Genomic DNA, 106,571 nt, shown 5'->3' on the forward strand with positions numbered 1-106,571 from the left:
TTTTTTCCCTTTCTCTTTTTCTCCCCCCCCCCCCCCCCCCCGTCCCTCCCCCCCCCCCCCCCCCCCCCCCCCCCCCCCCCCCCGGGGCCGTGGTGCCGCGGATCAGTCCTCGTCGGAGGCGCTGGGCAGCTTGGTCTGGATCAGGGCCATCACCGAGGAGTCGGCGAGCGTGGTGACGTCACCGACCTCGCGGTTCTCCGCCACGTCGCGCAGCAGACGGCGCATGATCTTGCCGGAACGGGTCTTCGGGAGTTCCTGCACCGGCAGGATCCGCTTCGGCTTGGCGATCGGTCCGAGCGTGGCGCCCACGTGGTTGCGGAGCTCCGCGACCAGGCCGTCCGTCTCGGAGGCGCTGCCGCGCAGGATGACGAAGGCCACGATCGCCTGGCCGGTGGTCTCGTCGGCCGCGCCGACCACGGCGGCCTCGGCGACCGCGGGGTGGGAGACGAGCGCCGACTCCACCTCGGTGGTGGAGATGTTGTGGCCGGACACCAGCATCACGTCGTCGACGCGGCCCAGCAGCCAGATGTCGCCGTCGTCGTCCTTCTTGGCGCCGTCGCCCGCGAAGTAGCGGCCCTCGAAGCGGGACCAGTAGGTGTCGATGAACCGCTGGTCGTCGCCCCAGATGGTGCGCAGCATGGACGGCCACGGCTCGGTGAGGACCAGGTAGCCGCCTCCGCCGTTCGGGACCTCGTGGCCCTCGTCGTCGACGACGGTGGCGCCGATGCCGGGCAGGGCGCGCTGGGCGGAGCCCGGCTTGGTCGCGGTGACGCCCGGGAGCGGGGAGATCATCATCGCGCCGGTCTCGGTCTGCCACCAGGTGTCCACGATCGGGCAGCGGTCGCCGCCGATGTGCTTGCGGTACCAGATCCAGGCCTCGGGGTTGATCGGCTCGCCGACCGAGCCGAGCACGCGCAGGCTCGACAGGTCGAACTTCGCGGGGATGTCGTCGCCCCACTTCATGAACGTGCGGATCGCGGTGGGCGCGGTGTAGAGGATGGTGACGCCGTACTTCTGCACGACCTCCCAGAACCGGCCCTGGTGCGGGGTGTCCGGCGTGCCCTCGTACATCACCTGCGTGGCGCCGTTGGCCAGCGGGCCGTAGACGATGTAGGAGTGCCCGGTGACCCAGCCGATGTCGGCGGTGCACCAGTAGACGTCGCTCTCCGGCTTCAGGTCGAAGACGGCGTGGTGGGTGTACGAGGCCTGCGTGAGGTAGCCGCCCGAGGTGTGCAGGATGCCCTTGGGCTTACCCGTGGTCCCCGAGGTGTAGAGGATGAAGAGCGGGTGCTCGGCGTCGAAGGCCTGCGGGGTGTGCTCGGTGGACTGGCGGCCGACCAGGTCGTGCCACCACAGGTCGCGGCCCTCGGTGAAGGCGGTGTCCTGGCCGGTGCGCCGGACGACGAGGACGTGCTCGACCTGCGGGCACTTGGCGACGGCCTCGTCGATGGCGGGCTTGAGCGCGCTGGGCTTGCCGCGGCGGTAGCCGCCGTCGGCGGTGATGACCAGCTTGGCGTCGGCGTCCTGGATGCGGGAGGCGACGGCGTCGGCGGAGAAGCCGCCGAAGACCACCGAGTGCGCGGCGCCGACACGGGCGCACGCGAGCATCGCGACGACCGCCTCGGGGATCATCGGCAGGTAGACGGCGACCCGGTCGCCCGCCTGGACGCCCAGTTCGGTGAGGGCGTTCGCGGCCTGCGAGACCTCGTCCTTGAGCTGGGCGTAGGTGATCGAGCGGCTGTCGCCCGGCTCGCCCTCGAAGTGGATGGCGACGCGCTCGCCGTTGCCGGCCGCCACGTGCCGGTCCACGCAGTTGTATGCGACGTTCAGCTTGCCGTCGGCGAACCACTTCGCGAAGGGCGGGTTGCTCCAGTCGAGCGTCTCGGTGGGCTCGGTGTCCCAGGCCAGCCGTCGGGCCTGCTCGGCCCAGAAGCCCAGCCGGTCCGCGTCGGCCTGCCCGTAGGCGGCCTCCTTCACGTTCGCGGCGGCGGCCAGATCGGCGGGCGGTGCGAACCGCCGCTCCTCTTTCAGCAGGTTGGCCAGGCTCTCGTTGCTCACGACATCTCCCTTTCCCAGGGTGTCCGTTGTCCCCCGGGCATAGCTGAGTCCCCGGGGACAGCTCATCAGTCAGACGCCCAGGTGACAAGGGGTTGCCGAAAATTGGTTTAGACCTATACCACGACTGGGCCCGCGTCCGCCCTTCGCGAGCCCGGCGTGCCGGGTTGCGCGCGGCGGCGTGCCGACGGCCCCCACCCGCGCCAGGGTGCGGGAGGGGGCCGACAGCTTGCACGGATACGGGAGGGTATCGGTTCGGGAGGGCCTCTGGTCAGGCGTTCTGGCCGACGCTGTCGAAAACGCGACAGTCGAAGAAGTCCTCCCCGGGGGACAGGAGATAGGCCTGGGCCTCGCCCACGTGGAAGTACATCCCGTGCAGTTCCAGCGTCCCCTCGGCGAGCCGCCGGGCCACCGATTCGTGCGCCCGCAGGTGCTCCAGCTGCTGCACCACGTTGGTCAGGCAGAGCTGCTCCACGGCGTCGGCCGGGAGCCGCCCCGAGATCCGGGCCCAGGCGTGGTGCCGGCTGCCCATCCGCTCCAGGCTGGGCAGGCCGTGCCGCAGCCAGCGGGTCAGCGGGGTCATCGGGGCGCCGGGCCGGGAGCTCAGCAGGGCCTGCATGGCCCCGCACCCCGAGTGCCCGCACACCGTGATGCTGGCGACCTCGAGCACGTCCACGGCGTACTCGATGGCCGCCGCGACGGAGTCGTCCCCGGACTCGGCGCCGGGCAGCGGGACGAGATTGCCCACGTTGCGCACGGTGAACAGGTCGCCCGGACCGCTGGCGGTGATCATGCTGGTCACCAGGCGGGAGTCCGCGCAGGTGAGGAAGAGCTGCGAGGGCCGCTGCCCCTCGCGCGCCAGCCGGGCGAGCTCCTCGCGCACGTGCGGTGCGGTGTCCCGCTGGAAGGCGCTGATCCCACTGGCCAGTTGGCCCGCCCCGGGCCGTCGCGTGGGGACGGCCGCCGGGGCGCCGGGAACCCCGGCCGCGCCGGGAATCGTACGCGGAGCCGCGCCGCCGGGGTGGGGCCCGTCGCCCCGCCCCGCCCGGGCGGTCTGCGCGGGCTGGCCGGCCGGGTCGGTCCGGTCGGTCGGGTCGGTCTGCGCGGCGCGGTGGTCGCAGTGGTTCTGCCAGGGCGTCCAGGGGCGGCAGCACTGGTGCGCCTCCCGGCCGCCCGCCTCGGCCCGGTGGCCGGCGGTCGCCGTGCCCGCGTACCGGCCGGTGAGTTCGAGCGAGCCTCCGTGCGCCAGGTGTGACTCCTGCCAGTCGTGGAGCGTCTCGTAGGCGGCGTGGTCCATGAACGAGCCGTCCAGTTCGACCACCGCGTGCCCGCCGTGCGGGACCTGGTTCAGCACCCGGCTCAGCCGGGGGACCGCGAGGAAGGTCAACTGCCCGCGCGCGATGACTCGGTGGCCCCCTTCCTCCTCGGTCACCGTGATCCGGGTCCGGGCCAGTCGGCGCAGGGCCAGGGCCACGGCCACCGCGATCCCGACGGCCACACCCTCCAGCACCCCGCCCAGCACCACGGCCGCGATCGTCGTCGCGTAGACCACGACCTCGCGGTGCCGGGAGATGGTCCGCAGGTGCGTGATGCTGACCATCTGGACCCCGACGGCCATCACGAGCGCGGCCAGCGCCGCCAGCGGGATCAGATCCAGGACCGGGACGAACAGACCGGCCGCGAGCACCACCCACAGCCCGTGGAACATGGCCGATTTCCGGCTGACGGCACCCGACTTGACGTTCGCCACGCTGCGCACGGCCACACCGGTGATGGGCAGCCCGCCCAGCAGGCCGGAGACGATGTTCGCGGCGCCCTGGCCGCGCAGTTCGCGGTCGAGGTCGGCGCGGGGCGGGCGGTCGTCCGTACCGCGCTCGGCGGCGATCAGCTTATCGGTGGCGACCGAGGACAGCAGGGACTCCACGCTGCCGACCAGGGTGATGGTCAGCACGGCGGCGATCAGCCCGAGCACCGGCCCCCGGGGCACCTCGGGCAGGGCGTGGCTGCTCCAGGACGGCAGGTCGACCCGGGGCAGGGCCAGCCCGGCCAGGGCCGCGAACGCCGTGGCCGAGGCGACGGCGGCCAGCGCGGCCGGCACCTTGCGCAGGGCGCGGCCCATCCGCCCGGGCAGCCGGTTCCAGCCGAGCAGGACGCACAGCGTCAGCGCGCTCACCGCCAGCGCGGCCGGATGCGGATCGGCCAACTGGGCGGGCAGCCCCAGCACGTTGGCGACGGCCGAGCTCTGCGGGGTGCCGCCGAGCACGATGTGCAGCTGGGCCAGTGCGATGGTCACACCGATGCCCGCGAGCATCCCGTGCACGATGGCCGGGCTCACCATGAGCGCCGACCGGGCGGTGCGCAGGAAGGCGAGTCCGAGCTGGCAGCAGCCCGCGAGGACGGTGATGGCACAGGTGGTGCGCCAGCCGTAGCGCTGGATCAACTCGGCGGTCACGACCGTGAGTCCGGCGGCGGGACCGCTCACCTGGAGGGGTGCGCCGCCGAGCCGTCCGGCCACGATCCCGCCCGCCGCCGCGGCCACCAGGCCGGCTTGCAGCGGGGCGCCGGTGGCCAGCGCGATGCCGAGGGAGAGGGGCAGGGCGATCAGGAAGACGGCTGCGGACGCCGACAGGTCGGCCGGGAGGTCCTTGCGGAAGCTCCTGGCGCCCGATGGCCGCCGGGTGGGGGAGGGGGCTGGTGCGGTGGCTGTCATGGGTTCCCGTCTCCTCTGGGGAGGGATGAAGCGGCGGGAGTCTCAACACTCGGTAAATGGATGGTAATGGAGAGTAAAGAAGGGTGGGGGGCAATGCGGGCAAGTAGCCTAGAAGCCCACCCATAGGGGTGATTAAGCATTTTGTCGGGCTTGTCATACCTTCCTAAAACCGCACCGCATGGGACGTTGCGTCGCGAACGTCCTGCATCGGTACTGCGAGGGAGAGGTGTGCGGATGATGGCCGCCACGAAGAAGATCGCCGGCGGGCTGGCCGCCACGGCACTGGTCCTGTGCGCCGCCGGGTGCAGCGGCTCGGGGTCCGCGGTGCGCGGGGCCCCGGGCGGGCCGAACGGGAGGAAGGGCGCCGCCGCCCCGGAGGCGCCCGGCAGCGTCAACCGGCCGATCGGCGACGGCTCGACGGCCTACACGGGCCCGCAGCCGAACGTGCAGAAGCCGCAGAAGCTCAAGCCCGGCGAGAAGCCGCCGCAGTTCGTGGTGTTCTCGTGGGACGGGGCCGGCGAGGACAGTCAGAAGCTCTTCTCGCACTTCCGCGAGGTCGGCAAGGAGCACAACGCCCGGATGACCTACTTCCTCAGCGGCGTGTACATGCTGCCGGAGGAGAAGCGTTCCCTCTACACCGCGCCGCAGCATTCGCCGGGCCGCTCCGACATCGGCTTCGGCGACCTCCAGGGCATCAAGGACACCGCCGCCCAGGTCCGCGCGGCCTGGCTGGAGGGCAACGAGATCGGCACCCACTTCAACGGTCACTTCTGCGGCCCCGACGGCGGCGTCGGCACCTGGTCCGTCGAGGAGTGGAAGAGCGAGATCAACCAGGCCAAGTCCTTCGTCAAGAACTGGAAGACGAACGCCGGGCTGAAGGACATGGAGCCGCTCCCGTTCGACTACGACAAGGAGCTCATCGGCGCCCGCACTCCCTGCCTCGAAGGCCAGAAGAACTTCATGCTGGCGGCCAAGGACATGGGCTTCCGCTACGACTCCAGCGGGATCGGCAAGCAGGTCTGGCCGAAGAAGACGGACGGGCTCTGGGACCTCCCGCTCCAGCTGGTGCCGATGCCCGGACGGGCCTTCGACACGCTGAGCATGGACTACAACTACATGGTCAACCAGTCGGGCACGACCACGCAGGGCGACCCCTCGCAGCACCAGTACTGGGGCGACCAGATGCGCGACGGCCTGAAGCAGGCCTTCGACCGGGCCTACCAGGGCAACCGCGCGCCCCTGATCATCGGCAACCACTTCGAGTCCTGGAACGGCGGCACCTACATGCGCGCCGTCGAGGAGTCCATCAAGAGCATGTGCGGCGAGCCCGAGGTGCGCTGCGTGCCCTTCCGCGAGCTGGCCGACTGGCTGGACGCGCAGGACCCCAAGACGCTGGACTGGCTGCGCGGCCTGGAGGTCGGCCAGGCGCCGAAGGAGGGCTGGACGAAGTTCCTCACCGCGGGGCCGCCGGCGGCTCCGGTCGCTCCGGCGGCCCCGGCGGGCAAGGTCAAGCCGGCTGAGGGGCCGGCCGGGGCACCGGACGAGGGCTGACCAGTCCCTCGTGGAGGACGAAGCCGGGGTCGACCTGCTCCGCCAGGTCGACCCCGGTCCTGGCGTTGCCCCAGCTCTCCGCGTTGCGCAGGTGGAAGTGGACCATCTGCTCGGTGTACTTGTCCCAGTCGCGCCCCGCGTAGGAGTCCTCCGCCGCGTCCCGGAGGGCCCGCAGGGCGAGCCGGTTGGCCGCCTCCAGCAGCTCGAAGGGGGCCGGGCGGCCCCGCTCCATCGCCCGCACCCAGTCGGAGTGGCCGAAGGTGACCAGCAGGTCCTCGCCCACTTCGTCCTGGAGGAACTCGATGTCCTCCGGCCCCTGCACCTTGTTGCCCACGACCCGCAGCCGGACCCCGAAGTCCCGGGCGTACTCCTTGTACTGGCGGTAGACCGAGACCCCCTTGCGGGTCGGCTCGGCCACCAGGAAGGTCATGTCGAAACGGGTGAACATGCCCGAGGCGAAGGAGTCCGAGCCGGCCGTCATGTCGACGACGACGTACTCGTCCGGGCCGTCGACCAGGTGGTTGAGGCAGAGCTCGACCGCCCCGACCTTCGAGTGGTAGCAGGCCACCCCCAGGTCCGACTCGGTGAAGGGGCCCGTCGCCATCAGCCGGACGGGCTGCCCGTCGAGCGGCACCGTGCGCGCGCACGCCTCGTAGACCGGATTGTCCTCGTCCACCCGCAGCAGCCGCGAACCCGCCCCGGGCGGCGTCGTCTTGATCATGCTGTCGGCCGAGGCGATGCGCGGGTTCGAGCCGCGCAGGTACTCCTTGATGAGGGGCAGGTGCGCGCCCAGCGCGGGCAGCGCGGCGGCCTCCTCCTCGGTCAGCCCGAGGGCGGCTCCGAGGTGCTGGTTGATGTCGGCGTCCACCGCGACGACGGGGGCTCCACTGGCTGCGAGGTGGCGGATGAAGAGGGAGGACAGCGTCGTCTTCCCACTGCCTCCCTTTCCCACGAAAGCGATCTTCATGTTCACCAAGCGTAGTGGCATGACAGCGGGGTGTGGTCGAGGTGAGTGAAGAAGACCACTCCAAGGAGGGGTCGGTGCTATGGGGCCGCAGTGCGTAGGCTCCCTACTTATGAGTAGCGCTTCTGACCCGCTGGCGGCCCTGGGTGCCCTCCCGGGCGTCGCAGAGTCCGTGGAATCCGTACGCAAGGCCGTGGACCGGGTCTACGGGCACCGGGTCATGCGCCGGCGCGGCGGGGAGATCACCTCGGAGGCCGCACTGCGCGGCGCCCGGGCGAGCGCGGCGCTGTCGGGGGCCGACTGGGCGCTGGAGGAGGTGCGCCGCCGGACCGACTTCGGCGCGGACCCCGAGGCGCTGACGGTGGGTGCCGCCCTGCGGCTGACGGCGGAGGCCGGTCAGCTGCTGAGCATCTGGCGCCAGTCGCCGATGCGGGTACTCGCCCGGCTGCACCTGGTCGCGTCCGGTTCGGCCGCGGCCGGTGACGTGGTGGGCCGTCCGCGGCTGGCCGGCGAGCCGGTGGACGAGCCCCTGGTGGACCTGCCGCTGCCGGACGCCGACGAGGTCGCGGGCCGGCTGGACGGGCTGTCCGGGGTGGTCATCGCGGGCGGGTCGGCCCCGGCGCTGGTGACGGCCGCGGTGGTGCACGGCGAACTGCTGGCCCTGCGGCCCTTCGCCTCGTACAACGGGGTCGTCGCGCGTGCGGCGGAGCGGATCGTGCTGATCAACAGCGGTCTGGACCCGAAGGCGATCTGCCCGGCGGAGGTCGGTCACGCGGAACAGGGTACGGAGGCCTATCTGGAGGCCTTCAAGGGCTACGTCTCCGGCACCGCGGAGGGGATGGCGGCCTGGATCGCCCACTGCGGCCGCGCGGTCGAGCTCGGCGCGCGCGAGTCTACGGCGGTCTGCGAGGCGCTCCAGCGCGGCGCGGCGTAGGGCGGGCCGGGCTGACGGGCCCGGACAAAGGGTTGCGGCGACACCGTACTGCTCTGGTGTCGCCGCTGGCATTCACGCCCAGTTACCAAGCGTCCTCGATGGTGCCCATCAGGCCGGGTACTTTGCCCTTGGCCTGGTGCGGCTGGCCCGTAATCGACGGGTCGACGTCGCGTGGGTGCTCGGCGTTCCTGCTTCGGTCCGTGGGCCTTACTGCGTTTTAAAGATGATCCTCTCGGATGTTCTTTGGTCTCGCGGGCCGTGAATCCTTTGTACCTCGCTTCGGGGCGGAGTGAAACCCCTGGCCGAGGTTCTTTACTTTTCGGGGCGATTCAGGTCTCTTCGGACACCCCGTATCGCCCCGGACGGGGACGGTCCTCCGGCTGTGCTCAGGCCGACGCGAGGGCCGCCGCGGCCGCCCGCCGGCGGCTCGCGTACCAGACCAGTCCTGCGGTGGCCGCGGCCGCGCCGACCGCCGCAGCGGCGACGAGCGCGGGCCGTGCGGGCACCGACAGGCCGGGCAGCCGCTGCTTGAGCCGTACCGGCTTGCTGAACACCAGCACCGGCCACTCCCGGGCGACCGCCTCGCGCCGCAGGGCCCGGTCGGGGTTGACCGCGTGCGGGTGCCCGACGGCCTCCAGCATCGGCACGTCGGTGATGGAGTCGCTGTACGCGTAGCACCGCGCGAGGTCGTAGCCCTCGGACTCGGCGAGCTCGCGCACGGCATCGGCCTTCGTGGGCCCGTAGGCGTAGTACTCGATCTCCCCGGTGAAGCAGCCGTCCTCGCCGACCACCATGCGGGTGGCGACGACCCGGTCCGCGCCGAGCATCTCCCCGATGGGCTCGACGACTTCGGCGCCGGAGCTCGACACGATCACCACGTCGCGCCCCGCGGTGTGGTGGGCCTCGATGAGGGACGCGGCCTCGTCGTAGATGATCGGGTCGATGAGGTCGTGCAGCGCCTCGGCGACGATCTCCCGCACCTGGCGGACGTTCCACCCCTTGCAGAGCGCGGACAGGTACTCGCGCATCCGTTCCATCTGGTCGTGGTCGGCGCCGCCGGCCAGGAAGATGAACTGGGTGTACGCGGTCCGCAGCACGGCCCGCCGGTTGATCAGGCCGCCCTGGTAGAAGGACTTGCTGAACGTCAGGGCGCTGGACTTCGCAATGACCGTCTTGTCCAGGTCGAAGAAGGCGGCGGTCCGGGGCGAGGAGTGCGGCAAGGGCTGATTTTCCACGCACCGAGCATATGCGCCCACCATTCGGCGTAAGGTGTGGCGCGTGGGTTTGCCTGAGAAGGCTCTCGGGTACACCATGGAAGTCACGGATCGTTCGCGACCGTGCTAACCCGGTCTGGCTCCTCCCCCCCCGAGTCGGACCGTGGGGACGACCCCCGCTCTCCCCCCCGGCGGGGGTCGTCGCATGTCCGGACGCGGTTCGCGCCCCTCTTTCCGGGGTCGTGACGGACATCCTCCCGGCCCTTCCTCTTCGGCGGGCCCGCACGGCACGGGCCGTCACCCCCTCCAACGCGTAACGCTGTGTAGTCGTTCCGGCGCGCTGCGGAACTCACCCGCAGGGGTGGGGAAGATATTCACAAGTGCCTTCTCGTCCACAGTTTTCGACCAAGATCCACTTCTTTTTCCGGATCCCTGCACGGTGATTCCGGCCGCGAAGTCCGCGGCGTCTGGATTTGCAGTGAGAAGGGGGCGGAGATCGTGGCTGGATCGAAGTCGTGTGAAGCGTCGGCGCCCGTCGTGGCCGCGGGGGGCGGGCTGCCCGCCCGCGCCGTGGGGGCCGGACCCGGCGGCGGGCGGCCGCTGATCGTCACCGAGGACCCGCTGCTGCTCGACGACCTGCTCAGGCTGTGCGCCGCGGCGGGTGCCGAACCGCATGTGCACCACGCGGTGCCGGAGCGCAGCGGAGCGGCAGCCGAGCCCGGTGGCGTCGGTGACGCGGCCGCCGCCGGCCCGCCGGGCGGCGTCGGCTGGGACACCGCCCCGCTGGTCCTCGTCGGCGACGACGCCGCCCGCCGGGTGCGCGGGGCGCCGCGCCGGGACGGCGTGTTCCTCGTCGGCCGGGACCTCGACGACCCCTTCGTGTGGCAGCGGGCGGTGCAGATCGGCGCCGAGGAGGTGCTCCGGCTGCCCGACGCCGAGAACCGGCTCGTCGACCGCCTCGCCGACGTCGTCGAAGGGGCCGGGCGGCCCGCCCTGACCGTCGGGGTCATCGGCGGCAGCGGCGGGGCCGGGGCGTCCACCCTCGCCTGCGCCCTCGCGCTCCGGGCCGCCCGGGCCGGGCAGCGCACCATCCTCGTCGACGGCGACCCCCTCGGCGGCGGCATGGACGTCCTGCTCGGCGGCGAGGCGGCCGAGGGGCTGCGCTGGCCCGACTTCGCCGCCTCGCGCGGCCGGGTCGGGGCGGGCGCGCTGGAGGAGTCCCTGCCCGAGCTGCACGCGCTGCGGGTGCTGAGCTGGGACCGCGGGGAGCGGGTGGTGGTGCCGCCCGCCGCGATGCGCTCGGTCGTGGCCGCCGCCCGCCGGCGGGGCGGGGTGGTCGTGGTCGACCTGCCCCGGCGGGTGGACGAGTCCGTGGCGGAGGTGCTGGCCCAGCTGGACCTCGTGCTGCTCGTGGTCCCCGGCGAACTGCGGTCGGTGGCCGCGGCGGGGCGGGTGGCCGCGGGCGTGCGGATGGTCGCCCGGGACGTCCGCGTCGTCGTACGGGGCCGTTGCCGTCAGGGGCTCGACGCCGAAGCGGTCGCCGGGCTGCTGGGAGCACCGCTGGCCGGGGAGGTGCCGGTGGAGGTGGGGCTTCCGGGGCGGGTGGCCGAAGGGGAACCGCCGGGCGCGCGGGGCGCGTTGGCCCGGTTCTGTGACGGCTTCTGGCAGCGGGCGCTCGGCCCGGCGCAGGGGGTGCCGGCATGAGCGCGGTCCTGCTGGACGCCGTGCGCCGGCGGCTGGCCGAGAGCGGTGCGGAGCCCACGCCGGCCCGGGTGGCGGCGGCCCTGCGGGCGCAGGGCCGGCTGCTCGGGGACGCGGAAGTGCTGGGAGCGGCCGCCGAGTTGCGCTCCGAGCTGGTCGGCGCGGGGCCGCTGGAGCGGCTGCTCGCCGACCCCGGGGTCACCGATGTGCTGGTGGCCGCCCCGGACCGGGTGTGGGTGGACCGGGGCGGCGGGCTGGAGCTGACGGCGGTGACCTTCCCCGACGCCGAGGCCGTGCGCAGGCTGGCCCAGCGCCTGGCCGCCGTCGCGGGGCGGCGGCTGGACGACGCCCGGCCCTGGGTGGACGCCCGGATGCCGGACGGCACCCGGCTGCACGCCGTGCTCCCGCCGGTGGCCGTCGGGTCGGCGTGCCTGTCGCTTCGGGTCGTGCGGCCCAGGGCGTTCACGCTCGACGAGCTGGTCGCGGCCGGGACCCTGCCGCCGGGCGGGCAGCGGCTTCTGCGGGCGATGGTCGAGGCCCGGCTGTCCTTCCTCGTCTCGGGCGGCACGGGTACGGGCAAGACCACCCTCCTCAGTGCCCTGCTCGGCCTGGTCGGCCCCGCCGAACGGATCGTGCTGGCCGAGGACTCCGCCGAGCTGCGGCCGGACCACCCCCATGTGGTGCGGCTGGAGACCCGGCCCGCGAACCAGGAGGGCGCCGGGCTGGTCACCCTGGCAGATCTGGTCCGCCAGGCCCTGCGGATGCGCCCCGACCGGCTGGTGGTCGGCGAGGTCCGCGGTGCCGAGGTGGCCGATCTGCTGGCCGCCCTGAACACCGGGCACGAAGGGGGCTGCGGCACGGTCCACGCCAACGCCGCCGAGCACGTGCCGGCCCGGCTGGAGGCGCTCGGCAGCGCCGCCGGGCTCGACCGGGCCGCCCTGCACAGCCAGTTGGCGGCCGCCCTCACCCTCGTGGTCCACCTCACCCGGGACCGGTCGGGGCGCCGGCGGGTGGCGGAGGTCCATGTGCTGGAGCGGGATCCGGGCGGGCTGGTGGTGACCGTGCCCGCGCTGCGCTGGGGTGCGCGGGGCTTCGTACGCGAGCGGGGCTGGGAGCGGCTCGGGCCGCTGCTGCGGGGTGCCCGGTGAACGCCGGGGCGCTCGGGTCGGTGCCGGTGTTCGCCGGCGTGCTGTGCGCCGGGGCCGCCGCCTGGGGGCTGGCGGGGGGCGACGGGACGGCCCGGCGGGTCCGGCTGGTGCTGGCGGGCGGAGTTCAGGCCCTGCCGAGGGTCCCCCCGCCCGGGTGGCGGCTGGCGGCCGCGGCGCGGGTGCGGGCGGCGCGGTGGCGGGAGTGGGCGGGGCTCGCCGCCGGTGCGCTGGTGGGCGTACTGGGCGGGTCGGTGATCCCGCTGGTGCTGGGGGCGGCGTCGGTGCCGCTGCTGCGCCGGTGGCTGCGGGTCCGGGAGCGGGAGCGGGTGCGGGCGGCCCGGGCGGCCGGGGTGCTGGCGTTGTGCGGGGCCGTGGTGGGCGAGCTGCGGGCCGGGGCCCAGCCCGGGCAGGCGCTGACGTCGGCGATACGGCGTACGGCGGCCGGCCCCGGGGGGCCGGGCCCGGCGGAGGCGGCCGTGCTGGCGGCCGCGGCGTTCGGCGGGGACGTGGCCCGCGCCCTGCACGAGGCGGCGCGGGAGCCGGGAGCGGAGGGGCTGGCCGGGATGGCGGCCTGCTGGCGGGTCTCGGTGGACGGCGGCGCGGGACTGGCGGCCGGACTGGACCGGCTGGAGGGCGCGCTGCGGGCCGAGCGGGACCGGAAGGAGTCCCTGCGGGCCCAGTTGGCGGGGGCCAGGTCGACGACGGTGGTGCTCGCGCTGCTGCCGCTGGTGGGACTGCTGATGGGGACCGGGCTCGGGGCGGACCCGCTGAAGGTGCTGCTGCACTCCCCGGTGGGCTGGGGCTGCCTGGCGGCCGGTGCGGTGCTGGAGGCGCTGGGGCTGCTGTGGTGCCGGCGGATCGTGCGGACGGGGGAACGGTGATGGACGGGCCGGCGGTCCGCGGACTGGCGACGGTCCTGTGTCTGGCGGTGGCGGTGTGGTGCCTGGGCTCGGCGGTGTCGGCGCGGGTGGGGCGGCGGGCGGCGCGGCGCAGGCTCGCGGCGGTCTTCGGGGCGGCGGAGCCGGTGCGGCGCGGGCCGCCGTGGGGCCGGCGGGCGCGGGCGGCGGTGGTGGCCTGGGCCGGGCCGGCGGGGGCGCTGCTGGCTGGCTGGGTGCTGATCGGCGGGGCGCCGGGGCTGCTCACCGGGTGCGGTGCGGCGGCCGGGGTGCGCTGGTGGACGGCCCGGCCCCGGGCGGCGCCCGGGGTCCATCAGCGGGAGGCCGAGCGGCAGTTGCCCCTGGCGGCGGATCTGCTGGCCGCCTGTCTGGCGGCGGGCGCGGGCCCGGTCGAGGCGGCCGAGGTGGTGGGGGAGTCGCTGGGCGGGCCGGTGGGCGAGCGCCTGGCGCTTGCGGGGGCGGAGCTGCGGCTCGGCGGTGAACCGGGCGCGGCGTGGGGGAGCCTGGCGGGCATACCCGGGGCGCGGGGGCTGGCCGAGTGCCTGGAGCGCGCGGCCCGGACGGGGGCGCCGGCGGCGGAGCCGGTGTCCCGGCTGGCGGCGGCCCTGAGGGCGGACCGCTCCCGGCGGGCGGGCGCCCGGGCGCAGCGGGCCGCGGTGCTCGTGACCGCGCCGGTGGGGCTGTGCTTCCTCCCCGCCTTCCTCGCGGTCGGGGTCGCGCCGGTGGTGATCGGAATGGCCTCCGGTCTGCTGTCGGCCGGCTGAAAGCCCGAAGTCCTCCGCGAGCGGTGATCCACTGCGGAGTTTCGGAATCAAACCTGAAATCACATCAAGAACGTAATCCCACAGGAGGGTGTCATGAGGATCATCTGGTTTCGTCTGCGGGCGGCTGCGAGCGGTCGTGGGCGCGACGCGGGAATGTCGACCTCGGAATACGCCATGGGCACGATCGCGGCCTGTGCGTTCGCGGCGGTTCTGTACAAGGTGGTGACGAGTGACGTGGTTTCGGCGGCACTCCAGTCGACCATCGGGAAGGCGCTCGATGCGCCCTTCTGAGCGAAAGCCGCCGGCCGCCCCGGACCGGGGTTATGTGACGGCGGAGGCGGCGCTCGTCATTCCGGCCCTGGTGCTGTTCGCGGCGCTGCTGGTGTGGGCGCTGATGGCGGCTGCCGCGCAGATCCGGTGCGTGGACGCCGCCCGGGCCGGTGCCCGGGCGGCGGCCCGGTCGGAGCCCGCCGGGGCGGTGCTGGCGGCGGCCCGCCAGGCCGCCCCGCCGGGGGCGGAGGTGGAGCTGGAGCGGTCCGGTGACCTGTGGCGGGTGCGGGTGGCCGCGCCCGCCCCGGGGCCGGCCGGGCTGCCGGTCCGGCTCGGGGCGCGGGCGGCGGCCCTGGCCGAGGACGCCGTGGGGCCGCCGCCGTGAGCCGGGACCGGGGCTCCGCGACGGTGTGGGCCACCGTGGTGGCCACGGTGCTGGTGGCGGTGTTCGGGGGCGTGCTGCTGCTGGGGCAGGCGCTGGTGGCCCGGCACCGGGCGGGGGCCGCGGCCGATCTGGCGGCCCTCGCGGCGGCGGCCACCTGGGCGCACGGCCCGCAGGCCGCCTGTGCGGCGGCCGGGCGGGTGGCGGGCGCCCAGGGGGCGGTGGTGGCCGGATGCCGGGTCGGGGGCGAGGTGGCCGAGGTCACCGCGGTCGTCCGGGCCGGCCCCTTCGCCCCGAGGGTCGCGGCCCGGGCGGGCCCGCCCCTGGCACCCGGGCCGGGGGCCGGGCGGTCAGGGGGCGGGGGCCAGGAGACGGGTGAGGAGGCGGATCGCGCCGCGCTTGTGGAGGGGGTCGTTGCCGTTGCCGCACTTGGGGGACTGGATGCAGGAGGGGCAGCCGGCCTCGCACTCGCAGGCGGCGATGGCGTCCCGGGTGGCCGTCAGCCACTCCCGGGCCGTGTGGAAGGCCCGCTCCGCGAAGCCGGCGCCGCCCGGGTGGCCGTCGTAGACGAACACGGTGGGCAGCAGGGTGTCCGGGTGCAGCGGGACGGAGACCCCGCCGATGTCCCAGCGGTCGCAGGTGGCGAACAGCGGGAGCAGGCCGATGGAGGCGTGCTCGGCGGCGTGCAGGGCGCCGCCGAGGATCTCCGGGCCGATCCGGGCCTCGTCGAGCTGGTCCTCGGTGACCGTCCACCACACGGCCCTGGTGCGCAGGGTGCGCGGCGGCAGGTCCAGCTTGGCCTCGCCGAGCACCTCGCCGGTGATCAGCTTGCGGCGCAGGTAGGACACCACCTGGTTGGTGACCTCGACGGAGCCGAAGCAGAGCCGGGCCTCGCCCCAGGGGATCTCGGTCTCGGTCTCCAGGACGGAGATCGAGGTGGTGTCGCGGGCGGTGGTCGAGAAGGGCGGGTCCGCCGCCTCGACCAGGGCCACCGAGTCCTCCAGGTCCAGCCGGCGCACCAGGTAGGTGCGGCCCTGGTGCAGGTGGACGGCGCCGTCGTGGACGGCGGTGTGGGAGGCGGACTCGTCGACGGTGCCCAGCAGCCGGCCGGTCTCCGCCTCGACGATCTGCACCGGGCGGCCCCCGCCGCCGCGGATGTCGGCCAGGTCCGAGGCCCGCTCCCGGCGGGTCCAGTGCCAGGCCGCGGTCCGCCGCCGCAGCAGCTTCGCCGCCTCCAGCTGGGGCAGCAGGCCGGCCGCGGCCGGGCCGAAGAGGTCCAGGTCCGCTTCGGTCAGGGGCAGCTCGGCGGCGGCCGCGCACAGGTGCGGGGCCAGCACGTAGGGGTTGTCGGGATCCAGCACGGTGGCCTCCACCGGCTGCCGGAAGAGGGCCTCGGGGTGGTGCACCAGGTAGGTGTCCAGCGGGTCGTCGCGGGCGATCAGCACCGCCAGCGCGCCCTGTCCCGACCGGCCCGCGCGTCCGGCCTGCTGCCACAGGGAGGCGCGGGTGCCCGGATAGCCGGTGATCAGCACGGCGTCGAGGCCCGAGACGTCCACGCCGAGCTCCAGGGCGGTGGTGGCGGCCAGCCCCAGCAGCTGCCCGGAGTGCAGGGCCCGCTCCAGGGCGCGGCGCTCCTCGGGCAGGTAGCCGCCCCGGTAGGCCGCGACCCGCCGGGGCAGGGACCGGTCCACCTGGGCCAGCCGCTCCTGGGCGATCACGGAGATCAGCTCGGCCCCGCGCCGGGAGCGTACGAAGGCCACCGTGCGGATCCCCTGGACCACCAGGTCGGTCAGCAGGTCGGCGGTCTCCGCCGTCGCGGTGCGGCGCACCGGGGCGCCCTTCTCGCCCTTGAGCTCGGTCAGCGGCGGCTCCCACAGGGCGAAGACCACCTCGCCGCGCGGCGAGGCGTCGTCGGTGACCCCGGTGACCGGCACGCCGGTCAGCCGGGAGGCGGCGGCCGCCGGGTCGCTCGCCGTGGCGGAGGCCAGCAGGAACACCGGCTCGGAGCCGTAGCGGGCGCACAGCCGGCGCAGCCGCCGCAGCACCTGGGCGACGTGGGAGCCGAACACCCCGCGGTAGGTGTGGCACTCGTCGATCACCACGTAGCGCAGGGCCTTGAGGAAGGAGGACCAGCGCGGATGGGAGGGCAGCATCCCCCGATGGAGCATGTCGGGGTTGGTCAGCACGTAGTTCGCGTACTGGCGCACCCACTCGCGTTCCTCGACGGGTGTGTCCCCGTCGTACACGGCCGGTCGCACGGCGTTCCCGAGGGGTGCGGCCAGTTCGCGGACGGCGCGCCGCTGGTCGGCGGCCAGAGCCTTGGTCGGAGCCAGGTAGAGGGCGGTCGCACCGCGGCCGTTCGGGGCCTCGGCGCCGTCGGCGAGGGCGGACAGCACGGGGGCCAGGTAGGCCAGGGACTTGCCCGAGGCGGTTCCGGTGGCGATGACCACCGACTCGCCGTCCAGGGCGAGCTCGGCGGCCGTGGCCTGATGTTCCCACGGATGGTCGATGCCCGCCGTTCGGATCGCGGCTACTACATCGGTTCGGACCCGGTGCGGCCAGACCGCATGACGACCCGCCCGAGGGGGCAAGTGCTCCGTATGAGTGATGCGCGCAGCTCGGGAAGGCCCCCGTGACAGGCGGTCCAGAACGGTGCCGGGGGTGGGTCGTGGGTCCGCCGGTGCCGTGGCCGGACCGGGGTGCTGAGTGTTGGCCATTGGAACCGAGTGTGTCACCGCAGTGCGGGACAATGGCCCCAAGGCGTCGTGCGCGCCTGCCGGTAAGTGATTGAATGCCATCGCGGCAGCCGATCCCTCCCCTACCTTCGGGTGGGAGGCCCCTGGGGGGCGCCGCTCGATAGCAAGGTGCTGGAGGATCCGTGGACCTGTCCCTGTCGACTCGCACTGTCGGCGACCGCACGGTCGTAGAGGTCGGTGGCGAGATTGATGTGTATACCGCGCCCAAGCTGCGCGAGCAGTTGGTGGAGTTGGTGAACGACGGCAGCTACCACCTGGTCGTCGACATGGAGCGAGTGGACTTCCTCGACTCCACCGGCCTCGGTGTGCTCGTGGGAGGCCTCAAGCGCGTCCGCGCGCACGAGGGCTCGCTGCGTCTGGTCTGCAACCAGGAGCGCATCCTGAAGATCTTCCGGATCACCGGTCTGACGAAGGTGTTCCCGATCCACACCTCTGTGGACGACGCCGTCCAGGCCACCGACTGACGCACGGCTCCCACACCGGGGAGCCGCCGAGGAGCGGGGGTACCGGACCACACGGTGGTCCGGGCCCCTGTCAAGGCACGCCTGTAGTCCGAGGGGGACGCCATGGCCACCGTTGAACTGCGCTTCAGCGCCCAGCCCGAACACGTGCGCACGGCCCGCCTGGTGGCGGCCGCCGTGGCGCGCAGGGCGGGGGTGGAGGAAGCCGTCCTCGACGAGGTCCGCCTCGCCGTGGGCGAGGCCTGCTCCCGTGCCGTCGGACTGCACCGCAGCAATGGGCTGACCGCGCCCGTGCGGGTCGTGCTGACCGAGGAGGAGAAGCTGTTCTCCATCGAGGTCGGCGACGAGGTGCCCGGGCCGCCCGGGGGCTCCTCCGAGCCGGTGCCCGGGATGGACGCCGCCCTGGACCCGGACGCCGACGGCGAGGACGAGATGGGCCTCGCCGTGATCAGCGGGCTCGTCGACGACGTCTCCGTGACCAGTGGGGAATCGGGCGGAACGATCCGGATGCGCTGGCCCCTCACCGGGGCCGCCGATCTTCCGTGAGACCGCGACCGTCCTATCTTCCGATCTTTATCAAGGCCCTGCTGAGCAGGGCCTTTTTCATTTCCCGGGAAATCCTCTAGATCGCTGATCGGCCGTCAATGCCTTTGCCCCATTACCTCTTTCGGGGGTAAAGGAGTGACGCGATCTATTGCTGAGGAGCACGAGCGCGCCAATTCCGTTTCACGCCCACTGTTTTGATCGCGGTGCGCTCCCTACAATCCGTCCACATCTTGAGCTCATCACGTCAAGGAGGACGAATGACGGGGCTCTTCACCCCCAATGCCGCGGATCACACCGGTGATCTGGCAGCCGCAGTACTCACCGATGACAACCGGGTCATCGTGTTCGTCATCGCGGGCATCGCCCTGGCCGCACTCGTCGTCGCGCAGATCCTGGTCCGCCAGGTCCTCGCGGCCGACGAGGGCACCAGCAGCATGAAGCAGATCGCCGCCGCGGTGCAGGAGGGCGCGAACGCCTATCTGGGCCGCCAGTTGCGCACCCTCGGCATCTTCGCGGCCGTGGTCTTCTTCCTGCTCTTCCTGCTCCCCGCCGACGACTGGACGCAGCGCTCGGGGCGCTCCGCCTTCTTCCTCGTCGGCGCCCTCTTCTCGGCCACCACCGGCTACATCGGCATGCGCCTCGCCGTCCGCGCCAACGTCCGTGTCGCCGCGGCCGCCCGCGAGGCCACCCCCGCCGAGGGCGAGCCCGCCAAGGACCTGACCGAAGTGGCCCACAAGGCCATGAAGATCGCCTTCCGCACGGGCGGCGTGGTCGGCATGTTCACCGTCGGCCTCGGCCTGCTCGGCGCCTCCTGCGTCGTGCTCGTCTACGCCGCCGACGCCCCCAAGGTGCTGGAGGGCTTCGGCCTCGGCGCCGCGCTCATCGCGATGTTCATGCGCGTGGGCGGCGGCATCTTCACCAAGGCCGCCGACGTGGGCGCCGACCTGGTCGGCAAGGTCGAGCAGGGCATTCCGGAGGACGACCCGCGCAATGCCGCGACCATCGCCGACAACGTGGGCGACAACGTCGGCGACTGCGCGGGGATGGCGGCCGACCTCTTCGAGTCGTACGCCGTCACCCTCGTGGCCGCCCTCATCCTCGGCAAGGCCGCCTTCGGCGACCTCGGCCTCGCCTTCCCGTTGATCGTGCCCGCCATCGGCGTCATCACCGCCATGATCGGCATCTTCGCCGTGGCCCCGCGCCGCTCCGACCGCAGCGGGATGACCGCGATCAACCGCGGCTTCTTCATCTCCGCCGTGATCTCCCTGCTGCTCGTCGGCGCCGCCGTCTACGCCTACCTGCCGGCCACCTACAAGGAGCTCACCGGGGTCGAGGACGCCGCGATCCTGGGCCACGACGGGGATCCGCGGATCCTGGCCGTGGTCGCCGTCGCCATCGGCATCGTGCTCGCGGCCCTCATCCAGCAGCTGACGGGCTATTTCACCGAGACCAGCCGCCGTCCCGTCCGGGACATCGGCAAGACCTCGCTGACCGGCCCCGCCACCGTCGTCCTCGCCGGCATCTCCGTCGGCCTGGAGTCCGCCGTCTACACGGCGCTGCTCATCGGCCTCGGCGTCTACGGGGCCTTCCTGCTCGGCGGCACGTCCATCATGCTCGCCCTCTTCGCGGTGGCCCTGGCCGGCACCGGCCTGCTCACCACCGTCGGCGTCATCGTCGCCATGGACACCTTCGGCCCGGTCTCCGACAACGCCCAGGGCATCGCCGAGATGTCCGGCGACGTCGAGGGTGCCGGCGCCCAGGTCCTCACCGACCTCGACGCCGTCGGCAACACCACCAAGGCCATCACCAAGGGCATCGCGATCGCCACCGCCGTCCTCGCCGCGGCCGCGCTCTTCGGCTCGTACAACGACGCCATCACCAACGCGGTCAAGACGGTCGGCGCCAAGGCCGGAGAGATGAACCTCAGCCTGGCCATCGCCCAGCCGAACAACCTGGTCGGCCTGATCCTGGGCGCCGCGGTCGTGTTCCTGTTCTCGGGCCTGGCCATCAACGCCGTGTCCCGCTCCGCGGGCGCTGTCGTCTACGAGGTGCGCCGCCAGTTCCGCGAGCACCCCGGGATCATGGACTACACCGAGAAGCCCGAGTACGGGCGCGTCGTGGACATCTGCACCAAGGACGCCCTGCGCGAGCTGGCCACCCCGGGCCTGCTCGCCGTGCTCACCCCGATCGCCGTCGGCTTCACCCTCGGCGTCGGCGCGCTCGGCTCCTTCCTCGCCGGCGCCATCGGCTGCGGCACCCTGATGGCGGTCTTCCTCGCCAACTCCGGCGGCGCGTGGGACAACGCGAAGAAGCTCGTCGAGGACGGCCACCACGGCGGCAAGGGCAGCGAGGCGCACGCCGCGGTCGTCATCGGCGACACCGTCGGCGACCCGTTCAAGGACACCGCCGGCCCGGCCATCAACCCGCTGCTGAAGGTCATGAACCTGGTGGCCCTGCTGATCGCCCCCGCGGTCGTGCAGTTCAGCTACGGCGAGGACACCAGCGCGACCGTACGGGCCGTCGTCGCGGCCGTCGCCCTCCTGGTCATCGTCGGCGCGGTGTACGCGTCCAAGCGCCGCGGTATCGCCGTCGGCGACGACGAGGGCGAAGGCGCGGCCGCGGAGCGCGTGGCGCAGCCGGCGGACCCGGCGACCGTCTCCTGACCCCGCGGAGCCCCTGAGACGGCCCGCGGCCCCGTGGGCCGGCCGGCTCCGGGGATGCGCCCGAACGGCGGACGGGCGGCGCGTACTGACGCGCCGTCCGTCCGCCTTTCTGTGTGCTCCGAGGGCGGGCGTGTATCTTCCGGCCGAGAGCCTTCGAAGGGACCAATCCGGTGAACAAGAAGCTTGCGGCCGCGGTGTCCTGCGGTGCGGTACTGATGCTCGTGCTGTCCGGCTGCGGCGGTGACGGCGACGGCGACAAGAAGGCCGACGCCTGGGCCAAGAAGGTCTGCGACAAGTGGGAGCCCCAGCTCACCAAGATCAAGACCACCAACGACGACCTGAAGCGGGTCGCCTCGCAGAGCAGCAAGCCCGAGGAGGTCCAGTCGACCGACTCGGCCGCGTTCCAGACCCTTTCCGAGTCCTACAAGAGCATGGCGGCCTCCCTGACGGCCGCCGGCGAGGCCCCGGTCAAGGACGGCAAGTCGGCCCAGGACTCCGTGGTGAAGAGCTACGGCGAGATCTCCAAGGGCTACACCGACCTCAAGACGAAGATCGACGCGCTCGACCCCAAGGACCAGGCCAAGTTCGCGGACGGCCTCCAGCAGGTCGCCAGCGGTCTCACCGAGGTCGCGGCCAACGAGACCGCGAGCAAGGAGAAGCTCAACTCGACCGGCCTGAAGGTGATCTACTCCCAGAAGGGCTGCCAGGTCTCGGCGCCCAAGTAGCCGCGCCGCACGGGGTGCGGGCGGCCGCGGTCCGGCCGTGCCCGCGCCTCCGCGGCGTCGCGTCCCGCCGGTCGTACGCATCGACGGTGCCAGCGGCCACAATGGACGGGTGAGTACCACCAGCCTCCCCCAGCCCGACCGCGCCGCCGAGCTCCGCGAAGCCTTCCTCGCCGCCGGATTCACCGCCGACGGGCTGCTCGACCTGCTCGGAGCCCCCGCCTACGCCGCGCTCGCCCGCAGTGAGACGGTCCCCGCCCTGCGCGCCACCCGCAGCCATGGCGACAGCCCCCTCGCCACCCTGGTCCGGCTGTTCCTCCTCCAGTGCCCCGTCCCCCAGGTGCACGCCGCGCGGGCGCTGCCCGTCGAGGCCGCGCTCGCCGACGGCTGGCTGCGGCGGGAGGGCGACGAGGTGCACGCCACCGTCGACGTGCGCCCGTACGGCGGTCCCGACGGCGAGGACTGGTTCATCGTCTCCGACCTCGGCTGCGCCGTCGGCGGGGCCGGCGGCATCGGCAGCCGCGAGGAGGCGGTCGTCCTCGGCGTCGGCGGGGCCTCCACCACCCTGGCCGGGATCACCGTCCGCGTCCCCGTCGGCTCGGCCCTGGACCTGGGCACCGGATCCGGGATCCAGGCCCTGCACGCGGCGCAGCACGCCACCCGGGTCACCGCCACCGACGTCAACCCGCGGGCCCTGGAATTCACCCGGTTGACGCTGGCACTGTCCGGGGCGCCGGAGGCCGAGCTGCTCACCGGGTCCCTGTTCGAGCCGGTCGGGGACGCCACGTACGACCTGATCGTGTCCAATCCGCCGTTCGTCATCTCCCCCGGCGCCCGCCTCACCTACCGGGACGGCGGGATGGGCGGGGACGACCTGTGCCGGACCCTGGTCCAGCAGGCGGGGGAGCACCTCAACCCGGGCGGGTTCGCGCAGTTCCTCGGCAACTGGCAGCACGTCGAGGGCGAGGACTGGCACGACCGGGTCCGCTCCTGGGTGCCGCGCGGCTGCGACGCGTGGATCGTGCAGCGCGACGTACAGGACGTGACGCAGTACGCCGAGCTGTGGCTGCGCGACGCCGGCGACCACCGCACGGACCCGGCCGAGTACGCGGCGCGCTACGAGGACTGGCTGGACGAGTTCGAGTCCCGCAAGACCAAGGCGGTCGGCTTCGGCTGGATCACGCTGCGCCGCACGGACGCGGCCGAGCCCTCGGTCGTCGTCGAGGAGTGGCCGCACACGGTGGAGCAGCCGCTCGGCGAGACCGTCCTCGCGCACTTCGCCCGCCAGGACTACCTGCGCGAGCACGACGACGCCGCGCTGCTGGCCGGGTACTTCCGGCTGACCGAGGAGGTCGTCCAGGAGCAGGTCGGCGCGCCCGGCGCGGAGGACCCCGAGCACGTGGTGCTCCGGCAGAACCGCGGGATGCGCCGGGCCACGAAGGTGGACACGGTCGGGGCGGGCTTCGCCGGCGTGTGCGACGGCTCGCTCAGTGCCGGCCGGATCCTCGACGCGATCGCCCAGCTGGTGGAGGAGGACCCGGTCCTGCTGCGGGACCGGACCCCGGAGGCGATCCGGGTGCTGGTCGAGCAGGGCTTCCTGGAGCCCGTGCAGGAGCCCGGCCGGTAGCGGTCCGGGCAGCGCGCCCGGGCGCATCCGTGATGTAACCCGGGGTTCGCCCGCCGTTCCCCCACGGGTGGCAGGCTCCCGCTCGGCGGGGGATTCGGGGGGATCCCCCGAGCGGCCCGGGTGGAGGGGGAACGGCATGGAACGCGGTCCGGCGGTCTTCGCGGCGGGCGTGTTCCTGCTGTTCGGCACGGCCCTGCTGGTCTGGACGGGGGCGCGCGCGAGCCGCCGGGCGCCGGTGGCCGAGGGCGTGCGCCCCGCGGTGGCCGTACCGCTGGCGCTGCTCGCCGGCGCGGGGTCGCTGGCCCTGGGAGTCTGGTGCCTCCAGCGGTTCTGAGGCGCGTACCGGTGATGATCTCCGCCGGGGTGTGAAACCCGACGTCGCGGGGGGTGCGGGGGCGGGGCCAGACGGCCCCCGGGCCACTCGGCCCGGTGACCGCGAGGGGCCCGGCGCGGCATCCGGGCGGCAGAAACGGCACTTGTCGGGTTACCGTTCGAGTGGCCGTTGCGGGCTTGTGCCGTTTGACACGGGGGCGGGTTGTACCGTCACACTCCGCAGCGTCGCCGTACTGCGACCGAGTGCCGACCGGAGAGAAGAGCCAAGTTGTCCCCGACTAGCGAGACCGCACAGGGCGGCCGCCGACTCGTCATCGTCGAGTCCCCTGCCAAGGCGAAGACGATCAAGGGCTACCTCGGCCCTGGGTACGTCGTCGAGGCGAGCGTCGGGCACATCCGCGACCTCCCGAACGGCGCGGCCGAGGTCCCCGACAAGTACACCGGCGAGGTCCGCCGTCTCGGCGTGGACGTCGAGCACGACTTCGCGCCGATCTACGTCGTCAACGCGGACAAGAAGGCCCAGGTCAGGAAGCTGAAGGACCTGCTGGCCGAGTCCGACGAACTCTTCCTCGCCACCGATGAGGACCGCGAGGGCGAAGCCATCGCGTGGCACCTCCAGGAAGTCCTCAAGCCCAAGGTCCCCGTCCACCGGATGGTCTTCCACGAGATCACCAAGGACGCCATCCGCGACGCCGTCGCCAACCCGCGCGAGCTGAACCAGCGCATGGTCGACGCCCAGGAGACCCGCCGCATCCTCGACCGCCTCTACGGCTACGAGGTCTCGCCGGTCCTGTGGAAGAAGGTCATGCCGCGGCTGTCGGCCGGCCGCGTCCAGTCCGTCGCCACCCGCCTCGTCGTGGAGCGCGAGCGCGAGCGCATCGCCTTCCGCTCCGCCGAGTACTGGGACCTGACCGGCACCTTCGCCACCGGCCGCGCCGGTGACGCCTCGGACCCGTCCTCGCTGGTCGCCCGCCTGAACACGGTGGACGGCAAGCGGGTCGCGCAGGGCCGTGACTTCGGGCCGAACGGGCAGCTCAAGGGCGAGGTGCTGCACCTCGACGAGGCGAACGCGCGGGCGCTCGCCGCCGCGCTCCAGGGCGCCGCGTTCTCCGTCCGCTCGGTCGAGTCCAAGCCGTACCGCCGCTCGCCGTACGCCCCGTTCCGCACGACGACCCTCCAGCAGGAGGCCTCGCGCAAGCTGGGCTTCGGCGCGAAGGCGACGATGCAGGTGGCGCAGAAGCTGTACGAGAACGGCTTCATCACCTACATGCGTACGGACTCCACCACGCTCTCCGAGACCGCCGTGGCGGCGGCGCGGGCGCAGGTCACGCAGCTCTACGGGGCCGACTACCTGCCCGAGAAGCCGCGCGTCTACGCCGGCAAGGTCAAGAACGCGCAGGAGGCGCACGAGGCGATCCGGCCTTCGGGTGATCGTTTCCGCACCCCGGCCGAGACGGGCCTGACCGGGGACCAGTTCCGCCTGTACGAGCTCATCTGGAAGCGGACCGTCGCCTCCCAGATGAAGGACGCGTCCGGCAACTCGGTCACCGTGAAGATCGGCGGCCGGGCGAGCGACGGCCGGGACGCCGAGTTCAGCGCCTCCGGCAAGACGATCACCTTCCACGGCTTCATGAAGGCGTACGTCGAAGGCGCCGACGACCCGAACGCCGAGCTCGACGACCGCGAGCGCCGGCTGCCGCAGGTCGCCGAGGGCGACGCGCTGACGGCCGAGGAGATCACCGCCGACGGCCACGCGACCAAGCCCCCGGCCCGCTACACCGAGGCCTCGCTGGTCAAGGAGCTGGAGGAGCGGGAGATCGGCCGCCCGTCGACGTACGCGTCGATCATCGGCACGATCCTCGACCGCGGCTACGTCTTCAAGAAGGGCACGGCGCTCGTCCCGTCCTTCCTGTCCTTCGCCGTCGTGAACCTGCTGGAGACCCACTTCGGCCGGCTCGTCGACTACGACTTCACCGCCAAGATGGAGGACGATCTCGACCGCATCGCGCGCGGCGAGGCCCAGTCCGTGCCGTGGCTGAAGCGCTTCTACTTCGGCTCCGAGGACGCCACCGAGGTCGTCCCGGCCGACGGCGACCACCTCGGAGGCCTCAAGGAGCTGGTCACCGACCTCGGAGCGATCGACGCCCGGGAGATCTCCTCCTTCCCCGTCGGCGACGGCATCGTGCTGCGCGTCGGCCGCTACGGGCCGTACGTGGAGCGCGGCGAGAAGGACGCGGAAGGCCACCAGCGGGCCGACGTCCCCGACGACCTGGCCCCGGACGAGCTGACGACCGCCTACGCGGAGGAGCTGTTCGCGAAGCCGAGCGGCGAGTTCGCGCTCGGCGCGGACCCGGTCAGCGGCAACCAGATCGTCGCCAAGGACGGCCGCTACGGGCCGTACGTGACGGAGATCCTGCCCGAGGGCACCCCGAAGACGGGCAAGAACGCGGTCAAGCCGCGGACGGCCTCCCTGTTCAAGAGCATGTCCCTGGACACGGTCACCCTCGACGACGCCCTGCGGCTGATGTCGCTGCCGCGCGTCGTCGGCGCGGACGCGGAGGGCGTGGAGATCACGGCCCAGAACGGCCGCTACGGCCCGTACCTGAAGAAGGGCACGGACTCGCGCTCCCTGGAGACCGAGGACCAGCTCTTCTCCATCACCCTGGACGAGGCCCTCGCGATCTACGCCCAGCCCAAGCAGCGGGGCCGGGCCGCGGCCAAGCCGCCGCTCAAGGAGCTGGGCACCGACCCGGTCAGCGAGAAGCCGGTGGTCGTCAAGGACGGCCGCTTCGGCCCGTACGTGACGGACGGCGAGACGAACGCGACGCTGCGCCGCGACGACGACGTCGAGACGATCACCCCGGAGCGGGGCTACGAGCTGCTCGCGGAGAAGCGGGCCAAGGGGCCGGCGAAGAAGACCGCGAAGAAGGCCCCGGCCAAGAAGGCGCCCGCCAAGAAGGCCCCGGCCAAGAAGGCGACGGCGGCCGCGAAGAAGACGACCGCCGCCAAGAAGACCACGGCCGCGGCGGCCAAGAAGACGGCGGCGAAGAAGACGACGACGGCGGCCGCGAAGAAGGCCGCCGCCGCCCCGGCGGACGAGTAGTCCCTTCCGGGGACGGGGGCACGGCCCCCGTCCCCGGAAGGTGGGTGCGGGGTCACAGCGGGAGCCGTCCACAGGCCACGGCAACGGCCCGGCGCAGCGGATAGGCTGGGCGGATGACGCGAGCCGAGCAGCCAACGGTCGTGACCGCCTCCGAGAACCCCGCCTACGACGAAGCCCTGGCCGCGGACTCCCGCGAGCGAGCGGTGCGCGCGCTGCTGCGCACCCCAGGGCTGCGCCGGCTGTGGAGTGCCCAGCTGGTGACCGGCATCGGCGACGCCCTCGCCCTGCTGGTGCTCGTCCTGCTGACCCTCCAGGCGACGGTCACCACCGCTTCCGGAAACCTCTTCGGGGGCGGCTACCGCGGCGCGGCCCTCTCCGTCGCCGCCGTCTTCGCGGTGCGCGTCCTCGCCACGGTCCTCTTCGGCGCGGTCCTGCTCGGCCCGCTGGCCCGGCTCACCGCCCCCGGCGGCCGGCTCGACCGCCGCTGGACGATGGTCGGCGCCGACGGGCTGCGGATCGTGCTGTTCGTCGTCGCCCCGCTCTGGCTCGACTGGATCCCGGCGCACGCCACGACCGCGCTGCTGGCCACCGTGCTCGTCTCCGGCGCCGCCGAGCGGGTGTGGACCCTGGCCAAGGAGAGCGCCGCCCCCGGGCTGCTGCCCGCGCCGCCGCCGGAGGGGGCGACCGTGCGCCCGCTCCCGGACCACCTCGACGCCCTGCGCCGCCTGAGCCTGCGCACCACCTTCGCCGCGATGCCCGTCGCGGCCGCCGCCCTGCTGGCCGCGACCCTGGTCGGGCGGGCGCTGGGCCTGGGCGTGGACTGGTTCGCCGCCAACCAGTCGGCGCTGGGTTCCTACGTCGCCGCCGGCCTGTTCGCCGCCTCCGTGTCGCTGCTGCTGCCGCTGACGCTGCCCGCCGTGAAGACCCCGAGGCCGCGCTCCCCGCTGGAGGGGCTGCGGGCCCCGAGGGCGGGCGACCGGAGCGAGAAGGGCCGTACGGGTGCGTTCCGGCTGCTCGTGCTGGCCTGCGCCGCCGTCGCCGCCGCGGTGGCGGGCGCCGCCTCCGTCGCCGTGCTGCACGCCTTCGACCTGGGCGGCGGGCCGTCCTCGTACGCCCTGATGGTGCTCGCCCTCGTCGGCGGCACCGCCGCCGGGATCCGCGCCACCCAGGCCGGGAAGGTCCTGCCCGGGCTCTCCCGGCGCCGGCTGCTGGCCCTGGCCATGGCCGTCGCCGGGCTGGCGCTGCTGCTGACCGGGCTGGTCCGGGACACGGCCACCGTGCTGTTCCTGGCGCTGCTCGCCGGCCTCGCCGCGGGCGTCGCCGCCAACACCGGCCACACCCTGCTCGACCAGGAGACCGAGGAGTTCCGCCGGGCCCGGGTCACCGAGCACCTACAGGCCGTGGTGCGGGTGGCCGTGGCCCTCGGGGCGGTGGGCGCCCCCGTGCTGGCCGCCCTGATCGGCCCGCACCGGCTGGGCGGCGGCGCGGTCGTCCTCACGCACGGCGGCGCGGCCTACACCCTGATGCTGCTCGGCGCGCTGCTGCTGCCCGCCGCCGTCGTGGTCCTCACCAAGGCCGACGACCGCGGCGGCGTACCGCTGCGCCGCGATCTGCGCGACGCGCTGCGCGGGGGGGAGCCCGTACAGGCCCCGTCCGCGACGGGGTTCTTCATCGCCCTGGAGGGCGGCGACGGGGCCGGCAAGTCCACCCAGGTCGAGGCCCTGGCCGACTGGATACGGGGCAAGGGCCACGAGGTCGTCGTGACCCGGGAGCCCGGCGCCACCCCGGTCGGCAAGCGGCTGCGCTCCATCCTGCTCGACGTCTCCTCGGCCGGGCTGTCGAACCGCGCCGAGGCGCTGCTGTACGCGGCCGACCGCGCGGAGCACGTCGACACCGTCGTCCGGCCCGCCCTGGAGCGGGGCGCGGTGGTCATCTCCGACCGCTACATCGACTCGTCCGTGGCCTACCAGGGCGCCGGGCGCGACCTGTCCCCGACCGAGATCGCCCGGATCTCCCGCTGGGCCACGGACGGCCTGGTCCCGAACCTGACGGTGCTGCTCGACGTCTCGCCGGAGACCGCGCGCGAGCGGTTCACCGAGGCGCCCGACCGGCTGGAGTCCGAGCCGACCGAGTTCCACCAGCGGGTGCGGGCCGGCTTCCTGACGCTCGCCGCCGCCGACCCCGGCCGCTACCTGGTGGTCGACGCGGGCCAGGACCCCGGCTCCGTGACCACCGTCGTGCGCCACCGCCTGGACCGGATGCTCCCGCTGTCGGAGGCCGAGGTGGCCGCACAGCTCGAAGCCCGCCGGCTCGCCGAGGAGGAGGCCCGGCGCAAGGCCGAGGAGGAGGCCGCCCGCAAGGCGGAGGAGGCCCGGCTGAAGGCCGAGGAGGAGGCCCGCCTGGCCCGGGAGGCCGAGGAGGCGCGGCTCACGGCGGAGCGGGAGGCCGAGGAGGCCCGGCTGCGGGCCGAGCGCGAGGCCGCCGAAGCCCGGCTCAAGGCCGAACAGGAGGCCGCCGAGGCGCGCCGGCTGGCCGAGGAGGAGGCCGCCCGCAAGGCGGAGGAAGCCCGGCTGAAGGCGGAGGAGGAGCGGCGCAGGGCCGAGGCGGAGGCCCGGGCGCGGGCCGAGGCCGAGCGGCTGCGCGCCGAGGCCGAGGAGCGGGCCCTCGCCGCCGAGCGGGAGCGGATCCGGCTCCAGGAGGCGGAGGAGGCCCGGCTGCGCGCCGAGGCGGAGGAGCACCGGCTGGAGAAGCAGCGGCGTGCCGAGGAGGCCCTGCTGCGGGCGGAGGAGGCCCGCAAGCTGGCGGAGGCCTCGGCCGCCAGGGCCGCGGAGGCCTCGGCCGCCAAGGCCGCGGAGGCCGCCCGGGCGAAGGCCGCCGAGGCGCCCGCGCCCAAGGTCGTGATGAGCAAGGACCCGCTCCCGGCGGACGAGGCCGTCACGGTCGAGACGCCGGTGGTGCGCCGGGTCGTCCGGCCGGACGACGTGACCCAGACCGTCCCCGTGCCCAAGATCGACCCGTCGGCGGCGCGTCCGTCCGACGAGACGGCGGTCCTGCCCGCCGTACGGCCCGACGGACCCGCCCCCGCCCCGGGCGGGCGGACCCGTCCGGCGGAGCGTCCGACCGCCCCGCACACCCAGGAGCCCCCGGCCGACCGGGTGCCGCCGGAGATCTTCCGGGACTCCGGGAACGACGTGACCCGCGAGCTGCCCGTCTTCGACGAGGACGGCCGGCCGCGCCGGGCCCCGTCCGACTGGGCCGAGGCGACCCCGATGGACGACGTGCCGACCCTGGCGGACGAGCTGCTGGGCCCGCGCCCGGAGCACGGCGACGAAGGCGGTGACCGCGGTGACCGGGGTGACCGTAGTGACGAGCGGGGCGACGGGGGCGGCCGGGGCGGATGGCGCCGTCGCCGCTGACCCGGCGGGCGGGCGCAGACCGCACCGGGAACGGATTGTCGGTGGCGCGCGCCACAATGTGAGCAGACGGGTGCGGGGCACCCACGGACGGTGAAAGGCGGTGGGCGGGATGCCCGTGTGGGACGACCTGGTGGGTCAGGAGCGCGTGCACGCGCAGCTGGCCGCCGCCGCCCGCGACGCCGACGCCCTGGTCACGGCCGCCGCCGGGGGCGAACCGCTGCCGCCCGGCTCCAAGATGACCCACGCCTGGCTGTTCACCGGCCCGCCCGGCTCCGGGCGGGCCACCGCCGCCCGCGCCTTCGCGGCGGCCCTGCAGTGCGTCAGCCCGGACCGCGCCCTCGGCGGGGAACCGGGCTGCGGGTTCTGCGACGGCTGCCACACCACCATGGCCGGGACGCACGCCGACGTCGAGATCGTCCGCACCGACCTCCTGTCGATCGGCGTGAAGGAGACCCGCGACCTGGTCCGCCGGGCCCAGCTCTCCCCGGCGGTCGGCCGCTGGCAGGTCATCGTCCTGGAGGACGCCGACCGGCTCACCGAGGGCGCGGGCAACGTCCTGCTGAAGGCCGTGGAGGAGCCCGCCCCGCGCACCGTGTGGCTGCTCTGCGCCCCCTCGCTGGAGGACGTGCTGCCCACCATCCGCTCCCGCTGCCGCCACCTCACCCTCACCACCCCGTCCGTGGCGGCGGTGGCCGAGGTGCTGGTGCGGCGCGACGGCGTCGAGCCGGCCGCCGCCGCGGCCGCCGCCCGCGCGACCCAGGGCCACATCGACCGGGCCCGCCGGCTCGCCACCGACGAGGCCGCCCGCACCCGGCGCGCCGCCGTGCTGAAGCTCCCGCTGCGGGTGGACGACGTGGGCGGCTGCCTCAAGGCCGCGCAGGAGCTCGTGGACGCCGCCGCGGAGGACGCCAAGCAGGTCGCGGAGGAGGTCGACGCGAAGGAGACCGAGGAGCTGAGGGCCGCGCTCGGCGCCGGGGCGGGGGCCGGCGGGCGGCTGCCGCGCGGCACGGCCGGGGTGATGAAGGAGCTGGAGGACCGCCAGAAGCGCCGCCGCACCCGTACCCAGCGCGACACCCTCGACCTCGCCCTCACCGACCTGACGGGCTTCTACCGGGACGTCCTGGCCCTCCAGCTCGGCTCCGCCCTGGCCATCGCCAACGACGACATACGCCCCGACCTGGACCGGATCGCCCGCGCCTCGGGCCCCGAGCGGACGCTGCGGCGCATCGAGGCGATCATCGCCTGCCGCGAGGCCCTCGACCGGAACGTGGCCCCGCTCCTGGCGGTGGAGGCCATGACGATGGCCCTGCGGGCCGGGTGACGGGTTCACCCGTACGAGCGGTCCCGGGCGGTGCGCGGGGAGGACCGCGCGGTCGCCGGACGGCGGGTCCGCCCCCGGTCGGCGGGCGGCCGCGCGGGCGGCGGCCGACGGACAGGCGCCCCGGCAGGCCGTACGCTCGCCGCATGGACACCAGGCGACTGCTGCGTACCACCGGGACCGTGATCGCCGCCGCCGGGCTGCTGCTCTCCGGCTGTACCTCGGGCAGCCCGGACGTGGCCTCGGCCTCGGCCGAGCCGTCCCCGGTGCCGTCCGGACTGCGCCCGTACTACGAGCAGAAGCTGAGCTGGCGCGACTGCGGTGTCCAGGGTTTCCAGTGCTCCACCATGAAGGCGCCGCTGGACTACGCGAACCCGGGCTCCGGCCAGGACGTGGACATCGCGGTGGCCCGCCGCACGGCCACCGGCCCGGGCAAGAAGCTGGGCTCCCTGGTGGTCAACCCGGGCGGACCCGGCGGCTCCGGTATCGGCTACCTCCAGGCGTACGCCGGCATCGGCTACCCGGCGCCGGTGCGCGCCCGCTACGACATGGTCTCCTTCGACCCGCGCGGGGTGTCCCGCAGCAGCCCCGTGGAGTGCCTGACCGGGCCGGCGATGGACCGTTTCACCCAGGTGGACCAGACCCCGGACGACCCGGGGGAGCGGGCCCGGCTGGTGGCGGCGTTCAAGGAGTTCGCGGCGGGCTGCGAGCAGCGTTCGGCGCGGATCCTGCCGCACGTCTCCACCGTCGACGCGGCCCGCGACATGGACCTGCTCCGGGCGCTCCTGGGCGACGAGAAGCTGAACTACGTCGGCGCCTCCTACGGCACCTTCCTCGGCGCGACGTACGCGGACCTCTTCCCGGGCCGGGTCGGCCGGCTGGTCCTGGACGGGGCGATGGACCCCTCGCGGCCGGCGCTCGAACTCAACCGCGACCAGACGGCGGGCTTCGACACGGCCTTCCGCTCCTTCGCCAAGGACTGCGCGAAGCAGGCCGACTGCCCGCTGGGGCGGGGGACGCCGGAGGCACAGGGGCAGCGGCTGAAGGAGTTCTTCCGCAAGCTGGACGCCCAGCCGGTCCCCTCCGGCGACCCGGCCCGCCCGCTGGGCGAGTCCCTCGCGACGACCGGCGTGATCGCGGCGCTGTACGACGAGAGCGCCTGGCCGCACCTGCGCCAGGCCCTCACGGAGGCGATGAACGGGGACGGCGCGGGCCTGCTGTCCCTCGCCGACAGCTACTACGAGCGCGAGGCGGACGGCAAGTACGCCAACCTCATGTTCGCGAACGCCGCCGTGAACTGCCTCGACCAGCCCCCGGCCTTCACCGGCCCGGAGGCGGTGGACGCCGCCCTGCCCTCCTTCGAGAAGGCCTCGCCGGTCTTCGGCGCGGGGCTGGCCTGGGCCTCGCTGAACTGCGCCTACTGGCCGGTGAAGGCCACGGGCACGGCGAAACCCCTCACGGCCCGGGGCGCGGCCCCGATCGTGGTGGTCGGCACGACCCGCGACCCGGCGACCCCGTACAAGTGGGCCCAGGCCCTGGCGGACCAGCTCGACTCGGGCACCCTCCTCACCTACGACGGCGACGGCCACACGGCGTACGGCCGGGGCAGCGACTGCGTCGACACCGCGATCAACCGCTACCTCCTGGAGGGCCAGGCCCCACCCGCCGGCAAACGCTGCTGACCCCCCTGGCGGGACCTGGTTCGGGGCATCGCATCGAACCCTGTAGACTTGGCGACGCTGCTGATGAGAGCCTCCTTACGGGGACTTTTCTCGTCTTCCCAGCGGTGCCGCCTTAGCTCAGTTGGCCAGAGCAACGCACTCGTAATGCGTAGGTCTCGGGTTCGAATCCCGAAGGCGGCTCCATCAAAACCCCAGGTCGTGTTCCACGCGGCCTGGGGTTTTCCGTTGCCCGGCTTCAGTGGGGCGTCAGCGCGGCTTCGGGGGTGGCGGCCCGGGTGGGGTCGTGGGTGCCGGGAGCGGCGGCGGCCCGTGTGGCGACGGCGGCGGCGTGCTCGTCGCCGACGGCTACGTCCCGGACCGTCCAGCCGGGTGGCGCGGTGACCGCGTTGGCCCGCGTGCCCAGGTAGTCCAGCGAGGGGGGCCGGTCGAGGCCGATGCCGAGGCCCTTCAGGTAGGCCTCCTTCCGGGCCCAGGTACGCGCGAACGCGGGGGGAGCGGCGGACGCGTCGAGCGTGCTCAGCTCGGCGGTCTCCCGCGGGTGCAGGGACAGCCCCACCTCCGCCACGACGTCCGGCCCCGGCACCGCCTCGACGTCCACTCCCACCGGTGTCGGGGCGAAGGCCATCAGGCAGAGCCCGCGGCTGTGGGAGAGGGAGAAGTGGAGGGAGTGGCCCCGTACCACCGGACGCCCGTGGGGCCGGCCGCACGAGACGCACGGCAGCCGGCCCAACGGGACGTCCGCAGGGGGGAGCGAGAGGTAGGCGCCGAGCAGCAGGCGCAGGCCCGTGTGCCCGGCCAGGTAGGTGTCCCGGTCGGCTCGCCCCCGGAAGGCGGCGACCCGTCGCTTCTCGCCGTCGTCGAGCAAGGAGTCGGCGAGCCGGGCCACCACGCCCCGGAACTCGTGGGTTCGCACGAGCCACAGCGTGGCGGGCCCTCGTGAGCCCGGCGGCTCCAACGGCCCTTCCCACGCCCCGTCGACGAGCCGTGCGGGGACGTGTGCCCCGCGCGTCATGCGGTCGCGCCGACGAACGCGGCGACCTCGGCGACCACCGGAGCCCGCAGGAACGTGTAATGGTCGCCGCGCACCGTGGCGTGCCGCACCGTTCCGCGGGTGGCCCCGCCCCAGCGCGGCGCCGAGTCGAGGTTGGGCGAGTCGTCCGGAATCAGCAGTCGCAGTTCCGCGGCGACCGTCCCGCTGGGGCGGTAGTGGGCCAGGGCCTCGGCGTGCGCCTGGAACACCGCGAAACGCCTCTCCAGTTCTTCGCGTACGACCGCGATCTGCTCCGCCGCCTCCTCGCCGCCGCCCGCGATGGCCGACGCGAGCCAGCCGAGCGGGTCGACGGCGGCCGGGCCGGTCGTGGGCATGCTCCAGCCCAGGGAATCGGAGACGTCCTCGGTGAAGCGGGACAGCAGGGTCCGCCCGCCGTCCGCGCCTTCGTAGCCGAGCTCCGCCCAGGACAGGGTGAAGGGGGAGTCCAGGAGGGCGACGAATTCGACCTCCGCGCCCTCCTGTTCGAGCCGTCTGGCCATCTCGAAGGCCACGATGCCGCCCATCGACCAGCCGCCGAGCCGGTACGGGCCGTGCGGTGACGCCTCCCGTGCGGCCGCCACGTACCGGTCGACGATCTCCGCGAGGGAGTTGACGGGGTCACCGTCCCGGATCCCGAAGGCCTCGATGCCGAACACCGCGCAGGTGCCCGCCAGGCACTTCGCGAGGGCCGCGTAGGAGTGGACGGTCCCCCCGATGGCGTGGACGAGGAAGAGTGTCGCCTCCTCGTCCCCCGGTACGGCGTCCGCGGCACGGGCCAGCGGAACGAGCCGCGCGGCCCGGTCCGCCGTGGTGCGGCTAGGCACGGGGGGCACCTCCCGCCGTCGTGGCGCGGTCGATCGTCTCGGCGAGGTCGGCGACCGTCGCGTTGTAGAAGAAGTCACGGAACCGTACGGGGACGGAGAAGACCGACCGCACCTGGCCCACCAGGTTCATCGCCAGCAGGGAGTGGCCGCCGAGCTCGAAGAAGTCGTCGTCGACGGAGACCTGATCCACTCCGAGCACCTCGGCGAACATCTCGCACAACGCCTCTTCGCGCGGGGTGCCCGGCCCGCGCCAGGCCGATCCGCCGGCCTCCGGCGCCGGCAGCGCACCGCGGTCCACCTTGCCGCTCGCCGTCACCGGCAGCGCGTCGAGGATGACGACCACCGACGGCACCATGTATCCGGGCAGCCGCTCCTTGGCGAACGTGCGCAGCGCGCCCGCGTCCGGCTCGGCCGCGGGGGACGGAACCACGTACGCCACCAGACGCCGGTCTCCCGGCGCGTCCTCGCGCACCGCGACGGCGGCGCTCTCCACCTGCCGGTGGTCCAGCAGGCAGGACTCCACCTCACCCGGCTCGATCCGGTAGCCGCGCACCTTCACCTGATCGTCGGTCCGACCGACGAACACGAGCTGGCCGTCCGGCTGGTGGCGCACCAGGTCGCCCGTGCGGTACATCCGCTCGCCGGGGCCCCCGAGCGGACAGGCCACGAACCGCTCGGCGGTCAGTGCCGCCCTGCCCAGGTATCCGCGCGCAAGCCCCGCGCCGGCCAGGTAGAGCTCCCCCGTGACCCCCGCGGGCACCGGCTGGAGGCCTTCGTCCAGGACGTAGGCACGGGTGTTGTGCACGGGCCGGCCGATGGGCACGGCCGGGCCCTGCTCGTCGTCCGAGGCGTCGGCCGTTCCGAACCAGGCCGTGGCGTACACGGTGGACTCGGTCGGGCCGTACAGGTTGACCACGTCGGCGCCGGGCAGCGCGGACCGCACCCGACGCAGCACGCCGGGTACGAGCGCCTCGCCGGCCAGGGCCGCGGTGCCCGCCTTGACGTCCAGGTCCGAGCGGTTGGCCAGAGCCGCGAAGCCGGAGGGCACGCCGCCGATGTGGGTGGCCGACCAACCGGGCCGTTCGGCCAGCTCCAGGAGGTCGCGCAGCACCTCGACGCAGCCGCCCCACACCAGGGGGACGATCACCTCGAACACCGAGACGTCGAAGGTCAGCGACGTCGTCGCGAGGACGTGGGCGAGCCGGTCGGCGCCGTAGCCCTCGCCGGCCCAGGCGGCCAGGGCGCCGACTCCCGCGTGCGGGACGACGACCCCCTTGGGGCGGCCGGTGGATCCCGAGGTGTAGATCACGTAGGCCGGATGGCCCGGCAGCAGCGGGGTACGGCGGTCCGCGTCCGTGAGCGGGACGTCGGCGACGGCCGCCTCGGCGGCGTCCTCGACCAGGATCCGCCGGAGGCCCTCGGCCGGCGGGGCCGGCCGCTGCGAACCCACGGTGAGGAGCAGGCCGGGACGGGCGTCGGCCAGGACGGACTCCACGCGGGCCGCCGGCAGTCCGGGGTCGAGCGGCAGGTAGCCGGCCCCCGCCTTGAGCACGGCCCAGACGGCCACCACCATCTCGGCGGACCGCGGCACCGCCACCGCGACGAGCGTCTCGGGCCCGGCGCCCTCGCTCACGAGGAGCCGCGCGAGCCGGTTCGACCAGGCGTCGAGCTCGGCGTAGGTGAGCCGGCGGTCCCCGCTGATCAGCGCGGTCGCCTCGGGGGTGCGCCGCACCTGCGCGTCGAACAGCTCGGGCAGCAGGGGGCTACGCAGGGGCCGGGCGGTGTCGTTCCAGTCGTGGACGATCCGGCGGTATTCGGCGTCGTCGAGCAGCGGCGGGGTGCCGATGCGCTGGTCGGGGTCGGCGGCGAACGCCTCCAGGAGCCGTACGAAGCGGGCCGAGAGGCTCTGCGCCGTATCGGCATCGAAGAGGTCGGCGGCGAACACCCAGCCGCCCCGCAGCCCGGCCGGCTCCCGGTCGGCGCCGCGGTTCTCGGACAGACCGAGGGTCACGTCGAACTTCGCCACCTGCTGGGGTCCCTCCCACGGTGTGACGTCCACACCGGGGAAGTCGAGGGTGCCCTCGTCGTTGTTCTGGAACACGAGCAGGGTCTGGAAGAGCGGGTGGCGCCCGGTCGTCCGGGCCGGGTTGAGCACCTCGACCAGGCGCTCGAACGGGATGTCCTGGTGCGCGTAGGCGCTCAGGTCGGTCCGCCGGACCCGGGCGAGCAGTTCGGTGAAGGCCGGATCACCCGAGGTGTCCGTGCGCAGGACCAGGGTGTTGACGAAGAATCCGATCAGGTCGTCCAGCGCGTTGTCGGTGCGCCCCGCCACGACCGATCCCACGGGTACGTCGGTGCCCGCGCCGAGCCTGGTCAGGAGCACGGCGAGGACCGATTGGACCACCATGAACATGGTGACCTGGTGCTCGCGGGCGATGGCGTCGAGTCGCGCGTGCACGGCGGCGTCGAGCTCGAACTCGACGATCCGGCTGCGGTAGCTCGGTGCGGCCGGGCGCGGCCGGTCCGTGGGCCATCGCAACTCGTCGGGCAGACCGGCGAGCTGCTCCTTCCAGTAGGAGACCTGCCGGCTGATGAGGCTGTCCGGGTCGCTCTCGTCGCCGAGGAGTTCGCGCTGCCACAGCGTGTAGTCGGCGTACTGCACGGGCAGGTCGGACCAGTCGGGAGCCGATCCGGACCGGCGTGCCGCATAGGCCTCGGAGAGGTCGCGCTGGAGCGGCTGGGTGGACCAGCCGTCGCTCGCGATGTGGTGGATGAGGACGACGAGCACGTGATCGGTGTCCGAGGTGGAGAACAGCCAGCCGCGCACCGGTATCTCACCGGTGAGGTCGAAGACGTACGAGGAGGCTTCGGTGACCTTGGCCTCGATCTCGTCCGCGGTGAGCCGGACGCATTCCAGTGGCACGCGTGCCTCGTCCCGGGGCAGGATCCGCTGGACGGCCTGGCCGCCGGCGTCGGCGACCACGGTCCGCAGGCTCTCGTGCCGGCCCACCACGTCGGCCAACGCCGCGCGTAGCGCGGGGACGTCCAGGGGGCCGGCCAGGCGCAGGGCCACCGGGATGTTGTAGGTGGCGCTCGCCCCCTCCAACTGGTCGATGAACCACAGTCTGCGCTGGGCGTGGGACAGGGGGATCATGCGGGCCCTCCTTGGGCGTGTCGCAGGGCGAGCATCGCGTGGTGGAGGTCGTCCTCCTCGACGATCTCGTCGAGGATCAGGGTCGAGACGCCGAGCGCGAGGTAGCGCGCGAGCAGCTCGCCGACCTCGGCGTAGGTCCCGACCAGGTACGGGCAGAACGTCTTGTAGGCCCGGAACGGGTAGAGCCAGTAGGCGTCCTTGGGCACCGAGGAGCGGAACGCGTCCTCGGACAGGCTCAGGTGCCACCGCGACTCGACGGTCTCGGCGGCGATCTCGTGCACCTCCTCGCCCATGGGGTCGGCGGGGAAGCGGGCGTGGGCCACCCGCCAGGCCTCCTCGGCGGTGTCCCGGGCGATGATGCCCAGGCGGATCCCGCTGTCCGCCAGGGGGGACTCGCCCTGGTACCCGTCGATCTCGCGGGGGTAGGCCAGGCGGGTCGCCCCGAGTCGCCGCTGCGCGGTGCGGCAGGCGTCGGAGGTCCCGGAGACGAACACGCCGGGGGTCAGGGCGGGGTCGAGCGGGGGGCTGACCGCGGCGTTCTTGAGCCGGAAGTGCTCGCCCTGGTACGTGACCGGCCGCTTGCCGTCCAGCAGGCGCGTGACCACTTCGGCGTACTCGGAGAGCCGGTCGTAGCGCTCGTCGTGGTCGAGGCCGCAGCCCAGCTCCTGGAGGTGGCGGTGGAATCCCCCGGTGACGTAGTTCAGGTCCACCCGGCGCTCGTGCAGGAAGCCGATGCTGCTGATCATCCGGGCGACGCTGAACGGATGCATGTACACCGGGTTCACGGCCACCATCGGGACGAAGCGTTCGGTGCGGTCGATGAGCAGCTGCGCCGCGGCCCACGGATCGAGCAGCTTGTTGTCGCTGTAGACGAGCATGCCCCGTACGCCCGCGGCCTCGGCCCACTTCGCCTCCTGGGCCAGGCGCTCGCGGAACTCCCAGGGTGTGCAGTCCATGGCCGACGGAAATGTCGTGTATACGGTCACCACTGGTTCTGACTACCTCGTTTCTCCATCAGGGATGTCGTCTCTCAGAGTTCGATGTGCAGGTGCTCAAGGCCGCGGTAGGTGCGGTTCCTGCCCCACGTGATCTCGCGGACCCGGGCCGCCGGGAAGCGCTCGCAGAACAGCGTGAGCAGCATGGCGGCCTCCATGCGGGCGAGCGTGGCGCCCATGCAGTAGTGCATGGCGTGCCCGAAGGCGAGGTGGTCGGCCCTGCGGGCGCCGGGGGTGTGGGCGGCGGGACGGGCCGGTGCCGGGTGGGCCTGGAACGGGTCCTGGCCGGTCAGCGAGACCAGCACCAGCTCGCCCGCCGCGATGGGGCAGCCGCCCAGCTTCAGGTCGGAGGCCGCGGTGCGCGCCACGTGGCCGAGCGGCGGGTACAGCTGGAGCACGCGCTCGATGATCGCCTCGACCTCGTCCGACTCCGCCGGGTCGCGGACCAGTTCCGACAGGCCGTTCTCCAGGACGTACCAGAGCGAGAGGCTCATCAGGGCGGCGGTCGTCTCCAGGCCGCCGAACAGCATCAGGGAACAGGTGGCCAGCCGGTCCTGGTCGTCACCGCTGGTCAGGCTCCAGATGCTGTCGGCGTCGTCCGCGCTCTCCTTGATGTACGCGCCCATCTCCCGCAGCGCCCGCTGGGCGCGCACGGCGTGGTCGCGCCGGTAGGAGGTGGCGAGGAAGTCGGAGAGTGCTCCGGCCCACTCGTGCAGCCGGCTCGCGTCGGTGGGCCGCAGGCCCAGCATGCGGGCCATGCTGCGCGCGGAGATCACCTCGGCCAGTCGGCTCGCCGCGTCCGCGGTGCCGTCCTGCGGGAGCTCGTCGAGCGCCTGCACCACGATGGCCCGGATCTCGTCCCGCAGCCGGCGGATCCGGCCCGGGGAGAACAGCCGCTGGACGCCGCGCCGGGCGGCGGTGTGCTCGTCGCCGTCGAGCAGGACGAACCACCTGCCGAGGATCTCCAGGAGTTCGGCGCATTCCTCGCGGGTGTCGGCGGGCAGGTAGTTCCCGGCCTCCAGGGTGCGTGAGGACAGGCTCGGGTGGCCGAGGGCCTCCTGCGCCGTGTCCCGGTCGGCGACGACCCACGAGCCGAGCTCCCGGTAATGGCGTACGGTGCCCGCTTCGCTCACGCCCATCGCGGGCCCTCCTCCTCGATGACGGCGTCGACCCGCAGATCGGGGTCTGCGGCGACGCGGTCGAGCAGCCCCACCAGCCGCTCGGCCAGGCCCGCGACCGTGTCGCGGTCGAACAGGTCCGTGGCGTATTCGAGCGTGCCGGTGATGCCCTGCGGCGACCGGTCGGAGCCGGGCAGCTCGTCCAGGTACAGACCGAGGTCGAACTTGGCGACCGAGGTGGGCACCAGGGCGGCGCTCCCGCGCAGGCCCGGCAGCCGTACGTCCTCGAAGGAGCCGCCGAAGGACAGCGCCACCTGGAACAGCGGGTGGTGGGCGGACGAGCGGCGCGGGCTCAGCGCCTCCACGATCCTGTCGAAGGGGACGTCCTGATGTGCGTAGGCCTCCAGGTCGCGGTCGCGGACCCGGCCCAGGAGCTCCCGGAAGGTCGGGCCGCCCGAGACGTCCGTACGCAGCACCACCATGTTGACGAAGAAGCCGACCAGGTCGTCGAGGGCCTCGTCGCCGCGTCCGAGGACCGGGGTGCCGATCGGGATGTCGCGGCCCGCGCCGGACCCGGCGAGCACCACGGCGAGCGCCGCCTGCAGCACCATGAAGACGGTGGCGTCGCCGCTGTGCGCGAGGCGCGCCAGGGCCTGGTGGGTCTCGCGGCCGACGGTCACCTCCACCCCCGCTCCGCGGTGGGAGGCCACGGCGGGCCGCGGCCGGTCGGCCGGCAGCTCGATGCGCTCCGGGAGTCCCTCCAGCGCGCCCCGCCAGAAGCGGGTCTGCCGGGCCAGGAGGCTCGCCGGGTCCTGTTCCCCGCCGAGCGCGAGGCGCTGCCACACGGTGAAGTCCGCGTACTGGGCGGGCAGCGGCTGCCACTCGGCGGTCCGGCCCGTGGTCCGGGCGGCGTACGCCTGCCACAGGTCGCGCAGGATCAGCCGCAGCGACCACCCGTCGGCCGCCACGTGGTGCACGAGGAGGAGCAGCGCCTGCTCACCGGGCCGGTCCTGGAGGTCGAACAGCACGACGCGCAGGGGCGGCTCGCCCGTGATGTCGAAGGTTTCCGTGGCGGCTTCGGCCAGTGCCCGATCGAGGTCCGCGGCGGCGCAGGTCCCGGTGCGCAGCCGCGGGCAGGCCTCCTGCGGGGTGAGGATCCGCTGGAAGGGCACGCCGTCGTTCTCGGGGTACACCGTGCGCAAGGACTCGTGGCGTGCCACGAGGTCGCCGAGCGCGGCCCTCAGCGCCGCGTCGTCCACCCCGCCGGACAGGCGCACGGCGACGGGGAGGTTGTAGGTGGGGCTCGGCCCCTGGAGCTGTGCGAGGTACCAGAGTCCCTGCTGGGCGGAGGAGAGCGGCAGCGGGTCGGGGCGCGGCACCGACCCGGGTGGGGGAACGGCACGCCCGGCCGCGGCCGGCTCGGCCTCGGCGAGGGCCCGGGCCACCTCCCGGGCCGTGGGATGGGCGAACAGGGTGCGGATGCCCAGCTCGCGGCCGAGCACCGTCCGCACCCGGCTGATCAGGCGCATCGCCGACAGCGAGTCGCCGTCGAGTTCGAAGAAGTCGTCGTCGGCCCCGACCTGCGGGAGGTCCAGGACCTCGGCGAACAGGCCGCACAGGGCTTCTTCCAGGTCGGTCCCGGGTGCGGACGAGAGGACGGCTTGCGGGGAGGAACTCACGAGAAACCCTTCATTTCTGCCGCCAGCAGGCGAGTGAGGCTCGAACGGAACCTGCGGACGCATTCCGTTGCCTGGGCAGCGGTGAACACGTCGGCGGAGACCTGGAGGACTCCGCGGATGTTCCCGACCGGTTGCCAGCTGAACTCCCAGTGCGCCGGGAAGATGGCCCACTTCGGTGTGACGGGCCGCAGGGTGCTGCGCACCCCGGCCAGGCGCAGCCGGGGGGTCTCGGTGTCGGCGTTGACCACGTGGAGGAACAGCGGGGCGGAGCCGGGACGGCGGCGCGTGCCGGCCGCCTTGAGGATGCGCGAGTACGGCACGTCCTTGTGGGCGAGCGCGGCCTCGATGGCCGCGCCGTGCGCCTGGACGAGCTCGGCACTCGACGCGCCCTCAGGCCAAGAGGTGCGTACGGGGAGGGTGTTGAGCAGCGGCCCCATGGTCGCCTGGAGCTCCTGGGTGTCGCGCAGGACGACCGGCAGGCCGACCGTGGACTCCCCGTCCGTGCTCTGGCCGTCGGTGCTCCGGCCGTCCGTGCTCTGGCCGTCCGTGCTCTCGCCGACCGCCAGGCTGACGGCCGTGAAGAGCACCGCCGTGGGGGACACCCGGGCGGAGCGCGCCAGTTCGCGCACGCCCCGTGTGTCGGTGGCGTCCAGGTCGAGTCCGAGCGCATGGAGGGCGCCCTGCTCGTCCGCGGCCGGCGGGACGGTTCTGGCCGGGGGCTGCGGCCGTACACCGTCGAGCCGCTCCCGCCACCAGGTGAGGTCCCAGGTGCGGCTCTGTTCCTCCGCGGCGTGCGCGAAGAAGTCCGGTGCGGGGGGGAGCGTGGGAACGCCGCCGCCGCGCAGCGCGTTGTACGCCGCGCCCAGTTCCTCCAGGAAGAGCGCGAGGGACCAGCTGTCACCGGCCACGTGGTGGACGGCGAGACCCAGGAAGTGGCGGTCCGGCGCCACCGAGACGAGCCTGGCCCGTACCGGCATCCCGGCTGCCAGGTCCATCGGTGTCTCCCACGTCCGGGCCAGGGCGGCGAGGGCCCCGTCGTCCCCGCCCCGTACGATGCCGACGCCCAGCCCGGGCAACGCCGCCGGGTCCGTGGCCTCCACCGCCCGGCCGTCGGCGTAGGTGCTGTGGAGCACCGGGTGACGTCGGACGACGAGGTGCAGCGCCGCTTCCAGGACGGATGCGTCCACCGCCCCGGTGATCTCGAAGCACAAGGGCATGGTGTACACCGGCAGGCCCCCGATGGCCTCGTGGGCCAGCATGGACAGCTGCATGTCGGACAGCGGCCGCTCGGTGGGCGTGGTGACGGTCACCGTGTCCCGCCCCCCGCCGGCAGGGTCGCCTCGGCGAGCCAGTCACCGAAGGTCGCCGCCCGCAGGCAGCTGCTGGGCGCGAGCTCGACGCCGGTGGCCTCGCGGACGCGTGCGCAGATGCGCAGCGCCATCAGCGAGTGGCCGCCCAGTGCGATGAAGTCGTCGTCGTCCGTGACGGCGTCCACCCCGAGCGTGCTGCGCCAGATCTCCCGCAGCCGGTCCGGGACGCTGTCGGTCGTGGCGCCGTCCGCTCCGGTGTCGCGGTGCTGCGCGGGCGGCTCTGGCAGGTCGAGACGGGAAAGCTTGCCGTTGGGCAGCCGGGGCAGTTCCTCCATGAAGACGATCTGGTCGGGACGCATGGCGGGCGGCAGCACGGACGCCAGGTAGGCGCGTACGGCCCGCGCGGTGAGCAGCGTCTCCTGGGGGGCGGGCGGGCCGGCGGGCGCCGGGGCCTGCGGGCGGGCCGTCTCACGCGTCGCGTAGACATAGGTGACGTCGGCGTCGACGCCCACGCACCAGTCGTCGATCTCGTTGACGGTGAACCCGGCGTCGGTCAGCAGCGACTTGATCTCCTCGCCGACCACGCTGGCGCGTTCGACCTCCAGGCACACCTGGCGCACCCGGTCCCAGTGCTCGGGCCTGATGCCGCGCAGGACACTGAGTTCGGCGCCCTCGGTGTTGACCTTGAGCAGGTCCACCCGGTCGAGGCCCCGCTCCTCCAGCAGGGTCGACAGGGTCGTCGTGGCCACGGTGTGCGACGTGGACTCCAGCCGGCTCTCCGCGGCCACCAGGAGGGAGGACAGTTCGTCCTCGGCCAGGTCGCCGTCGGCGATCACGGTGTTGCGGTAGTGCGACTGGACGAGTTCGGCCGCGGCCTGCTCGCGTGCGGTGCCGAGGCCCGACAGGTAGGTCAGCTGGGGGAAGGAGGTCAGCCGCTCGCTGCCGATCCGGTCCGTGAGCGCCACCGGGACGACTTCCGTCGTCACGGAGTTCAGCTCCAGGTTGCAGCGCAGGTAGGGCAGTACGTCCGGATTGGGTTCGACGGAGACGAGGCGGATGCCCTCGGCCTGCCGGTGCGCCCACAGCGAGAAGAGGCCGATGTTGGCGCCGACGTCGACGACCACCGCGCCGTCGTCGAGGTGGAGGCCGAACCGGGAGTACTCGTCCTCGTCGAAGATCTGCCGGTAGAGGAAGAGCGCTTCGTCGGGCGATGGTGTGGCGACGGCGAGGCCGTTGGGCAGCTGGATGCGCTTGAGGCCGTCGACGACCGTGGCATGGCGCCGCTCGGCGGCGACGTACGCGACCAGGCGGACGCCGCTCTCCTCGTCGGGGACGGCGACGACGGCGGCGTCGCGCACCATGGGGTGGCGGCGCAGGGTGGTGCCGACCTCGCCGGGCTCGACGCGGACCCCGCGCACCTTCACCTGGTCGTCGACGCGGCCGCGGAACTCCAGGTAGCCGGCGGGGGCGCGGCGCACGAGGTCACCCGTGCGGTAGATCCGCCCGCCCGGCGTCCCGAAGGGGTCGGGCCGATAGCGTTCGCGGGTCTGCTCCTCGTCGTGGAGGTAGCCGGCCGAGACCGGAACGCCGCCGATCCACAGCTCGCCGGTCTCGCCGTCGGGGACGGGGCGCATGCCGTCGTCCAGGACGTGGAGCTCGGCGCCGTCGATGGCCCGGCCGATCGGGGCGATGTTTCCGTCGAAGTCCTCGCCGGCGTCCCAGAAGGTCACGCTGACCGAGGTCTCGGTCGGCCCGTACTGGTTGAACAGGTCGCAGAGCGGCAGGGCCTTGCGGAAACGCTCCACCATCTCCATGTCCAGCGCCTCGCCGCCGCAGTAGACCCGGCGCAGGTCGTCGCAGAACTCCACTTCCTCCTCGGCCAGTACGTGCCGGAGCATGGACGGCACGAAATGGGCCGTGGTGATCCCGGTGTCCTGGATCAGCCGGATCAGGCCCCGGCTGTCGAACTGCAGCCCGGGTGGCGCGATGACCAGGGTGCCGCCCGCGATGAGCGGCGAGAAGATCTCGTGCAGTGAGGCGTCGAACGCGATCGAGGCCTTGTGCAGGACGCGGTCGGACGCGTCGATGCCGTACTGCTCATGGCCCCAGGCGAGCCGGTTGGCCACCCCGGCGTGCTGGAGCACCACCCCCTTGGGCGTGCCGGTCGAGCCGGACGTGAACAGCACCAGCGCCGGGGCGTCCGGGCGCGCGTCGGCGGGCCGCCGGACGCCGCCCTCCGCCGCGGCGTCGTCCGCGGGGCCGAGCAGGCCGACATCGGCCCAGCGGTCGGGCCGCAGGTCCTGGTCTTCGTGTCGGCTGCCGTTGTTGTGCAGGATCAGGCGGGGGTCCGCGGCGGCGATGATCCGGTCGATGCGCTCGGCCGGGTACTCGGGGTCCAGCGGTACGCCGACGGCGCCCACGCTCAGGGTGGCGAGCAACGAGGTCACGTAGTCCGCCGAGCGCAGGAAGTGGAGGCCCACGTGGTCGCCGGCCGTGACACCGGCGCGGGTCAGGAGGGACGCGGTCGCGTTCACGCGGCGCCACAGGGCGTCGTAACCCAGTTCGCCGTCCGCGCTGATGACGGCGGTGCGGTCGTCGCCGAGGGTGCCCGACCCGGCGAGCAGGTCCAGCAGATGCGTGTGGTTCATGGTTCAGCCGGCCTTCTGCGCGACGGCGACGATGGAGACCCGGGGCACCTCGGCCACGAAGGAGCCGTTCGCGCGGTAGATGCGCGGGGCCACCGGGAAGTCGGCGGCGTGCGGCAGTCCGGCCAGGTAGTCCGTGTGGTCGAAGCAGCGCTCCAGCAGACGCCAGGTGGTGTGGGCGTCCGCGTGCGCGGCGAACAGGCCGGCGACGCCGTACATGCTGCCCACGTAGTCGCACATGGCCTGCCGCGCGCCCTCCTCGGTGGCGGCCCTGACGACCAGGGGGTCGTACAGGTCGACGACGTGGGCGGGGGTGTCCGCCTCGGCGAAGAGCCGCTCCAGCTCGGCGCGGGAGAAGTGCGGGTAGTCGTGTCCTCCGGGGGAGTGCAGGTGGACCACCTCGGAGAAGAAACGGGCCATCGGGCTGGTCCCGTCGAAGTCGTGCAGCACCACACGGCCGCCCGGGCGGACCGCCCGCAGCGCCTCGCGCACCGCGGTGGGGCGGTCCTGCGGCGCGATGTGGTGCGTGCCGTAGGCGAGGAGGACCGCGTCCACGGAGCCTTCGCGCACGAAGAGGAAGTCGGCCGCCTGCCGGATGGCGGGCAGACCCTGGGCCAGCGCCTCGTGGATCATCTCGCCGGAGATGTCCGACGTCAGAAGGGTGATGCGGGAGGCGTCCGCCCCGCCGAGCTCGTCGACGGCGCGGGCCAGCGTGCCGTCCCCGCCGAGGATGTCGAGCACCACGGCCGGGCCCGCGGGGGCGCACAGGTTCAGGAGCTGCTCCGCGCCCGTCCAGCGGACCGACGCGTCCTTCTGCGCCTGGCGGTAGGAGTCGCCGCGGCCCGTCTCGTCGGTGTCGAACTCCGTGGTCGTCTCCGCCAGGACCGACAGGGCGAGCTCGGCCCCCGGCCGCTGGAAGTCGAGGACGGACCGCAGCAGGGGACTGCCCGCGACGACGTCCCGCAGATAGGTCTGGAGCGACCGGGACGGCAGATAGCGGGCGGCCCTCGTGGAGTCCGCTTGGTACGCCTCCGGGGCGGGGGCAATGAGCATCGCTGCGTTACCTTTCGTGAGGTTGGTTGGCCTGGTGGACCGCGGAGCGGGGAGGGGTCACCCGAGGTCGGCGGTGCGGCGGCGCGAGCGGGTGTTGGCGATCACCTCGCGGGCCACGGCGCGGTAGAACGACCAGTAGCTGTGGTCCACGAACGCGGCGAACTCCTTCACCTCGTCGTGGCGCTCGCGCAGGCGGTTGATGGGGACCGTCATCGCGGCGTGGTGCTCCACGTGGAGGTTGTTGCCGTTGGTCAGCCAGGTGCTGAAGCGGCTGCCGCTGATCGAGCGGGTGTTGCGCAGCACGTCGGTCGTGTCGTTCTCGCAGTTGATGTGCTCGGGCAGTTCGACGAGGAAGTGCATCGGGGTCGCCACCAGGAGCAGCGGCAGCACCCACAGCTCCAGGACGAGCAGGCCGTATCCGGCGACCGAGGCCGCGACGGCGGCGAGGACGAGCAGGGCCATCAGGCGGTACTCGAACATGCTGTTGCGGCGGATCCGCTCGGACACCTGGCCGTGCTCGTAGCTCCAGGTGCCGCGCCAGCTGCGGTAGCTCTCGGCCGCCACGGTGCCGAGGCGCTGGTAGTCGAACATGCCCCGGAGCAGCACCCGCGGCGTCATCGGCTGTCGGGTGTCGAAGCCGAAGAACTCGGTGTCCTGGTCGGTGCCGAGGTAACGGTGGTGCTGCAGGTGCCGGATCCGGTAGTGGCTGTACGAGACGAACATCGGCAGGCCGAGTACGGCTCCGACGGCGCGGTGCCGGCTGACCTTCAGGAATGCGGAATGGTGCAGGCACTGGTGCTGGAGTTCCACCATGTGCGTATAGAGAATTCCGAGGAGAAAAATTCCGGCGATGATACCGAAGGGGTTCTCCGTCCATATGAGTCCGGTACCGGCGGCGCCCATCGCACCCGCGATGCAGAGTTTTGCGACGAAGGCCGCCTGGTCCCGGCCGGTGACGCGTTCACGCTGGAATATGAGCTGGGGTGTCGCGGTCTCCACGTGCTTCACCGGGCCAGGCTCGCCGGCCGCAGGTCGGTCCAGTTCTCCTCGACGTACGCCAGGCAGTTCTGCCGTGTGTCACGGCCGAACACGGAAGTCCAGCCGGCCGGTACGGTGCGTGCGGCGGGCCACAGGGAATGCTGGCCCTCGTCGTTCACCAGCACCAGGAAGGCGCCGTCTTCATCGTCGAACGGATTCGCCACGCCATTCTCCCTCTTGTGGTTTTCTTGGTATCTGAACGATCCAAGCCTAGGGAGAGGGGCGCGGCGTGATAGGCACCTGAGAAGGCTGCTTGGAGGCAGTTACGGACCTCAGAAACGACCGCAGGCATTGCGGTCGACCTTGCCGTTCGCATTGAGCGGCAGGGCCTCGCGGTGGACGAACCGCTTGGGCACCATGTGGGACGGCAGGTGCGGGCGCAGCCGTCCGCGCAGCACGGCGGGGGGTGCCTCGTCGCCGCTGTAGACGGCCGTGAGCCGGTATGCGCCGCCCGCCCCCCGGGCCGCGACGACGACGACGTCGCCCACCCCGCCCCATCTGCGGATGGCGGACTCGACGTCGCCCAGTTCCAGGCGCTGCCCCATGATCTTGACCTGCTGGTCGAGCCGGCCCAGATGGACGAGCTCGCCGTCCTCCAGGGCCACCCGGTCGCCGGTGCGGTACCAGGCCTCCGGGGTCGGCGCACCGTCCGTGGCGTCCGGCGCCGGCTCCACGAACCGGCCCAGGTTGTCCGCCGGGTCGAGGTAGCCCGCGAAGCGCTGCGGGCCGCGTACCCGCAGCTCGCCCGTGTCGGGGTCGACGTGGTGGTCGAGGTGGGGGTAGACGCGGCCGATGGGAACGGTCCCGTTGGACGTCACGGGCCAGTCGGCGCGGTCGGCGGGCAGCCGGTACGCCGTCACCGTGACGGACAGTTCGGTGGGACCGTACAGGTTCTCCACCGTGCTGCCGGGCGCCGCCGCCGCCCAGGCCTCGGCCTGTTCGAGGGTCAGCTGCTCGCCTGCGAAGAGGCTCCGGCGCAGCGAGGGCATACTGCCCGGGGCGAGGGTGCCCGCCGTGCGGACCAGGGAGATGATCGACGGCACGGAGTACCAGTGGGTGAGGGCGTTGGCGGTGACGAAGGAGACCGGGTCGAGCAGCTCGTCACGGGTCGGGACCACGAGCGCGGCGCCGCCGCCCCAGGCGACGAACATGTCGAACACCGACGGGTCGAAGGTCAGGCCGAAGGTCTGCGACAGCCGGCAGCCGGGGCCGACCTCGTACCGGTCGACATGGTGGCGCACGAAGGCGTCGAGGTTGCGGTGGCGGATCGGAACGCCCTTGGGCACGCCGGTGGATCCCGAGGTGAACAGGATGTAGGCGGTGTCGTCGGCGTCACCGGTGTCACCGGCTTCGTCTCCCGCCCCCGGTCCGACGCCGTCCAGTGCGGCCGCCACGTCACCCGCGCCGATGCGCAGGACCGGGACGCCGGCTTCGTCCGCGAAGGAGCAGTCCTGCCCCGGGTCGGCCAGGACGGCGTCCAGCGAGGCCAGGTCGAGGATCCGCCGGTTGCGTTCGGCCGGATAGGAGTCGTTGAGCGGCACCACCGCGCCGCCGCCGCGCAGCACGCCCAGGTAGCCGGCGTACGCCGCCACGCTGCGGGCGGCGAGCAGGCCGACCCGGGCGGGGCGCGTGCCCCCGCCCGTCGCCGCGAGGCGGGCGGCGACGTCGCGGGAGACCGCGTCGAGTTCGGCGTACGTCAGGGTGGCGCCGGCGATGACGAGCGCCGGCGCCTCGGGCACCTTGGCGACGCTGTCGGTGAACCAGCAGTGCAGGGTCTTGGCGACCACCGGGTCACTCCCCTTCCGCGGGCATGTCCCGCATGGTGCGCAGCGGTGAGAACAGGACGAACAGCGAGGCGCTCCACGTGCCGAGGACGCAGATCCACAGCGTGGTGCGCAGCCCCAGCTGGCTGCCGAGGGCGCCGCCGAGCAGCGCCCCGAGCGGGATCACGCCGAGGCAGACCCACATGAAGGCGGCGTTGACCCGGCCGAGCAGCGGGGCGGGGGTGATGTGCTGGAGGTAGGAGTTCGCGGCGATGTTGTAGAGGCCCACGTTCGCGGAGAAGGCGGCGAGCCCCAGCCCGTAGAGGAGGACCCCCCAGCCCGGTTGGGCCACGGGCATCAGCACGTACAGGGGGCCCGGCACCGCCATGGCCACCCAGATGATGCGCGCGGTGCCGATCCGCCGGGACAGCCGCCCCGCGACGGCGCCGACCGCGAGGCCGCCGACCGCACTGACGCTGAAGACGATGCCGATCATCAGGTACGAGGCGTGCAGCGTACGTACCAGGAAGGTCACCTCGATCGAACTCTTCGCGATGACGAAGAAGTTGGAGGTGGTGGTGCAGGCGAGGATGCTGAGCAGGATCGGCCGGCTGCGGATGAAGGCGAGCCCCTCGGTCATCTCGACCCGCAGCGGTACGCGTCCGCCGTCCTCGGTGTCCTTCGTCCGTGCGAGGGGCTCTTCCCGGATCATCCCGAGCGTCAAGGCGCTGACCAGAAAGGCCAGTCCGTTGCTGAAGAACGTCTGCGCGGTGCCGACCAGGCCGATCAGGAAGCCGCTGACGGTGGGGCCGACGAGCTCCGCGAAGTCCTGGCTCATCACGATCTTCGCGTTGGCGTCCACGAGCTGGTCCGGTCCGGCGAGCCGGGGCAGCATGCTCTTGTACGCCACGTTGAACAGCACGGTGAAGACACCGGCGACGCCGACGACGGCGTACAGGTACCAGAGGCTGAGGTATCCGGCGAACGCCGCCAGCGGCAGCGACAGCATGAGGGCCATGCGCACGACGTCGCACACGATCATCAGCTTCCGCTGGTCGGTCCGGTCGGCGAGGATCCCCGCGGGCAGCGAGAAGAGCAGGTACGGAAGCCAGGTCAGGAAGGACAGCAGGGAGACCTGGAAGACACTGGCCTCCAGGGTGGTGGTCGCGAGCAGCGGTACCGCCACCCCGGATATCCGCGAGCCGAGTTCCCCGACGGTCTGGCCGCCCCACAGGAGGCCGAAGTTGCGGCTACGCCACAGCGGCACTGCCACCGGGCGGGCCGCCACGGCGGGCGCGGTCTCTTGCTCGATCATGCGGGACGCACCTGGACCCTCAGGTGCTTGAACCCGCCGATCACGGTGGATGCGAGACGGGCCGGCGGCTCCAGGACGGTGGCCGAGCCGACCCGGTCGCACAGTTCGTCGAGGAACAGGCGCAGCTCCAGGGTGGCCAGCGAGGCGCCCAGGCAGTAGTGCGGGCCCGATCCGAGCGCCAGGTGCGGGTTGTGCGTGCGCCCGATGTCGAAGGTGTCCGGATCGGTGAAGACCCGCTCGTCCCGGTTGGCCGAGAAGTGCCAGATCGCCACGTCCTGACCGGCCTTGATGTGCCGGCCGTGGAGCTCCACGTCGCGTTCCGCGCGGCGCAGCACGTGCCGGCTGGGCGAGACGTACCGCAGCACCTCCCCGACGGCGGTGTTCAGCAGTGTGCGGTCCCGGCGCAGCCGCTGCCACTGCTCGGGGTACTCGATGAAGGCGAGCAGCGCGCCGACCGCGCCGTGCCGGGTGGTCTCGTTGCCGCCGAGCAGCAGGAGGTCGAAGAAGAGCATCGCGTCCTCCTCGTCGAGCAGCCCGCTCTTCTGGGCCTCCACGAGGCGGGTCACGATGTCGTCGCGCGGTGCGGCGCGCCGCTGGTCCATCAGGTCCTGGCAGTAGAGCAGCAGCTGCGCGTGGGCCATGGCGGCGCTGGCACGGGCGCTCGGCGAGGTCTGCAGGTCCTGGTCGGCCGAGCCGAACGCGGCCGTGGTCAGGCGGAGCAGCAGTGCCCAGTCCTCCTGGGGCACGCCGAGCAGCGCGGCGATGGACGCCACGGGCAGCAGCGCGACGGTCTCGACGAAGTCGACTTCGCCCTGTTCCAGGGCCTGGTCGATCGACTCCTTGATCACCGAGCGTAGGTACGGCTCCAGCTTGGCGATGGCACGGGGCGTGAAGGCACGGTTCACCAGCTGCCGCAGTTCGGTGTGGCGGGGGCCGTCGGTGTGGGTGAGCATCCGGCCGGACCCCTCGTCGCCGGTCCAGCGCTGGGCCCCGAGGGTGTTGGTGCCGGCCGAGCTGAAGGTCGCGCCGTCCTTCTGGACCGCGAGGCAGTCCTCGTAGCGGGTGACCGACCAGAAACCGGGCTCGCTGCCCTCGGGGTTCCAGTGCAGCGGTTCGTGGTCCCGCAGGTAGCGGAAGACCCGCTGGTGTCCCGCGTCCGCGAAGAGCTGCGGGTCGGCGAGGTCGATGCGGTCGAGCGCGGTCCGGGCTGAGTAGGTCAGCGACACGTGGCCCCCTTGGGAGAGATCAGTCGTACGGGTTCGGCGGCGGGCAGGGCCCCGCGGGAGACGGCGTTCAGCCCGTCATCATGTTCTGGATCTCCTTCATGAGCATGGTGAGGGCGGCCCGCTCGGGCAGGGTGGTGTCCGGGTGCCACAGGTCTGCCAGGAGGCAGGTCCGGGTGCGGTCGCCGTGGTTCCACGCCTCGTGCTCGAAGGAGTAGTCGAAGAGCAGGCACTTGCCCTCCTCCCACTGGCGGGTCTCCTCGGCCACCCTGATCCCGGCGCCCGCCGGGATGTCGATGGCCAGGTGCAGGTTGATGCTGAAGTTCCACAGGTCGCAGTGCGGCTTGATGGAGGCGCCCGGCAGCAGGGTCGAGAAGTGCGACTCCAGCAGGGGGCAGATCACCCCGGTGTCCACCGCGTGCTCCTCGAGGACGCGGTACGCGGTCGGCGCCACCGGCTCCGAGCCGCTCACCAGCGCACCCTCGCGGTACAGGTACAGGGCCTGCCAGTCCTGTTGGCGCACCAGGTAGTGCTCGTAGTCCGAGAAGCTCTCCCGGCGCCGCTCCCAGGCCTGCTCCTGCTCCGCCTTGATCTGCGGATGGTGCTCTTCGAGCGCCTTGACCAGGGGCAGCAGCTCCGGATGGCCGTACGGGTCGTGCCACGGCACCTGCGGGATGCCGGGCAGGACCCACTTGGCCGCCTGCTGCAGGGGGTGGCGCCGGCCGCTGCGGCGCTGGGGCTCCAGCATCTCCTCGACGCGGTCGAGCGAGTCGGCACCGTGCTCCGCCTTGACGGCCGCGAAGTACTCGTCGATCTCCGGTGTCACGCGGTCTTCTCCTGTCTGAACCTTTTTGGGGCCTGTTCGGTCCTGTTCGGGCCTGTCTGAAGCGGATCGCCCCGCAAGGGACGTCCGCCCGTCGTCACGCCTGGCGGCGCACCAGCTTCGGGCGCGCGGCCGCGGTCCCCTGGTCCTGGTCCAGGCTCGCCACGACACCGGCGACCGTCGGGTTGTCGAACAGCTTCATCAGGTTGGCCTCGGCCCCCAGGACCGTGCGGATCCGGTTCACCAGGCGCGTCGCGAGCAGCGAGTGGCCGCCCAGCTCGAAGAAGTTGTCGTCCAGGGACACCGACTCGACCTTGAGGATTTCGGCGAAGAGCCCGGCCACGGCCTTCTCGCGCTCCGTCGCCGGGGCCCGGCCGGTGGACAGCGAGCCGTAGTCCGGCATCGGCAGTGCCCGCCGGTCGAGCTTCGCGTTGCGGTTCAGCGGCAGTTCGTCCAGGCTGACGAAGGCGGCCGGGATCATGTAGTCCGGCAGCACCAGGACCAGTTCGGCACGGAGCGCGGACACGTCCACGGCGCCGCCCTTCACCGGCACGACGTACGCCACCAGGCGCTTGTCGCCCGGCACGTCCTCACGGACCACGACGGCCACGTCGGCGACGGTGGGATGGGCGGCCACGGCGGTCTGGATCTCGCCGAGTTCGATGCGGAAGCCGCGCAGCTTGATCTGGTCGTCGGAGCGGCCTGCGAAGCGCAGGAAGCCGTCCGCCGTCCAGCGCGCCAGGTCCCCGCTGCGGTACATCCGCTCGCCGGGGGCGCCGAACGGATCGGCGACGAACCGCTCGGCGGTGAGCGCGGCGCGCCCCAGGTAGCCGCGGCCGAGGTTGGCGCCCGCGAGGTAGAGCTCGCCGAGGACACCGGGCGGCACCGGGTTGAGCTGCTCGTCGAGGACGTGGACCCGGGAGTTGGAGACCGGCCGCCCGATGGTGGCGGTCGCGTGCTCGGGCAGGGCGCAGCCGGAGGCCTCGACGCAGAACTCGCTGGGACCGTAGTAGTTGTAGACGGTGGTGCGGGGCGCTGTGCGCAGCTCGCTCCACAGCGCCTCGCCGACGGCTTCGCCGCCCAGCATCAGCGTCCTCAGCGGGGTGTCACCCTCGGGGTCGAGCAGGCCCTCCGCCAGGAGCTGTTGGGCGTAGCTGGGGGTGACGTCGATCTGGCCGATGCCGTGCTCGGACACGTACCTGACCATGCGGGCGGGGTCGCGGCGGGTGAGCTCGTCGAGCAGGTGCAGCTCGTGCCCGGCGATCATGGCGAGCACCCCCTCCCAGGAGGTGTCGAAGGCCAGGGAGGCCGACAGGGACACGCGCAGCCGGTCCGCGGGTCCCGCGGGCGGCGGGAAGGTGACGCCGGTGTGGAAGGTCCACAGGTTGGTGAGGGCGCGGTGCAGCACCGTCACCCCCTTCGGGCGGCCGGTCGACCCGGAGGTGTAGATGATGTACGCGGCGTGGTCGAGGCTGAGCGGGACCGGGCGGTCCGCGTCGGTCGGGTCGTGCTCCGGGCCGCCTTCCCTGCGGTGCTCGGTGACCAGGACCGGCAGTTCGGCCTGCCCGCGCAGGGCCGCCGCGATGTCCTCCGTGGTCACCAGGACGGCGGGCCGGGCGTCGGCGAGCACGGTACGGATGCGCTCGGCCGGACTCTGCGGATCGATGGGGGTGTAGACGCCGCCGGCCTTGCCGACCGCGAGCCACGCGGCGATCGCTTCCGCGGTGCGGGGCAGCGCGACGGCCACGAGCGTGTCCGGGGCGACGCCGAGCGCGATGAAGTGGTGCGCCAGCCGGTTCGCCCACGCGTTGAGTTCCGCGTACGTCAGCCGCTGGCTGCCGGCCACCAGGGCGGTCGCGTCCGGCGTCAGCGCGACCCGCTCCTCGAAGATCGTGGTGACGGTCTTCTCGGGCAGTTCCGTGTCGGTCCGGGACCACTGCCGCAGCACGTCCCGCTCGGCCGGAGTGAGGATGTCGATCAGCGCGAGGTCGCGCTCCGGGTCCTCGACGAGGGCGCCGAGGAAGCGCACGAAGCGCTCCACCAGGGCGGCCGCGGTTCGCTCGTCGAAGAGGTCGGTGGCGTATTCGAGGGTGCCGTTCACCCCCTGCGGGGTGCCGTCCGGCGCGGTCGACTCGACCAGCACCAGGGACAGGTCGAACTTCGACAGGACCATCTTGAGCAGCTCGACCCGGGTGTCGAGGCCCTGCAGGTCCAGGGCCAGCGCGCCACTGTGCAGTTCGATGCCGACCTGGAAGAGGGGGTGGCGGGAGCGGGTGCGGACCGGGTTGAGCTCCTCGACGATCCGCTCGAAGGGCAGGTCCTGGTGTGCGTACGCCTCCAGGCTGGTCTCCCGGACGCGGTCGAGGAGCTCGCCGAAGGACGGCTTGCCGGAGGCGTCGGCCCGCAGCACCTGGGTGTTGATGAAGAGTCCGACGAGGTCGTCGAGGGCCTTGTCGGTGCGGCCGGCGATGGCGGTGCCGAGCGGGATGTCGGTGCCGGCGCCGAGCCGGTGGAGCAGGGCCGCGACGGCCGCCTGGGCGACCATGAACAGGGTGCTGCGGTGCCGCCGGGCGATGTCCATGAGCCCGGCGTGGACCGCCGGATCGATCCGGAATTCGATTTCCTGGCCGCGGTGGCTGGCGACCGGCGGTCGCGGCCGGTCGAAGGGCAGGTCCAACTCGTCCGGGAGCCCGGCGAGGGCGTCCCTCCAGTGCGCCAGCTGCCGGCTGACCAGGCTCTCCGGGTCCGCCTCGCTGCCCAGGAGGTCGTGCTGCCACAGCGTGTAGTCGGAGTACTGCACCGGCAGCGGCTCCCAGGCCGGTGCCCGGCCGGCGGCCCGCGCGTTGTACGCGCGGCCGAGGTCCCTGAGCAGCGGGGTCATGGACCAGCCGTCGCAGACGATGTGGTGCAGCACGAGGGCGAGGACGTGCTCGTCGTCGGCCACCCGGAGCAGATGGGCCCGTACGGGAACCCCGCCGTCGAGGTCGAAGGGCCGCTCCGCCAGCTCGCGCAGCAGCGTGGCGACCTTCTCCCGGTCGACGTCGCGCCGGTCGAGGACCAGCCCGGCCTCGGCCGCCGCCAGCACCTGCTGGCGGGGCTCTCCACCGACGTCGACGAACCGGGTGCGCAGGGTCTCGTGCCGGTCCGCGACGTCGGCGAGGGCGGCCTCCAGGGCGGACACGTCGGGGATCCCACCGAGGTGGATCACCACCGGGACGTTGTACGTCGAGCTCGGGCCCTCGAACTGGTTGAGGAACCAGAGGCGCTGCTGCGCGAACGACAACGGGAACATGCTTACCACTCCAAATCAGATGTGAGCCGTCACGAAGACCGGCGGACCAACTTCGGACGGGCGACCGCGGGCGCCGATTCCCGTTCCAGGGATGCCACGAGACCCGCCACCGTGGGGGTGTCGAGGATCTGCCGCAGGGGGAACTCGACCTCCAGTTCGGAGCGCAGCCGGCTCCACAGGCGGGTCGCGAGCAGCGAATGGCCCCCGAGGTCGAAGAAGTTGTCGTCGACGGACACCGACGCCAGGCCGAGCACCTGCGCGAACACCCCCGCCACGGCGGCCTCCCGCGGCGTGCGCGGTGCCCGTCCGGACGGTTCGGCCGCTGCGGGGGCGGCGGCGGGGTCGAGGGCGGCGAGCGCGGCCCGGTCGATCTTCTGGTTGCGGGTCAGCGGCATCGAGTCGACCCGGGTGAACGACGAAGGGACCATGTAGTCGGGAAGTTCCTTCAGGAGCGCGGCGCGCAGGTCGTCGCCACCGACCGCCGTCCCGGCGCTGTAGTAGGCGCACAGGGCGGACAGGCCGTCGGTGCGCCGACGCAGCAGTACGGCGGCCTCGCGCACTCCCGGGATCCTGCACAGCTGCGTTTCGATCTCGGCCAGTTCGACCCGGTATCCGCGGATCTTGACCTGGTGGTCGGCGCGGCCGATGAAGTCGAGCCGCCCGTCGGCGGTCCACCGGGCGATGTCACCGGTGCGGTACAGCCGCTCGGGGCGCGGGCCCACGCCGCCGTACACGAAGGCGGTCGCGTCGAGGTCGGCCCGGTTCAGGTAGCCCTCGCTGAGCCCGTCACCGCCCACGTGCAGTTCACCGGGGACCTCCAGGGGCTGGGGGTTTCCGTCGCGGTCCAGGACGCAGGCGGTGGAGTTGGCGATCGGCCGGCCGATCGGGACGCGCCCGGTGTACCGCCCGTCCAGGAGCTGGGCAACCGAGAACGTGGTGTTCTCCGTCGGGCCGTAGACGTGGACGAAGACGCTGTCCGGGCAGGCGTCCATCGCCTTGCCGAGGTGCCGGGCGGACATGGTCTCGCCGCCGACGAGGACCTGGCAGCCGGCCAGGGCCGTGGGGTCCTGCTCGACGATCTGGTGGAACAGCGCGGTGGTCAGGAAGAGGGTGTTGACGCGGTGCCGTCGTACGGCGGCACCGAGGTCCTCGGCGTTCAGGACGGTGGTGCCCGGCACCAGGACGACGGTGCCGCCGTTGAGCAGGGCCCCCCAGAACTCGAACGTGGTGGCGTCGAAGGCGATCGCGCCGGTCTGCAGGATGCGGGTTTCGGGCGACAGGTTCACGTAGTCGGCGCCGCGCACCAGACGGACGACGGCGCGCTGGCTGACCAGGACGCCCTTGGGGCGTCCCGTGGTGCCGGAGGTGTACATCACGTACGCGGCGTCCCGCGGCGCCGACACCGGCTCGGGCAGTTCCGGTCCGCCGGGGGTCTCGGGCAGCCGGCTCAGGTCGAGGACCGGGACCACGGACGTGATCGAGGCGTCCTCGGCGAGGAGCAGGCGGGCACCGCTGTCGGCGATCAGGTAGTCCCTGCGGCGCGGGGGAAGGCCGGTGCCGACGGGTACGTAGGCGGCGCCGAGCCGCAGGACGGCCAATACCGCGACGAGCAGGCGGGGTGTCTTCTCCAGCGTGAACGCGACGCGGTCGTGCCGACGGACGCCCCTGGCGTACAGCACCTCCGCCAGGCGCTCGGCCCGCTCCGCCAGTTCGCGGTAGGTGAGGTCGCCGTCCGCGTGGCGTACGGCGACGCGGTCGGGCCCGGCGGCCGCCTGTTCCGCGAAGAGCGCGTGGACGGAGGCGTCGGCCGGGTAGGGACGCCGGCTGCCGTTGAGCTCGCGCAGCCGGGACCGCTCGGTGCCGGTCAGGAGCCGGAGGTCGGCGACGGTCGTGTCGGGCCGGTCGGTGAACTGCTCCAGCAGGGTCACGAGATGGCCGAGCATCCGCTCGGCGAAGCTCGCGTCGTGGACGTGTTCGTGGCAGTCCAGGTGGAGGGCGACGTGCTCTTCGCCGATGTCGAGCGAGAGGGCCACGTCGGCTCCGTACCGGCCGCCGGCGGGACCGTCGAGCACGCAGAGCAGTGACATCGGGGAGCCCGGGCCCCCCGGGGCGGTGGCGGTCTCGGCCAGCCGTCCCGCCACCGCCCGCCGGTGCTGCCCGGCGGACAGCGTGGCGGGCATGACGGCGGCGAGGGAGGCGTTGGGGGCGTCGTGGGGCCAGGAGGCCCGGCGTACACCGATACGGAACTCCGTGCTGTCGGCGTACTTGCGCGCGAGGATCAGCGCGGCGGCCGGAAGGAGTTCCGCGGGCCGTCTCCGGAATTCATCCGCGATCCCGGCAGGCAGAGAGATCGTACGCCGAAACGTCCCACAATCCCCCACCCGTGTGCACGAGCCGCCGAACGGAAATACGGACGGTATGTCGTCTTCCCCGGCATCCTCGGGAAGCGCGTCTGCAACAGCCATGTTCGTGAATTCCGTTCGCTCGTTCCATACCCGCGGCAAAAGGCACGACGAGCAGCGTAGGGATCAATGCGTTCCGTCGTCGGCAGCTGTCTCGGCAGAAAACCGGCAGGTGGCTCCGTGCTCCAGCACGTGGCGGACCAGGTGCAGCACGGCGACGGCGTCGGCGCCCTCCGGCGTGCGCTCCTGGCGGACCAGGCCGCGCTGGAGCAAGCCGTGCAGCGCCCGCGTGGCCTCACCGAGCGGCAGGCCGGTGTCCGCGAGGAGCTCCCCGGTCGGCCGGGCGGCCCGCTGCCGTGCGAGCACGCGCAGCAGGGCGCTCTCGCCGGGCCGCAGCGCCGCGACCGCCGCGTGCACCAGGGAGGGCAGTCCGGTTGCGGCAGCCGCGCCGTCGCCGAACACCGGCTCCAGCAGGTCCAGCGGAGACTCCCGTGCCATGGGCGCGAGCTGCTCGGGCGAATAGACCGGGAACCAGGCCGCGGCCAGGTCGAGGGCGAGCGGGACGCCGTCGAGCGCGCGGCAGATGTCCGCCACCGCCGTGCGGGTCCGCTCGGTGGGCGCCAGCGTCGGACGGGTGTAGCGCAGCTGGGAGAGCAGCAGCTCCACGGCGGGCGCCACCGCGTCCCCGCCGTCGACGCCCGCCCGCGGCGGCTGCTCGCAGGCCAGCGGCGGCAGGGGAATCACGCAGCCGCCCATGGACGGCTGCGGCTCCCGGGTGGTGATCAGCAGCCGTAGCCCGGCACAGCGCCGCAGCAGCTGCAGGAGGGGCTCGCACGTCATCGGCAGCGATTCGTAGGCGTCGACCACGAGCAGGGCCGACCCGTCTCCGATGAGTTCGGCCAGCTCGTCCACCGGCGCCCGGCCGGAGAGCCGGTCCGACATCCACGCGGTGAACAGGGCGCGCGACTGGTCGAGGGCACGGCCGGAGGAGTCGGCGTCCGAACCGGAGAGCCACAGGGTCGGTCCGGTACCGTCCGCGCCGGCGCGCCGGACCACCTCCAGGGCGAGCCTGGTCTTGCCGACTCCGGCGAGGCCGACCAGTGACACCAGGCGCTCCCGGCGCAGGGCATCGGCCACCACGGCGAGTTCGGTCTCCCGCCCGACCAGCGGACCTGTCGGCGCGGGGGGCGCGGCCGCCCCCTCGGCGTACATCTGCCGCAGGGCGCCGCCCTCCGAGGGGCGGCCCGCCGCGGACTCCAGGAGCACCCGGAGCGAGCCGCTCAGCCGGAGGGCGTCGGCGAGCAGCCGGACGGTGTGCTGGCGGGGGCGGTGCGCCCGCCCCAGCTCCAGGTCGCGGATGGCGCGGACGCTCACGGTGGACAGGCCCGCGAGCTGCTCCTGGGTCAGTCCGACCCGCTTGCGCGACCTTTGCAGTACGTCACCGAAGCAGGGGGTTTCAGGGGCGACGGTCATGTCTCATCCCTTCAGACGTGGCGCGGCGATGCGCGCGCTCGGCGCGATCGGCGGCGTCAGGCGGACTTGGACGCCGGGCTGTCCCAGCCCAGGTCCATCGGCGCGGCGGCGGGCCTGGGCGCGTCCCAGCCGAGGTCCTTGGCGACGGCCGTGGCGGCGACCGTGCGGGCGGTGGCCGAATCCCATCCCAGATCGGTGGCGGAGGCGGGGCGCGTGGCGCTCGCGTCCCATCCGAGGTCCCCGGCAACGAACTGGCCCCCCGCGAGCACTGCGACGGCGGTGATCAGGCCGATCACACCCGGCCTGCGCGCGCCGTTACGCACCGCACACCGGCCGGTCTGCACCATGTCACTGCTTTCCATGTTCCCCACCCATTCGTCACGTTCTGCTGTAGAAGCGGTCGACTTCGTACTCCTGGAGGCTAGGTCGGGCGGCGCTAGGATCACCAGGAACCGGCCACGTCTGGTTACGGCAATGCAGAAAACTGAGGGGGGCGGATGGCTACAAAGTCGGACAATGAGCGGCTGGAACTGCCCCCCGACGCCGCCGCCGCCTTCGAGCGGGCGGTGCAGGGCGCCGTGTTCACCCCGGACTCCGACGTTCCGGGGGTGAAGGAGCTCATCGACATCGGTCTCCTTGAGCGCACCCCCGACGGCACCGCCGTGCACCCCGTCGACCCCCGGCTCGTGGCGGGCCGGCTCACCTCTGCCTGGCGCACCCGCGCATGGCAGGCGGAGCTGAGGGCCGCCGAGGTGGAGCGCGAGCTGGAACCGATGATCCGCATGTTCACGGCGCAGAGTGAGCGGGCGCCGCAGCCGGTGGAGTACCTTCACGGCCTGGCCGAGATCCGGGAGTACGTGGACCGCGCGAGCCGTGAGGCCACCGTGGAGATCCTCACGGCGCAGCCCGGCGGGGGACGGTCCGCCGCCACTCTGGACGCCGCGCTCCCGCTGGCCCTGGACCAGTTGCGCAGGGGCGTGCGGATGCAGACCCTCTACCAGCACTCCGCCCGCTTCAACGAGCCCACCAAGGCGTACGTCGAGGCGGTGGTCGGGGCCGGCGGGCAGGTCCGCACCCTGGACGAGTTCTTCGAGCGGCTCTTCGTCATCGACCGCCGCCAGGCCCTGCTGCCCGCCAAGGAGGACCGCACCGTGGCCGTGGTGGTCCACGACAAGGCCCTCGTGCAGTTCCTCGGGGACGTCTTCGACCGGAACTGGCAGCGGGCCGCGCAGTTCACCCCCGCGGGGGCCACCCACGCCTCGGTCGAGGTGATGCCGGCCATCCACGGCATGATCAAGCGCCTCCTCGTCGAGGGCCTCACCGATTCCGCGATCGCCCGTCGGCTCGGCATCAGTGAGCGGACGTACCACACCCACCTGGCCCGTATCCGCAAGGGAATGGGGGCGAGCAATCGCCTGCAGCTGGGATACCGCCTCGCCAAGGAACAAGAGGGCCTCGCGGAAAGCCTGGAGTGCGGGGAACGACTGGAAGAAAGACTTCCGGGCGCCGGCGAATAACCCCCCGTCCAACTGCCGGTCTTCTGCCTCGACCCGTTCATTCGACGCCGCCTACATTGCAATACACGCGGGCGAAACAGCCCGCCGGAACACAGGTTCCGCATTCACCGAACCACTGGATGGAGATTGCAATGGCCGAGTCCCGCGAGATCGAGACGACCGAGTCGGCGTTCGAGGCGCTCGTCAACGACGAGTACGAGACCCCGCAGACCTGCCTGCTCCCGATGGCGGCCTGAGCCGGGAAGTCCACCACCCATGCGCCTGCGCGTATCGCCGCTGTGCGTCTTCACCTGGCGCAAGGGCCAAATGATCTGTGACAACCCGGTGCTCCACCGGCAGTCGGCGCTCAGCGCCGCCGCCCAGGACGCACTGCGGTACTTCGCCGATTGGACCGAGGCGGGCGAAGCCGCGGAATCCGGCTCCGGCGGGCCGGATCCGCGGCTGGTCCGCCAGCTGGTCGACGCCGGGATCCTCGTGGAGGAGGGCTCGGCCGACCACCGGCTCGCCGAGTCCCTGGGGCCCTGGTCCCAGTGGGGGACCTCGGCGACGTACTACCACCTGGCGACCCGGACCGCGGCCGACGAGAGGTTCCTCACCGCGTCCGAGGACACCGCCTGGCTCCTCGACCGGCTGCCGGACCGTCCGCAGCCGCCCGAGGTCAAGGAGTACCCCGATGCCGAGCGCCACCACCTGCCCCCCGCCGACCGGCTCGCCCTCGGCGGCGACGGACTCGGCGGCGTCCTGCGGGCGCGCCGCACCACACGCAGCTTCGACGCCCACCGCCCCATGTCGGAGCAGCGGCTCTCCACGCTGCTGCACTGGGTGGGCGCACCACAGCACCAGGTGCACACCCCCGGCCGGCGAACCGGACTGCTCCGTACCAGTCCGTCGGGCGGCGCCCGGCATTCCCTGGAGATCTACCCGGTCGTCCTGAACGTCGCGGGCGTACCGTCCGGTGTCTACCACTACCACCCCACCCGGCACGCCTTGGAACGCCTGGCCCACGGTCCGGTCGACGTCGAGCGGGCCGTCGAGTGGTGCGGCGGCCAGACCTTCCTGCGGGGCGCGGGCGTGCTGTTCTTCTACACGTCGGTCCTCGACCGGGTCGCGTGGAAGTACCGGATGCCTCGCACCTACCGGACCCTGTTCATGGAGCTGGGCCACTTCAGCCAGACCACCTATCTCGTGGGCACGGCCCTGGACCTCGGTGTCTTCTTCACCGCGGCGACCCGGGACGCGGCCGTCGAGGAGGCCCTCGGCCTCGACTGGCGCACGGAGATCCTGCTGGGGGTCAACGGCATCGGCGTCCCCGCGGCCGACGAGGCCGCCCGGCAGCGCGGCATGCTGGACGGCGGTCCGGCCGGATACTCCTTCGCGCGGGACGAGTGGGACGGACTCGGGACATGACCGAACGGCCCACGAGCCCGGTGCTCGTCTCCGTCGACCTGTCCCGCGTCGAGCGCAACATCGCCCGGTTGCACACCAGGGCCGCCGCGCACGGCGTCCGGGTCCGCGCCCATGTGAAGGGCCACCGCACCGTGGAGATCGCCCGGCGCCAGCTGCGGTCCGGCGCCACCGGCATCGCCGTCACCCAGCTCGCTCAAGCACGGGTGTACGTCGACGCGGGGATCGACGACGTGGTCGTCGCACACCCGTGGTCGGAGCCCTGGCGGTGGCGGCTGATCGCCGGACTGGCTCGCGACTGCCGCCTGTCGGCGCACGTCGACAGCGTGGCGGCGGTCCGCGGTCTGGCCGCGGCGGCCACCGAGTACGGGAGCACCGTCGGAGTGCGCCTCCAACTCGGCACGGGCCTGGACGTCCGGTCCACCCCGGACGACCGGCTCCTGTCCATCGCCCGGGCCGCGGCCGCCGAACCCGCGCTGCGGTTCGACGGCGTCACGGCGTACCAGGCGCTGCTGACCGCCGGCTCGGCGGACGACCCGGCCGCCGCCGGCCGCGCGACGGGCGAGTACGCCGTACGGATCGCCACGCTGCTGCGGGCGGCCGGACTGGCCTGCCCGGTGGTCGCGGTCGGCGGAACGCCCACCGTCGGCGGCGCACTGGCCACCCCCGGCGTGACCGAAGTCTGCTCCGGCGCGTACGCCCTGCAGGACGCGGGGATGGCGGCGATCGGTGCCTGCGCGCCCGAGGACGTCGCGGTGACGGTGGTCGCCGTCGACCGGGAAGCGGCCGACGGGGTGCTCGACGCCCACCCCTACCCCTGGCAGTCCCCTGGGGACCACATGCGGCTGGCCACCGGCGCCGCACCGGGCACCAGGCTCCACCCGCCCCACATCTGCGCGCTCACGCCGCAGGTGGAGGCCGTAACCGTGTACGCACAAAACGAGGATCGGCTGATCGGTCAATGGCAACTGGTGAATCATCAGGACGCACCTCCGCCCCGTCCGGCGCGGCAGTGAACACCGGCCGGCTCGCCGCCCTGCGGCTGCCCGCCTACCGGTGGTTCTTCGTCGGCCAGACCTGCTCGTCGCTCGGGGACTTCGTCGTCGCGCCCGCGCTCGCGTTCGCGGTGCTGGACCTCACCGGTTCGGCGGGCGACCTCGGGCTCGTGCTGGCCGCCCGCACCGTGCCGATCATCCTGTTCATGCTGCTCGGCGGGGTGATCGCCGACCGGTTGCCCAGGCACCGGGTGATGCTGGGTGCCGACGTGGTGCGGCTGCTGGGCCAGGGCGTCACGGCGGCCCTGGTGCTCGGCGGGCAGGCCGCGGTGTGGCAGCTGATGGCGCTGCAGGCGGTGCACGGCACCGCGAGCGCGATGTTCACCCCCGCCGTCAGCCGGCTCGTCCAGGAGATCGTCCCCGAGCCCCGGCGGCAGTCCGCCAACGCGCTGCGCAGCATGTCCCATTCGGCCACCATGATCACCGGCCCGTTGCTCGCCGCCCTGCTCGTCGTCACGGTCGGGGCCGGCTGGGCGTTCGCCCTGGACCTCGTCACCTTCGCCGTCAGCGCCCTGTGTCTCTCCCGCCTCCGGCTGCCCCGCACCGGCCCGGCACCTGCCGCCGGCCCCGGGCGCCTGGTGGTGGAACTCCGCGAAGGATGGGTCGAGTTCCGGTCCCGTCGCTGGGTGTGGTCGGTCATCCTCGTGGCCTCGCTGGCCAACATGTTGTACGCCGTCTTCACGGTGCTCGGCCCCGGGCTCAGTGAGCAGCGGTTCGGCGGCCGCAGCGCCTGGGGGGTCCTGCTGGCGGCCTTCGGCGCGGGCGCCGTCCTGGGCGGCGTCGCGGCACTCTGGCTGCGGCCGCGCCGCCCGCTGCGGGCCGCGACGCTCGCGCTCTCGCTCTTCGCCGCGCCGCCCCTCGCCCTGGCGGGGGGATCACCGAGCCTGCCGGCGACCGCGGCCGCGGTACTCCTCGGCGGGGTCGGTCTGATGGTCTTCAACTCCCTCTGGGAGACGGTGCTCCAAGCGGAGATCCCCGCCGGCACCCTTTCGCGGGTCAGTGCCTACGAATGGCTGGGGTCCTACGCGGCCCAGCCCGTCGGGCTCACGCTCGCCGGGACCGTCGCCGCGCACGCCGGCACCCGGACCACCCTGCTCTGCGCCGGCCTGGCACAGCTGGCGATCGGCTTCGCACCGCTGGCTCTGCGCGACGTAAGGGAGTTGCGCGTCCCCGTTCGGGAGGCCGCCGGTACCCCGCGGACGGTCAGCTGCCGGAGGCGTCCCGGCCGGACTGCTCCAGGGCGTACCCGATCATGACGACCGTGGACCGCGCGCTGACCTGCGCCTGCCGCAGCAGGTCCCGGCGCTGCTCGCCCTGCGGCTCGCGCAGGCCGGCGCGCAGGAGGTGGAGCGCCGATCGCAGGCTGTTGACCTGGGCCTGCGCCAACGGATCGTGTACGTCGACGTCCCCGGCCAGCGTGTTCAGCACGCCTTCTATGTGCGACTCGGCCGCCGCGGCCGCCTCCGGATCCCGTGTCATGCCGCCACCATAAGTGGCATGTACGGATAACAGGGGCGGAAAGAAGGGAAGTTGGCGGGCAGCTTCACGGGGCGTCAGCCGCCTGGCGGGGCTGGACGGCCCCGTCGGGGAGTCCGCCCGGCCCCGGTGGTGGGCGTTGAGGGGGGTGGTGGTGTCGGGGTGTGGGGGCGCGGACAATGGGCGGCCCAGTGTGTGTGATCAAGGAGCAGCGGATGGCTGAGCAGGGTGGGGTTTCGGTACGGGTCGCCGGGGAGGCGGATCTCGATGTGGCCGCCGAGCTGTTCCGGGGGTACCTGGAGTTCTACGAGGTGAAGGTCGAAGACCCGGAGCGGCCGCGGGAGTTCCTCGCCGAGCGGATCGCCAAGGACGAGTCGCTGGTGCTGCTCGGCGAGGTGGCGGGCCTGGGGACGGTCGGGTTCGCGCAGGTCTACCGGACCTTCTCGTCGCTCACGCTGCGGCCGGCCTGGGTGCTCAACGACCTGTACGTGGCACCGTCCGGGCGCCGCACCGGCGCCGGGCGGGCCCTGCTGCGCGAGGTGCTGGAGCGGGCGCGGCAGGCCGGGGTCGTCGGGGTGCAGCTGGAGACCGCGTACGACAACCACGTCGCGCAGGGTCTGTACGAGTCGGAGGGGTTCGTGCGGGAGGGGTTCCACATCTACTTCCGCGATCTCGGATGACCCCCGCCCCCTCTCATTTCGCGTCCGCGTAGCACTCCACGACCGCCGTGGTGAACGGGAAGCGGACCGGGGTGTCGCCGAAGGCGATCCGGCCCGCGCGGTCGCCGGCCGCGCGGATCGCCTCGGCGACGGCCTCGGCCTCCTCGGCCGGGCAGTGCACGATCACCTCGTCGTGCTGGAAGAACACCAGCTCCGCCCGCATCCCGGCGGTGGCCTGGCGCAGCGCTGCCAGCATCAGCAGGGCCCAGTCGGCGGCGCTGCCCTGGACGACGAAGTTGCGGGTGAAGCGGCCGCGGGCGCGGGTGTCGGTCGACGCGTAGGACGGGGTCCAGCCGCCGGCCCCGTCCTCGCGGTCCTGGGGGAGGCCGGCCTCGCCGTCCTCGGCGGCGCCCGCCGGGGGCGGGCAGGTGCGGCCCAGCCAGGTGCGCACCAGGCGGCCCTCCTCGCCGGCGCGGGCGGCGTCGTCCACGTACGCCACGGCGCGGGGGAAGCGGCGGCGCAGGGCGGCGAGGTTCTTGAGGCCGTCGCCGGAGGTCTGCCCGTAGACGGCGCCCAGCACGGCGATCTTGGCCTTCTCCCGGTCGCCGGAGAAGGACTGGCGGGAGACGGCCGTGTAGAGGTCCTCCGGGCGGCCGGCCACCTCCATGAAGGCGGGGTCGCGGGAGATCGCGGCGAGGACGCGCGGTTCCATCTGGTCGGCGTCGGCGACGACGAGCCGCCAGCCCGGGTCGGCGACGACCGCCCGGCGGATCACCTTGGGGATCTGCAGGGCCCCTCCGCCATGGGTGACCCAGCGGCCGGTGAGGGTGCCGGCGGGGACGAACTCGGGGCGGAAGCGGCCGTCGTGGACCCAGTCGGCGAGCCAGGACCAGCCGTGGGCGGTGTAGATCCGGTAGAGCTTCTTGTAGAGGAGGAGCGGCGCGACCGCCGGGTGGTCGACCTCCTGGAGCTCCCAGCGGCGGGTCGAGCGGAGGGTGATGCCGGCCCCGGCGAAGGCCTTGATCACGTCGGCGGGCAGGTCGGGGCGGACCCGGCGGCCGAACGCGGCGGAGACCTCGTCGGCCAGCTGCGCCAGGCGGCGGGGCTCGCCCCGGCCGGCGTAGCGCTCGCCGAGCAGCTCGGTCAGCAGGGCGCGGTGGACGTCGGCCCGCCAGGGCATGCCGGTGTGCTGCATCTCGGCGGCGATGAGGAACGCCGCCGACTCGGCGGCGGTGAGGAGGCGGAGCCGGTCGGGGTGGGCGGTGGCGGCCTGCCGGCGGGCCTGGTCGGCGTGGACGGCGAGGAGGGCGTCCAGGGGCAGGGGCGCGGTCGGCTGGTGGTGCGGGTCGGCGAGGCCGGCGGCGTCGAAGAGGGAGTCCTGGGTGCGGACGGGGGCGGGGGCGGCGGTGCGGGCCGGCGGGTCCGGGGGGACGGGGGCGCCGGTGAGGCGGGCCCAGGCGGCGGCGGCCGAGCGGGGTTCGCCGGAGCGGCCCTCGTGGCCGAGGAGGAGGAGCTCGGCGTCCTCGATGTCGTAGCAGCGGTCCACGCGGAGGCCGGCGGCGAGGAGGCGGGGGTAGACGGCCGCGGTGGAGCGCCAGATCCACCGGGTGGTGGGGGGTGCGGAGCGGATCGCTTCCGCGGGGGTGGCGAAGGTGAGGGGGCCCGTGGGGGGCGGGGGGACCGGGGTGGCGTGCCAGTGGCCGTCGGGGGCCTCGGTCAGGGCCCAGGGGGTGGGGTGGTCGCTCACGAGTGCGAGTGTCCCACCGGGGGCTGACAGGGGGGTCGCCTCAATCGCCGGCGGGGCGGGGGTTTCGGGGCTCCGCCCCGGACCCCGCGCCTCACACGCCGGCGGGGCTGGATTCCGGCGGATGCGGATGGATGGGGTGCGGGTGTGGGTGCGGGTGCGGGTGCGGGTGAGGGTGGTGGGAGCGGGGCCGAGGGGGGTTGGGCGGCCGTGACACCCTGAGGGGGTGAGTGACATCGGTGCCCTGGTCGACCGGGCTTTTGCCGCCGCCTTGTACGCCCAGGACGACGCGGGGCTGGACACCGGCGCCTCCGTGCTGGCCGCCGGGGCGTGGGGGGACGTCGGGCGGGAGCTGCTGCGGCGCGGGGAGGGGTTCCTGCGGCGGGCCTGGGAGCGGGGGTGGCGGCCCGCCGATGTGGAGCGGCTCGTACGGCGCGACCTCGGGGAGGCGCACCAGCGGGTCCTCGGGGACCTGGTCGCCGCCGAGGCGCGGCGCTACGGGCGGCTGCCCGACGGGTGGGGTGCCGGGGAGGTGTGGTGGCCCGGGGACGAGGCGTACGCCGAGGGGCTCGCGCGGCGTGAGCGGGCCGACCGGTTCACCCTGGCCACCACCGTCCTGGAGCTGTACCGGCTGCTGGTCCGGCTGCCGTCGATCGAGCCGGTGGGGCCCGTCCCGGGGGATCCGGCGGGGGACCTCGCGGAGCACGCGCACATCGAGCCGCGGATGCTCGGGCGGATCCGGGCGCTGCTCGCCAAGGCCGAGGCGACCACCTACCCGGAGGAGGCCGAGGCGCTCAGCGCCAAGGCGCAGGAACTCATGGCCCGGCACACCGTGGACGAGGCGCTGCTCGCGGTGCGCGGCGGCGGGCCGGCGCGGGTGCCCGGGGCCTGCCGGATCGGGGTGGAGCCCCCGTACGAGGAGGCCAAGGCGGTGCTGCTGGACGCGGTGGCCACCGCGAACCGCTGCCGGGCGGTGTGGAACAGCGCGTTCGAGTTCTCGACCGTGGTCGGGTTCGAGAGCGACCTGGAGGCCGTCGAGCTGCTGTACACCTCGCTGCTCGTGCAGGGGACGGCCGCCATGACGCGGGCCGAGGCCGCGCAGCGGGCCGGCGGGCGCAAGCGGACCAAGACCTTCCGGCAGTCGTTCCTGCTCGCCTACGCCAGCCGGCTCGGCCGCAGGCTCGCCGAGACCGCCGAGCACACGGCCGCCGAGGCACCCGACAACCTCCCGGCGCTGGTGGCCCGGGACATGGCGGTCACCTCCCGGGCCGACGAGATGTTCCCGCGGACCACCACGACACGGCTGCGCGGGGCCACCGACCACGCGGGCTGGGAGGACGGCACCGCCGCCGCCGACGCCGCGCACATGGGCGGCAGGCGGCCCTCCCTGCCGTAGCCGGGGCTAGGCCGTCTCTTTCGGATCTTGCCGGGCGGCGCGGGCCAGGCACGATCCGGAAGAGACGGCCTAGGCCGGGTCCTGGGGGGTGTTCTCCGAGCGCATCGCACGGGCCTCCGACTTCAGGATGCGGGCCGACTTGCCCAGGGAGCGGGCCATGTCGGGCAGCTTCTTCGAACCGAACAGCATCAGGCAGACCACCAGGACGATGATCAGGTGCCAGGGCTCCAGGCCGTTGCGGAGCATGGGTACCTACTTCACGGGTGAGGGGGCTGGGGGCAGGAACGATGTTCTTGGCCATCGAACAGCGCGGCAAGGCCCGCGTACAAATCTGAAGAAGTCCTGAAAACCGAGAACCGCCGGGACCGTTAGGCTCGGCGCCATGGGCTGGCTGCGTGCGCTGAGGGACACCGTGCGCGTGGCCATGACCGTCGAGCGGCGGCGTCTGGAGCCGCTCGTCGCGCTGCGGGCCGCCGCCGGGCTGGCGCTGGTCGTCGGGGCCGGGCTGGCCCTCCTCGGGCCGGGCGCGGCCGCGAGTTCCGCGTTCGGGGCCTTCATGGCCGCCGTCGCCACCTTCCAGCAGAGCTGGCGCCCGCGCCCCGTGCTCGCGCTCGCCTCCGGGCTGACCCTGGCCGTCTCCACCTTCCTCGGCTACCTGGTCGGCTCGGCCGACGTCGGGCTCTTCCTGCCGATGCTGGCCCTGTGGGCCTTCGGCGCGGGGCTGCTGTGGGCGGCCGGGCCGACCGCCGGGATGATCGCCTCCGGGAACGTCGCCGTCATGCTGGTCACCGTCACCCTGCCGACCTCCGTCCCGCAGGCCGCCGGGCACGCCGCGATGATCGCCGCCGGCGGGGTGGTCCAGGCCCTGCTGATCGTGCTCTTCCCCGTCCGCCGCTGGGGCGCCCAGCGCGACGCCCTGGCCGATGCCCTGGCCGCCGAGGCCGACTACGCCCGCAGGCTGCGCCACGACCCCGTCAGCTCCTTCGACCCCGCGCCCCTGATGAAGGCGCGCGACGCCGCCGCCGTCACGGCCCGCCAGGCCCGGCGGCGCCCCGCCGAGCTGCACGGGGCCCGGGGGCTCGCCGAGCGGATCCGGCCCGTGCTGGCCTCCCTCGCCGACCCGGCCGTCGGAGCACCCGCCGAGGGCCCCGGCCGGGACCGGGTACGGGAGCTGCTCGACGCCGCCGGGACGGTCCTCGACGCCGCCGCGCACGCCATCCGCCACGGCGGCCCCGTCCGGCTGCCCGGGCCGGCCCTGGAGGTGCTGAAGGCCCCCGACCTGCCGGAGGTGTTCCGGGAGGCGCCGCTGCGGGCCGCGCGCCGGCTCGCCGCCCTGCTGGACGACGTCCTGGAGACGGCCGAACCGGGCTCCGGGCGCACCGCCGACCCCGGCGAGGCACGGCTGCGGCCCAGCGTGCCGGCCCTGGTGCCGCTGGTGCTGCGGGCCGTACGGGCCGAGCTGCGCCGGGGTTCGCCCGTCCTGCGGCACGCCGTACGGGTGACGGGGGCGGCGTGCGCGGGGTACCTGATCGGGCAGGCCCTGCCGTTCGGGCACGGCTACTGGGCGCCGATGGCCTCCGTGATGGTGATGCGGCCCGACTTCACGCAGACCTGGTCGAGGGCCGTCGCCCGCTTCGGCGGGACCCTGGTCGGGGTGGGCGCGGCCACCGGGATCGTGCAGCTCGCCCGGCCCGGGATGTACCTGTCGGGGCTGCTCGCGGTGGTCAGCGCGGGGCTGATGTACGCGCTGATGCGCACCGGGTACGCCGTCTCGCAGGTGTGCGTCTCCGCGTACGTCGTCTTCCTGCTCGGCATGGGCGGCGTCCGCTGGGACCAGACGGTCCCCGACCGGATCGCCCTCACCCTCGTCGGCGGGGTCCTCGCGATGCTCGCGTACGCCGTGTACCCGGCCTGGGAGACCCCCAGGCTGCGCACCCGGCTCGCCGACTGGATCGCCGCGGACGGGCGGTACGCGGCCGCCGTCCTCGGGCAGTACGCCGATCCGGCGGGGGCCCGGCGCGCGGACGTGCGGGAGGCGCTGCTGGCGGCGCGCGACGCCCGCATCGCGTGGCTGGAGGCCCTCGCGCGGGCGGAAGGGGAGCCGGTGCGCCACCGGGGCCTGTCCCGGGCGGCCGCCGACGGCGCGGGGGAGGCGGTGGCCGCGTTCGGGCGGGGCGCCATGCTGCTGGAGGCCCACCTGCCGGACCGGGCCCGGCCCCCCGTGCCGGGGGCGGCCGAGCTGGCGGAGGCGCTGCGGGAGGCGACGGGGGCGGCGGCCCGGGCGGTGCGGGAACGCCGGGTTCCGGAGTGGGGGGCGGTGCGCGCCCTGCTGGACGGGGGGAACCGCGTGCCGGAATCGGGCGTCGTACGCCAGGCGGCGGAGCGGCTGCTGGACTCTCTGGACGAGGTCTCGCAGGCGCTTCGCCCCTGACAGTGATCATTGCGGCACCGCGCGTGCACGTGCATCTGCCCATGCATGCGCTGATGAACACAGCTATGATCCGGTGGAGTTGACATCTGCACTATCGGGGGCTTCCTGTGGACCACGCGTACAACGGGACGGCAGCTGCAGAACTCACTTCCTTGTATGAGCTGACCTGGCAGAAGAGCAGACACAGCAACTCGCAGGGGTCCTGCGTGGAGTTCGCCAAACTGCCCGGCGGCGACGTCGCCATGCGCAATTCGCGCTTCCCCGACGGCCCGGCGCTCGTCTACACGCCGGCCGAGATAGAGGCGCTGCTGCTGGGCGTCAAGGACGGCGAGTTCGATCATCTGATCGGCTGAACGAACAGCGCGGGAGATCAGGCCATGCACGTGCACTGGCCGGGACTGATCGAAAGGATCAGGCCCGGCCAGTGGTGTGTCGTACGTGTCCGCGTCGTCCGCCCGCCGCGGCGCGCGGTCAGCCCTGGAGCAGGAACAGCGCCCAGACCACCTTGCCGGTGAGCCGGCCCGCCAGCGGGTGCCAGCCCCAGCTGTCGCTGTAGGAGTCCACCAGGAACAGGCCCCGGCCCGACTCCAGGTCGCAGTTCTCGTCCGTGCGCTCCGGCGCGAACGAGCCCCCCGGCCGGTCCTCGCTGGGGTCGCGCACCGCGCACACCAGCCGCGTGCGCCACCGCATCAGGTGCAGCCGTACCGCGGCCGACTCCGGCTGCTCGCCCCCGCAGGGCCGGGCGTCGTCCGGGAGGGCGTGCCGCAGCGCGTTGGTGACGAGTTCGGAGACCACCAGCGCGACGTCGTCGAAGCGCTCGTCGAGGCCCCACTGGGACAAGGTCGACCGGGTGAAGGAGCGGGCGCCCCGCACCGCTTCGAAGCGGGCCGGCAGGGCACAGGAGGCGGACCCGGAGACAGCCGTGGGATCGACCGGGGGCAGCCCCTGCCGTAACGGCTCGGACATGACCGATCCAATCGTCCCCATGCGAGGCACTCCCGTGGATTCGCGGACGAAGCGGTCGGCTCCGGCCAAAGAGAACTGCGGGGTGGGTCCGGCGCCGGCGCGAAGAGCACGCAGGTGCGCGGCACCATCGTTCCGAATGGCGCAGCCGGATGCAAGGGCAGATGCACGTGCACGCGCCGGACCTGTCCACTCCCGTGACGGTTCTTGCTCATTTCTTCCTACGCATACTTACGGACTTCTTTTCCGGGACGCCGGATTCCGTTACAGAACGAGTACGGGCCGATGCGTTTTGGTGGCAGACTGCGGCACCGGGGATACGGGGGCCCCGCCGAGGCACGCGCACACCACGCGCACACCATTGCGATGGGGAGGGCAGGACTAGTGACCGCAGAAGCCAGCGGTTCGGTGGTGCGCCGCATCCTCCTGGGCTCACAGCTCAGGCGACTCCGAGAATCCCGCGGCATCACCCGTGAGGCGGCCGGCTACTCGATCCGCGCATCCGAATCGAAGATCAGCCGCTTGGAGTTGGGAAGGGTGAGCTTCAAGGCCAGGGACGTGGAAGACCTGCTGACCCTCTACGGGGTCACGGACGGCGCGGAGCGGGAGTCCCTCCTGGGACTGGTCCGCGAGGCCAACGCGGCCGGGTGGTGGCACAGTTACGGCGACGTGCTCCCCGGGTGGTTCCAGACCTACATCGGCCTGGAGGGCGCGGCCTCCCTCATCCGCATCTACGAGGTCCAGTTCGTCCACGGTCTCCTCCAGACCGAGGCCTACGCCCAGGCCGTCGTCAAGCGCGGCATGCCGAGCGCCTCCCCCGCCGAGATCGACCGCCGCGTCGCCCTGCGCCTGGAGCGCCAGAAGGTCCTCGTCTCCGAGAACGCGCCCGTCTTCCACGCCGTCCTCGACGAGGCCGCGCTGCGCCGCCCCTACGGCGACCGCGACGTGATGCGCGGTCAGCTGGAACACCTGATCGAGATCAGCCAGCGGCCCAACGTGCAGCTCCAGGTGATGCCCTTCTCCTTCGGCGGCCACGCCGGCGAGAGCGGCGCCTTCACCCTGCTGCGCTTCCCCGAGTCCGACCTGCAGGACATCGTCTATCTGGAACAGCTCACCAGCGCGCTCTACCTGGACAAGGAAGAGGAAGTGGGGCAGTACGCACGGGCGATGGAGCGGCTCCAGGCCGACTGCCCCGACCCCGACCGGACCCGGGATCTCCTGCGCGGACTGCTCCAACTGTCTTGAACCGCACGTACTATGACGTCTGATCAGTGCTCTACGAAGAACGATCGGTCTCCGGTGCAGCGCAGGGGTGCGCGCTCGCAGTAAGGGATGGCATGTCCATATTCACCGACCTGGCTCACCAGTACATAGACGGCGAATGGCTGGCCGGCACCGGTTCGTGGGACATCATCGACGTCAATCCCTACAACGGGGAGAAGCTCGCGGCCGTCACCGTGGCCACCGTCGAGCAGGTGGACCGCGCCTACCGCGCGGCCGAGCGGGCGCAGCGCGACTGGGCCGCCGCCAGCCCCTACACCAGACGGACCGTCCTGGAGCGCGCCCTGCGGATCACCGAGGAGCGCCAGAAGGAGATCGTCGAGGCGATGATCGACGAGCTCGGCGGGACGCGTCCCAAGGCCGAGTACGAGGTCCACCTCGCGCTGGAGTTCCTGCGCGAGGCGATCCGGCTGGCCGTCCGCCCCGAGGGCCGCATCCTGCCCTCGCCGGTCACGGGCAAGGAGAACCGGGTCCAGCGGCTGCCCGTCGGCGTCGTCGCCGTGATCAGCCCCTTCAACTTCCCGCTCCTGGTGACGCTGAAGTCGGTCGCCCCGGCGCTGGCGCTCGGCAACGCCGTGGTCATCAAGCCCAACCAGAACGCCCCGGTCTCCGGCGGCGGGATCATCGCCAAGATCTTCGAGGACGCGGGGCTGCCGGCCGGGCTGCTGAACGTGCTGGTCACCGACATCGCCGAGATCGGCGACGCGATCCTCACCCACCCCGTCCCGAAGGTGATCTCCTTCGCCGGCTCCGACCGCACCGGACGGCACGTGGGCGCGGTGGCCGCCCGCCACTTCAAGCGGACCGTCCTGGAGCTCAGCGGCAACAGCGCCCTGGTGGTCCTCGACGACGCCGACGTCGACTACGCGGTGGACGCGGCCGTCTTCAGCCGCTTCGTCTTCCAGGGCCAGGTCTGCATGGCCGCCAACCGCATCCTCGTCGACGCCTCCGTGGCCGAGGAGTTCACCGAGAAGTTCACCGCCCGGGTGCGCGCCCTGAAGACCGGCGACCCCCGCGAGGCCGACACCCACATCGGCCCGCTGATCAACTCCTTCCAGGCCGACGCCCTGACCGCGCTCGTGGACCGCGCCGTCGCGTCCGGGGCCACGGCCCTGGTCCGGGGCTCTACGCGCGGCAACCTGGTGGAGCCGACCGTCCTGGCCGGCCTCCCGGAGGACTCGCCGCTGCTGGGCCAGGAGATCTTCGGCCCCGTCGCCCTGCTGGTGGTCTTCGACGGGGAGGAGGAGGCGGTGCGCCTGGCCAACGCCACCCCGTACGGGCTCAGCGGCGCGGTGCACACCCGTGACGTCGAGCGCGGCGTGCGGTTCGCGCGGCGCGTCGAGACCGGGATGATCCACGTCAACGACTCCACGATCGCCGACGAGCCGCTGACCGCGTTCGGCGGGGAGAAGGCCTCCGGTCTGGGCCGTCTGGGCGGGGAGGCCACCGTGGAGGCCTTCACCACCCAGAAGTGGATCTCCATCCAGCACGGCCGGACGACTTTTCCCTTCTAGGGGCTGATCAAGGACAGGAACTGACCGCAAGGATTCGTACCGTGGTGGATGTCGGCGGGGGAGCGCCCCGCACACCACCACGGCAAAGGCGGTCGGTCATGGCACACCCCACCCAGGAAGTCGCGGGAGACGAGCGCGGCACCCTCCTGCTCTTCGTCGAGGACCAGCGCGAGGCCCTGCGCCGCGCCGCGGCGGGCCTGACGCCGGAGCAGACCGCGAGCCGGCCCACCGCGAGCGAGCTGTCCCTGGCCGGGCTGATCAAGCACGCGGCCGAGGTCGAGCTGAACTGGCTGCGCATGGCCCAGCAGAAGCCGAATGAACACCGGCGCGCGCCCGAGGAGTGGCACGAGGGCTTCCGGCTGACCGAGGGGGAGACCCTGGAGTCCGCCCTCGCGTTCTGGGACACGGTCAAGGACCAGACGACCGGCTTCGTCGAGTCGGTGCCGAGCCTGGACGACGACTTCCCGCTGCCGCCGGCCCCCTGGTTCCCCAAGGACGCCACGGTCTCGGTGCGCTGGATGCTCCTGCACCTGGTCCGCGAGTTCGCCCGGCACGCGGGCCACGCGGACATCATCCGCGAGACCCTGGACGGCACCAAGGCGATGGGCTGATCCCGCCCCGCCGGTAAGACCGCCCCGCCGGAAAAAGGGGCTTGCACCTCACGTGGCGTGAGGAACCACAGTGGAGGGCGTACCCAACCGAAGGAGCGGAAAGCGATGGGCTACTCCGTGGGCCAGGTCGCCGGTTTCGCCGGAGTGACGGTGCGGACCCTGCACCACTACGACGAGATCGGCCTGCTCTCCCCGAGCGGCCGCAGCGGCGCGGGCCACCGGCGTTACGACGACGCCGACCTGGACCGGCTGCAGCGGATCCTGTTCTACCGGGAGCTCGGCTTCCCGCTCGACGAGGTCGCGGTCCTGCTGGACGACCCGGAATCGGACCCGAGGGAGCACCTGCGCCGGCAGCACGCCCTCCTGACCGACCGGATCGCCCGGCTCCAGCAGATGGCCAAGGCCGTGGAGCACGCCATGGAGGCGAAGAAGATGGGCATCAACCTCACGCCCGAGGAGCGGTTCGAGGTGTTCGGGGACAAGGACCCGGAGCAGTACGCGGAGGAGGCCGAGCGGCGCTGGGGCGGTACCGAGGCGTACGCCGAGTCGCAGCGCCGGGCGGCCTCGTACACCAAGGAGGACTGGCAGCGGATCCAGGACGAGGTCGCCGACTGGGGCGCCCGGTACGCGGCGCTGGTGGCGGCGGGCGAGCCCGCCGACGGCGGGGCGGCCATGGACATGGCCGAGGAGCACCGGCGGCACATCTGCGACCGCTACTACGACTGCGGGTACGAGATGCACGTCTGCCTCGGCGAGATGTACGTCTCCGACGAGCGGTTCAAGGCCTTCTACGACGGTATGGGCGCGGGCGTGGCCGAGCACCTGCGGGACTCGATCACCGCGAACGCCGTGCGCAAGGCGTAGCGGACATCTCACCCCTTACCGCCCCCTCCGGTCCCTGGAACCCGGTGGGGGCGGTGTGCGTTCATAATTGAGACCGCCTGCATCGTCGCGTCCCCCACCGCAGACGTCCCCCTGCTGATCCAGGAGAGCCCGGAAACGTGGAACCCCTCTACACGCTTGCCCTCGCCCCCGCGTGGCTGTCCCCGGACTACCTGATCGGGAAGTTCGGTCTGATCGGCATCCTGGTCATCGTCTTCGCGGAATCGGGTCTGTTCGCGTTCTTGCCCGGGGACTCCCTGCTGTTCACCGCGGGCCTGTTCACGGCCAGCGGCAGCATCAGCCAGCCGCTGTGGCTCGTCTGCACGCTGATCGCGGCGTCCGCGATCCTCGGTGACCAGGTGGGCTACCTGATCGGCAAGTTCTTCGGCCCGAAGCTGTTCAACCGGCCGAACAGCAAGGTCTTCAAGCGGGAGAACCTGGACGCGGCGCACGACTTCATGGAGAAGCACGGCCCCAAGGCCATCGTGCTCGCCCGTTTCGTGCCCATCATCCGCACCTTCGCCCCGATGGTCGCGGGCGCCGGCGCGATGAAGTACCGGGTCTTCCTCACGTACAACGTCATCGGCGGTGTCGCGTGGGGCGCGGGCGTCACCGTCCTCGGCTACCAGCTCGGCCGGTTCGAGTTCATCAAGACCAACATCGAGGCGATCTTCATCGTCATCGTGCTGATCTCCGTGATCCCGGTGATCTTCGAGGTGCTGAAGGCCCGCAAGGCCAAGAAGGCCGCCGCCTCCGCCCCGGCGCAGCCCGGGTACCCGATGGAGGAGCCGCCGCCGGCCCCCGGCCAGCGCGGCCGCCACGCCAAGCGCTGACGTACGGGCGCGCAGGCGCCTCCCACGGGCGCCGCGAGCCCCCGAGTGCCCCGGAGACGGTCCGCCTCCGGGGCACACGCGCGTCCGGGGCCCGCGCGATCCGGCGGGGCCCTAGAAGCCGCGGGTCCGTTTGGCCGCGGCCCGGCGCTTGGCGGCGCTGCGCGCGCCGGGGATCCGCATGAACAGCCGCGAGCTCTCGGAGCCCAGGTTCACCCCGATCGCGATCGCAAGCGCGATGGCGGCGGCGTTGGTGAGCGAGGCGAGCCCCTTGTCGAGCCGGTTCTCGGCGATCGACAGCAGCCCGAAGTACGTCGCCGAGCCCGGCAGCAGCGGGCCGATGGCGGCCGTCACGTACGGCAGCGCCGACGCGAACCGGTACCGGGAGAAGAGCTGCCCGAACAGGCCGACCAGCCCGGCCGCGAGGGCCGTGGACGGGACGGGCGGCAGGCCGGCGGCCCGCAGGGCGCCGAAGGTCACCCAGGCGACCCCGCCGTTGAGGGTCACGATCCACACGGTGGAGCGCTCCTGCTGGAGGAGGATCGCGAAGGTGAACACCAGCACCATCGACGCCAGGGTCTGCAGCAGGGGCCGGTGGGGGATCTGGAGCACCTCGTCGGGGTTGGGCGAGGGGCCGAACTGGAGGCCGACGTAGATCACCGCGAGCACGCCGATGATGATCCCGATGAAGAGGTACATGACCTCCAGCAGGCGGGCGGACGCGGTGATGTAGAAGCCGGTCAGGCCGTCCTGCACGGCCGCGACCAGGGCCCGTCCGGGCAGCAGCGCGAACAGGCCGCCGGTGATCACGGCGGAGGAGCGCACGTCGATCTCGGCGAGCTTCAGGGCCACCCCGATCGCGGCCGGGGGCATCGCCGCGACCACGAACTGGTAGAACTCCGGCAGCCCGCGGTCCGCGAAGTACCAGGCCAGCCGGTCGCCGAGGACGGCTCCGAGGGCGGCGCAGAAGAACACCGTCACCCCGCCGCCGACCAGGATGGAGGCGGCCCCCGCGAGCAGTCCGGCGGCGGCCGTGAGCACCCAGGTGGGGTACGGGTGGCGGTTGCGGCGGATCACGGCCAGGCGGCGGTAGGCCTCCTCCAGGGAGATCGCCACCTCGGGCGAGCTGATGTCGTCCACCAGCCGGAAGACGGCGGCGAGGCGGGTGTAGTCGGTGCCGCGGCGGCGCACGGTGCGGCTCGCGGAGACCGGGTTGCCGACCAGGGAGGGCTGGTGGGTGATCGACAGCATGGTGAACGTGACGGTCGGCTCGGCGCGGTCGAGGCCGTAGGAGCGGGCCACGGCGAACATCGCCGCCTCCACGTCCTCCGCGCCCTCGCCGCCCGCGAGGAGCAGCTCCCCGATGCGCAGGGTGAGGTCCAGGACGCGGCCCACGGCCGGCCCGGACTCGCTCTGCCGCTGCGCCGCCTCGGGCACCGGGCGGACGTCCACGGGCATGCGCAGCATCGTGCGCATGCGGTCCTGCCAGGGGGAGGAGGCGGGGAAGGACGGGGTGGCGGGCGGGGCGTAGGCGGGCGGGGAGTGCTGGGCGCTGTAGGTGGCCGGTGGGGCGAAGCCCGAGCCCTCGGGGCCGGCGGGGGCGGCCGCTAGGCCCTCCGGGAGGGCGAACTCGGAGGTGACCTGGTCCTCGTCCGGGACCTCCGGCTGCATGCCGGGCGGCGGGGTGAAGGCGCTGTGCGCCTCGTCGGACTTCGGCTTCCGGTCCTCGGGACCGGGCCCTTCGGACTCCGCCACGCATCCTCCCACCCTTGATCACCGGCGGTATCAGTATGCGGAACCGTTTCCTCCATGGCGAAAGGAGGTCCGGAGAACGGAGCGGCGGGCGGCGCCCCCCGGTGGGGGACGCCGCCCGCCGTCCTTCAGCGGTTACCGAGCGGAGCTCAGTGGTGGCCGCCCTGGGCCTCCAGGCGCTTGTACGAGGCCTCGATCTCGGCCTCGGCCTCGGCGCGGCCCACCCAGTTGGCGCCCTCGACCGACTTGCCCGGCTCCAGGTCCTTGTAGACCTCGAAGAAGTGCTGGATCTCCAGGCGGTCGAACTCGGAGATGTGGTGGATGTCGCGCAGGTGCTCGACGCGCGGGTCGGAGGCCGGGACGCACAGCAGCTTGGCGTCACCGCCCGCCTCGTCCGTCATGTTGAACATGCCGATCGCGCGGCACTTGATCAGGCAGCCCGGGAAGGTCGGCTCGTCCAGGATGACCAGCGCGTCCAGCGGGTCGCCGTCCTCGCCGAGGGTGTTCTCGACGAAGCCGTAGTCCGTCGGGTAGCTGGTCGAGGTGAAGAGGCGACGGTCCAGACGGATCCGGCCGGTCTCGTGGTCCACCTCGTACTTGTTCCGCGAACCCTTGGGGATCTCGATGGTGACGTCGAACTCCACGTCCTGCTCCTCCATGATCAGCTCCGGCCCGGTGCCGGGGCTTGACTGCTTCGAGACGGCTTTTGATTTCACATGCGTGCGCGTCCGGCCCATCCCTGGGGTGGGGTGCCATGCTCGCGGCAAGACGCAGTGGTTAAGTGTCCCTCACGCATATGTGTGATCGCGAAAGGGGCTGGTCCGAGGTGCCATTGGTCAAGACGTGGCAGCTCATCGCGGGGTCGGCCGTCGCCGGCCTCGCCCTGTCGGCGGCGGCCGTGGCCTCCGCCGGCCCCTGGGACTCCGGCCAGCGTAAGGCCGAGCGGGACCGGGCCGCCTCCTGGAGCCGGACGGGTGGCGCAGATCACGCGGCCGGATCCCTCCCGCAGGCCGCACCGAGCGCGCCCGGGGTGCTCCAGGGCATCGCGCCGCGCTCCGCCGACGCGCCCTCCGCCGCCCTCGCCGGGGTGCTCGGACCGCTGCTCGCCGACTCCGCCCTCGGGACCGTGCGCGGCGCCTGCGTGGTCGACGCCGGCACGGGCCGGGTGCTGTACGAGTCCGGGGCGGCCGACCCCATGACCCCCGCCTCCACCGTCAAGATCGCCACCGCGAGCGCCGCGCTGGCCGCCCTCGGCCCCGAGTACCGCATCCGCACCACCGTGACCCCCGGGGCCGGCCCCGGCCAGATCGTCCTGGTCGGCGGCGGCGACCCCTCCCTCACCGCCAGGAAGAAGAGCCCGGCCGGCTCCGGCGGCAGCCTCGTGGCCCTCGCCGCCGACACCGCCCGGGCCCTCAAGGCGGCCGGCACCGACACCGTCGCCCTCGGCTACGACGACACCCTCTACTCGGGCCCCGTCCGCCACCCCATCGGCCGCAACGACAACCTCGCCCCCGTCACCGCCCTCACCGCCGACGAGGGCCGCCCCGACGACTCCACCGCCGGGCCCGTCGCCCGCACCGAGGACCCCTCCGGGGACACCGCCCGCGCCTTCGCCGGCCTGCTGCGCGACCGGGGCATCAAGGTGACCGGCGACCCGGCCCCCGCCAAGGCCGGCCCCGACGCCCACCCGCTGGCCACCACCCTCTCCACCCCCCTCGCCGGGCTCGTCGAGCGGATGCTCACCAACAGCGACAACGACATCGCCGAGGCCCTCGCCCGCCAGACCGCCCTCGCCACCGGCAAGCCCGCCGGCTTCGAGGGCGCCGAACAGGCCGTCACCCAGCGGCTCGGCTCGCTCGGCGTCGACCTGACCGGCGCCCGCTTCGCCGACGGCAGCGGCCTCAACCGGGCCGACAAGGTCAGCGCCCGCCTCCTGACGGGCCTGCTCGCCAAGGCCGCCGACCCCGCCCACCCGGAGCTGCGGCCGGTCCTCACCGGACTGCCCGTCGCCGGCTTCACGGGCACCCTGCGCACCCGCAACGCCGGCACCTCCCCGGCCGCCGGCCTGCTCCGGGCCAAGACGGGCACCCTGACCGGCGTGAACTCCCTCGCCGGCACCGTCGTCGACCCGTCCGGGCGGCTCCTGGTCTTCGCCTTCCTGACCGCGAACGCCGCCGACGGCTCCGCCGCCGAGAAGGGCCTGGACAAACTGGCGGCCGCCATCGCCTCCACCCCCTGACCCACAGGGGGCTCCGCAGCGGCGCGGGTCCACGTACCGTTGACGCATGACGAGCATCGGTGGTGCGGAGATGGTCGACTGGAACCTCGCGGTGGCGACCGCGACCCGGCTCGTGCGGCCGGGTCCGGAGGTCAGCCGCGACGAGGCCCGGGCCGTGGTGGCGGAGCTCCGCCGGCACGCCAGGACCTCCGAGGAGCACGTGCGCGCGTTCACCGGGATGATGCCCGAGGGGACCACCCTCCCCGACACCCCCGTCCTCGTCGTCGACCGGGCCGGCTGGGTCCGGGCCAACGTCGCCGGCTTCCGCGAGCTGCTCGGCCCGCTGCTGGCCAAGATGCAGGACCGGCGCGGCGGCGCCCCCGCCGGCGCGGTCCTCGGGGCCGTCGGCGGCAAGGTCACCGGCGTCGAGCTGGGAATGCTGCTCAGCTTCCTGGCCTCCCGCGTCCTCGGCCAGTACGAGACCTTCGCGCCCGTCGGCGCCGACCTGCCCGGCAACCCCGCCACCGGCGGCCGGCTGCTGCTCGTCGCGCCCAACATCGTCCACGTGGAGCGCGAGCTGGAGGTCAGCCCGCACGACTTCCGGCTCTGGGTCTGCCTGCACGAGGAGACCCACCGCACCCAGTTCACCGCCGTCCCCTGGCTGCGCGCCCACCTGGAGGGCGAGATCCAGGCCTTCCTCGGCGCCACCGAGATGGAGCCCGGGGCCCTCCTGGAGCGGCTGCGCGAGGCCGTCCAGTCCTTCTCCGGCGCCCGCCCGGACGGCGAGCGCGGCGAGGAGGCCCACTCCTTCGTCGAACTCGTCCAGAGCCCGCTCCAGCGCGAGGTGCTCGGCCGGCTCACCGCCGTCATGTCCCTGCTGGAGGGCCACGCCGACTTCGTGATGGACGGGGTGGGCCCCGAGGTGGTGCCCTCCGTCGCCGAGATCCGCGAGAAGTTCCAGCAGCGCCGGGCCAGCGGCGCCGGCCGCCTGGACGCCGCCCTGCGCAAGCTGCTGGGCCTCGACGCCAAACTGCGCCAGTACCGCGACGGCGAGCGGTTCGTGCGCGCCGTCGTCGGCGAGGTCGGGATGGAGGGCTTCAACCGCGTGTGGACCTCCCCGAACACCCTGCCGACGAAATCGGAGATCGCCAGGCCCGCGGACTGGGTGGCACGCGTGCACCGCAGGGGGAGCGCGGGGCGCGAAGAAGGGTGACTCCGGAGGCGTAAACGTGTCCCACTGGGGGAAGCAGCATCACCCTTCCGAGGGACCGTGGGCCGCTGAAGGGCGTGCGATGCTCGGGGAACGGCTCGCTTCTGTCACCATCGACGCACTCTGAGTGACCACCCTGTGCGCAACACCCCGAAGCCTCCGAGCATCCGAACTCCACGAAGGGCACCGGACATGGGTCCCCATCCTGCGGTCGCGGCGATACGCCTGGCGGTCCGCCGCGTACTCCACGACGTCCTCACCGACCTGACCGATCCCACGGGCCGCGCGGCCGCCACGCCGCCGCTCGTCCTCGTCGCCTGCTCGGGCGGCGCCGACTCCATGGCGCTCGCCTCCGCCCTCGCCTTCGAAGCCCCCAAGCTCGGGATCCGGGCCGGCGGCATCACCATCGACCACGGCCTCCAGGCCGGCTCCGACCTGCGGGCCGCCGAGGTCGTCAGCCGCATGACCGCGCTCCGCCTCGACCCGGTGGAGTCCGTCGCCGTGCGCGTCGGCCGCGACGGCGGACCCGAGGCCGCCGCCCGCGACGCCCGCTACGCCGCCCTCGACGAGGCCGCGGACCGGCTGGGCGCCGCCGCCGTGCTGCTCGGCCACACCCGCGACGACCAGGCGGAAACCGTCCTGCTGGGGCTCGCCCGCGGCTCGGGCATCCGCTCCCTGTCCGGCATGGCCGAGGTCTCCGGCGGCCCCGGCCGCACCAGGCGCTACCGGCGCCCCTTCCTCCACGTCGACCGGCAGACCGCCCGCAAGGCCTGCATGGTCCAGTCCCTCCCCGTCTGGGACGACCCGCACAACATGGACCCCGCCTACACCCGCTCCCGGCTGCGCCACGAGGGACTGCCCGCCCTGGAGAAGGCGCTCGGCAAGGGGGTCGTGGAGGCGCTCGCCCGCACCGCCCAGCTCTCCCGGGACGACGCCGACGCCCTGGACGCCTGGGCCGCCGACGCGGAGGCCGGCGTACGCGACGAGGACGGCCGCCTGGAGTGCGCCAAGCTGTACGCCCTGCCCCCCGCCGTGCGCCGCCGGGTGCTGCGCCGCGCCGTGGTCGCGGCGGGCTCCCCCGCCGGCTCCCTCTTCGCCCGCCACATCGAGGAAGTCGACCGGCTCATCACCGGATGGCGCGGTCAGGGGGCCATCAACCTGCCCGGCCGCGTCGAGGCCCAGCGGCAGGGTGGCAGACTTGTCATCCGGCAGGGCTGATTGGTGCTGAAGCACGGCTGAGTCCTCCGGGGACGCCCTCCGGAGCCCCGGCCGACAACGAAAGTGATGCGGGTGGACGAGAAGGACATGGGCAACGACCTCCAGTCGGTGCTCATCACCAAGGAAGAGATCGACGCGAAGCTGGCCGAGCTGGCCGCGAAGATCGACGCGGAGTACGCGGGCAAGGACCTGCTCATCGTCGGTGTGCTCAAGGGCGCCGTGATGGTGATGGCGGACCTGGCGCGCGCCTTGTCCACCCCGCTCACCATGGACTGGATGGCGGTGTCCTCGTACGGCGCCGGGACCCAGTCCTCGGGCGTGGTGCGGATCCTCAAGGACCTGGACACCGACATCAAGGACAAGCACGTCCTGATCGTCGAGGACATCATCGACTCCGGCCTGACCCTGTCCTGGCTGCTGTCGAACCTCGGCTCCCGCCAGCCGGCCTCCCTCAAGGTCGTCACGCTGCTGCGCAAGCCCGAGGCCGCCAAGGTCGCCATCGACGTCGAGTGGGTCGGTTTCGACATCCCCAACGAGTTCGTCGTCGGCTACGGCCTCGACTACGCGGAGAAGTACCGCAACCTGCCGTTCGTCGGGACGCTCGCCCCGCACGTGTACGGCGGCTGAACCCCCGTCGTCACCGGAAACGCCCCCGGGGGAACCCGGGGGCGATTCCCGCCGTTGGAGGAGAAGGCGGGTCTGTCAGCCGTCCCACGGGGCGGCGGGTGACAATACAGAGGTACATTCCGAAGAACAGTCTTTACTCACAGCAGCATTTACCTACGGGCAGGAGGGACGGGGTGCCCGGCACCCCGTATGGATGGACGTGAAGCGATACTTCCGTGGGCCGGTCATGTGGATCGTGCTGGCCGTCCTCGCCGTGGTCGTGTTGATGAACGTCGTCGGCTCCGGCGGCGGCTACAAGTCGGTGGAGACCAGCGAGGTCATCAAGGCGATCAACAGTGGCCAGGTCGAGAGCGCCAAGCTGACCACCGGCGACAGCCAGATGATCAAGATCGAGCTGAAGAAGGGCCAGAAGCTCGACAACAACAGCGGCACCAAGTTCCAGGCCAACTACATCGGGGACCAGGGCGTCCAGCTCGCCCAGAACCTCCAGACCAAGTTCGAAGCCGGTCAGATCCCGGACGGCTACTCCGTCACGCCGGACAAGACCAGCCCGTTCCTGAGCGTGCTGCTCTCGCTCCTGCCCTTCGTCCTCATCGTCGTCGTCTTCCTGTTCCTGATGAACCAGATGCAGGGCGGCGGCTCCCGGGTCATGAACTTCGGCAAGTCCAAGGCGAAGCTCATCACCAAGGACACCCCGAAGACGACGTTCGCAGACGTCGCGGGCTCGGACGAGGCCGTCGAGGAACTCCACGAGATCAAGGAGTTCCTCCAGGAGCCGGCGAAGTTCCAGGCCGTCGGCGCCAAGATCCCCAAGGGTGTGCTGCTCTACGGCCCGCCCGGCACCGGCAAGACCCTGCTCGCGCGTGCCGTCGCGGGCGAGGCCGGCGTCCCGTTCTACTCGATCTCCGGTTCCGACTTCGTCGAGATGTTCGTCGGCGTCGGCGCCTCGCGCGTCCGTGACCTCTTCGAGCAGGCCAAGGCGAACGCCCCGGCGATCGTCTTCGTCGACGAGATCGACGCCGTCGGCCGGCACCGCGGCGCGGGCCTCGGCGGCGGCCATGACGAGCGCGAGCAGACCCTCAACCAGCTGCTCGTCGAGATGGACGGCTTCGACGTGAAGGGCGGCGTCATCCTGATCGCCGCCACGAACCGGCCCGACATCCTCGACCCGGCGCTGCTGCGCCCGGGCCGCTTCGACCGGCAGATCGCGGTCGACCGCCCGGACATGCAGGGCCGTCTGGAGATCCTCAAGGTCCACCAGAAGGGCAAGCCGGTCGCACCGGACGTCGACCTCTCGGCCGTCGCCCGCCGCACCCCCGGCTTCACGGGTGCCGATCTGTCCAACGTCCTGAACGAGGCCGCGCTCCTCACGGCCCGCTCGGACAAGAAGCTGATCGACAACCACATGCTGGACGAGGCGATCGACCGCGTCGTGGCGGGCCCGCAGAAGCGGACCCGGATCATGTCGGACAAGGAAAAGAAGATCACCGCGTACCACGAGGGCGGACACGCCCTGGTCGCGGCGGCCTCCCCGAACTCCGACCCGGTCCACAAGATCACGATCCTGTCCCGCGGCCGGGCCCTGGGCTACACCATGGTCCTGCCCGACGAGGACAAGTACTCGACCACGCGCAACGAGATGCTCGACCAGCTCGCCTACATGCTGGGCGGGCGCGCGGCGGAGGAACTGGTCTTCCACGACCCGACCACCGGCGCCGCGAACGACATCGAGAAGGCCACGGCGACGGCCCGCGCGATGGTCACCCAGTACGGCATGACCGAGCGCCTCGGCGCGATCAAGTTCGGCGGGGACAACACCGAGCCGTTCCTGGGCCGCGAGATGTCGCACCCGCGGGACTACTCGGAAGAGGTCGCGGCGCTGGTCGACGAAGAGGTCAAGAAGCTCATCGAGACCGCGCACAACGAGGCCTGGGAGATCCTGGTCGAGAACCGGGACGTCCTGGACAACCTCGTCCTCGCGCTCCTGGAGAAGGAGACGCTGGGCAAGGAGGAGATCGCCGAGATCTTCTCCACGATCGTGAAGCGCCCGGCCCGCCCGGCGTGGACCGGCTCGGCCCGCCGTACCCCCTCCACCCGTCCGCCGGTGCTCTCTCCCAAGGAGCTCCAGCTGACGAACGCCGCCAACGGCACCTCGGCCTCGGCCCAGACCGCCGTGTCGGTGGAGAAGTCCCCGGAGTCCTCCTCGGAGGAGCGCCCGGAGGGCTGATCAGGCCCGGAATGGATGCCGCGCCCCCCAGGTTCTAGCCTGGGGGGCGCGGCACATTTGTACGCCGTCCGTGCACACAGGAACGAGGAAGAGATGACCGACCCAGTGACCCTGACCGGTGGCGAGGGCACGATCGGCGCGTTCGACGAGAAGCGCGCCGAGGCGGCCGTCCGCGAGCTCCTGATCGCGGTCGGAGAGGACCCGGACCGCGAGGGCCTCCTGGAGACCCCGGCGCGCGTGGCGCGGGCGTACAAGGAGATATTCGCCGGCCTCTACCAGAAGCCGGAGGAGGTCCTGACGACGACGTTCGACCTCGGCCACGACGAGATGGTCCTGGTGAAGGACATCGAGGTCATGAGCTCCTGTGAACACCACCTGGTGCCGTTCCACGGCGTGGCCCACGTCGGCTACATCCCGTCCACCGACGGCAAGATCACCGGCCTGTCGAAGCTGGCCCGCCTGGTGGACGTCTTCGCCCGCCGTCCCCAGGTCCAGGAGCGGCTGACCACGCAGATCGCCGACTCCCTGATGGAGATCCTGGACCCGCGCGGCTGCATCGTGGTCATCGAGTGCGAGCACATGTGCATGACGATGCGCGGGGTCCGCAAGCCGGGCGCGAAGACCATCACCTCGGCGGTCCGCGGCCAGCTCCGCGACCCCGCGACCCGCAACGAGGCCATGAGCCTGATCATGGCGCGCTGAGCCGGTGACCGGCCCGGCCGGCTGGGAGCCGCTGAGCGAGGACGTCCGGCGGACGCTGGAGTTGCTGCTGGACGGGGACGGCCCGGACCACGCGGTCTACCGGGCCCAGATCCCGTACGCGCAGATGACGGCCGGCTGCACCTGCGGGTGCCCCAGCGTGGACGTGCGGGTGACCCGCCAGGACGTGCCGACGGCGCCCGTGGCGGCAGGTGACAGCCCGGTGGTGGCGAGCCGGGGCATCGCAAGCCCGGAGGGCGCCTACGTCGGCGAGGCGATGCTCTTCGTCTGGGGCGGCCTGATCGCCTCGCTGGAGGTCTGCCACTGGGAGGACCTGGGAGCGCTGGTCCCACCCCTGTGGCGGCGCCTGGGCCCCGCTTGGGAAGGAGCCTAGGCCGCCGCGTGGGCCTTCGCGGGGTCCTCGTCATCCGGGAGTTTCAGGACGTGTTCCAGGAAGAGGGCGGCCGCGACGACCGCGGCGCCCGCCAGGACCGAGCCGCCCGCGTACCAGGTCTGGTCGCGGCGGGCCGGGACGTCCAGGGAGTCCGTCAGGAGGAAGACGCCGACCCCGCCGTACATGCCGGCCACCAGGGCCGCCACCAGGGCGCTGGCCTGCCCGAAGACCACCGCGCGGGCCGCCATCAGCGGCTCCACGCCCTTGGCCCCCGGACGGCGCTCGCGCTGGGCCTTCAGGCGGGCGCGCAGCGACAGGGCCGTGGCGAACAGGACCACGGCGATGACCGCCAGCACGATCGGCGCGGCCAGTGGGACGCCCGGCAGGGTGCCGTAGGCGTTCCACAGGCGGGCGCCGGCCCAGGACAGCACCCCGGCGATCGCGAAGATGCCCGCCAGGACCGCCGGCCTCAGTTGCTTCACGTTGCCCGTCCCCTGTTCCGTGTCGGCTACCCGAGCTACCTGAACACGCTAACGGCTATTCCGGGAGACGGAGTTCCAGGTCGGTGCGCGGCGTGACCCCGCTCATGCCGATCGCGGCCAGCAGGCCGGCGACGGGCCCGCGGCCGGGGAGCTGGGCCTCGGGGTCGATGTCGCTCCAGGGGGCCAGGACGAAGGCCCGCAGGTGCGCCCTCGGGTGCGGGAGGGTCAGGACGGGGTCGTCGGAGAGCACATCGGCGTAGGCGACGATGTCCACGTCGATCGTGCGCGGCCCCCAGCGCTCCTCGCGGACCCGGTCGAAGGCCTCCTCGACGGCGTGCGCCCGCTCCAGGAGCGAGGACGGCGGCAGGGTGGTCTTCAGGGCGATGACCGCGTTCAGGTACGAGGGCTGCGAGCCCGGCTCGACGCCCCACGGCTCGGTCTCGTAGACCGGGGAGACGGCCTTGACCCGCAGGCCGGGGGTGTCGCCGAGGGCGTCGATGGCGCCCTGGAGGGTCTCCAGCCGGTTGCCGAGGTTCGCGCCGAGCGCGATCACGGCCCATTTGGGGTTGGAGAGGGTGACGTCGGCCGCGTCGACCGCCTCGACGACGGACGCGGGGACGGGCTGGACCGTGGGGTCGCTCTGGGCGTTCCGGCCGTGGTTCACACGCGGCTCCGGGTGATCGTGATGGTCACGTCGTCGAAGGGGACGGTGATGGGCGCGTCCGGCTTGTGGACGACGACCTCCACCTGGGCCACGGCCTCGTGCTTGAGGCACTGCTGGGCGATCCGCTCGGCGAGGGTCTCGATCAGGTCCACGGGCTCGCCCTGGACGACGTCGACGACCTCCTCGGCCACGACCCCGTAGTGCACGGTCTTGGCCAGGTCGTCCCCGGCCGCCGCCGGGCGGGTGTCCAGGTGCAGCACGAGGTCCACGATGAAGGTCTGGCCCTCCTCGCGTTCCCGGGGGAAGACGCCGTGGTGCCCGCGAGCCTTGAGGCCGCGCAGCGCGACACGATCCACGCGAATCACTCCTGTTTCGTAGGTGCTTCCGGTCCCGGGACTCCCCGGGCCCTTGGGCCTACGCCGAGTGCGGTCGGCGTCGTCCACCTTCGAATTTACCTGCGATAAACCTTCGCCCCCGCCCTTGGGGTCAGTCGGAGGCCTCTTCTTCCTCGTCATCGGAGTCCGTGAGCACCGGAGAACCGTGGTGGGACCAGAGCCGCCAGCCCTCCGGTGTGCGTCGGAACACATTCGTGGCGACCACCAGCTGGCCGACGAGGGGACCGAGTTCCCCGGCCTCCTCGGCGGGGCCGCCGCTGAGGATGTTCTCGGTGCAGGTGACCAGGGCGGTGTCGCCTATGAGGGCCACCTTGGTGTCGGTGAGGAAGAACTGGATGTACTCGGTGTGGGACATGATCAGCGCGTACGAGCGCAGCACCTCGCCCCGCCCGGAGAGCACCGGCCAGCCGGGGTGGACGCAGGAGATCTCGTCGTCGAGCCAGAGCGCCGACAGTGCGTCGAAGTCCCCCCGCTCCATGGCCTCGTAGAAGGCCGCGTTGACCTCTTCGACGGCTTCGATGTCGGTACGGCTCACCGTTCCCCTTCCCTGTGCGTCCGGTCGGTCCGGCGGGTCACTGAGCCCCTTCCACGGCGCGGGCCACCCGAACCGCGTCGGCGGTCGCCCGTACCTCGTGCACGCGTACGGCCCAGGCGCCCTGGTGGGCGGCGATGGCCGAGACGGCGGCCGTGGCGGCGTCCCGCTCGCGGGCGGGCGGCGGGGTGGCGCCGGACCCGCCGGCCAGGACCCGGCCGAGGAAGCGCTTGCGGGAGGCGGCGACGAGGAGGGGGAAGCCGAGGGCGCGCAGCTCGGGGAGGCGGGCGACGAGGGCGAGGTCGTGCTCGGCGTTCTTGGCGAAGCCGAGGCCGGGGTCGACGACGATCCGCTCGGGGGCGATGCCGCCGGAGACGACGGCGTCGATGCGGGCGCGGAGCTCGGCGGTGACCTCGCCGAGGACGTCGTCGTAGACGGCGAGGCTGTTCATGTCCTCGCTGAACCCGCGCCAGTGCATGACGACGAAGGGGACGTCGGTGGCGGCGACGGCGGAGATCATGCGGGGGTCGGCGAGGCCGCCGCTGACGTCGTTGACGAGGCGGGCGCCGGCGGCGATCGCCTGCTCGGCGACGGTGGCGCGCATGGTGTCGACGGAGACGACGACGCCTTCGGAGGCCAGGCCCCGTACGACGGGGACGACCCGGCGGAGCTCCTCGTCGGCGTCGACGCGGGTGGCGCCGGGCCGGGTGGACTCGCCGCCGACGTCGACGAGGTCGGCGCCCTGGGCGACGAGGTCGAGGCCGCGCTTGACGGCGGCGGTGGTGTCGAACCAGCGGCCGCCGTCGGAGAAGGAGTCGGGGGTGACGTTCACGACGCCCATGACCGCGCAGCGGTCCCAGTCGGGGAGCCCGGCCACGTGGCCCCGGGGGGCGGGGCCGTGGGTGGTGTTCATGGGGTCCAGGGTAGATCCCGCGCGGCACGACGCCCCCGGGCCCTGGTGGGCACGGGGGCGTCGGGGGCCCGGCGGGTTACGCGGCCTGGACCTCGCGGTCCTGCTGGGCCGGGACGGCCGTCTCGTTGTGGGCGCAGGGGCGGTCCTGCTTCGGGCGGCGGCGGCTCTCGAAGAGGCGGGGGAGGGCCAGGGTGACGAAGCCCTCGGCCTGCATCACGGCGAAGCCGATGCGGGGGAGGTCGCGGTGGTGGCGGTAGACCATGAAGCGCGGCTCCCAGCGGGGGCGGAACTTCTCGTTGAACTTGTACAGCGACTCGATCTGGAACCAGCGCGAGAGGAAGACGAGCAGGCTGCGCCAGGCGCGCAGGACCGGGCCGGCGCCGATCTTCTCGCCGCGGGCGAGGGCCGCGCGGAACATCGCGAAGTTCAGCGAGACCTTCTCGATCTTCAGCTCGGGGGCCTGCTGGAGGGCGGCGACGATCAGCAGCTCGTTCATACCGGGGTCGGCGCCCCGGTCGCGGCGCATCATCTCCAGGGACATGCCGTCCTTGCCCCAGGGCACGAAGTGCTGGATGGCCTTGAGGTCGCCGAAGGGGCTGCTGTCGCCCTCCTCCACGCGGTGCGCGGTGGCGATGATGCAGTCGCCGTCGCCCGGGTCGCCGATGCGGCCCAGGGCCATGGAGAAGCCGCGCTCGGTGTCGGTGCCGCGCCAGGCCTCGGCGGCGCCGCGGACCTGGGACAGCTCGAACTCGTTCAGCTCGCTGACCCGGCGGACCTTGGTGGTGTAGCCGTTGCGCTCGATGCGCTTGACCATCTGGCGGACGTTGCGCATGGGGCGGCCGGCGAGGGAGAAGTCTTTGACGTCGACGATGGCCTCGTCGCCGAGCTCCAGGGCGTCCAGGCCCGTCTCGCGGGTCCAGACCTCGCCGCCGGTCTCGCTGCAGCCCACGACGGCCGGGGTCCAGGAGTGGGCCTTGGCCTCCTCCATGAACCGCTCGATGGCGCCGGGCCAGGCCTCGACGTCGCCGACGGGGTCGCCGGAGGCGAGCATGACGCCGGAGACCACGCGGTAGGTGACGGCCGCCTTGCCGCTGGGGGAGAAGACGACGGCCTTGTCGCGACGGAGCGCGAAGTGGCCGAGGGAGTCGCGGCCGCCGTGCCGGGCGAGCAGCTCGCGCAGCTTCTCCTCGTCGGCCGGGGTGAGCCGGGCGGCCGGGTGCTCGGGGCGGAAGGCGAGGTAGATCGTGGTGACGGCGGTCAGCATGCCGAGGGCGCCGAGGGAGTAGCCGACGGTCCAGCTCACCCGTCCGGCGTAGTCGACCGGGCCCTCGAAGCCGAAGAGGCCGTAGACCACGTGGGTGATCTGCTCGTAGAGGCTGGGGTGGCCGACGACCTTGTTCGGGTGGACGTTGACGATGACCAGGCCCAGGCCGATGGAGCCGGCGCTCATCAGGACGAAGTTGGCGAGCGCCTTCCAGCGGCTGCGCGGGTCCGGCAGGGCCTTGAATTCACCCTGGTGGCGTACGAGCAGGGCGAGCAGCACCGCCGAGATGACCACGCTGACGAACGAGTGGCGGTACGCGAACTGGGCGACCGCGCCGGCGGGCAGCAGGATGACCGAGGCCCTCCAGGCGCGCCGCTTGTTGCGCTTGAGTCCGTGCGCGAGCAGCAGGATCAGGACGCCCGCGCTGATGGAGAGGGCCGCGGCGAAGGGGCCCAGGGAACCGGGCAGCACCTCGGTGACCGCGTGGAACCGGCTGTGGCGGAATCGCGGGAAGACGCCCGCCGCGATGTCCAGAAGGCCGACGATCATGACGGCCGTACCTACGAGGCCGGGCACCGACTCCGGCTTGGGTCCGCGGAAGATTCGCCGGACCTTACTCGGAACCTGTCCCGACTTATCGCCATCTATCCTGCTAGACATCGCTTCCCGTTGCTCCGCGAGAGATCATGTGGCCGAAGGCCGCGACAGCCTCCGGGGTGTGGTGCGTCCACTAGGACGACATCGAGGAGGAGCGGGTTCACTCTTCCGTCGGAAAAATCCAGTCCTGCCATCAGAAAGTCGACTGACTGCTCATGGGTCTCACCAGTAATGCCGTTCTGGTCCTGGCCATCATCGCGGGTGTAGCGCTGTTCGCGGTGACGGTCTGGCTCTGGCCGAAGCTCTCGGGCCGCTCCTGGCGGTCGGTCCTCGGCCGGGTCGGCCTCCTGCTCGCGACCCAGCTGGCGCTGTTCTCGGCAGTCGGTCTCGCCGCCAACAAGTCGTTCCTCTTCTACGGTTCCTGGGCCGACCTGTTCGGTCAGCAGACGGCGATCGGCAAGGTCGTCGACCACTCGATGAGCAGCAAGGACATCAAGGTCCTCGACAAGCAGAAGCTGGACGTCCCCGGCGGCGGCCAGCCCCAGGTCGGCGGTCAGATACTGAAGGTGGCCATCACCGGGCAGAAGTCGAAGATAACGAGTCCCGGCTACGTCTGGCTCCCGCCGGAGTACTTCCAGCCGCAGCACAAGGACAAGAACTTTCCGGCCTCCATCGTCCTGACGGGTTACCCGGGTACCGCGGAAAACCTGATCAAAGGGCTGAACTACCCCATGACGGCCTTCAAGCAGGCCAAGCAGGGCAAGATGAAGCCGATGATCCTGGTCATGCTGCGCCCGACGATCGCGCCGCCGCGCGACACCGAGTGCGTGGACATACCGGGCGGCCCGATGACGGAGACCTTCTTCGCGCAGGACCTGCCGCAGGCCATCCAGGGCACCTTCCGGGTCGGCAAGAAGCCGCAGAACATGGGCTTCATCGGCAACTCCACGGGCGGCTACTGCGCCCTGAAGATCGCCGCGCACCACCCGCAGACCTTCGGTGCCGCCGCCGGTCTGTCCGCGTACTACAAGGCCGCGGACGACCCGACGACCGGTGACCTCTTCCACGGCGACGAGAAGCTGAAGAAGGCCTCCGACGTGCTGTGGAGCGTGGAGAACAAGAAGCCGACCGGTACCTCCTTCCTCGTCACCACGAGCGAGAAGGGCGAGGACAACCTCAACGACACCAGGAAGTTCATCAAGCTGGTCAAGGGTCCGGACCGGGTCTCCTCGATCATCCTCGACAGCGGCGGCCACAACTTCAACACCTGGCGCCGCGAGATCCCGCCGATGCTGGTGTGGATGAGCAGCCGGATGCAGGCCTGACGCCGGACGGCGGCAGCAGTGCAGTACCGAGCGGTCCGCCCGCTCGCGCGTGGTCGGGGCCCGACGGGAGTCGGGCCCTTCGTCATGCCGCCGGCGGGTCGGCCCGGCGCAGCGCCCGGTGGACGCCCTCCGGGGTCAGTACGCCGACCAGCGCGCCGGACTCCGGGTCCGTGACCCCGATGCGGCCCGCGTCCTCCTGGAGCAGGGCCGCCAGGGCCTCGCGCAGCGACGCCCCGAGCGCCACCGAGCCGGCCGGCGCCTCGCCCTCCTGGGCCGCCGTCAGGTCGGCCTCCCCGACCGGGGTGACCGCGAGCCGCTTCAGGCCCCGGTCGGCGCCGACGAAGGAGGCCACGTAGTCGGTGGCCGGCGCGCCGAGGACCGCGGCGGGGCGGGCGAACTGCTCGATGGTGCCCTCCCCGTAGACCGCGATGCGGTCGCCGAGCCGGACGGCCTCCTCCAGGTCGTGCGTGACCAGGAGGATCGTCTTGCGGACGGTCTTCTGGAGGGTGAGGAACTCGTTCTGGAGCCGCTCGCGCACCACGGGGTCCACCGCGCCGAACGGCTCGTCCATCAGCAGCACCGGCGGGTCCGCCGCGAGGGCCCGGGCGACGCCGACGCGCTGGCGCTGGCCTCCCGACAGCTGCTCGGGGTAGCGGCCGCCGAACACGGCGGGGTCCAGGCCGACGAGTTCGAGGAGCTCGGCCGCCCGGGCGCGGGCCTTCGCCTTCGGGGTGCCGATCAGCTGCGGCACGGTCGCCGTGTTCTCCAGGACCGTCTTGTGCGGGAACAGCCCGACCTGCTGGATGACGTACCCGATGCGGCGGCGCAGCTCGACCGGATCGGCGGCGGAGACGTCCTCGCCGTCCAGCAGGATCCGGCCCGAGGTGGGCTCGATGAGCCGGTTGACCATCTTCATCGTGGTCGTCTTGCCGCACCCGGACGGGCCCACCAGCGTGACCAGCTCGCCCTCCGCCACCTCGAACGACAGGTCCTCGACCGCCGTCGTCCCGTCGGGGTAGCGCTTGGTCACATGCTCGAATCGGATCACCCCGCCATCCTCCCCCACCGGTGCGCGCGGATGGGCGAAGGCTTTGTGAGGGGAGTGTTGCACGTGTGCGAATGATTCCGGCCAAGGCGGGCAGCGGGGGTTATGGTCGCACTGGCCGGGTCTTCGGGTGCGCGTGTGCGAGGAGAAAAGGGGGTGAGCGGTGTGGCGGTACGGAACTGCCTGGTGGCGAACGACTGGATCTGCTGGGACTACGTCAGCTCCCGCGCCCCGGAACTCGCCGACGCCACCCTCGAACACGTCTGGATCACGGCGGTCTCGGTGCTCATCGGCATCGCCGTCGCCGTCCCGCTCGCCCTGCTGGCCCGCCGCGGCCGCCGCTGGGCCGCTCCCGTGCTGGGCCTGACCACCCTGCTCTACACGGTGCCCTCGCTCGCCATGTTCTCCCTGCTGCTGCCCTTCTTCGGGCTCTCGGCGGCGCTCGTGGTGACCGGCCTGGTGCTGTACTCGCTGACCATCCTGGTCCGCAACGTCCTGGCCGGCCTGGAGGCCGTCCCCGAGGAGGTGCGGGAGGCCGCGCGCGGCATGGGCTACGGCCCGTCCCGGCTGCTGTGGCAGGTCGAACTGCCGCTGGCGCTGCCCGCGCTGCTCGCCGGGGTGCGGATCGCGACCGTCTCCACCGTGGCGCTGACCACCGTCGGCTCCATCGTCGGCAAGGGCGGGCTGGGCAACCTGATCGCCCCCGCCGTGAACAGCTCCTTCAAGGCGCAGGTGCTCACCGCCTCCGTGCTGTGCGTGCTGCTCGCCCTGGTCGCGGACCTGCTGCTGCTGGGCCTCCAGCGGCTGCTCACCCCCTGGACCCGGGCCGGCCGTCCGGCGCGCACGAAGGGGGCCTGAGGCCGTGGGAGTGCTGGGGAAGGCCTGCGACTGGCTCGCGGACGGCGCCAACTGGTCCGGGGAGAACGGCGTCTGGCACCGGCTCGCCGAGCACCTGCTGGTCAGCGGGATCGCCCTGGGCGTCGCCTGCGCGGTGGCCCTGCCGGTGGGGCTGTGGCTCGGCCACGTCGGCCGGGGCGGGGCGCTCGCCGTGAACGTCTCCAACGCGGGGCGGGCCGTCCCGGTGTTCGCGGTGCTGGCCCTGTTCATGGTCTCGCCACTGCGCAGCGCCGGCTACCTGCCGACCGTGGTCGCGCTGGTGCTGTTCGCGGTGCCGCCGCTGCTGACCAACGCGTACGTCGGCATGCGCGAGGTGGACCGCTCGGTGGTCGAGGCGGCCCGGGGCATGGGCATGTCCGGCCGGCAGCTGTTCTGGCGGGTGGAACTGCCACTCGCCCGGGGGCTGGTGATGACCGGGCTGCGCTCGGGCGCCGTGCAGGTCATCGCCACCGCCACGATCGCCGCGATGGTCGGCCAGGGCGGCCTGGGCCGGATCATCACCGCCGGCTTCAACACGTACAACACCCCGCAGGTGGTGGCGGGCGCCCTGCTGGTCGCGCTGCTGGCCCTGCTGGTGGAGGGCCTGCTGGTGGCGGCGGACCGGCTGCTGCCGCGCCGCGGCCGCCCGGCGCCGCGCTGAGGCCGTCCCTTCCGTCGCTTTTCCCCTGAATTCCAAGGAGCATGATGAGCAAGTCCACGCGCATCCTCGGCGCGACCCTGGGCGCGGTGGCCCTGACCGTTTCGCTCAGCGCGTGCGGGGGCGACAGCCTGGAGAAGAGCAAGGACGGCGGTTCGTCGTCCTCGTCCTCCTCCTCGTCCGGCGGCGGGGCCAAGGGCAAGCTGGTGGTCGGCGCGGCCGGGTTCACCGAGTCCAACGTGCTGGCCGAGCTGTACGCGCGGGTCCTCGCGGACGCGGGCTACGACACCTCCATCACCACGGTCAACAACCGCGAGCTGTACGAGCCCTCGCTGGAGAAGGGCGAGATCGACGTCGTCCCCGAGTACGCGGCCACCCTCGCGGAGTTCCTGAACGCCAAGGTGAACGGCCCGAACGCGCCGAAGGAGAAGCCGGTCGCGTCCAGCGACCCGGCGGCGACCGTCGCGGCGCTGGAGAAGCTCGCGGCGCCGCTGGGGCTCAAGGCGCTCCCGGCGGGCGCGGCCGTCGACCAGAACGCCTTCGCCGTGACCAGGGAATTCGCGCAGAAGAACAATCTCAGGACGCTTTCCGATCTTGGAAAGTCGGGCCAGAAGGTGAAGATCGCCGCGGGTGACGAATGCGCCGTCCGCCCCTTCTGCGCCCCGGGGTTGGAGAAGACGTACGGAATCCAGGTCTCCGGTATCGACCCCAAGGGCGTGGGCACCCCGCAGGCCAAGCAGGCCGTCAAGGACGGGGTGGACCAGCTCGTGCTGACCACCACCACCGACGCCACCCTGGACGGCTTCGGTCTGGTGCTGCTGGAGGACGACAAGAAGCTCCAGAACGCCGACAACGTGCTGCCGGTGGTCAACGCCAAGGACGCCGGAGCCCCGGAGGTCGCGGCCGCGCTGGAGCGGCTGACGAAGGCGCTCACCACCGCCGACCTCGTCGAACTCAACCGCAAGGTGGACGCGGAGCGGGCGAAGCCGGCCGATGTCGCGAAGGCCTACCTGGAGTCCAAGGGTCTTCTGAAGAAGTAGCGGTTACACGGTCGATGGCCGAACGTGGGGAAACCGCGCGGGAAGAGATTGCCGGGCGGGTACCCCACAGGAGGTCCACGCCCTGTAAATTTCAGGCCATGCCCCGTGGACGTCACCGCAATCCCGAGCCCCTGCACCGACTTCTCACGCCGACGGCCGTCGGCGGGGTTTCCGTCGCCAGCGCCGGCGCGGCCTGGCTTCTCGCGGAACCCCTCGCGCTGCGCCTGCTCGTGGCCCTCACGGCGGCTGCGGGCGTCGGCGGCGCCGTCCTGATGCGCTCCTGGGACCGGGCGGCCGGCCGCCGGGTGGCGGAGCTGGCCCGCGAGCGGGTCAAGGACGAGTGGAAGACGGACGAGCGGATAGCCGAGCTCGAATCCGACCTCGAAGAGGCCCGGGTCCTGCGCGCCAGGCTGGACGCCAAGCTGCGCGCCAAGCGGGTCGAACTCGCGGGCCTGCGCGGCGAACACGCGGCGCTGCTGCGCCGGTACGCCACCGCCGAGACCGAGCGGGCCAGCGCGCTGGAGAAGCGGCGGCTGCTGGCGCTGGAGAACGCGGGCCCGCCCAAGGAGCTGCCGGCGGTCTCGGAGGAGCGCACCGGCAGTGGGGCGCCGACCGCGGTGGGGTACGCGCGGGCCAACGCGGCGATGGCCGCGCTGCTGAAGAAGTCCGAGGCGCGGGCGGCCGCGGCCGCGGCCGGGCCGAAGGCGCTGGCCCCGGCGCCGGAGGCCCACACCCGTACGGCGACCCCCGCGACCGCTCCCGTCCCCGTGACCCCGACCGCGAGCGCCCCGGCCGCCCCGGCCGTGCCGGCGCGGCGGCAGGCGGCGGTGGCCCCGTACGCGGCCCAGCGGCGTTCCACCTCGCGCGTCGAGGGGGGCTTCGACTTCTTCGGCACCAAGAACGCCGCGCAGGCGCGTGCCGTGATCGAGTCCGTGCAGAACGAGGACCTGGCGGACGTGGTCGGCGCGGAGGCGCTGGCCGCGCACAAGGCGGAGTCCGCGGACGGCGAGGCCGAACCGGAGTTCAAGCCGGCGACGGACGAGCAGCGTGCGGTGGGCCAGGTCATCGACCTGACGGCCCACGACGAGACCGAGCCGATCGACGTGGTCCGCCTCCGCACGGCCATCTCGTAGCACCGCCGCCCCGGCCCGGGCGGGCCCCCGTCAGGGGGCGTACGAGGCCACCAGGCGGGCGAGGTGACGGCCCGCCAGCAGCAGCGGGGTGCGCGACCGGGTGACCTGGGAGGTCATCTCGGCGCCCTCCAGCGTGGCAATGACGGTGACCGCCAGGTCGCGGGCGTCCTCCTCGCCGATGCCGGAGGAGCGCAGCTTCGCCGCCACCAGCTCCTGCCAGTTCCCGAAGGACCGCGCGCACGCCTCCTGGAGCTCGGGCAGCCGCCCGACCGACTCCAGGGCCGTGGCCGTGACCGGGCAGCCGTCGCGCCAGTCCGAGGCCGCGAGGGCGTCGGCCAGCACCCCGGCCGCCGCCTCGATCGCCCGGGCCGCGTCCGGGTCGGAGTCCAGCGCGGCGCCCAGCATCCCGGCGAACTCCCCGTCGCCGTAGCCGATCGCGGCCACCGCGAGCTCCTGCTTGCCGCCCGGGAAGAAGTGGTAGAGCGAGCCCAGCGTGGCCTGCGCCTCGCGGACGAGCTGTTTGACCGGGGTGCTCTCGTAGCCGCCGTGCTGCATCAGGCGGGAGGCCGTGCGGACCAGCCGCTCGCGCGTCCCCGTCCCGGTCCCCGTCCCCGCCCCTGTTCCTGCTGCTGTCGCCGCCATGCGGAGGATCCTACCCTCGGAATTGGATAGAGCGCTCGTTCTAGTGCCGTGCTACGGTCGGCCCCGAGCGCTGGATAGAGCGTTCGTTCTAGTCCGATCGAAGGGGAGAACTCCGTCATGCACCAGGTTTCGATCATCGGCCTCGGTCCCATGGGCCAGGCCATGGCCTCCGCCTACCTCGACGCCGGCCACGCCGTCACCGTCTGGAACCGCAGCCCCGGCAAGGACGCCGCGCTGGTGGCCCGCGGGGCCCGGCGGGCCGCGACCGCCGCCGAGGCCGTCGCCGCGAGCCCGCTGAGCGTCGTCAGCCTCATCGACGTGGACGCCGTGTACACCGCGCTCGCCGACGCCGACCTCGACGGCCGGGTCCTGGCCAACCTGTCCTCCGACGTCCCCGAGAAGGCGCGGGCGGCCGCCCGGTGGGCGCGGGAGCGCGGGGCCTCGTACCTCACCGGCGGGGTCAACGTCCCGCCGACCGGCATCGGCCAGGAGGGCGCCTCGATCTTCATCAGCGGCCCCGAGGAGGTGTACGGGGAGCAGCGCGCCGCGCTCGACGTCCTCGGCGCCACCGACTACCGCGGTGCGGACCCGGGCCACGCGCAGCTGTACTACCAGCTCAACATGACCCTGTTCTGGACCGCGTACACGGGCTGGTTCCAGGCCGTCGCCATCGCCCGCGCCAACGGCCTCACGGCCGCCGACATCCTCCCCTACGCCGGCTACACCGCCGACAGCATGCGCGCCTTCTACGAGGGCTCCGCGCCCCTCGCCGACGCGGACGACCCCGACGGCACCCACGCCCGCCTCGCGATGTGCGCGGCCAGCCTGGACCACGTCCTGCACACGGCCGCCGACTCCGGCGTCCACACCGGGATCCTCGCCGCCCACGCCGAGCTGTACCGGCGCGGGGTCGACGCGGGCTACGGGGCCGACGGCACCACCCGCCTGCTCGGCCTGCTCGGCGCGCCGCAGGCGGGAGCGGTGCAGGCGGGCGCGGTGTAGGCCCGGGTGCTCAGAACAGCGGGAGCTGGCCCGGGTGCGGGCCCAGGGTGAAGCCGTCCAGGGTCGGTGCGGAGGCGCCCAGCACCACCCGCGCCCGGGAGCCCGGGCAGGACACCAGGCCGGCGCGGCGCCCCGCCGGAGGGTCGTGGCGGGCGATCCGGCCGGCCGTCACCGCGCAGTCGCGGCCGCAGCTGGGGCAGGCCCGTCGGGGGGAAGCGGACATGCCCCCAGTCTGCCCTGCCCCACCGACATCCATCCCGCCGGGCCGGCCCCGTCGGCCCGCTCCGCCGGCCCCGTCAGCCCGCCGCGCCGGCCTTCGCCCGCTCCGCCAGCCACGCCTCGTGGTCCTCGGTCACCCGGTCCCACAGCGCCGCCCGGTCCTCCGCGTCCACGTCGTCCAGGGCCCGGTCGAAGACCCCCGCGACGGCCCCGAAGAACTCCTCGGCGGTGGTGAGCTCCCGCACGGTGCGGGTGCCGTCCGGGGCGGTGCGGATCAGCATGCGGCCGTGCAGCCGGTCGATGCCCTCCGCGCTGCGCCGCAGCATGACGAACGACCGGCGGAACGGGGAGTCCTCGGCGGTGGACAGCCACTGGTGGGCGGGCTCGAAGTCGGCCATGGCGGCCGGTGCCGTGCGGAAGTTCATGCGCGGCGTCGGGACGCCCTCGCGGTGCAGGCTCCAGCCCTCGCCCTCGCTCCCGCCCCCGTCCCAGGTCACCGTCAGCGGCTCCAGCCGGTACGGGAAGCCCTGCTCGTACGTGCCCGCGCGCAGCGGCAGCGGCTCGTGGGGGCCGTCGCCCATGCCGACGTCGACGAAGTGGACGTGCCCGTCGACCCGTACCGTCAGCGCGAGGTGGTCGCCGCCCGCCTCCCGGGCCGCCGGGTCGGCGTGCATGCCGCCGAGGTGGCGGGTCACCTCGTACCCCAGTTCCTCCAGCAGCACGGCGAAGGCCCCGTTGAGGTGGAAGCAGTACCCGCCGCGGCCGGCGGCGATCCGGCGCACGGACAGCGCGGGGTCGATGCCCGGCGGCCGGTCCAGCCGGATGTCGGTGTTCTCGAACGGGACGCGTTCGACGTGCGCCCGCTGCAGCGCGTACAGGCCCTGCGCGGAGGGCGCCCCGGGGTCGGTGACGCCGAGCCTGCGCAGGTAGCCGGTGAAGTCGTCGCGGGAGGGAGTGGTCATGGCGGCGACCCTAGGGCGGGTCCGGGCCGCCCCGCCGGCGTCCGCGGCGGGACTGTCAGGTCGGCCGGCCTACTTGTCGATGTCGCCGACCACGAAGAACAGCGAGCCCAGGATCGCCACCATGTCGGCGACCAGCTGTCCCGGCAGCAGTACCGCCAGGGCCTGGATGTTGTTGAAGGAGGCGCTGCGCAGCTTCAGCCGGTACGGGGTCTTCTCGCCCTTCGAGACCAGGTAGTAGCCGTTGATCCCGAGCGGGTTCTCCGTCCAGGCGTACGTGCTGCCCTCGGGCGCCTTCAGCACCTTCGGCAGCCGCTGGTTGACCGGCCCCGGCGGCAGCTGCTCCATCCGGTCCAGGCAGGCCACCGCCAGGTCCAGGGCGTTGTGGGTCTGGTCGAGGAGCACCTCGAAGCGGGCCAGGCAGTCGCCCTCGGTCCGGGTGACCACCTTCAGGACGTCCTGGAGCTCCCCGTACGCCAGGTAGGGCTCGTCGCGGCGCAGGTCGAAGTCCACGCCGGAGGCGCGGGCGATCGGGCCGGAGACCCCGTACGCGTGCACCGCCTCGGCGGACAGGACGCCGACACCGCGCGTACGGCCCCGGAAGATCTCGTTGCCGTGGACGAGCTTGTCGTAGACGTCCATCCGGGTGCGGACGTCGGCGATGGCCGCCCGGGCCCGGCCGAGCCAGCCGGCCGGGAGGTCCTCCTTGAGGCCGCCTACCCGGTTGAACATGTAGTGCATGCGGCCGCCGGAGATCTCCTCCATGACGGCCTGGAGCTCCTCGCGCTCGCGGAACGCGTGGAAGATCGGGGTGATACCGCCCAGTTCGAGGGGGTACGACCCGAGGAACATCAGGTGGTTCAGGACCCGGTTCAGCTCGGCGAGGAGCGTACGCATCCACACCGCCCGCTCGGGGACCTCCATGCCCAGCATCCGCTCGACGGCCATGACCACGCCGAGCTCGTTGGAGAAGGCGGACAGCCAGTCGTGCCGGTTGGCGAGCATGACGATCTGGCGGTAGTCGCGGGCCTCGAACAGCTTCTCCGCGCCCCGGTGCATGTATCCGACCACGGGTTCGGCGGCGGCGATGCGCTCGCCGTCCAGGACGAGCCGCAGCCGCAGCACGCCGTGGGTGGAAGGGTGCTGCGGTCCGATGTTGAGCACCATGTCGGTGCTCTCCGCCGCACCGCCGATGCCGACCGTGGTCTCCGTCATGCGCGCATTGTCGCAGCCCTAGGCTGGGGCCATGGAAACGGGGACGACGGGTGAGACGGACCGACCCGAATGGGTCGGACTGCCGGGTGGGCTCCTGTCCCTCCGGCGGCTGCTGCTGGTGGTGTGGACGGTCGTGCTCGCGTCGGCGACCGCCCTTCCGCTGGGGCTGCTCGCCGGAGCGGAGTGGGCGGCCCTCGGTGCGATATGGCTGCTGCCGCTGGTCTGGGGCTGGGTGCTGCTCGGACGGAACTGGCGCTCCTGGCGCTACGCCGAACGCGTCGACGACCTGCTGATCAGCCGGGGGGTGCTGTGGCGGGAGGAGACGGTCGTCCCGTACGGGCGGATGCAGCTGGTGGAGGTGACCTCGGGCCCCCTGGAGCGGCGCTTCGGGCTGGCCTCCGTCCAGCTCCACACGGCCGCGGCGGCCACCGACGCCAAGATCCCGGGCCTGGCCCCGGACGAGGCGGAGCGCCTCCGGGACCGGCTCACGGAGCTCGGCGAGGCCCGATCGGCCGGCCTGTGACCTCCGCCCCGCCCCCGCAGGGCGTCGAGCGGCGGCTGCACGTACTGACCCCGCTGCGCCGGGCCTGGGTGCCGATCGCCGCCACCGCCGGCGTGGTCGCCCAGCAGGGGGAGCGGGCCCAGGAGTGGGCGCTGGCCCTGCCCGTGTGGCTGCGGCTGCTCGTCCTGGCCGCGGTCGTCCTCGTCTTCGGCACGTACGGCTTCCTCAGCTGGTGGTTCACCCACTACGCCGTCACCGACAGCGAGCTGCGCATCCGCACCGGTCTGGTCTTCCGGCGCACCGCCCACATCCGCCTCGACCGGGTCCAGGCCATCGACGTCACCCGCCCCCTGCTGGCCCGCCTGGCCGGGGTCGCCGCGCTGCGCATCGACGTCATCGGCACCGAGGACAAGGACGAGCTGGCCTTCCTCGGGGAACGGGACGCCGTCGCCCTGCGCGCCGAGCTGCTGGCCCGCGCCGCCGGCTTCGCCCCGGCCGAGGCGGGCACGCTCGGCGAGGCCCCCGAGCGGGAGCTGCTGCGGCTGCCGGTGCGGGACCTGGTGGTCTCCCTGCTGCTCAGCCTGGACGCGTGGGCCGCCGTGGTGGGCGGCCTGGTGGGCCCGGTGATCGTGTGGCGGCTCAGCGACAGCCTCTGGGCGGCCGTGGTCACCGTGGTGCCGCTGCTGGGCGCGGTGTGGCGGGGGAGCGTGGACCGTTTCCTCTCCGGCTACGACTGGCGGGTCGCCGAGTCCCCCGACGGGCTGCGGCTGGACCACGGGCTGCTGGACCGGGCCCACGAGACCGTCCCGCCGGGGCGGGTGCAGACCGTGCGGATCGTGGAGCCGCTGCTGTGGCGGCGGCGCGGGTGGGTGCGGGTGGAGCTGGCCGTGGCGGGCTCCAAGAACGGGCTCCTGGTGCCGGTCGCCGGCCGGGACGCCGCCCACGCCCTGATCGCCCGGGTACTGCCGGGCGCGGACCCGGCGGCGCTGGTCTTCGCGCCGTCCCCGCGGCGGGGCGCGCGGTGGGTGGTCCCGGTGTGGTGGAAGGGGTACGGACTGGCCGTCTCGCCGGAGCTGTTCGCCATCCGGCGCGGGCTCCTGTGCCGGCGTACGGAGATCGTCCCGCACGCGAAGGTGCAGAGCGTGCGCCGGACCCGGGGCCCCTGGGAGCGGATCTGCGGGGTGGCCGACGTGCACGTGGACACCGGCGCGGGCAACACCGTCACCGCCCGGCTCCGGGCGGCGGACGAGGCGACCGCCGTGCTGTACGCCCAGGCGAGCCGTTCCCGCACCTCCCGGGCGGCGGCCCGGCCGGACCGGTGGATGGCCTGACACCGGGCTCCGTCGATTTTCGGACAGAGGTTCCGGCCAACCGAAACCATGTTTGTCTTCGCAACGTCCCTTCGGTAGACAGGTAAGCACGGAAGTGACGGCACAACACGTCAGGGGTGGGTGAATGAAGTTCGACATGGGCAGCACGACGCTGTCCGAGCTGGGCAAGGCCACGAGCGGCTCCAGCGACGACCTCGGCACGCTGATCAAGCTGCTGATCGCGGCCGCCGACCCGTTGGAGGGCAAGTTCAACGGGGTCGGCCGCACCGCGTTCGACTCGTTCAAGCGGCGCTCGGACGCCGTCACCGCGGAGCTGAACGGCTCGCTGCGCGCGATCCTCGGCGGTCAGCGCGGCATGGACACCTCGTTCACCACCGGTGACCACGAGCAGGGTGACAACGCCCACCAGAACATGGGCTCCGCGAACTTCGACGCCGCCCGCTTCGGCGCGCGCTGAAACCCCGGGGGATTGAGGAGACATGGGACAGAACCAGGACCGCACCTCGTACGACGTCGCCGCCTCCGTGGAGGTCCAGGGCGGCCTCGGCGGGATCATCGGCCAGCTGGAGCGGGTGCTCGGCGACCGTGACGCGGCGGTGAAGGCGGCCATGGCCGAGTTCACGGCCGACGGCGTCTCGGACGAGTACCACGGCAAGGAAGTCCGCTGGAACAAGGCGGCCAACGAGGTGCGCGACATCATCCGCCTCGTCCGCAACACGCTGGAGCAGAACGACGCGACCGCGCAGGCGACCCTCGCGAAGGCCAAGGCGGCGGTCGACGGCATCGGCTGACGCCGGCCGGAGCAGCGGACGCAGGAACACGGGGACACGGGGGTAGGTCATGGACTGGGACATCAAGCCGTCCGGCGTGCAGGGCGTCGTCAACAAGACGATCACGGCCGCCGAGGGTTTCCAGAAGGCGGGCACCTCGCTCCAGAAGGAGCTGCCGGAGGCTGCCAAGCACGCCGGTACCGTCACGCCCGGCGGCGGAACCGGCGGTGAGGGCGGCGGCATGGGCCCGATCGCCGGGGCGCTGGGCGAGCTCATGGCCTCCCACCAGCAGCGGCTGGCCTTCATCTCGGCACGTACGGAGGCCTCGCTCAACGGGGCCATCAAGGCCACGACGGCGTACGTCCACGGCAACATCGAGCAGGCGGAGAACGCCCAGCGCGAGGCACTGAAGGAGCCCAAGGTCGATCTGCCGGGGGCGGAGAAGAAGTGACCGACCACGTACCGATCAATCCGTGCACGATTCCGCAGTTCACGGGTGACCTGGACGCGTTGGAGAAGAACAAGACGGCGATCGACACGGCGGCG

Annotated in this window: 89 protein-coding genes, 1 tRNA gene and 2 pseudogenes; 51 read left to right on the forward strand and 41 right to left on the reverse strand. The window is 72.9% G+C overall.

Annotated elements, in window-relative coordinates; translation table 11 throughout:
• Positions 1–102 precede the first annotated feature (102 nt).
• Both acs and ACZ5NJ_RS02410 read right to left on the reverse strand, forming a co-directional pair.
• On the reverse strand, positions 103–2,124 hold the full coding sequence (acs, locus tag ACZ5NJ_RS02405; RefSeq protein ID WP_468761798.1) for an acetate--CoA ligase: 2,022 nt from the start codon (positions 2,122–2,124) through the stop codon (positions 103–105).
• Positions 2,125–2,326: 202 nt separating this feature from the next.
• On the reverse strand, positions 2,327–4,765 hold the full coding sequence (locus tag ACZ5NJ_RS02410; RefSeq protein WP_468761800.1) for a bifunctional SulP family inorganic anion transporter/carbonic anhydrase: 2,439 nt from the start codon (positions 4,763–4,765) through the stop codon (positions 2,327–2,329).
• Between the two features lie 234 nt (positions 4,766–4,999).
• Here ACZ5NJ_RS02410 and ACZ5NJ_RS02415 point away from each other — a divergent pair, with 234 nt between their 5' ends.
• Entirely contained in the window at positions 5,000–6,316 is a 1,317-nt protein-coding gene (locus ACZ5NJ_RS02415; protein ID WP_468761802.1) for a polysaccharide deacetylase family protein, read from the forward strand.
• Here the strand turns inward: ACZ5NJ_RS02415 and ACZ5NJ_RS02420 are convergent.
• A complete protein-coding gene (locus tag ACZ5NJ_RS02420; RefSeq protein ID WP_468761805.1) occupies positions 6,273–7,283 on the reverse strand; it encodes an ATP-binding protein in 1,011 nt (336 codons plus the stop codon). The genes ACZ5NJ_RS02415 and ACZ5NJ_RS02420 overlap by 44 nt on opposite strands.
• A 109-nt stretch (positions 7,284–7,392) precedes the next feature.
• On the opposite strand from ACZ5NJ_RS02420, the gene ACZ5NJ_RS02425 reads away from it, so the two are divergent.
• Complete coding sequence (locus tag ACZ5NJ_RS02425) at positions 7,393–8,214, forward strand: Fic family protein (RefSeq protein WP_468761807.1); 822 nt, start codon at positions 7,393–7,395, stop codon at positions 8,212–8,214.
• 386 nt (positions 8,215–8,600) lie between these two features.
• Here the strand turns inward: ACZ5NJ_RS02425 and ACZ5NJ_RS02430 are convergent, their stop codons facing one another.
• Positions 8,601–9,473, reverse strand: a complete 873-nt coding sequence (locus ACZ5NJ_RS02430; RefSeq protein WP_468761809.1) for an HAD family hydrolase — start codon at positions 9,471–9,473, stop codon at positions 8,601–8,603.
• A 510-nt stretch (positions 9,474–9,983) separates the two neighbouring features.
• On the opposite strand from ACZ5NJ_RS02430, the gene ssd reads away from it, so the two are divergent.
• From ssd to ACZ5NJ_RS02465, 7 genes and pseudogenes are all read left to right on the forward strand, one after another.
• Positions 9,984–11,132 (forward strand): septum site-determining protein Ssd, encoded by a 1,149-nt coding sequence (gene ssd, locus ACZ5NJ_RS02435; protein WP_468762015.1) that lies wholly within the window; start codon positions 9,984–9,986, stop codon positions 11,130–11,132.
• A complete protein-coding gene (locus ACZ5NJ_RS02440) occupies positions 11,129–12,277 on the forward strand; it encodes a TadA family conjugal transfer-associated ATPase (protein ID WP_468761811.1) in 1,149 nt (382 codons plus the stop codon). The genes ssd and ACZ5NJ_RS02440 overlap by 4 nt, the downstream gene beginning before the upstream one ends.
• Positions 12,274–13,158 carry a type II secretion system F family protein gene (locus tag ACZ5NJ_RS02445; protein ID WP_468761813.1) on the forward strand — a complete coding sequence of 295 codons (885 nt, stop codon included), beginning with the start codon at positions 12,274–12,276 and terminating at the stop codon, positions 13,156–13,158. The genes ACZ5NJ_RS02440 and ACZ5NJ_RS02445 overlap by 4 nt, the downstream gene beginning before the upstream one ends.
• Positions 13,158–13,937 (forward strand): type II secretion system F family protein, encoded by a 780-nt coding sequence (locus tag ACZ5NJ_RS02450; RefSeq protein ID WP_468761815.1) that lies wholly within the window; start codon positions 13,158–13,160, stop codon positions 13,935–13,937. Before ACZ5NJ_RS02445 ends, ACZ5NJ_RS02450 begins: the two co-directional genes overlap by 1 nt.
• A gap of 93 nt (positions 13,938–14,030) precedes the next feature.
• The gene (locus ACZ5NJ_RS02455) at positions 14,031–14,228 is read left to right on the forward strand and encodes a DUF4244 domain-containing protein (protein WP_468761817.1); all 198 of its coding nucleotides are present in this window, start codon (positions 14,031–14,033) and stop codon (positions 14,226–14,228) included.
• Complete coding sequence (locus ACZ5NJ_RS02460) at positions 14,215–14,592, forward strand: TadE family type IV pilus minor pilin (protein WP_468761819.1); 378 nt, start codon at positions 14,215–14,217, stop codon at positions 14,590–14,592. The genes ACZ5NJ_RS02455 and ACZ5NJ_RS02460 overlap by 14 nt, the downstream gene beginning before the upstream one ends.
• 59 nt (positions 14,593–14,651) lie before the next feature.
• Positions 14,652–14,849: pseudogene (locus ACZ5NJ_RS02465) on the forward strand (Rv3654c family TadE-like protein); the annotation flags it as partial.
• 90 nt (positions 14,850–14,939) lie between these two features.
• Here the strand turns inward: ACZ5NJ_RS02465 and ACZ5NJ_RS02470 are convergent.
• Positions 14,940–17,387: a DEAD/DEAH box helicase gene (locus tag ACZ5NJ_RS02470; protein WP_468761821.1), complete on the reverse strand. Its 2,448-nt coding sequence runs from the start codon at positions 17,385–17,387 to the stop codon at positions 14,940–14,942.
• Positions 17,388–17,467: 80 nt separating this feature from the next.
• Between ACZ5NJ_RS02470 and bldG the strand changes: the two genes are divergently transcribed.
• From bldG to ACZ5NJ_RS02525, 11 genes are all read left to right on the forward strand, one after another.
• Entirely contained in the window at positions 17,468–17,809 is a 342-nt protein-coding gene (gene bldG, locus ACZ5NJ_RS02475; RefSeq protein ID WP_004939779.1) for an anti-sigma factor antagonist BldG, read from the forward strand.
• A 102-nt stretch (positions 17,810–17,911) separates the two neighbouring features.
• Positions 17,912–18,352: an ATP-binding protein gene (locus ACZ5NJ_RS02480; protein WP_468761823.1), complete on the forward strand. Its 441-nt coding sequence runs from the start codon at positions 17,912–17,914 to the stop codon at positions 18,350–18,352.
• A 257-nt stretch (positions 18,353–18,609) separates the two neighbouring features.
• Entirely contained in the window at positions 18,610–21,015 is a 2,406-nt protein-coding gene (locus ACZ5NJ_RS02485) for a sodium-translocating pyrophosphatase (protein WP_468761825.1), read from the forward strand.
• 170 nt (positions 21,016–21,185) lie between these two features.
• Positions 21,186–21,740 carry a small secreted protein gene (locus ACZ5NJ_RS02490; protein ID WP_468761827.1) on the forward strand — a complete coding sequence of 185 codons (555 nt, stop codon included), beginning with the start codon at positions 21,186–21,188 and terminating at the stop codon, positions 21,738–21,740.
• Positions 21,741–21,849: 109 nt separating this feature from the next.
• Positions 21,850–23,364 carry a DUF7059 domain-containing protein gene (locus tag ACZ5NJ_RS02495; protein WP_468761829.1) on the forward strand — a complete coding sequence of 505 codons (1,515 nt, stop codon included), beginning with the start codon at positions 21,850–21,852 and terminating at the stop codon, positions 23,362–23,364.
• Positions 23,365–23,500: 136 nt separating this feature from the next.
• Positions 23,501–23,698 (forward strand): hypothetical protein, encoded by a 198-nt coding sequence (locus ACZ5NJ_RS02500; protein WP_395509803.1) that lies wholly within the window; start codon positions 23,501–23,503, stop codon positions 23,696–23,698.
• Between the two features lie 267 nt (positions 23,699–23,965).
• A complete protein-coding gene (gene topA, locus ACZ5NJ_RS02505) occupies positions 23,966–26,800 on the forward strand; it encodes a type I DNA topoisomerase (RefSeq protein ID WP_468761831.1) in 2,835 nt (944 codons plus the stop codon).
• Positions 26,801–26,913: 113 nt separating this feature from the next.
• Complete coding sequence (tmk, locus tag ACZ5NJ_RS02510; RefSeq protein WP_468761833.1) at positions 26,914–30,216, forward strand: dTMP kinase; 3,303 nt, start codon at positions 26,914–26,916, stop codon at positions 30,214–30,216.
• Between the two features lie 109 nt (positions 30,217–30,325).
• Positions 30,326–31,537 (forward strand): DNA polymerase III subunit delta', encoded by a 1,212-nt coding sequence (locus tag ACZ5NJ_RS02515; protein WP_468761835.1) that lies wholly within the window; start codon positions 30,326–30,328, stop codon positions 31,535–31,537.
• A gap of 143 nt (positions 31,538–31,680) precedes the next feature.
• Complete coding sequence (locus tag ACZ5NJ_RS02520; protein ID WP_468761837.1) at positions 31,681–33,216, forward strand: alpha/beta hydrolase; 1,536 nt, start codon at positions 31,681–31,683, stop codon at positions 33,214–33,216.
• 106 nt (positions 33,217–33,322) lie between these two features.
• Positions 33,323–33,399: transfer RNA gene (locus tag ACZ5NJ_RS02525), tRNA-Thr, on the forward strand.
• Between the two features lie 52 nt (positions 33,400–33,451).
• Here ACZ5NJ_RS02525 and ACZ5NJ_RS02530 read toward each other — a convergent pair.
• The 19 genes and pseudogenes from ACZ5NJ_RS02530 to ACZ5NJ_RS02620 all read right to left on the reverse strand — a co-directional run bounded on the left by ACZ5NJ_RS02530 (position 33,452) and on the right by ACZ5NJ_RS02620 (position 60,715).
• Positions 33,452–34,129, reverse strand: a complete 678-nt coding sequence (locus tag ACZ5NJ_RS02530) for a 4'-phosphopantetheinyl transferase family protein (protein WP_468761839.1) — start codon at positions 34,127–34,129, stop codon at positions 33,452–33,454.
• A gap of 95 nt (positions 34,130–34,224) precedes the next feature.
• Entirely contained in the window at positions 34,225–35,070 is an 846-nt protein-coding gene (locus ACZ5NJ_RS02535) for a thioesterase domain-containing protein (RefSeq protein WP_468761841.1), read from the reverse strand.
• Positions 35,063–38,224 (reverse strand): annotated as a pseudogene (locus tag ACZ5NJ_RS02540) (non-ribosomal peptide synthetase); the annotation flags it as partial. The pseudogene ACZ5NJ_RS02540 and the gene ACZ5NJ_RS02535, both read right to left, overlap by 8 nt.
• On the reverse strand, positions 38,221–39,180 hold the full coding sequence (locus ACZ5NJ_RS02545) for an LLM class flavin-dependent oxidoreductase (protein WP_468761843.1): 960 nt from the start codon (positions 39,178–39,180) through the stop codon (positions 38,221–38,223). The gene ACZ5NJ_RS02545 and the pseudogene ACZ5NJ_RS02540, both read right to left, overlap by 4 nt.
• Before the next feature lie 74 nt (positions 39,181–39,254).
• Positions 39,255–40,358: a cytochrome P450 gene (locus tag ACZ5NJ_RS02550; protein WP_468761845.1), complete on the reverse strand. Its 1,104-nt coding sequence runs from the start codon at positions 40,356–40,358 to the stop codon at positions 39,255–39,257.
• A complete protein-coding gene (locus tag ACZ5NJ_RS02555) occupies positions 40,349–42,016 on the reverse strand; it encodes a condensation domain-containing protein (RefSeq protein WP_468761847.1) in 1,668 nt (555 codons plus the stop codon). Before ACZ5NJ_RS02555 ends, ACZ5NJ_RS02550 begins: the two co-directional genes overlap by 10 nt.
• Positions 42,013–43,326, reverse strand: coding sequence for a condensation domain-containing protein (locus ACZ5NJ_RS02560; RefSeq protein WP_468761849.1), 1,314 nt, complete (start codon positions 43,324–43,326; stop codon positions 42,013–42,015). The genes ACZ5NJ_RS02555 and ACZ5NJ_RS02560 overlap by 4 nt, the downstream gene beginning before the upstream one ends.
• A complete protein-coding gene (locus tag ACZ5NJ_RS02565; protein WP_468761851.1) occupies positions 43,323–45,974 on the reverse strand; it encodes an amino acid adenylation domain-containing protein in 2,652 nt (883 codons plus the stop codon). The genes ACZ5NJ_RS02560 and ACZ5NJ_RS02565 overlap by 4 nt, the downstream gene beginning before the upstream one ends.
• Before the next feature lie 3 nt (positions 45,975–45,977).
• Entirely contained in the window at positions 45,978–47,024 is a 1,047-nt protein-coding gene (locus tag ACZ5NJ_RS02570; protein ID WP_468761853.1) for a class I SAM-dependent methyltransferase, read from the reverse strand.
• A 57-nt stretch (positions 47,025–47,081) separates the two neighbouring features.
• Positions 47,082–48,032, reverse strand: a complete 951-nt coding sequence (locus ACZ5NJ_RS02575; RefSeq protein WP_468761855.1) for a fatty acid desaturase — start codon at positions 48,030–48,032, stop codon at positions 47,082–47,084.
• Complete coding sequence (locus tag ACZ5NJ_RS02580; protein ID WP_468761857.1) at positions 48,029–48,226, reverse strand: MbtH family protein; 198 nt, start codon at positions 48,224–48,226, stop codon at positions 48,029–48,031. The genes ACZ5NJ_RS02575 and ACZ5NJ_RS02580 overlap by 4 nt, the downstream gene beginning before the upstream one ends.
• A 108-nt stretch (positions 48,227–48,334) precedes the next feature.
• Complete coding sequence (locus ACZ5NJ_RS02585) at positions 48,335–49,849, reverse strand: AMP-binding protein (RefSeq protein WP_468761859.1); 1,515 nt, start codon at positions 49,847–49,849, stop codon at positions 48,335–48,337.
• A 4-nt stretch (positions 49,850–49,853) separates the two neighbouring features.
• Positions 49,854–51,140 carry an MFS transporter gene (locus tag ACZ5NJ_RS02590; RefSeq protein WP_468761861.1) on the reverse strand — a complete coding sequence of 429 codons (1,287 nt, stop codon included), beginning with the start codon at positions 51,138–51,140 and terminating at the stop codon, positions 49,854–49,856.
• On the reverse strand, positions 51,137–52,366 hold the full coding sequence (locus ACZ5NJ_RS02595) for a cytochrome P450 (RefSeq protein WP_468761863.1): 1,230 nt from the start codon (positions 52,364–52,366) through the stop codon (positions 51,137–51,139). The genes ACZ5NJ_RS02590 and ACZ5NJ_RS02595 overlap by 4 nt, the downstream gene beginning before the upstream one ends.
• 67 nt (positions 52,367–52,433) lie before the next feature.
• Positions 52,434–53,189, reverse strand: a complete 756-nt coding sequence (locus tag ACZ5NJ_RS02600; protein ID WP_468761865.1) for an aspartyl/asparaginyl beta-hydroxylase domain-containing protein — start codon at positions 53,187–53,189, stop codon at positions 52,434–52,436.
• 94 nt (positions 53,190–53,283) lie between these two features.
• Positions 53,284–56,478, reverse strand: coding sequence for an amino acid adenylation domain-containing protein (locus tag ACZ5NJ_RS02605; RefSeq protein ID WP_468761867.1), 3,195 nt, complete (start codon positions 56,476–56,478; stop codon positions 53,284–53,286).
• Between the two features lie 29 nt (positions 56,479–56,507).
• A complete protein-coding gene (locus ACZ5NJ_RS02610) occupies positions 56,508–58,658 on the reverse strand; it encodes an amino acid adenylation domain-containing protein (RefSeq protein WP_468761869.1) in 2,151 nt (716 codons plus the stop codon).
• A 348-nt stretch (positions 58,659–59,006) separates the two neighbouring features.
• Entirely contained in the window at positions 59,007–60,353 is a 1,347-nt protein-coding gene (locus ACZ5NJ_RS02615; RefSeq protein WP_468761871.1) for a helix-turn-helix domain-containing protein, read from the reverse strand.
• Between the two features lie 56 nt (positions 60,354–60,409).
• Positions 60,410–60,715 (reverse strand): hypothetical protein, encoded by a 306-nt coding sequence (locus ACZ5NJ_RS02620; protein WP_468761873.1) that lies wholly within the window; start codon positions 60,713–60,715, stop codon positions 60,410–60,412.
• A 135-nt stretch (positions 60,716–60,850) separates the two neighbouring features.
• Between ACZ5NJ_RS02620 and ACZ5NJ_RS02625 the strand changes: the two genes are divergently transcribed.
• From ACZ5NJ_RS02625 to ACZ5NJ_RS02640, 4 genes are all read left to right on the forward strand, one after another.
• Entirely contained in the window at positions 60,851–61,870 is a 1,020-nt protein-coding gene (locus ACZ5NJ_RS02625; RefSeq protein ID WP_468761875.1) for a helix-turn-helix transcriptional regulator, read from the forward strand.
• Between the two features lie 255 nt (positions 61,871–62,125).
• Complete coding sequence (locus ACZ5NJ_RS02630) at positions 62,126–63,277, forward strand: SagB/ThcOx family dehydrogenase (RefSeq protein WP_468761877.1); 1,152 nt, start codon at positions 62,126–62,128, stop codon at positions 63,275–63,277.
• Entirely contained in the window at positions 63,274–64,290 is a 1,017-nt protein-coding gene (locus ACZ5NJ_RS02635) for an alanine racemase (protein ID WP_468761879.1), read from the forward strand. The genes ACZ5NJ_RS02630 and ACZ5NJ_RS02635 overlap by 4 nt, the downstream gene beginning before the upstream one ends.
• Complete coding sequence (locus tag ACZ5NJ_RS02640) at positions 64,236–65,585, forward strand: MFS transporter (protein ID WP_468761881.1); 1,350 nt, start codon at positions 64,236–64,238, stop codon at positions 65,583–65,585. Before ACZ5NJ_RS02635 ends, ACZ5NJ_RS02640 begins: the two co-directional genes overlap by 55 nt.
• Here the strand turns inward: ACZ5NJ_RS02640 and ACZ5NJ_RS02645 are convergent.
• Positions 65,533–65,808, reverse strand: a complete 276-nt coding sequence (locus ACZ5NJ_RS02645) for a hypothetical protein (protein WP_468761883.1) — start codon at positions 65,806–65,808, stop codon at positions 65,533–65,535. The genes ACZ5NJ_RS02640 and ACZ5NJ_RS02645 overlap by 53 nt on opposite strands.
• 212 nt (positions 65,809–66,020) lie before the next feature.
• On the opposite strand from ACZ5NJ_RS02645, the gene ACZ5NJ_RS02650 reads away from it, so the two are divergent.
• Positions 66,021–66,485, forward strand: coding sequence for a GNAT family N-acetyltransferase (locus ACZ5NJ_RS02650; protein ID WP_468761885.1), 465 nt, complete (start codon positions 66,021–66,023; stop codon positions 66,483–66,485).
• A gap of 13 nt (positions 66,486–66,498) precedes the next feature.
• Here ACZ5NJ_RS02650 and ACZ5NJ_RS02655 read toward each other — a convergent pair whose 3' ends face one another.
• Entirely contained in the window at positions 66,499–68,211 is a 1,713-nt protein-coding gene (locus tag ACZ5NJ_RS02655) for a bifunctional 3'-5' exonuclease/DNA polymerase (protein WP_468761887.1), read from the reverse strand.
• A gap of 232 nt (positions 68,212–68,443) precedes the next feature.
• Here ACZ5NJ_RS02655 and ACZ5NJ_RS02660 point away from each other — a divergent pair, with 232 nt between their 5' ends.
• Positions 68,444–69,604 carry a DUF2786 domain-containing protein gene (locus ACZ5NJ_RS02660; protein WP_468762017.1) on the forward strand — a complete coding sequence of 387 codons (1,161 nt, stop codon included), beginning with the start codon at positions 68,444–68,446 and terminating at the stop codon, positions 69,602–69,604.
• Between the two features lie 69 nt (positions 69,605–69,673).
• Here ACZ5NJ_RS02660 and tatA read toward each other — a convergent pair whose 3' ends face one another.
• Positions 69,674–69,850 carry a Sec-independent protein translocase subunit TatA gene (gene tatA, locus ACZ5NJ_RS02665; protein ID WP_468761889.1) on the reverse strand — a complete coding sequence of 59 codons (177 nt, stop codon included), beginning with the start codon at positions 69,848–69,850 and terminating at the stop codon, positions 69,674–69,676.
• 136 nt (positions 69,851–69,986) lie between these two features.
• On the opposite strand from tatA, the gene ACZ5NJ_RS02670 reads away from it, so the two are divergent.
• Together ACZ5NJ_RS02670 and ACZ5NJ_RS02675 are read left to right on the forward strand one after the other, a co-directional pair.
• Positions 69,987–72,035 (forward strand): FUSC family protein, encoded by a 2,049-nt coding sequence (locus ACZ5NJ_RS02670; protein WP_468761892.1) that lies wholly within the window; start codon positions 69,987–69,989, stop codon positions 72,033–72,035.
• Between the two features lie 107 nt (positions 72,036–72,142).
• Positions 72,143–72,388, forward strand: a complete 246-nt coding sequence (locus ACZ5NJ_RS02675; protein WP_045946130.1) for a DUF397 domain-containing protein — start codon at positions 72,143–72,145, stop codon at positions 72,386–72,388.
• A gap of 118 nt (positions 72,389–72,506) precedes the next feature.
• On the opposite strand, the gene ACZ5NJ_RS02680 is transcribed toward ACZ5NJ_RS02675, so the two are convergent.
• Complete coding sequence (locus tag ACZ5NJ_RS02680; protein ID WP_468761894.1) at positions 72,507–73,001, reverse strand: ATP-binding protein; 495 nt, start codon at positions 72,999–73,001, stop codon at positions 72,507–72,509.
• Positions 73,002–73,364: 363 nt separating this feature from the next.
• Here ACZ5NJ_RS02680 and ACZ5NJ_RS02685 point away from each other — a divergent pair, with 363 nt between their 5' ends.
• The 5 genes from ACZ5NJ_RS02685 (at position 73,365) to ACZ5NJ_RS02705 (ending at position 78,119) form a co-directional block, all read left to right on the forward strand.
• The gene (locus ACZ5NJ_RS02685) at positions 73,365–74,243 is read left to right on the forward strand and encodes a helix-turn-helix domain-containing protein (RefSeq protein WP_468761896.1); all 879 of its coding nucleotides are present in this window, start codon (positions 73,365–73,367) and stop codon (positions 74,241–74,243) included.
• 92 nt (positions 74,244–74,335) lie between these two features.
• Positions 74,336–75,793: an aldehyde dehydrogenase family protein gene (locus ACZ5NJ_RS02690; protein WP_468761898.1), complete on the forward strand. Its 1,458-nt coding sequence runs from the start codon at positions 74,336–74,338 to the stop codon at positions 75,791–75,793.
• A gap of 98 nt (positions 75,794–75,891) precedes the next feature.
• The gene (locus tag ACZ5NJ_RS02695) at positions 75,892–76,404 is read left to right on the forward strand and encodes a DinB family protein (protein ID WP_468761900.1); all 513 of its coding nucleotides are present in this window, start codon (positions 75,892–75,894) and stop codon (positions 76,402–76,404) included.
• Between the two features lie 105 nt (positions 76,405–76,509).
• Positions 76,510–77,268 (forward strand): MerR family transcriptional regulator, encoded by a 759-nt coding sequence (locus tag ACZ5NJ_RS02700; protein WP_468761902.1) that lies wholly within the window; start codon positions 76,510–76,512, stop codon positions 77,266–77,268.
• A gap of 137 nt (positions 77,269–77,405) precedes the next feature.
• Entirely contained in the window at positions 77,406–78,119 is a 714-nt protein-coding gene (locus ACZ5NJ_RS02705; protein WP_468761905.1) for a VTT domain-containing protein, read from the forward strand.
• 111 nt (positions 78,120–78,230) lie between these two features.
• On the opposite strand, the gene ACZ5NJ_RS02710 is transcribed toward ACZ5NJ_RS02705, so the two are convergent.
• Positions 78,231–79,871, reverse strand: a complete 1,641-nt coding sequence (locus ACZ5NJ_RS02710) for a threonine/serine exporter family protein (protein WP_468761907.1) — start codon at positions 79,869–79,871, stop codon at positions 78,231–78,233.
• 146 nt (positions 79,872–80,017) lie between these two features.
• Positions 80,018–80,512 (reverse strand): inorganic diphosphatase, encoded by a 495-nt coding sequence (locus ACZ5NJ_RS02715; protein WP_042818871.1) that lies wholly within the window; start codon positions 80,510–80,512, stop codon positions 80,018–80,020.
• Between the two features lie 152 nt (positions 80,513–80,664).
• Here ACZ5NJ_RS02715 and dacB point away from each other — a divergent pair, with 152 nt between their 5' ends.
• From dacB to ACZ5NJ_RS02750, 7 genes are all read left to right on the forward strand, one after another.
• Positions 80,665–82,107 (forward strand): D-alanyl-D-alanine carboxypeptidase/D-alanyl-D-alanine endopeptidase, encoded by a 1,443-nt coding sequence (gene dacB / locus ACZ5NJ_RS02720; RefSeq protein ID WP_468761909.1) that lies wholly within the window; start codon positions 80,665–80,667, stop codon positions 82,105–82,107.
• 46 nt (positions 82,108–82,153) lie between these two features.
• Entirely contained in the window at positions 82,154–83,299 is a 1,146-nt protein-coding gene (locus ACZ5NJ_RS02725) for a zinc-dependent metalloprotease (RefSeq protein ID WP_468761911.1), read from the forward strand.
• 189 nt (positions 83,300–83,488) lie between these two features.
• Entirely contained in the window at positions 83,489–84,514 is a 1,026-nt protein-coding gene (gene tilS, locus ACZ5NJ_RS02730; RefSeq protein ID WP_468761913.1) for a tRNA lysidine(34) synthetase TilS, read from the forward strand.
• 66 nt (positions 84,515–84,580) lie between these two features.
• Positions 84,581–85,141 (forward strand): hypoxanthine phosphoribosyltransferase, encoded by a 561-nt coding sequence (hpt, locus tag ACZ5NJ_RS02735; RefSeq protein WP_007264874.1) that lies wholly within the window; start codon positions 84,581–84,583, stop codon positions 85,139–85,141.
• Between the two features lie 193 nt (positions 85,142–85,334).
• Entirely contained in the window at positions 85,335–87,368 is a 2,034-nt protein-coding gene (ftsH, locus tag ACZ5NJ_RS02740; protein WP_468761915.1) for an ATP-dependent zinc metalloprotease FtsH, read from the forward strand.
• Between the two features lie 93 nt (positions 87,369–87,461).
• On the forward strand, positions 87,462–88,070 hold the full coding sequence (gene folE / locus ACZ5NJ_RS02745) for a GTP cyclohydrolase I FolE (RefSeq protein ID WP_468761917.1): 609 nt from the start codon (positions 87,462–87,464) through the stop codon (positions 88,068–88,070).
• 4 nt (positions 88,071–88,074) lie between these two features.
• A complete protein-coding gene (locus ACZ5NJ_RS02750) occupies positions 88,075–88,461 on the forward strand; it encodes a hypothetical protein (RefSeq protein WP_468761918.1) in 387 nt (128 codons plus the stop codon).
• On the opposite strand, the gene ACZ5NJ_RS02755 is transcribed toward ACZ5NJ_RS02750, so the two are convergent.
• From ACZ5NJ_RS02755 to ACZ5NJ_RS02780, 6 genes are all read right to left on the reverse strand, one after another.
• Positions 88,458–88,943, reverse strand: coding sequence for a DUF3180 domain-containing protein (locus ACZ5NJ_RS02755; RefSeq protein ID WP_468761920.1), 486 nt, complete (start codon positions 88,941–88,943; stop codon positions 88,458–88,460). The genes ACZ5NJ_RS02750 and ACZ5NJ_RS02755 overlap by 4 nt on opposite strands.
• 55 nt (positions 88,944–88,998) lie before the next feature.
• Positions 88,999–89,607 carry a 2-amino-4-hydroxy-6-hydroxymethyldihydropteridine diphosphokinase gene (folK, locus tag ACZ5NJ_RS02760; protein WP_468761922.1) on the reverse strand — a complete coding sequence of 203 codons (609 nt, stop codon included), beginning with the start codon at positions 89,605–89,607 and terminating at the stop codon, positions 88,999–89,001.
• Positions 89,604–89,963 carry a dihydroneopterin aldolase gene (folB, locus tag ACZ5NJ_RS02765; RefSeq protein WP_042809414.1) on the reverse strand — a complete coding sequence of 120 codons (360 nt, stop codon included), beginning with the start codon at positions 89,961–89,963 and terminating at the stop codon, positions 89,604–89,606. The genes folK and folB overlap by 4 nt, the downstream gene beginning before the upstream one ends.
• Before the next feature lie 130 nt (positions 89,964–90,093).
• Positions 90,094–90,537, reverse strand: coding sequence for a nuclear transport factor 2 family protein (locus ACZ5NJ_RS02770; RefSeq protein ID WP_395509827.1), 444 nt, complete (start codon positions 90,535–90,537; stop codon positions 90,094–90,096).
• Between the two features lie 37 nt (positions 90,538–90,574).
• Positions 90,575–91,447, reverse strand: a complete 873-nt coding sequence (gene folP / locus ACZ5NJ_RS02775; protein WP_468761925.1) for a dihydropteroate synthase — start codon at positions 91,445–91,447, stop codon at positions 90,575–90,577.
• Positions 91,448–91,523: 76 nt separating this feature from the next.
• A complete protein-coding gene (locus ACZ5NJ_RS02780) occupies positions 91,524–93,371 on the reverse strand; it encodes a phosphatidylglycerol lysyltransferase domain-containing protein (RefSeq protein ID WP_468761927.1) in 1,848 nt (615 codons plus the stop codon).
• A 152-nt stretch (positions 93,372–93,523) separates the two neighbouring features.
• On the opposite strand from ACZ5NJ_RS02780, the gene ACZ5NJ_RS02785 reads away from it, so the two are divergent.
• Complete coding sequence (locus tag ACZ5NJ_RS02785; RefSeq protein WP_468761929.1) at positions 93,524–94,633, forward strand: alpha/beta hydrolase; 1,110 nt, start codon at positions 93,524–93,526, stop codon at positions 94,631–94,633.
• Positions 94,634–94,715: 82 nt separating this feature from the next.
• Here the strand turns inward: ACZ5NJ_RS02785 and ACZ5NJ_RS02790 are convergent, their stop codons facing one another.
• On the reverse strand, positions 94,716–95,681 hold the full coding sequence (locus tag ACZ5NJ_RS02790; protein WP_468761931.1) for an ABC transporter ATP-binding protein: 966 nt from the start codon (positions 95,679–95,681) through the stop codon (positions 94,716–94,718).
• 162 nt (positions 95,682–95,843) lie between these two features.
• Between ACZ5NJ_RS02790 and ACZ5NJ_RS02795 the strand changes: the two genes are divergently transcribed.
• The 4 genes from ACZ5NJ_RS02795 (at position 95,844) to ACZ5NJ_RS02810 (ending at position 99,385) form a co-directional block, all read left to right on the forward strand.
• Positions 95,844–96,536 carry an ABC transporter permease gene (locus ACZ5NJ_RS02795; RefSeq protein WP_468762020.1) on the forward strand — a complete coding sequence of 231 codons (693 nt, stop codon included), beginning with the start codon at positions 95,844–95,846 and terminating at the stop codon, positions 96,534–96,536.
• Positions 96,537–96,540: 4 nt separating this feature from the next.
• Positions 96,541–97,215 (forward strand): ABC transporter permease, encoded by a 675-nt coding sequence (locus tag ACZ5NJ_RS02800; protein WP_468761934.1) that lies wholly within the window; start codon positions 96,541–96,543, stop codon positions 97,213–97,215.
• A 44-nt stretch (positions 97,216–97,259) separates the two neighbouring features.
• Positions 97,260–98,252 (forward strand): ABC transporter substrate-binding protein, encoded by a 993-nt coding sequence (locus ACZ5NJ_RS02805; RefSeq protein ID WP_468761936.1) that lies wholly within the window; start codon positions 97,260–97,262, stop codon positions 98,250–98,252.
• A gap of 98 nt (positions 98,253–98,350) precedes the next feature.
• Positions 98,351–99,385 (forward strand): hypothetical protein, encoded by a 1,035-nt coding sequence (locus tag ACZ5NJ_RS02810; RefSeq protein ID WP_468761938.1) that lies wholly within the window; start codon positions 98,351–98,353, stop codon positions 99,383–99,385.
• Between the two features lie 30 nt (positions 99,386–99,415).
• Here the strand turns inward: ACZ5NJ_RS02810 and ACZ5NJ_RS02815 are convergent, their stop codons facing one another.
• Complete coding sequence (locus tag ACZ5NJ_RS02815; protein WP_468761940.1) at positions 99,416–100,027, reverse strand: TetR/AcrR family transcriptional regulator; 612 nt, start codon at positions 100,025–100,027, stop codon at positions 99,416–99,418.
• Between the two features lie 117 nt (positions 100,028–100,144).
• On the opposite strand from ACZ5NJ_RS02815, the gene ACZ5NJ_RS02820 reads away from it, so the two are divergent.
• Complete coding sequence (locus tag ACZ5NJ_RS02820; protein ID WP_468761942.1) at positions 100,145–101,029, forward strand: imine reductase family protein; 885 nt, start codon at positions 100,145–100,147, stop codon at positions 101,027–101,029.
• A 10-nt stretch (positions 101,030–101,039) separates the two neighbouring features.
• Here ACZ5NJ_RS02820 and ACZ5NJ_RS02825 read toward each other — a convergent pair whose 3' ends face one another.
• From ACZ5NJ_RS02825 to ACZ5NJ_RS02835, 3 genes are all read right to left on the reverse strand, one after another.
• A complete protein-coding gene (locus ACZ5NJ_RS02825) occupies positions 101,040–101,252 on the reverse strand; it encodes a hypothetical protein (RefSeq protein ID WP_344169714.1) in 213 nt (70 codons plus the stop codon).
• A 73-nt stretch (positions 101,253–101,325) separates the two neighbouring features.
• Positions 101,326–102,210: an arylamine N-acetyltransferase family protein gene (locus ACZ5NJ_RS02830; protein WP_468761945.1), complete on the reverse strand. Its 885-nt coding sequence runs from the start codon at positions 102,208–102,210 to the stop codon at positions 101,326–101,328.
• Between the two features lie 69 nt (positions 102,211–102,279).
• Entirely contained in the window at positions 102,280–103,422 is a 1,143-nt protein-coding gene (locus ACZ5NJ_RS02835) for an NADH-quinone oxidoreductase subunit D (protein ID WP_468761947.1), read from the reverse strand.
• Between the two features lie 31 nt (positions 103,423–103,453).
• Between ACZ5NJ_RS02835 and ACZ5NJ_RS02840 the strand changes: the two genes are divergently transcribed.
• The 5 genes from ACZ5NJ_RS02840 to ACZ5NJ_RS02860 all read left to right on the forward strand — a co-directional run bounded on the left by ACZ5NJ_RS02840 (position 103,454) and on the right by ACZ5NJ_RS02860 (position 106,476).
• Entirely contained in the window at positions 103,454–103,945 is a 492-nt protein-coding gene (locus ACZ5NJ_RS02840) for a PH domain-containing protein (protein ID WP_468761949.1), read from the forward strand.
• Positions 103,942–105,255 (forward strand): PH domain-containing protein, encoded by a 1,314-nt coding sequence (locus ACZ5NJ_RS02845; RefSeq protein ID WP_468761951.1) that lies wholly within the window; start codon positions 103,942–103,944, stop codon positions 105,253–105,255. Before ACZ5NJ_RS02840 ends, ACZ5NJ_RS02845 begins: the two co-directional genes overlap by 4 nt.
• A 124-nt stretch (positions 105,256–105,379) precedes the next feature.
• Positions 105,380–105,712 carry a hypothetical protein gene (locus tag ACZ5NJ_RS02850; RefSeq protein ID WP_468761953.1) on the forward strand — a complete coding sequence of 111 codons (333 nt, stop codon included), beginning with the start codon at positions 105,380–105,382 and terminating at the stop codon, positions 105,710–105,712.
• 22 nt (positions 105,713–105,734) lie between these two features.
• On the forward strand, positions 105,735–106,046 hold the full coding sequence (locus ACZ5NJ_RS02855; protein ID WP_395509843.1) for a pore-forming ESAT-6 family protein: 312 nt from the start codon (positions 105,735–105,737) through the stop codon (positions 106,044–106,046).
• A gap of 49 nt (positions 106,047–106,095) precedes the next feature.
• Positions 106,096–106,476 (forward strand): DUF6507 family protein, encoded by a 381-nt coding sequence (locus ACZ5NJ_RS02860; protein WP_468761956.1) that lies wholly within the window; start codon positions 106,096–106,098, stop codon positions 106,474–106,476.
• The last annotated feature ends 95 nt before the right edge of the window (positions 106,477–106,571 follow it).

The sequence above is a fragment of the Streptomyces sp. NPDC032091 genome (assembly GCF_055580265.1).

Bases quoted from the DNA above. Each gene is read 5' to 3' on its own strand.
- acs (WP_468761798.1), bottom strand. From the start codon at position 2,124: ATGAGCTGTCCCCGGGGACTCAGCTATGCCCGGGGGACAACGGACACC.
- ACZ5NJ_RS02410 (WP_468761800.1), bottom strand. From the start codon at position 4,765: ATGACAGCCACCGCACCAGCCCCCTCCCCCACCCGGCGGCCATCGGGC.
- ACZ5NJ_RS02415 (WP_468761802.1), top strand. From the start codon at position 5,000: ATGATGGCCGCCACGAAGAAGATCGCCGGCGGGCTGGCCGCCACGGCA.
- ACZ5NJ_RS02420 (WP_468761805.1), bottom strand. From the start codon at position 7,283: ATGAAGATCGCTTTCGTGGGAAAGGGAGGCAGTGGGAAGACGACGCTG.
- ACZ5NJ_RS02425 (WP_468761807.1), top strand. From the start codon at position 7,393: ATGAGTAGCGCTTCTGACCCGCTGGCGGCCCTGGGTGCCCTCCCGGGC.
- ACZ5NJ_RS02430 (WP_468761809.1), bottom strand. From the start codon at position 9,473: ATGGTGGGCGCATATGCTCGGTGCGTGGAAAATCAGCCCTTGCCGCAC.
- ACZ5NJ_RS02440 (WP_468761811.1), top strand. From the start codon at position 11,129: ATGAGCGCGGTCCTGCTGGACGCCGTGCGCCGGCGGCTGGCCGAGAGC.
- ACZ5NJ_RS02450 (WP_468761815.1), top strand. From the start codon at position 13,158: ATGGACGGGCCGGCGGTCCGCGGACTGGCGACGGTCCTGTGTCTGGCG.
- ACZ5NJ_RS02455 (WP_468761817.1), top strand. From the start codon at position 14,031: ATGAGGATCATCTGGTTTCGTCTGCGGGCGGCTGCGAGCGGTCGTGGG.
- ACZ5NJ_RS02460 (WP_468761819.1), top strand. From the start codon at position 14,215: ATGCGCCCTTCTGAGCGAAAGCCGCCGGCCGCCCCGGACCGGGGTTAT.
- ACZ5NJ_RS02470 (WP_468761821.1), bottom strand. From the start codon at position 17,387: ATGGCATTCAATCACTTACCGGCAGGCGCGCACGACGCCTTGGGGCCA.
- ACZ5NJ_RS02480 (WP_468761823.1), top strand. From the start codon at position 17,912: ATGGCCACCGTTGAACTGCGCTTCAGCGCCCAGCCCGAACACGTGCGC.
- ACZ5NJ_RS02485 (WP_468761825.1), top strand. From the start codon at position 18,610: ATGACGGGGCTCTTCACCCCCAATGCCGCGGATCACACCGGTGATCTG.
- ACZ5NJ_RS02500 (WP_395509803.1), top strand. From the start codon at position 23,501: ATGGAACGCGGTCCGGCGGTCTTCGCGGCGGGCGTGTTCCTGCTGTTC.
- tmk (WP_468761833.1), top strand. From the start codon at position 26,914: ATGACGCGAGCCGAGCAGCCAACGGTCGTGACCGCCTCCGAGAACCCC.
- ACZ5NJ_RS02515 (WP_468761835.1), top strand. From the start codon at position 30,326: ATGCCCGTGTGGGACGACCTGGTGGGTCAGGAGCGCGTGCACGCGCAG.
- ACZ5NJ_RS02520 (WP_468761837.1), top strand. From the start codon at position 31,681: ATGGACACCAGGCGACTGCTGCGTACCACCGGGACCGTGATCGCCGCC.
- ACZ5NJ_RS02545 (WP_468761843.1), bottom strand. From the start codon at position 39,180: ATGGACTGCACACCCTGGGAGTTCCGCGAGCGCCTGGCCCAGGAGGCG.
- ACZ5NJ_RS02550 (WP_468761845.1), bottom strand. From the start codon at position 40,358: ATGGGCGTGAGCGAAGCGGGCACCGTACGCCATTACCGGGAGCTCGGC.
- ACZ5NJ_RS02565 (WP_468761851.1), bottom strand. From the start codon at position 45,974: ATGAACCACACGCATCTGCTGGACCTGCTCGCCGGGTCGGGCACCCTC.
- ACZ5NJ_RS02570 (WP_468761853.1), bottom strand. From the start codon at position 47,024: ATGCTCATTGCCCCCGCCCCGGAGGCGTACCAAGCGGACTCCACGAGG.
- ACZ5NJ_RS02590 (WP_468761861.1), bottom strand. From the start codon at position 51,140: ATGATCGAGCAAGAGACCGCGCCCGCCGTGGCGGCCCGCCCGGTGGCA.
- ACZ5NJ_RS02605 (WP_468761867.1), bottom strand. From the start codon at position 56,478: ATGTTCCCGTTGTCGTTCGCGCAGCAGCGCCTCTGGTTCCTCAACCAG.
- ACZ5NJ_RS02610 (WP_468761869.1), bottom strand. From the start codon at position 58,658: ATGCCCGCCACGCTGTCCGCCGGGCAGCACCGGCGGGCGGTGGCGGGA.
- ACZ5NJ_RS02615 (WP_468761871.1), bottom strand. From the start codon at position 60,353: ATGACCGTCGCCCCTGAAACCCCCTGCTTCGGTGACGTACTGCAAAGG.
- ACZ5NJ_RS02620 (WP_468761873.1), bottom strand. From the start codon at position 60,715: ATGGAAAGCAGTGACATGGTGCAGACCGGCCGGTGTGCGGTGCGTAAC.
- ACZ5NJ_RS02625 (WP_468761875.1), top strand. From the start codon at position 60,851: ATGGCTACAAAGTCGGACAATGAGCGGCTGGAACTGCCCCCCGACGCC.
- ACZ5NJ_RS02630 (WP_468761877.1), top strand. From the start codon at position 62,126: ATGCGCCTGCGCGTATCGCCGCTGTGCGTCTTCACCTGGCGCAAGGGC.
- ACZ5NJ_RS02635 (WP_468761879.1), top strand. From the start codon at position 63,274: ATGACCGAACGGCCCACGAGCCCGGTGCTCGTCTCCGTCGACCTGTCC.
- ACZ5NJ_RS02640 (WP_468761881.1), top strand. From the start codon at position 64,236: ATGGCAACTGGTGAATCATCAGGACGCACCTCCGCCCCGTCCGGCGCG.
- ACZ5NJ_RS02645 (WP_468761883.1), bottom strand. From the start codon at position 65,808: ATGACACGGGATCCGGAGGCGGCCGCGGCGGCCGAGTCGCACATAGAA.
- ACZ5NJ_RS02650 (WP_468761885.1), top strand. From the start codon at position 66,021: ATGGCTGAGCAGGGTGGGGTTTCGGTACGGGTCGCCGGGGAGGCGGAT.
- tatA (WP_468761889.1), bottom strand. From the start codon at position 69,850: ATGCTCCGCAACGGCCTGGAGCCCTGGCACCTGATCATCGTCCTGGTG.
- ACZ5NJ_RS02670 (WP_468761892.1), top strand. From the start codon at position 69,987: ATGGGCTGGCTGCGTGCGCTGAGGGACACCGTGCGCGTGGCCATGACC.
- ACZ5NJ_RS02680 (WP_468761894.1), bottom strand. From the start codon at position 73,001: ATGTCCGAGCCGTTACGGCAGGGGCTGCCCCCGGTCGATCCCACGGCT.
- ACZ5NJ_RS02685 (WP_468761896.1), top strand. From the start codon at position 73,365: ATGGGGAGGGCAGGACTAGTGACCGCAGAAGCCAGCGGTTCGGTGGTG.
- ACZ5NJ_RS02690 (WP_468761898.1), top strand. From the start codon at position 74,336: ATGTCCATATTCACCGACCTGGCTCACCAGTACATAGACGGCGAATGG.
- ACZ5NJ_RS02695 (WP_468761900.1), top strand. From the start codon at position 75,892: ATGGCACACCCCACCCAGGAAGTCGCGGGAGACGAGCGCGGCACCCTC.
- ACZ5NJ_RS02700 (WP_468761902.1), top strand. From the start codon at position 76,510: ATGGGCTACTCCGTGGGCCAGGTCGCCGGTTTCGCCGGAGTGACGGTG.
- dacB (WP_468761909.1), top strand. From the start codon at position 80,665: ATGTGTGATCGCGAAAGGGGCTGGTCCGAGGTGCCATTGGTCAAGACG.
- ACZ5NJ_RS02725 (WP_468761911.1), top strand. From the start codon at position 82,154: ATGACGAGCATCGGTGGTGCGGAGATGGTCGACTGGAACCTCGCGGTG.
- tilS (WP_468761913.1), top strand. From the start codon at position 83,489: ATGGGTCCCCATCCTGCGGTCGCGGCGATACGCCTGGCGGTCCGCCGC.
- hpt (WP_007264874.1), top strand. From the start codon at position 84,581: ATGCGGGTGGACGAGAAGGACATGGGCAACGACCTCCAGTCGGTGCTC.
- ftsH (WP_468761915.1), top strand. From the start codon at position 85,335: ATGGACGTGAAGCGATACTTCCGTGGGCCGGTCATGTGGATCGTGCTG.
- folE (WP_468761917.1), top strand. From the start codon at position 87,462: ATGACCGACCCAGTGACCCTGACCGGTGGCGAGGGCACGATCGGCGCG.
- folP (WP_468761925.1), bottom strand. From the start codon at position 91,447: ATGAACACCACCCACGGCCCCGCCCCCCGGGGCCACGTGGCCGGGCTC.
- ACZ5NJ_RS02780 (WP_468761927.1), bottom strand. From the start codon at position 93,371: ATGTCTAGCAGGATAGATGGCGATAAGTCGGGACAGGTTCCGAGTAAG.
- ACZ5NJ_RS02785 (WP_468761929.1), top strand. From the start codon at position 93,524: ATGGGTCTCACCAGTAATGCCGTTCTGGTCCTGGCCATCATCGCGGGT.
- ACZ5NJ_RS02805 (WP_468761936.1), top strand. From the start codon at position 97,260: ATGAGCAAGTCCACGCGCATCCTCGGCGCGACCCTGGGCGCGGTGGCC.
- ACZ5NJ_RS02810 (WP_468761938.1), top strand. From the start codon at position 98,351: ATGCCCCGTGGACGTCACCGCAATCCCGAGCCCCTGCACCGACTTCTC.
- ACZ5NJ_RS02815 (WP_468761940.1), bottom strand. From the start codon at position 100,027: ATGGCGGCGACAGCAGCAGGAACAGGGGCGGGGACGGGGACCGGGACG.
- ACZ5NJ_RS02820 (WP_468761942.1), top strand. From the start codon at position 100,145: ATGCACCAGGTTTCGATCATCGGCCTCGGTCCCATGGGCCAGGCCATG.
- ACZ5NJ_RS02825 (WP_344169714.1), bottom strand. From the start codon at position 101,252: ATGTCCGCTTCCCCCCGACGGGCCTGCCCCAGCTGCGGCCGCGACTGC.
- ACZ5NJ_RS02830 (WP_468761945.1), bottom strand. From the start codon at position 102,210: ATGACCACTCCCTCCCGCGACGACTTCACCGGCTACCTGCGCAGGCTC.
- ACZ5NJ_RS02835 (WP_468761947.1), bottom strand. From the start codon at position 103,422: ATGACGGAGACCACGGTCGGCATCGGCGGTGCGGCGGAGAGCACCGAC.
- ACZ5NJ_RS02840 (WP_468761949.1), top strand. From the start codon at position 103,454: ATGGAAACGGGGACGACGGGTGAGACGGACCGACCCGAATGGGTCGGA.
- ACZ5NJ_RS02850 (WP_468761953.1), top strand. From the start codon at position 105,380: ATGAAGTTCGACATGGGCAGCACGACGCTGTCCGAGCTGGGCAAGGCC.
- ACZ5NJ_RS02855 (WP_395509843.1), top strand. From the start codon at position 105,735: ATGGGACAGAACCAGGACCGCACCTCGTACGACGTCGCCGCCTCCGTG.
- ACZ5NJ_RS02860 (WP_468761956.1), top strand. From the start codon at position 106,096: ATGGACTGGGACATCAAGCCGTCCGGCGTGCAGGGCGTCGTCAACAAG.